The organism is Pseudomonas sp. LB3P31 (genome assembly GCF_054897945.1).
This window is the reverse complement of the sequence record NZ_CM142710.1, coordinates 4,217,672-4,315,000: the sequence shown is the minus strand read 5'-3', so window position 1 is coordinate 4,315,000 and position 97,329 is coordinate 4,217,672. Positions and strand designations below refer to the sequence as shown.

Below are 97,329 nucleotides of genomic sequence, written 5' to 3'. Positions count from 1 at the left end.
GCGGGAAGTTTCTCGGAGAACCAGGAAGGTGCCTTGCCAGGCTCGACATCGGCATAACGTGTCGCCTCATCGGCACCCGCCCAACGCGGAAGGCTGCCGACAGCCAATCCGGCGACGGCAGCACCCAGAACGTTACGTCGAGAAAAATACAGGGATTCAGGTGTGACGTTCGACTCATGACAGTCAGACGCCCGGGGGATCTTGATCAGCATGACTACTCCGCAGCTTTGGAGGACAGATGCACCAACTTAGTCTGCGGAGTATGAGTGATATCAGGCCTTTTTGTTCCGGCGAAGTCGTAACAGATATTGCACCGGACCAGAGGCTGCATAGGCGAGGAACACCAGCAGGAGGATGCGCGGCGGATCACTGAACACCACAGCGAACACCAGTACCACGGCCAGGATGGCCACGAACGGGACACGCCCCTTCAAGTCCAGCTCCTTGAAGCTGTTGTACTTGATGTTGCTGACCATCAGCATGCCCGCCGCCGCCACCATCAGCGCCACCAGGAACGACATCCGGGAGCCCTGGATGCCGTAGTCGCTGAACGCCCAGACAATGCCGGCGACCACACCCGCAGCTGCCGGACTGGCAAGCCCGATGAAGTAGCGCTTGTCTGCGGTACCGACTTGCGTATTGAAGCGCGCCAGACGCAGCGCCGCTCCCGCCACATAGATGAAGGCAACCATCCAGCCGACCTTACCCATGTCACCCAGGGCCCAGCCGAATGCCAGCAGTGCCGGGGCGACGCCGAAGGCAACCATGTCCGACAGCGAGTCGTACTCGGCGCCAAACGCGCTTTGGGTGTTGGTCATGCGAGCCACACGACCATCGAGACCGTCGAGCACCATGGCAACGAAAATCGCGATGGCGGCGAAGGCGAAGTACTTGCTCGCGCCGACTGAGTCACCGGCACTCGCGGCCGCCTGGGCGCTCATCGAGTTGATGATGGAATAGAACCCCGCGAACAGGTTCGCGGTGGTGAACAGATTCGGCAGAAGATAGATACCACGATGCCGGACTTTACGGCCTTCAGCGTCATGCCCTTCTTCGATGTGCTCATCGATGGGCAGCAGGCTTTCGGCGTCAGAGGCCTGGTTTGGCTCTTCGGGACGTTCGCTCATGGACAATACCTTGCAACAGGGTGGAAAAGTTTCGACAGGCGCCTGGGACGAGGGTTCGGCCACAAACGATGCAGCTTTATACCAGAACCGGCCGCCCAAACGAAAAAACGCGGCCTAGGCCGCGTTTTCGGTACAAGTGCGCGACTTAGTTTTTGGCTTTGTCGACGATCTTGTTGGCACCGATCCACGGCATCATGGAGCGCAGTTGCTCGCCGATGATTTCGATACCGTGAGCGGCGTTGTTACGACGCTTGGCGGTCATCGAAGGATAACCGGTAGCGCCTTCGCTGATGAACATCTTGGCGTATTCGCCGTCCTGAATACGTTTCAGGGCGTTGCGCATGGCCTGACGGGATTCGGCGTTGATGACTTCCGGGCCGGTCACGTACTCACCGTACTCGGCGTTGTTGGAGATCGAGTAGTTCATGTTGGCGATACCGCCTTCGTACATGAGGTCAACGATCAGCTTCAGTTCGTGCAGGCACTCGAAGTAGGCCATTTCTGGCGCGTAGCCAGCTTCAACCAGGGTTTCGAAACCGGCTTTAACCAGCTCAACGGTACCGCCACACAGGACGGCTTGCTCGCCGAAGAGGTCGGTTTCAGTCTCGTCCTTGAAGGTAGTTTCGATAATGCCGGTACGACCACCGCCAACGCCAGCAGCGTAGGACAGCGCAACGTTCTTGGCGTTGCCGGAAGCGTCCTGGTAGATAGCGATCAGGTCAGGGATGCCGCCGCCTTTGACGAACTCGGAGCGCACGGTGTGGCCCGGTGCTTTCGGCGCGATCATGATCACGTCGAGGTCAGCGCGCGGAACTACCTGGTTGTAGTGGATCGCGAAACCGTGGGAGAAGGCCAGGGTGGCGCCTTTTTTGATGTTCGGCTCGATTTCGTTCTTGTACAGCGCGGACTGGAACTCGTCCGGGGTCAGGATCATGACCAGGTCGGCAGCAGCAACAGCGGAAGCAACGTCAGTCACTTTCAAGCCGTGGGCTTCAGCCTTGGCAACAGTGGCCGAGCCTTTACGCAGGCCGACAGTCACGTCTACGCCGGAGTCTTTCAGGTTGCACGCTTGAGCGTGGCCCTGGGAACCGTAACCGATGATGGCAACTTTCTTGCCCTGGATGATCGACAGGTCGCAGTCTTTTTCGTAATAAACTTTCATGAAATTCCCCTATATATCCAGGCCGTTCAGGCCATTCACTAATTTGGTTTAGATGCTGAGTACTTTGTCGCCGCGAGCAATGCCGGTTACGCCGCTACGGACGGTTTCCAGGATCGATGCGGTGCCGATGGACTGAATGAAGCTGTCGAGCTTGTCGCTGGTACCGGTCAACTGAACGGTATACACGCTGGCGCTGACGTCGACGATCTGTCCACGGTAAATATCGGTGGTGCGTTTGATCTCGGCGCGCTGGGCGCCAGTGGCCTTGACCTTGACCAGCATCAGTTCGCGCTCGATGTGCGCACTCTCCGACAGGTCGACCAGTTTTACCACTTCGATCAGTTTGTTCAGGTTCTTGGTGATCTGCTCGATGACTTCGTCATGGCCAACGGTGGTCAGCGTCAGACGCGACAAGGTCGGGTCTTCGGTCGGGGCCACAGTCAGGCTTTCGATGTTGTAGTTGCGCTGCGAGAACAGGCCGACTACACGAGACAGAGCGCCAGGTTCGTTTTCCAGAAGCAAGGAAATAATGTGTCGCATGATTACGTACGCTCCGTCTTGCTCAGCCACATATCGCGCATGGAGCCGTCTTTGATCTGCATCGGGTAGACGTGCTCGCTGGTATCAACCGAAACATCGATGATCACCAGACGATCTTTCATGGCGAAGGCTTCTTCCATCTTCGACTTCAAATCTTTCGATTCGGTGATGCGCACGCCGACGTGACCATAGGCCTCTGCCAGCTTGACGAAGTCAGGCAACGATTCCATGTACGAGTGCGAGTGACGGCTGCCATAACTCATGTCCTGCCACTGGCGAACCATGCCCAGCACACCGTTGTTGAGGATGACGATCTTCACCGGCAAACCGTACTGCAGGCAGGTGGAGAGCTCCTGGATGTTCATCTGGATGCTGCCTTCGCCGGTGACGCAAACAACATCGGCATCCGGGAAGCTCAACTTGATGCCCATGGCCGCCGGAAAACCGAAGCCCATGGTGCCCAGGCCACCGGAGTTGATCCAACGGTTTGGTTTGTTGAACTTGTAGTACTGCGCAGCGAACATCTGGTGCTGGCCCACGTCGGAAGCAACATAGGCATCGCCCTTGGTCACTTCGCACAGGGTCTCAACCACGGTCTGCGGCTTGATGACGCTGCCGTCGCCCTTGTCGTAAGGGAACAGGCCGCGATCACCGCGCCATTCATCCACCTGCTTCCACCAGCTGGCAACGGACTCCTTGTTCGGGGTCTCGCCGATTTCCTTGAGGATCGCGACCATTTCGGTCAGGACGCTTTCCACCGGACCAACGATAGGCACGTCGGCCTTGATGGTCTTGGAGATCGAAGCCGGGTCGATGTCGATGTGGATGATCTTGGCGTTCGGGCAGAACTTCGCCGGGCCGTTGATCACACGGTCATCGAAACGCGCGCCGACTGCCAGGATCACATCGGCATGGTGCATCGCCAGGTTGGCGGTGTAGCTGCCGTGCATGCCGAGCATGCCGATGAACTGACGGTCGGTGCCGGGGTAGGCACCCAGGCCCATCAGGGTATTGGTCACTGGCAGGTTGAGCATTTTTGCCAGTTCGGTCAGCGGCGCGGAGCCACCACCGAGGATCACGCCGCCGCCGGCGTACATCACCGGACGCTTGGCCGCCAGGAGCATTTCTGCAGCCTTGCGGATTTGCCCCGAGTGACCGCGAACGGCCGGGCTGTAGGAACGCAGCTTGGCTTTTTTCGGAAAGATGTATTCAAACTTCTCGGCCGGGTTGGTCATATCTTTCGGGATATCGACAACGACCGGACCAGGACGACCGGATTGCGCCAGGTAGAACGCTTTCTTCATGACTTCCGGGATTTCCGACGCGTGCTTGATCATGAAGCTGTGCTTCACGATCGGCCGGGAGATACCGATCATGTCGGTTTCCTGGAACGCATCGGTACCTACCATGGTGCTAGGCACCTGACCGGAAATGATCACCATCGGAATGGAGTCCATGTAGGCCGTGGCAATACCGGTGATGGCGTTGGTTGCGCCCGGGCCGGAAGTTACCAGTACCACGCCGGCTTTACCGGTGGCACGGGCATAGCCGTCGGCCATATGGGTCGCAGCCTGCTCGTGACGAACCAGGATGTGAGTCACTTCCGGTTCTTTGAACAGGGCATCGTAGACATGAAGAAGAGCACCACCCGGGTACCCGTAGATGTACTTGACGCCTTCGTCACGCAAAAAGCGGACGAGCATCTCACCGCCAGATAAAAGCTCCACGTTGTTCACCTCTAAAACGCCAGAATACCGCCCACATGCAAGAGGACGGGTCTTAATAGGTTTACTTCTCAGCAGAGCATGAGCGACGGTGGTCGCCGACTACGTCAGCACTGACTGAGCAAGTATTGGGATCGTCCCAAGTGTTGCGGGACTTTCCCACCCAGCGCGAGGTAACGCGTTGCGGGTGTAACAGGTCGGCGCGGATGTGCGCCTCATGATCTGCCGAGTGGGCCTGCTTCTGGCAGTCCCTCTACAGCGGACTTTGGATTCTTCTGTTTCGTCCCCTGCAAGTCAAGTCGTCAATGTGCTTTATTGAAGTAAGCGCATGAGAAAGCAAGAAAAAACCGCTAAACAGCAACTGTGTTAGCTTCGATTGCGCAACTCATGGCAAGGAAATGGCATGCGAACTTTACTGATGGTCGGTCTGCTGGTCAGTCCCTGGTGCCTGGCCGGTCAGATCTACAAATGGGTTGACGCCCAGGGCGTGACGCACTTTGATGCTCAGCCCCCTCAGGGCCAGGAGGCGACAACAGTGGTAACGCCATCGGTGCCTGCAGGCAAACCGGCCTCCGCAGCACGCAGCAACGTGATCGGCGATCAGCAGGCGATCGACAAATCGGTGAAACAACAAGTCGCCGAGCAGCAGGCTCAGCTGAAGGTGTTCTGCGAACAGGCGCGGACGAACCTTGCCCAGCTGCAGAACAATCCGAGACTACGAGAGGATGTTGAAGGTGAGATGCGCCGCCTGACCGATCAACAGCGTCAGGAGCGCATAAGCGAAACTCAGAAGCAGATAGGCGATAACTGCCAGTAACGATTCCATTGCCTGTAGGAGCAAAGCTTGCTCGCGATTGCTGTGTGACATTCAACAGAGGTGCTGAATGTTCAACCTCATCGCGAGCAAGCTTTGCTCCCACAGGTGCAGTACAGGTGCAGTAGAGGCGCGCAGTACCAGTCCAGATAATGTGTCGGGTCAACCAGCCGCTGTGATCAGCAGGTCAAACTCCTTGAGCAGCACCTGCAATTGCCGGTCCCTGCCCTGCACATTGCGGGCAGCGAAGACCATCTCGGCCATTTCCTGAATACCCGATGCATTGGGCAAGGGCAGATCCTGCTCGAGGATTATCTTCATCCGCGGCAGGAAGATCCATTGCAGCCACTGCTCGAAATCCAGCGTGTCGACCGAGAACGGCTCGACGCTGGAAAGCGCTTCAGTCGAAGGCGAGACTTCATCCCACCAACCCTGAACGCGCAACTCGCGCTCGATCAACAGCAGTTGTTCGGCGATCTTTGGAAACCGTGCGTCCATCACAGCGAAACCTTGGCCTTCTGCCGGGCCAGCGCCGCGCCTGCAGAATCACCCTGCTTGTCGCGAGCCTGGGCGATCAGGTTCCACAGGCTGGCCTGCAGATCCGGACGACCGTTAGCCATGGTCAGGCCACGACGGGCAAACTGCTCGGCCTGGGCCGCATCACCCTGGGCCATGCGCACCTGGGCCAGACGATAAAGCACCTGCGGCTCACGCGGAGCAACCCGCTGGGCGCGCTCGAGGCTCGACGACGCACCATTGAGGTCACCGCCGGCCTGTTGCTGCTGGGCAGTGGTCAACAGCGCGAGCACCGGACCGTCCAGTTGCTCATCGGCGGACAACCCACCGCCAGTGCTGGCCGAAGGAATTCCGCTCGGCGTCGACGGCATGCTGTAGCTGCCCTGATTGATCGGCGCCGACTGCACGGGCGCTGTATTGATCGGACCTGGCGTAATCGGGCCCGGGGTAATCGGCGAAGTGCTGATCGGTGCCGAAGCCACCGCACCGCCGCCTGGCACCATCACCACCACGCCCGTGTCACCTTGCGGGATCGCCTGGGGCTGGGCCTGCACTGGACGCTTGACCGTCGTCTGGCGGAAACCGCCATTGGCCTGGACTCGTTCGCTGTTGGAAACGGCGCTGCCGGAATCAACTACCGGAATGGACCCGCGCTGCACGGTGGAGCAACCGCTGAGCAAAGCCACGGCGGTAACCGCTGGAATCAACCACTTGTTCACTTGAAACCCTCTTTGCTTAATTCATCCAGCCCTTGACCCAATCCATCACGGTTTCGCCGGAAGCAGGGCTTTCGCCACCGCAAGCGGCACCGGGAGGCGGTTCGCTGCCGCGAATATACGGCATCTGCACGGCACCTGGGCAACCGGCATCAGAACCCTGACCGGTGCGTGAATCGACCCAGGCCTGAACAATGTTGTCGGGTTGCGGCATGTCCAGCGGCAACGGATCGGCCTTGCGCATGAAACTGGACCAGACTTGCAGCGCACCAGTGGCCCCGGTAAACGGCGTCTTGCCGTTGTCATCGCGACCCAGCCACACCACGGCCAGCAAGTCCTGGCTGAAACCGGCGAACCAGCTGTCGCGCGAGTCGTTACTGGTACCGGTCTTGCCGGCCAGGGTCAGGGTTTTCGGCAGCACGTTATAGACCGAGCTACCGGTACCTTCACGCATGACCCGCTGCATGGCGCTCTGGATCAGATAGATGGACGCCGGATCAAACCGCTGCTCGATCTGGAACGGGTAACGCTTGAGCGGCTCGCCTTCGGCGGTCAACACACTGCGAATTCCGCGCATCGGCGTATTGAAGCCGCCGTTGGCCAAGGTTTGATACATGGTAGCCACTTCGATCGGAGTCAAGCCACCCGCGCCCAGCAACATCGACGGGAATGCCGGAAACTCGCGAGTCACGCCGAGCCGCGCCAGCGTCTTCAGTACGTTTGGCACACCAACCGCCAACCCGAGACGCGCGGTGGACAGGTTGTAGGAATGCGCCAGGCCCTGATAGAGGAACACCGTGCCATGGGACCGGCGATCATAGTTCTGCGGCTTCCAGACCTGACCGTCCGCGCCCTTCACCGAGAACGCGTCATCCGACAGCCAACTGGTGAGCGTGTACTGGCTCGGTTTTTCCAGGGCGGTCAGGTAAACCGCCGGCTTGATCAGCGAGCCGATCGGGCGCACGGCATCCAGTGCGCGGTTGAACCCGGCAAAACCTGCCTGGCGACTGCCGATCATGGCCTGGACTTCACCGGTTTCCGGGTTGGTCACGACCATTGCCGCTTCAACCTCGTCGGAACCCTTGCGCCCGGACAGGCGTTTGAATGTGTCATTTACCGAGGCTTCGGCTTTCATCTGCAGGATCGGATCAAAGCTGGTGAAGATCCGCAGGCCTTCTTCGGTCAAGTCTTCGTCGCGATAGTCCTGGCGCAGCTGACGCTTGACCAGATCGAGGAAGCCCGGGAACGAGCTGTCGGCCAGCTTGCCGCGAGTGGTCACACCCAGTGGCAATTTCTTCGCCGCCGCGACCTGCTCGGCACTGGCAACGCCCTGCTCCTGAAGGACATCCAGCACCAGATTGCGTCGCTCGAGCGCACGTTCTGGGTTACGTCGCGGGTTGTAATAGGACGGGCCCTTGACCATGCCCACCAGCAAGGCCACCTGATGCAGTTTCAGCTCGGACAACGGCTGGCCAAAGAAGAACTGGCTGGCCAGTCCGAAACCGTGCACCGCACGCTGGCCATCCTGACCGACGAACACTTCATTGAGGTAAGCCTCAAGAATCTCGCGCTTGTCGTAATGCAACTCCAAGAGCATCGCCATCATGGCTTCGGTGAGCTTGCGGGTCAGGCTGCGCTCGCTGGTCAGGTAGAAGTTCTTGACCAGTTGTTGCGTCAGCGTACTGCCGCCCTGAGTCATCCGGCCGCCGGAAGTGTTGACCCACACGGCCCGGGCAATCGACTTCGGTGACACCCCCCAATGGCTATAGAAGTCCCGGTCTTCAACGGCAACCAGGGTTTCCAGCAAATACGGAGGAACCTGATCGATCTTGATCAGGATGCGGTCTTCAAGATTTTTCGGGTAAATCCCGCCGATCAGCAGCGGCTCAAGACGCACCACGGACAGCTTCGAGCCATTGGTGGCCGACAGCTCGGCCACGTAGTCGCCGGAGAATCGCACACGCACCGGCTGGGCTGTTTCCATGCCTTCATAGAACTGGAAGCCACGGGTATTCAAGTCAACGGTATTGCCATTGACCGCCGCCGCGCCGGGACCATTGCTCACGGCCTCGCGCCGGTAGCCCAGGGCGTCCAGTTCGGTGAGAAAGTCTTCCTTGCTCAGCTTCTGCCCGGTGAACAGTTCGAGCGGGCGTGCATAGACCTTGGCCGGTATGGTCCAGCGCTTGCCGGAGAACTTCTCCTGGACAATGGCATCAAGGTAAACCGCGAATCCGGCGAGCACCACAAGGCCGACCAGACTGAGTTTAAGGGCCCAGCCCAGCCACGGGCGCAGGCCCCTGGAAGGTGGTTTTTTTGGAGTGCGGGGGGATCGAGTACGAGTCATGGCGGCGGATTATACGCACTTTATTCATACTCAACAGGAGGCCTCCGAGGTTTGCGTCGAGCGGACTTGCGGCCATAATGGCGACCGTGAATTTTCCCAGACTCTGAAGGATCGCCTGTGAGCCAGTCCCTGATCGCTGCCCTGCAAAACCCGGCCCTCTACCCGCATCCCGTAGACGGATTCCAGGTCATCGAGACCCACATTTCCTGGGTCCTGCTCACCGGCCCTTTTGCTTATAAAGTGAAGAAACCGGTGAATTTCGGCTTTCTCGACTTCACCGGCCTGGATGCCCGCGAGCATTTCTGTGGCGAAGAACTGCGCCTGAACCAGCGCCTTACCAATGATTTGTATCTTGAGGTGTTGCCGATTACTGGCAGCGCAGATGCTCCGCAACTGGGTGGCGACGGCCCGGCCATCGAATTCGTGCTGAAAATGCGCCAGTTCCCGCAAGCCAACCTGCTCAGCACCTTGCAAGCCAATGGCGAATTGACCACCGCGCACATCGACGAGATGGCCGCGCAGATCGCTCAATTCCACCTCAATGCGCCAAAAGTCCCGGCCGACCACGAAGCCGGTACTCCGGACGCCGTGATGGCACCGGTGAGCCAGAACTTCGAGCAGATCCGCCCATTCCTCAGCGACAAGGCCGACCTGCTGCAACTCGACGCCCTGCAAGCCTGGGCCGAAAGCAGCTTCGAACGCCTCAAGCCACTGCTGGCCCAGCGCAAGGCCGACGGCTTCACCCGCGAATGTCACGGTGATATTCACCTGGGCAACGCCACCCTGATCGATGGCAAAGTGGTGATTTTCGACTGCATCGAATTCAACGAACTGTTCCGCTTCACCGACGTCTATGCCGACACCGGCTTTCTCGCAATGGACCTGGAAGATCGCGGCCTGAAGAGCCTGGCGCGCCGTTTCATCAGCCAATATCTGGAGCTGACCGGCGATTATCAGGGCCTGGAGCTGCTGAATTTCTACAAAGCCTACCGCGCCCTGGTTCGCGCCAAGGTCACCCTGTTCAGCATGCCGGCCGCCGCCGACCCTGTGCAACGCGCCACCGCCCTGCGCCAATACCGCAACTACGCCAACCTGGCGGAAAGCTACAGCACCATCCCCTCGCGCTTCATGGCCATCACCCACGGCGTCTCCGCCGTTGGCAAAAGTCGTGTGGCGATGCGCCTGGTTGAAGCATTGGGCGCCATCCGCCTGCGCTCCGATGTCGAGCGCAAGCGCCTGTTCGGGGAGCAGACGGTTGCCAATGATCCGCAGGCCGGCATCTACAGCGCCGAAGCCAGCACTGCGACCTACGCCCGACTGCATGAAATAGCTGATGTGATCCTGCGTGCCGGCTTCCCGGTGGTGGTCGACGCCACGTACCTCAAGCGCGAGCAACGCGATGGCGCGGCAAAAATTGCCGAGGCTACCGGTGCGCCGTTCCTGATCCTCGATTGCAACGCTCCGCAAGCCGTGATCGAGACCTGGCTGGCTCTGCGCCAGGCGGATAAAACCGACCCGTCCGACGCGACCCTGGCGGTTATCGAAGCCCAGCAAGCCAATCGTGAAGCACTGACGCCGGCAGAGATTCTCTGCAGTAAACGTGTGCAGACCAATGAAAGCGGGACTCTGGATACAGTCGTTGCGCAAATACGCCAACGCTTGCCAGGGCTGTAGGAAGTATTTCTGCCGTGCGGTAGGCTCCGGCCGCACGGCAGCCCGATAGTGGCACTATACTGGCGTCATAAAACCAACAGGTGATGTGACATGAGCCAGCCCAGACTTCTCGACTCCCCGCTCTATGCCTTGCTGCACAAGGACGACATCACAGGCTTCAATAGCGAACGTCCCCAGGACGGTGTCATCGACATGGTCGGTGGCGACTTCCGCGGCCTCGACCTGCGCGAACTGAATGCCCAAGGAGTGGACTTCAGCGACGCCTATTTCCGCTCCGCCGACCTGCGCGGCATCGACTTTCGCCAATCATCCCTGGAAGGCGCGAGCCTGGCTCACGCACAGATTTCCGGCGCCTACTTCCCGCCTGAACTGAGCGCAGACGAAATCCTGATGTCGATGAACTTCGGGACCCGACTGCGTTATCGCACCCGCTGAACATCCAGACCCCGTAGCAGCTGGCGAAGCCTGCGTTCGGCTGCGCAGCAGTCGCCACCCAATCGGCGAGCGCTGCGCACTCGAACGCAGCCTCGCAGGCTCGGCAGCTGCTACAAACCGTGTCAAGCGCCCCTGCCGTCTCCGCCCTTGCGTGACTTCTTAGAAGCATTCGCCCTTAAACCGACCAAACAATCACGCTTTTCCTACTGATGGCTACACTCCTGAGAAGCTTGCTCACGCTCCATTCGGCCGTCGCAAGGAGGCTTGATGAATGATGAACTGCAGCACCTGAAAAACCTTGGCAAGACGTCGGCGCAGTGGCTGCATGCCGTGGGCATCCACAGCGCCTCGGACTTGCGTCGCCTCGGCGCGGTGGACGCCTATCGAGCCGTGCGCACGCGCGGGTTTCGGGCGTCCAAGGTGTTGTTGTATGCAATCGAAGGCGCGTTGATGGATGTGCACTGGAATGACATTCCTGCCGAGCGCAAAGAAGCGCTGAACAAACAGCTGGAAGCCATTTCTTCACGCCACAAGAATTGACCGTTCTCGCCTCACACGCCTAAGAGCCTTTGACAACGGGACTTTCAAGCGGATTTGAAATTAACGAAAAATCAGCTGTTGACATGGTAATGAGAATCGCTATGATTATCACAACTGGTCGCGAGACTGGTCGATATTTGAACAGCCCTTGGTTCGGACTCTCAGATATCTCCTCATCAGGCTAATCACGGTTATTTGACCCGGCTCTTGCCGGGTCTTTTTTTGCCCGTCGAAAAGCACCAGCAGGTTCACTTCGTACGCTTGCGCCCTAACTGCTTACGCATCTGCTTACAATAATCCGGCGCCTTCACCGCAGGCGTATACCAGACGTAATCCGCCATGGCCGCCGTGACCTCGCTGCCCTGCTGGGCCAGAATCAGCACTGTCGGCGCCTCCTCTGCCCCCAGATCAAGCACATGGATCGGCACCCCAACGTCTTTGCGCGCATGGAAGGCGCCAGCGAACAGCACAGCAGGTTCAGGCGCAGCGAGCAGGCGTTCGGCCATGCGCCGGTCGCGTTGTTGCTGGACTGCCAGCATGGCCGGCATTTGCTTCTTTGGCAGCAGACCGCAATGGGACTCGCTGACCTGCTTCAGCAGTTCCTCTTTCACATCTGCTGCATTGGTCCGCGAACCGCTCGGGGCTGCAGGATGGGCATACGCCGCCCGAACCTCCAGTGGGTCAAGGTTGGCGGCGAGCAGCGGATAGGGTTGGGTCAGGGCGAACCGCACGATCGGCTCATACAGGTTCCAGTCCCACCCCTCTTGCCAGACCAAAGAATCGCGCAAGTCTGCTGGGGGTGTCGCGGCCTGGTGGACCTGATCGACATGCGGCTGCTGGTCTGGCGTGAGCATTTCGAGCAGCAGACTGCCCTGGGGCCTTTGGTCGCCCAATGATCGCAGCAACCACAATTGCAAGGCGTGGTGATCGCGGTTGTCATGCTGCTCGCCGACGATCAGCCGCGCAGGCCTGGCCAGTTGCTCGAGCAGTTGCTGCGCAGTCAGCACCTGACCGCTGCGCAGGTCGCGGATCTCCCCGGCTATCGGCGGCGGCTCCGCTACGGGTGGCGGAGCATGCGCACAGCCCCCCAGCAGCAACACAACCAGAATCATTAATGCACGCATGACTACTCTCCCGAATCAGAATCAACGAGCAATGATCAGCGGATGCCCTCGCTCCGGGTGCCTCTGCACCAGCACCTCAAGCCCGAACACGGCCTTCAGCGGCTCCGGACGCAGCACCTGCTCGGGCGTATCCAGCGCTACCGGACGGCCGCCTTCGAGCAGCAGCAGGCGATCACAATAACGCGCTGCCAGGTTCAGATCATGCAGAATCACCAACACCGCCGCGCCCCGATCGGCGAATTCGCGCACGGCTTGCAACGTGGTGTGCTGGTGCAGCGGATCGAGCATCGAGGTCGGCTCGTCGAGCAACAGGGTTTGCCCTGCTTCTCCCGGCCATAACTGCGCCAGCACTCGCGCCAGATGCACCCGCTGACGTTCGCCCCCGGACAAGGCCAGGTAACTGCGCCCGTTCAAATGACCAGCGTCAGCAGCGTGCAAGGCGGCGGCGATGATTTCGTCGTCGCGCACTCGACCGGTTTGATAGGGCAGTCGGCCCATGCCGACCACTTCTTCCACGCGAAAGGCAAAGTCCAGAGTCGACACTTGCGGCAACACTGCCAGCCGCTGGGCCCGCTGGGCGCCGGTGCACTGATTCAACTCAAGATCATCAAGCCAGACGCTGCCGTGATCAGCCTTCAACTCGCCGCACAGAGCCCCCAGCAAAGTGCTCTTGCCGGCGCCATTGGGGCCCAGCACGCCGAGTATTTCTCCGGGTTTGAGTTCGAGCGTGATGTCCGTCAGAACCGTCTTGCTGCCCCGACGGATTTGCAGATTCTGCGTGCGCAGCATCAGACACGCCTCCGGACCAGTAGAAACAGAAAGAACGGGGCGCCGATAAACGCCGTGACAATCCCGATCGGCAGCTCGGCGGGCGCCAGGGCCAGACGCGCGACCAGATCGGCGAACAACAGCAGGCTCGCCCCGGCCAATATCGAAGCCGGTAACAGCACTCGATGATCGGGACCGGCAAGCAGGCGCACCAGGTGCGGCACCACCAACCCGACAAAACCGATCATGCCCGCCGCCGCGACCGCCGCGCCCACGCCCAGGGCCGTGCAGAACACCAGCTCGCGCTTGAGCTTTTCGACGTCGATGCCCAGGTGCCCGGCTTCAGACTCGCCCAGCAGCAGCGCATTCAACGCCCTCGCCCTGCGCGGCAACCACAGCGCCACGCCGATACTGATCAGCAGCAACGGCCATAGGCGCGAATAACTGGCGCCGTTCAGGCTGCCCAGGTTCCAGAAAGTCAGTGTGCGCAGGGTCGCGTCATCTGCCATATAAGTGAAGAGCCCGACAGCCGAGCCCGCCAGCGCGGTGAGCGCAATACCCGCCAGCAGCATGGTGGCGACGTTGGTCTGACCGTTGCGCCTGCCGAGTCGATAGACCAGCGCGGTCACCCCAAGTCCTCCGAGAAATGCGCAAAGCGATAACAGATAGGGGCCGAAAGCTTCCGGCAGCCCGCCAAACGCCGAGCCGCCGACAATCGCGACTGCGGCACCGAGCGCCGCGCCGCTGGAAACCCCCACCAGCCCCGGATCGGCCAGCGGGTTACGGAACAAACCCTGCATCGCCACGCCCGACAGCGCCAACACCCCGCCCACAGCCAGCCCCAGCAAGGTTCGCGGCAGGCGAATCTGGCCCAGGATCAATTCGGCCTGCTCCAGCCCGTCAGGCGCGATGGGCAGGCCGATCAGGCGCAACGCGGCGCGCAAGGTATCGATCAACGGCAAGCTGACCGGTCCGAGCGCCAATGACAACCAGATGGCCAACAGACACAACAGGCTCAGGCCGATAAACAGGGCTCGGGGTTTGACCAGCACGGTCATTGGGGGGAGATGCCGGGGTAGAAACCTTCAGACAGTTTCTTCAGCGCGTCGGGCAAGCGCGGCCCCAGCCCGCCCACCAGCAAGGTCGGATCCAGCTGGATGACCCGACCCTCCTTGGCGGCACGGGTCGAGGACAGAATCGGGTTTTCCCTGAACAGCGCTGCACGGGCTTCTTCACCGGTCAGCACCCGATCAGCGAAGACCAGTACTTGCGGATTCAGGCTGGCGAGCGCTTCGACAGAAAACGGTTTGTAACCCGTGTGCGTCGCCAGATTGTGCCCGCCAGCCTGGTGCAGCAACCAGTCGGCGGCGGTGTCCTTGCCGGCAATCAACGGCTTGCCGCCGGCATGGCCGACCAGCAACAGCACGCCGGGTGCTTTTTCCTTGAGCTGCGCCTGCGTTACCCGGGCCTGTTGCGCATCGAGTTGCTCGCGGTAGGCCTGAAACGCCTGGCTGGCCTGCTGCTCGGCCCCCAGCAACTTGCCCAAGTGCTGCAAATTACCCTGCAATGCCTCCAGGTCGGGCTGGGCCGAAAAGAGCTCAACCTGCACCCCCGCAGTGCGTACTTGAGACAAGACCGGCGGCGGCCCCATTTCCTCGGTACCCACGAGGATCTGCGGGCGCAGGCTTAAAATGCCCTCCGCCGACAGCTGGCGCTGGTAGCCAATGCTCGGCAAGGACGTGAGCGCTTGCGGGTGCTGGCTGGTGGTGTCGACCCCAACTAGCTTGGACTCACCACCCAGCGCGCTGACCCATTCCGACAAGGCGCCACCGGCGCTGACCCACCGCTGAGGCAGCTCGGTTGCTGCAGCGTGATGGCTGACGACAAGTCCAATACAGAGCGCAGCAACGCGGGTACTCAAGCGCATAAACAGCTTTCCTTAGAGGATTTTCCGAGTCCGACTGGCAAGCCAGGCAATCTCGTCACCCATGAAGAGTTCGTGAGCGCGCCGCCATTTGATAATTGTTTGCATTTGCGCGTCAAGGTGAGAAATCTCCTACATCGCAGCAAGATGTTGCTCAAACGCGTGCACAATAACCTGCATACCTGACAGATAAATCGGCGATTTCACTCGCTGCTGTGCACGCCGTCAGCACTTGAGGATAGTCATGAAGTTTTTCTGCGCAGGCGCCGAACTGCCTGACAACAGCAGCCGCGGCCTGGAAATTGAAGGTCGCAAACTGTTTGCCGTACGCCGCGAGGGACGGGTCTACGTCTACATCAATCGCTGCCCACACCGAGGCGTAGGGCTGGAATGGCAACCAGACCAGTTTCTCGATGGCAGCAACAGCCTCATCCAGTGCGCGACCCACGGCGCCCTGTTCCTGATCGAGGACGGTGAATGCGTCGCGGGCCCGTGCGCCGGGCAATCCCTGACGTCGGTGCCCTGCCGGGAAGACGATCAAGGGATCTGGATCAGCATCTAGGCGTCGAGCAACACGTCCAGCCGCCGATCGACCAGCATCTCCTCATGACTCAAGCGCACCCCGTAGGCCAACACTTCTACCCCACAGGCCACGGCTTCGCGCAAAGCATCAGCGTAGGCCGAATCGATTTCACGAGCGGGACGCACTGCCTCGATCCCGCTCAGGTTCACGCAATACAACTGCACCGCACGAATACCGTCCCGGGCCAGGTGGGCCAGTTCGCGCAAATGCTTGGCCCCGCGCTGGGTCACCGCATCGGGAAACGCTGCCACCGCAGAACCATCGAAACCCAGCGTCACACTTTTGACTTCGACATAGGCCGGCCCACCTGGATAGTTCAGGCGGAAATCGATGCGGCTGCTTTCCTGACCGTACGCCACTTCACGCTTGAGCTCGGTGAAGCCGTTCAACTCGGTGATGACACCAGCCCGTAGCGCTTCCTCGATCAGCCCGTTGGCGCGCCCGGTGTTCACACAGAACAGCCGTCCCTGTGGCGTTTCGCCGATTTCCCAGGTGCCGGGCAACTTGCGCTTCGGATCATTCGAGCGACTGAACCAGACCTGACCGCCCTCCACCTGGCAATTGAGCATCGAGCCGGTGTTGGGGCAGTGGATGGTCAACAATTCGCCGTTTACCGTTTCGACATCAGCCAGAAAACGCTTGTAGCGACGAATCAGGCGGCCTTCTTCGAGGGGAGGATGAAAGCGCATCAGCCTTGCCAGCTCCGCAGACCGCGGGCAATTCGCTCGACCGCTTCCTGCAGGCGCGCAAGATTCTGCGTGTAGGCGAAGCGCACATGATGCCCGGCCTGGTAGCGGCCGAAATCCAATCCAGGGGTAATCGCCACATGTTCGGTTTCGAGGAAATGCCGGCAGAACGCGAAAGCATCGCCGCCGAACTTGCTGATATCGGCGTACAAGTAGAAAGCACCCTCCGGCTCCACCGCGATGCCGAAACCCAGTTCTCGCAGAGCTGGCAGCAGGAAATCACGACGGCGACCAAATTCGGCGCGCCGCTCTTCGAGGATGCTGATAGTGGCAGGTTCGAAACACGCCAGGGCGGCGTACTGGGCCATGCTCGGGGCACTGATGTAGAGGTTCTGGGCGAGTTTTTCCAGTTCGCCGACTGCCGCCTCCGGCGCCACCAGCCAACCAAGTCGCCAGCCGGTCATGCCGAAATACTTTGAAAAACTATTTAAGACGAAGGCGCTGTCGTCCACTTCCAGCACGCTGGCGGCATCTGTCCCATAGGTCAGTCCATGGTAGATCTCGTCCACCACCAGATGACCGTGTCGCGCCTTGATCGCGCTGGACAGGTCCGCCAGCTCGTCGCGGGTCAGAATGGTCCCGGTCGGATTGGCGGGCGATGCCACCAGTGCGCCGACGCTGTCGTGATCCCAATGACGCGCCACCAGATCCGGGGTCAATTGGTAGCGCACCTCCGGCCCCACCGGCACCAATTGCGCCGCACCTTCCACCAGCCGCAGAAAATGTCGGTTACACGGATACCCCGGATCCGCCAGCAGCCAGTGCTTGCCGGGGTCCACCAGCAGAGCGCTGGCCAGCAACAGGGCACCTGAGCCGCCCGGGGTGATCAGGATCCGCCGCGGGTCGATATTCAACCCGTAGCGCTGCTGATAGAAACCCGAAATAGCCTCGCGCAGTTCGGGAATGCCCCGGGCGGCGGTGTAGCGGGTCTTGCCCGCAGTGAGTGCGGCCTGGCCGGCCTGGATGATCGGCTCAGCCGTAGTGAAGTCCGGCTCGCCGATTTCCAGATGGATCACGTCGTGGCCTGCGGCCTGCAATTCATTGGCGCGCGCCAACAGGGCCATGACGTGAAACGGTTCGATCGCGCGGCTGCGGGCACTGTAGGACTGAGCCATCGGCCTTCCTTCAACAGGGAAAAGAACTGATTCTACCCAAGCACAGGAACGAGCGAGAACCTAAAGCGGTCAGACCTTCATAACTCTGGTCCCAATCCTCTCAGGCGTGTGTCCCAGGTTTGACTAAAATCAATATTTGATCAGGTCTCCAGCACCACCAGACAAGGCTTTGCAATCATTTGCCAGGCCATTGAGCCACTACCTCGACATCCGGGAGTAGCGCGGCCCGATTTGATCTGGTAAGTTCGCCCGCTTGCAGCCGCAGGGCCGGCAGGTGTCGGTGATGGAGCAATCCTGCGCAATGGATTACAAGAGTAGAGGCGGTCCATTTCATGCCCACCCAAGCAAAGCAGCAAAACCAGTCGATCAGCGGCTTCGAACCCTACCAGGCAGTAAAGGGCGAGGAGTACATGGGCAAGCCCATGCGCGCTCACTTCACCAAGATCCTGAACAAGTGGAAACAGGACTTGATGCAGGAAGTCGACCGTACGGTTGATCACATGAAAGACGAAGCGGCCAACTTCCCGGACCCGGCAGATCGTGCCAGCCAGGAAGAAGAATTCAGCCTCGAATTGCGCGCCCGTGATCGCGAGCGCAAGTTGATCAAGAAGATCGACAAGACTCTGCAATTGATCGAAGACGAAGAATATGGCTGGTGCGAGTCTTGCGGCGTCGAAATTGGCGTCAAGCGACTGGAAGCCCGCCCTACCGCCGACATGTGCGTTGACTGCAAGACCCTGGCGGAAATCAAGGAAAAACAAGTCGGCAAGTAATTGCGATTTGGATAAAGAACGGAGCGTGCGAACGCTCCGTTTTTGTTTCTGATATTTGCCTGCGAGCAACCCGTGTGGGAGCGGGCTTGCTCGCGAAGGGGCCATCCGATCCGACATCAATGTCGCCTGACACGCCGCCTTCGCGAGCAAGCCCGCTCCCACAGGGGGCACTGTTTAAGCCTGGAAATGTGACATCGTTCTTATGACTGCCTCCACCTACACCGGCCGCTTCGCCCCCACTCCCAGTGGTCACCTTCATTTCGGTTCGCTTGTGGCGGCGCTGGCGTCGTACCTCGACGCGCGCTCGGTGGGCGGGCGCTGGCTGATGCGCATGGAAGATCTGGACCCGCCTCGGGAAGAACCCGGCGCCCAGGCAGCGATTCTGAACGCGCTGGAAAGCTATGGCTTTGAATGGGACGGTGCCGTAGTGCGCCAGAGTGCGCGCCACGAGGCGTACGCCGTGGTGCTCAATCGTCTGTTCAACCACGGTCTGGCCTACGCCTGTACCTGCTCGCGCAAACAACTCGAACCCTATCACGGGATTTATCCAGGCCTGTGCCGCAATGCGGGCCATGGCAGCGACGACGCAGCCATTCGCCTGCGGGTTCCCGAGCTGGAATACCACTTCATCGACCGGGTACAAGGTGAATATCGTCAGCACCTGGGCCGTGAGGCCGGCGATTTCGTAATCCGGCGCCGCGACGGGCTCTACGCCTATCAACTGGCTGTGGTGCTGGACGACGCCTGGCAAGGCATCACCGATATCGTCCGTGGCGCTGACCTCCTCGACTCCACGCCGCGCCAGCTTTACCTGCAGGAATTGCTCGGCCTGGCGCAACCGCGGTACCTGCACATCCCGCTTATCACCCAGCCCGATGGCAACAAGCTCGGCAAATCCTACCGCTCCCCGCCGCTGACCGCAGACCAGGCAACGCCTTTGTTGCTGCGGGCGTTGCGGGCACTTGGGCAAAATCCAGGTGCGGAGCTGGCTTACGCCACCCCACGGGAACTGCTGAACTGGGGCATCGCCCATTGGGATGCACTCAAGATCCCGCGCACACTGCACCTGCCCGAGGCGCAACTGCAGTGATGGCGCTTGCAGTCGCGCCGCCATCCGTTACCATCGCCGCACGTTTTCGGGCACGCGCATAAAAAAGAGAGGCCGGGATGTACATCTATCGCTTGGTCCTGCTTCTGGTAGTGGGCATTTACCTGTTCTCCCCGGCCATCATGGATTGGTGGATCGACGCCACTGGCGCCTGGTATCGCCCTTATCTGCTCTGGCTGATTCTGATCGTTGTGACCTTCATCCTGCAGAGCCAAAAAGATGCCGATGAGCTTTAGCCTGACCCAGATGATCCTGATCAGTGCCGCATATCTCGCGGTGTTGTTCGGCGTAGCCTGGATCAGCGAACGGGGCATGATTCCCCGGGCGATCATTCGCCATCCGTTGACCTACACCCTGTCGCTGGGGGTCTACGCCAGTGCCTGGGCGTTTTACGGCACAGTCGGCCTGGCCTATCAGTACGGCTACGGATTCCTTTCCAGCTACCTCGGGGTTTCCGGCGCGTTCCTGCTGGCACCGGTGCTGCTCTACCCGATCCTGAAAATCACCCGCACTTATCAGCTGTCGTCACTGGCCGACTTGTTTGCGTTTCGCTTCCGCAGCACCTGGGCCGGCGCACTGACCACCATCTTCATGCTGATCGGCGTGCTGCCGTTGCTGGCGCTGCAGATCCAGGCGGTGGCCGACTCCATCGGCATCCTGACCCGCGAGCCGGTGCAGCATCGAGTGGCCTTGAGCTTCTGCGCGCTGATCACCCTGTTCACGATTTTCTTCGGTTCACGTCACATTGCCACCCGCGAGAAGCATGAAGGGCTGGTGTTCGCCATCGCCTTCGAGTCGGTGATCAAGCTGATCGCGATTGGCGGCGTTGGCCTGTACGCGCTGTATGGAGTGTTCGACGGTCCGCAGCAGCTTGAACTGTGGCTGCTGCAAAACCAGACCGCCCTCGCCGCCCTGCACACGCCGTTGCAGGAAGGTCCGTGGCGCACCCTGCTGCTGGTGTTCTTCGCCTCGGCCATCGTGATGCCGCACATGTATCACATGACCTTTACCGAAAACCTCAATCCGCGATCTCTGGTCAGCGCCAGCTGGGGCCTGCCGCTGTTCCTGCTATTGATGAGCCTGGCGGTGCCGCTGATTCTCTGGGCCGGGCTGAAGCTTGGCGCTACGACTAACCCGGAATACTTCACGCTGGGCATCGGCATCGCCGCCAACAGCAAGGCGCTGGCATTACTGGCGTATGTCGGCGGACTTTCTGCGGCCAGCGGCCTGATCATCGTCACCACCCTAGCCTTGTCCGGGATGGCGCTGAACCACCTGGTGTTGCCGCTCTACCAGCCGCCAGCCGAAGGCAACATCTATCGCTGGCTGAAGTGGACCCGTCGGGCCCTGATCGTCGCAATCATCATGGCCGGCTACGGTTTCTACCTGCTGCTCGGCGCCGAGCAGGACCTGGCCAACCTCGGCATCGTCGCGTTCGTTGCCACCCTGCAATTCCTGCCTGGGGTACTGTCGGTGCTGTACTGGCCGACCGCCAACCGTCGCGGCTTTATCGCCGGCTTGCTCGCGGGAATCCTGGTGTGGCTGGTGACCATGTTGTTGCCGCTGGTCGGCAATCTGCAGGGCTTCTACATTCCGCTGCTGAACATGATCTACGTGCTGGATGACACCAGCTGGCACATGGCGGCGATCGCCTCGCTGGCAGCCAACGTACTGATGTTCACCCTGATTTCGCTGTTCACCAATGCCAGCCCGGAAGAGGCAAGCGCCGCAGAAGCCTGCGCCGTGGACAACGTGCGCCGCCCGCAGCGCCGCGAATTGCACGCCGCCTCGCCCCAGGAATTCGCCACGCAACTGGCCAAGCCCTTGGGCGCCAAGGCCGCGCAGAAGGAAGTCGAGCAAGCCCTGCGCGACCTCTATCTGCCTTTCGACGAGCGCCGGCCGTACGCCTTGCGCCGCCTGCGGGACCGGATCGAAGCCAACCTCTCCGGCCTGATGGGGCCGAGCGTCGCCCAGGACATGGTCGAAACCTTCCTGCCTTATAAGGCCGGCGGGGAAAACTATGTCACTGAAGACATCCACTTCATTGAAAGCCGCCTCGAGGATTACCACTCACGCCTCACCGGGCTGGCCGCAGAACTGGATGCCCTGCGCCGCTACCACCGCCAGACCCTGCAGGAATTGCCGATGGGCGTCTGCTCCCTGGCCAAGGATCAGGAGATCCTGATGTGGAACAAGGCCATGGAAGAGCTGACCGGAATCGCCGCGCAACGTGTGGTCGGCTCGCGCCTGAGCACCATCGCCGATCCCTGGAAAGAACTGCTGCAAGGCTTTATCAACCTGCCGGACGAGCACCTGCACAAGCAGCACCTGGCGCTGGATGGCCAGACTCGCTGGCTGAACCTGCACAAAGCCGCGATCGACGAGCCATTGGCACCGGGCAACAGCGGCCTGGTACTGCTGGTGGAAGATCTCACCGAAACCCAGATGCTCGAAGACAAGCTGGTGCACTCCGAGCGCCTTGCGAGCATCGGTCGCCTGGCCGCCGGTGTCGCCCACGAAATCGGCAACCCGATCACCGGCATCGCCTGCCTGGCGCAGAACCTGCGCGAGGAACGTGAAGACGATGGCGAGCTGAAGGAGATCAGTGGGCAGATTCTCGAACAGACCAAACGTGTGTCGCGCATCGTTCAGTCATTGATGAGTTTCGCCCACGCGGGCAGTCATCAGCACAGTGACGAGCCCGTCTGTCTGGCCGAAGTGGCCCAGGACGCGATCGGTTTGCTCGCGCTGAACCGGCGCAATTTCGAGGTGCAGTTCTACAACCTGTGCGACCCCGATCATTGGGTCGAAGGTGACCCCCAGCGCCTTGCTCAAGTTTTGATCAATCTGCTCTCAAACGCCCGCGACGCCTCGCCTCCCGGCAGTGCCGTACGGGTCAAGAGCGAAGCCGGCGAACACACGGTCGACCTGATCGTGGAAGACGAAGGCAGCGGTATTCCTTCGAGCATCATGGACCGATTGTTCGAACCCTTCTTCACCACCAAGGACCCTGGCGAAGGCACCGGTCTGGGCCTTGCACTGGTCTATTCCATCGTTGAAGAGCATTATGGACAAATCACCATCGACAGCCCGGCTGATGTTCAAAGCCAACGCGGCACCCGTATCCGGGTGACCTTGCCGCGTCATGTCGAAGCGACGTCCGCTGTGAACTGAGACCGTCGAGAGTATTGAATCAATGCCGCACATTTTGATCGTCGAAGACGAAACAATTATCCGCTCCGCCTTGCGCCGCCTGCTGGAACGCAACCAGTACCAGGTCAGCGAAGCCGGTTCCGTGCAGGAAGCACAAGAACGATTCACTATCCCCACATTCGACCTGATCGTCAGTGATCTGCGTTTACCGGGCGCGCCGGGTACCGAGCTGATCAAGCTCGGCCAGGGCACTCCGGTGCTGATCATGACCAGCTACGCGAGCCTGCGCTCGGCGGTCGACTCAATGAAGATGGGCGCGGTGGACTACATCGCCAAGCCTTTCGATCACGACGAAATGCTGCAAGCCGTCGCCCGCATCCTGCGTGACCGCCAGTCGCTGCAATCCACCGGCGCTGAACCGGTCACCGGCAAGGCCACGCCTGGCGCGGCGAAAAACGGTGTCGACAACAGCAATGGCGAAATCGGCATCATCGGTTCGTGCCCGCCCATGCAGGATCTGTACAGCAAGATCCGCAAAGTGGCGCCGACCGACTCCAATGTGCTGATCCAGGGTGAGTCCGGTACCGGTAAGGAACTGGTGGCCCGCGCCCTGCACAACCTGTCCCGGCGTGCCAAGGCACCGATGATTTCGGTGAATTGCGCGGCCATTCCGGAAAGCCTGATCGAGTCCGAACTGTTCGGTCACGAGAAAGGCGCATTCACCGGCGCCAGTGCCGGGCGTGCCGGTCTGGTCGAAGCGGCCGATGGCGGCACCCTGTTCCTCGATGAGATTGGCGAACTGCCGCTCGAAGCCCAGGCTCGCCTGTTGCGCGTGTTGCAGGAAGGCGAAATCCGCCGGGTCGGCTCCGTGCAGTCGCAGAAGGTCGACGTGCGCCTGATCGCTGCGACCCACCGGGACCTCAAGAGCCTCGCGAAGATCGGTCAGTTCCGCGAGGACTTGTACTATCGCCTGCACGTGATCGCCTTGAAACTACCGGCGCTGCGTGAGCGTGGCGCCGACGTCAACGAGATTGCCACCGCGTTCCTCGCTCGCCAGAGCGCGCGAGTCAACCGCACCGATCTGAAGTTTGCCCCGGATGCCGAACAGGCAATTCGTCACTATTCCTGGCCAGGTAACGTGCGGGAACTGGAAAACGCCGTGGAACGCGCAGTGATCCTCTGCGAGAGCCCGGAGATTTCCGCCGAGCTGCTGGGCATCGACATCGAGCTGAACGATCTCGACGATGACGAGTTCATCGGCCTGGCGCCGCAACAGGGCGGCGCAGGTAACACCAGCCATGAACCGACCGAGGACCTGTCGCTGGAAGACTATTTCCAGCACTTCGTGCTTGAGCACCAGGACCACATGACCGAGACCGAGCTGGCTCGCAAGCTTGGGGTCAGCCGCAAATGCCTGTGGGAACGCCGCCAACGCTTGGGCATCCCACGCCGCAAGACCGGGGTAGCCAGCGAGAGCTGAATGTCACCTGTCGAGTGTGCGGGTAACAGGTAGATATGTGAAAAAACTGTTACCTCAGGTTTTTCACGTAACAGAAGCCGGGGCTTACGGTAACGAAGCCCCGGCTTTTTTTGTCCTCAAAAAAGCCCAACAACCTGCTTAACCCCTTGTTTTACTGGCTTTCACAAAAGTTGGCACGCACCCTGCTATATGTCTGGTACAAGAACAATAACAAGCAATGAACAAGATAATAAAAATAAGACGAATCGACTCACGCACAATAAAAACAAGACGGCGAGAGGCGCAGCTAACTGATTCTTTTGGAGAGGCGTTGTATTTGGGGCTTGCCCCACGACCAGGCCGAGAACAACAAAAACTGTCCTAAGACAGAGCCTGAACTGGTTGGATCGAAAGATCACTGCAGCACAGCGACCAAAGCAATCCGTTTGCTCTTGGCTCCCGATTGGGAGGGTCACGAAGGAAAATCTTCGTGACGAGGGCACTTAACAAAAACAAAAAGCCCGACACCAATAATAAAAATAGAGCATGCAACTACTTCTTGGGGAGCTTCGGCTCCCCTTGTGGTTTCTGCGGTTTGCTCGTTCCTACAGGTGATATCGCCTGCGTCCTACACCATCCCTCGACTAAATGCTAGAATCCCGGCCCATCATGCGGTCATTCTTTGTTATGGCCGAACATTCCTTCAAACAGTGCATCCCATGCTGAAGAAGCTGTTCCAGTCATTCCGTACGCCCAAGCGTCATACGCAACACATTCGCAGTACGCCTGAAGTGCTCAACAGCGGCCAACATTCGCTGCAAAAGGGTCAATTCAGCCGTTACGCGGTGAACATCGTCGAGCGCCTGCAAAACGCCGGCTACCAGGCTTACCTGGTGGGTGGCTGTGTGCGGGACATGATGCTCGGCATCACCCCCAAGGATTTCGACGTTGCCACCAGCGCCACCCCTGAACAGGTGCGTGCCGAATTCCGCAATGCGCGGATCATTGGCCGTCGCTTCAAGCTGGTGCACATCCACTTCGGCCGCGAAATCATCGAAGTCGCGACCTTCCGCGCCAACCACCCGCAAAACGACGAGGAAGAAGACAGCAATCAATCTTCCCGCAACGAGTCCGGGCGGATCCTGCGCGACAACGTCTACGGCACCCTGGAAGAAGACGCGCAGCGCCGCGACTTCACCATCAACGCCCTGTATTACGACCCGGTCAGTGAGCGCATCCTCGATTACGCCAACGGTGTACACGACATTCGCAACCACCTGATCCGCTTGATTGGCGACCCCAAGCAACGCTATCAGGAAGATCCTGTACGGATGCTGAGAGCCGTGCGTTTCGCCGCCAAACTCAATTTTGGCATCGAAAAACACAGCGCCGCGCCGATTCGCGAGCTGGCACCCATGCTGCGGGAAATTCCCTCGGCACGCCTGTTCGAGGAAGTCCTCAAGCTATTCCTCTCCGGGCACGCCGCAGACACCTTCGAAATGCTGGTGGACCTGCAGCTCTTCGACCCGTTGTTCCCGGCCAGTGCCGAGGCGCTGGAATACAACCCGACCTACACCCACACGCTGATCAGTGAAGCGTTGATCAATACCGATCTGCGCATCAAGCAGAACAAGCCGGTAACGCCGGCGTTCCTGTTTGCCGCGCTGCTGTGGCCTGCCCTGCCCGCCCGCGTCCTGCGCCTGCAGGAACGTGGGATGCCGCCGATCCCGGCGATGCAGGAAGCTGCTCACGAACTGATCGCCGAACAGTGCCAGCGCATCGCCATTCCGAAGCGTTTTACCATGCCGATCCGCGAGATCTGGGACATGCAGGAACGTCTGCCCCGTCGCAGTGGCAAACGTGCCGACCTGTTGCTGGACAACCCGCGGTTCCGCGCCGGTTACGACTTCCTGCTGTTGCGCGAAAGCGCCGGCGAGCAGACCGATGGCCTGGGCGAATGGTGGACGGACTACCAGGACGCCAACGACAGTGAGCGTCGGGACATGATCCGCGACCTGAGCGGCAAGGATGAAGGCACTGGCGCGCCACGCAAACGTCGTCGCAGCGGTGGCGCCAAGCGCAAGCGCGCAGCCGACGCCCCGAGTGCTACGGGCGAGTAATTGATGGAGCGCATCTACATCGGCATGGGCAGTAACCTGGCCGACCCCGCCGAACAATTGCGCTGCGCCCTCGACGCGCTGGCGCAGTTGCCGCAGAGCGCGCTGGTCGGGGTCTCGGCGTTTTACCAGAGTGATTCGCTGTTACTCGGCCAACCGCGTTACACCAACGCGGTTGCCGCCCTCGACAGCACGCTTGCGCCGCTGCAGCTGCTTGATGCGCTGCAGGCCATCGAGAACGAGCAAGGCCGCGAGCGCCTGGAACGATGGGGGCCGCGCACGCTGGACCTTGATATTTTGCTGTTTGGTAATCGACTGATCGACGAACCTCGCCTCAAGGTGCCGCACTACCAGATACAGGAACGGGCTTTTGTCCTGTATCCACTGGCTGAACTGACGCCTGCGGATCTGCGTTTGGCGGATGGTCGAGGACTCACCGACCTGCTGGCTGCCTGCCCGTTCGTCGGCCTGGAACGCCTCTCCCAGTCAAAAGGCGATCCCCTGTAGGAGCGAGCCTGCTCGCGATGCAGTCGATGCGGTCTCCCAGCAACACCGCGTCGATGCCATCGCGAGCAGGCTCACTCCTACAGGCGTCTATTACATCGGTAACACCCCCCGCGTAACAACGCGGTAACACACGCAATTGACTTCCCGAGTTCTCCTCACGACTATAGGCGTCCCGCCGCCGCCAACACGGCGTTACAGGGCGCAATCCAGGCCTTAAAAGCACGACACCAGACCGTGCGCCTGTATTCAACGACGAATCACGCGCGTTACTCGCAGTAGTTTCCACAGCGCCTGAATGAGGAACCTTTTAATGCCAGCCATCACCCTGACCACCCTGCAAGGTCTCAAGCAAAAAGGTGAAAAAATCACCATGCTGACCTGCTACGACGCAACATTCGCCCACGCCTGCAACGAGGCCGGGGTTGAAGTGCTGTTGGTGGGCGACTCCCTCGGCATGGTCTTGCAAGGGCACGACAGCACGCTGCCGGTCAGCACCGCAGAAATGGCTTACCACGTGGCGTGCGTCAAACGCGGCAACTCCGACGCGCTGATCCTCGCCGACCTGCCTTTCATGGCCTATGCCACTACCGAACAGGCCATGAGCAACAGCGCTGTGTTGATGCAGGCCGGGGCGCACATGGTCAAGGTTGAAGGGGCATTGTGGCTGGCGGATTCGATTCGCCTGCTGGCCGAACGCGGGATCCCGGTGTGTGCGCACATGGGCCTGACGCCGCAGTCGGTAAACATCCTTGGCGGCTATAAAGTCCAGGGCCGCAACGAAAATCAGGCGCGGCAGATGCGTGCCGACGCGATTTCCCTGGAGCAGGCTGGCGCCGCCATGCTGCTGCTGGAATGTGTGCCAAGCGAACTGGCCGAAGAAATCAGCCACGCCGTGAAGATTCCGGTAATCGGTATCGGCGCCGGTAGCGCCACCGATGGCCAGGTGTTGGTGCTGCACGACATGCTGGGCCTGTCCATTACCGGGCGCGTGCCCAAGTTCGTGAAGAACTTCATGAACGGGCAACCGAACATTCACTCGGCCTTGAGCGCTTACGTAGCCGAAGTCAAAGCGGCGACTTTCCCAGGCATCGAACACGGATTCTCTGCATGAACACCGTAAAAACCGTCCGCGAACTGCGGGCCGCCGTAGCCCGTGCGCGCAGTGAAGGCAAGCGCATCGGCTTTGTGCCAACCATGGGCAACCTGCACAGCGGGCATGTCGCGCTGATTACCAAGGCCTCTCAACGAGTGGACTTCGTGGTCGCGAGCATTTTCGTTAACCCGCTGCAATTCGGGGCTGGCGAAGATCTCGACAAGTACCCGCGCACCCTCGCCGCCGACCAGGAAAAACTGCTCCAGGCCGGCTGCCACCTGCTGTTCGCGCCGAGTGTCGAGGAAATGTACCCGGACGGCATGGACGGCCAGACCCTGGTCAGCGTACCGCACCTTTCCGAAGGCCTGTGTGGCGCCAGCCGTCCCGGGCATTTTGAAGGCGTGGCGACGGTCGTCAGCAAGCTGTTCAACATGGTCCAGCCGGACCTGGCTATTTTTGGCCAGAAAGACTTCCAGCAATTGGCAGTGATCAAGTCGCTGGTGCATGACCTGAACATGCCGGTGCAGATCATCGGCGAACCGACCGTACGTGCCGCCGATGGCTTGGCGCTCTCGTCGCGTAACGGCTTCCTCAGTGAAGAGCAGCGGGCCGTGGCGCCGATTGTGTATCGCACGCTGAGCGAGATTGCCGAGGCGATCAAGCAAGGTGAACGCGACTACCCGGCATTGCTCCAGGCAAAGTCGCAACAGTTGGCAGCCGCCGGCCTGCGTCCTGATTATCTGGAAATCCGCCATGCACTGAACCTGCGCCCGGCCACCGCGCAGGATCGGGATCTGGCGATTCTGGTAGCGGCGTTCCTGGGTACGACCCGGTTGATCGACAACCTGCACCTCAATCTCGACGCTCCCGCCTAAGGCCACGGCAAAACTCCTGTAGGAGTGAGCCTGCTCGCGATGAGGGACGGACATTCGACACACGTGTTGGCTGATAGTCCGTTATCGCGAGCAGGCTCACTCCTACAGGGGATCGGTATTGCCGCCCCCATAGCCCTCGGGCACTATGCCCGCCGTTCGATTTCGACCTGGGATAACAACAAATGCACGCCATCATGCTCAAGGCCAAGCTGCATCGCGCCGAAGTCACCCACGCGGTTCTCGATTACGAAGGTTCCTGCGCCATCGACGGTGACTGGCTGGACCTGTCCGGCATTCGCGAGTACGAACAGATCCAGATCTACAACGTCGACAACGGCGAACGCTTCACCACCTACGCCATCCGTGGCGAAGAAGGCTCGCGGATGATTTCGGTGAATGGCGCTGCGGCGCACAAGGCCAAGGTCGGCGATCGCGTGATCATCTGTGCCTACGCTCACTACAGCGAGGCCGAACTGCTCAATTTCAAGCCGCGCATGTTGTACATGGCGCCGGGTAATGAACTGAGTCACACCAGCAATGCCATTCCGGTTCAGGTCGCCTGATCGAACCAGAAACGCCATTCCCTTCCGTTTGTCGGCTCGTCCTCTCCCTCGATGTATAAATAGTACCGGGGACGGGTCAGACAAATTCAAGACAGATTGCAGCGCGAGGGTTACTGTATTCGCCCTGCGCCATGAAAACGTGAAGACGCAGTTGACCGGACGCCCACCCGCAGCGATCCGGTATTTTTAGTGTTCAAAAGCCGTTCAAGTAAAAAGGATACCCGCAGCGATGGCGTACTACCGCACTCCTCCCGACGTGACCGCTCTGCCCGCCTGGCAAGCGTTGAATGATCACCGCCAAGCCATGCAGGATTTCAGCATGCGCGAAGCGTTTAATGCCGACCCGCAGCGCTTTACGCAATTCACCCTCAGCAGCTGCGGCCTGTTCCTCGATTACTCGAAGAATCTGATCAACGCCGAGACCCGCGACCTGCTGGTGGGCCTGGCCAATGAAGTCGACCTCAAGGGCGCGATCAAGTCGCTGTTCGAAGGCGAAATCCTCAACTCGTCCGAAGGTCGCCCGGCGCTGCACACCGCCCTGCGTCGTCCGGTGGGCGACAAGTTGTCGGTGAACGGCGTCAACGTGATGCCTGAAGTACACAAGGTGTTGAACCAGATCACCGATCTCGTCGGCCGCATCCATGACGGCCTGTGGCGCGGTTATACCGAGAAGCCGATCACTGACGTGGTCAACATCGGCATCGGGGGTTCGTTCCTCGGCCCCGAGCTGGTGTCCGAAGCGCTGCTGTCCTACGCCCAGAAAGGCGTGCGTTGCCACTACCTGGCGAACATCGATGGCAGCGAGTTCCACGAGCTGACGATGAAGCTGCGCGCCGAGACCACGCTGTTTATCGTCTCGTCGAAATCCTTCAACACCCTCGAAACCCTGAAGAACGCCCAGGCCGCCCGTGCCTGGTACCTCGCCCAGGGTGGTTCGGAAGCCGAGCTGTATCGCCACTTCATCGCGGTATCGAGCAACAACGCCGCCGCCGTAGCCTTCGGTATTCGCGAAGAAAACATCTTCCCGATGTGGGACTGGGTCGGCGGGCGTTATTCGCTGTGGTCGGCCATCGGCCTGCCGATCGCCCTGGCGATCGGCATGTCGAACTTCAAGGAATTGCTGTCCGGTGCCTACACCATGGACCAGCATTTCCAGAGTGCACCGTTCGAACAGAACATGCCGGTGCTGCTGGCGTTGCTCGGTGTCTGGTACGGCAACTTCTGGGGCGCGCAGAGTCACGCGATCCTGCCGTACGACCACTACCTGCGTAACATCACCAAGCATCTGCAACAGCTGGACATGGAATCCAACGGCAAGAGCGTCCGTCAGGATGGCACGCCGGTTTCCACCGAGACCGGTCCGGTTATCTGGGGCGGCGTAGGTTGCAACGGGCAGCACGCCTATCACCAGTTGCTGCACCAGGGCACCCAACTGATCCCGGCCGACTTCATCGTGCCGATTGTCAGCTTCAACCCGGTGTCCGACCATCACCAGTGGCTGTACGCCAACTGCTTGTCGCAAAGCCAGGCACTGATGCTCGGCAAGACCCTTGCCGAGGCCGAAACCGAGCTGCGTGACAAAGGCATGAGCGAAGAAGAAGTGCACAAGATCGCTCCGCACAAGGTGATCCCGGGCAACCGTCCGAGCAACACCATCGTGGTCGAGCGTATCAGCCCGCGTCGTCTCGGCGCGCTGGTGGCAATGTACGAACATAAAGTGTTCGTGCAGAGCGTTATCTGGGGCATTAATGCCTTTGACCAGTGGGGTGTGGAGCTGGGCAAGGAACTGGGCAAAGGCGTCTACAACCGCCTGGTGGGCAGCGAAGAAACTCCGGCTGACGATGCTTCTACCCAGGGTTTGATCAACTACTTCCGTGGTCGTCACCGCGGGTGATTTAAAGCAAAACTCCTCTCCCCTGTGGGAGCGGGCTTGCTCGCGAAAGCGGTGGGTCAGTCACCATCATTGTTGACTGCCCCACCGCTTTCGCGAGCAAGCCCGCTCCCACATTGGTTTTGTGTATAACTTGAACCCGCTGTGCACTCGGCGCATCTTTATGGCTTGTTTACCCAAACAAGCATAAGGAACCGTCATGTTCGATATCAGCACGTTCCCCAAAGCCGATGCCGTCCGCCGGGCTGCGAATCTGAGTCAGGACGACTACCAGCGCCTGTACCGCCAGTCCATCGACCACCCCAGCACCTTCTGGGCCGAACAGGCCACTCGCTTCCTCGACTGGAGCGCACCCTGGGAGACCGTGCAGCGCTATAACATGAAAACCGGTGAAGCCAGCTGGTTTGCCGGGGGCCAGTTGAACGTCAGCTACAACTGCATCGATCGCCATCTGCAACAACGCGGCGATCAGGTTGCAATCATCTGGGAAGGCGACGATCCCGTCGATTCCGTGCAAATCACCTACAGCAAGCTTCACCACCACGTCTGTCGCCTGGCCAACGTGCTCAAAAGCCGTGGCGTGAAAAAAGGCGATCGGGTGTGCATCTACATGCCGATGATCCCGGAAGCCGCCTACGCCATGCTCGCCTGCACGCGGATCGGCGCAGTGCATTCGGTGGTGTTCGGCGGATTCTCCCCGGACTCGGTCCGCGACCGCATTCTCGATGCTGACTGCCGCACCGTGATCACCGCCGATGAAGGCGTGCGCGGCGGTAAAGTCGTGCCGCTCAAAGCCAAAGTCGACCAGGCCCTGCAAAGCTGCCCTGACGTCAGCACGGTTATTGTGGTCGAGCGCACCCAGGGCGACGTGGATTGGGTCGAGGGGCGTGATCTCTGGTATCACCAGGCCGTGCGCGACGTCAGCGACGATTGCCCGCCTGAACCGATGGACGCCGAAGACCCGCTGTTCATCCTCTACACCTCCGGCAGCACCGGCAAACCCAAAGGAGTCCTGCACACCACCGGCGGCTATCTGCTGCAAGCAGCGATGACCTTCAAGTACGTACTCGATTACCGCGACAACGAAGTCTTCTGGTGCACCGCCGATGTCGGCTGGGTCACCGGTCACAGTTACATCGTCTATGGGCCGCTGGCCAACGGTGCGACCACGCTGATATTCGAAGGCGTGCCGAGTTACCCCAGCAGTTCGCGCTTCTGGCAGGTAATCGACAAACACCAGGTCAACATCTTTTACACCGCCCCGACTGCCCTGCGCTCGCTGATGCGTGAAGGCCCTGAACCCTTGAAGGAAACCTCCCGCGCGAGCCTCAGATTACTCGGCAGCGTCGGTGAGCCGATCAATCCGGAGGCGTGGGATTGGTATTTCAACGTCGTAGGCGAGCAGCGCTGTCCAATCGTGGATACCTGGTGGCAGACCGAGACCGGCGGCATCATGCTCAGCCCCCTGGTCAGCGCCCAGCGGATCAAGCCTGGCTGTGCCACTCAGCCGATGTTTGGCGTGCAACCGGTACTGCTCGATGAAGTCGGCAAGGAAATCAAAGGCGCCGGCAGCGGCGTGCTGGCGATCAAATCCAGCTGGCCGGCACAGATCCGCAGCGTCTACGGCGATCCCCAGCGGATGGTCGACACGTACTTCAAGCCCTACCCTGGCTACTATTTCACCGGCGACGGCGCGCGCCGCGACGAAGATGGCGATTACTGGATCACCGGGCGTATTGATGATGTGATTAACGTGTCAGGGCATCGCATTGGCACCGCAGAAGTCGAGAGTGCGCTGGTGCTGCATGACAGCATTGCCGAGGCCGCCGTGGTGGGTTATCCACACGACCTCAAGGGCCAGGGCATCTACGCCTTTGTCACGCCGATGAATGGCACCGAGCCCAATGATCAGTTGAAGAAGGAACTGCTGGAGCATGTCAGCAAGGAAATTGGCAGTTTTGCCAAACCCGACCTGATCCAGTGGGCGCCAGCCTTGCCGAAAACCCGTTCAGGCAAGATCATGCGCCGCATCCTGCGCAAGATCGCCTGCAATGAGCTCGACAGCCTGGGCGACACCTCGACCCTGGCCGACCCAGGCGTGGTAGAGGATCTGGTGGATAGACGGCTGAACCAGTAACGAATTTGCTGGAGCCGGCTTGCAGGCTCCTACAGCCCCATTTATTTGCCACAGAGTCTCCATGGAATTCATCCGTACCCGCATCGAAACCCAGATCATGAGCCTGACCGGGCTGTCCCTGGGCAAGCTCGACCTGGAAAACCCCAAAGGCGATCCCGGGCTGTTCGGCCCCGACTCGGTAAGCTGGCAGGTGCATGGCGATTTCAGCAGCATGTTGATTGGCGGCATCAGCGCCCTGATGTTGCAGGCCTTGCATCCCCTGGCGCTGGCGGGAGTGTGGGACCACTCGAATTTTCGCGAGGACATGCTCGGCCGCTTGCGCCGCACCGGCCAGTTCATCTCTGGCACCACCTTCGGCTCGCGCAAGGATGCCGACTGGCTGATCGAGAAGGTTCGCACCATCCATCTGCAGGTCACCGGCACCGCGCCCGATGGCCGACCTTACGCCGCCAGCGATCCGGATCTGCTGACCTGGGTGCATGTGGCGGAAGTCAGCAACTTCCTCGCGGCGCATCTGCGCTACCGCAACCCGCAGTTGTCGCTGGCCGATCAGGATCGCTATTACGCCGAAATCGCCCTGGTCGCCGAACGCCTGGGCGCCCGGGATGTGCCCCGCTCCAGGCAGGAAATAGCCGACTACCTGGACCGCATTCGCCCACAGCTGCTGTGCGATGAGCGCAGTCGCGAAGTGTTGCGACTGCTGTTGAACGCCCCGTCCCCCAGCCGTCTGGCCAAGCCATTCGGTGGGCTGATGATGCAGGCCGGGATCGACCTGCTGCCGGATTGGGCCAGTGACATGCTGGGCGTGAGTCAGAGCCCACTGCAGCGTAAGCTGATCCGCGCCAGCGTCAACCGCAGCGCGCCGATGCTGCGCTGGGCGGTGCGTAACGGTTCGGTGCAGCGGGCGAAGCGCAGGATGGGACTGCTCAGCTGACAAACTGCTAAACTCCCGCGCCAAATTCCTTCTGCAAGGCGCCCAGCATGTCTTCCTTGAATCAGGCGCTGCGCGCCGCCCTAGATCAGCGCCAGGATCTGCTTGCCGAGCTGCATCAACAAGGCACCGATTGCTATCGCCTGTTCCATGGCAGCCAGGAAGGCGCCGGCGGCCTGACCATCGACCGCTACGGCCCGCAACTGCTGGTGCAAAGCTTCCATCAAGCGCTGGAACGCGAAGCGCTGCTCGAATTGCACGCAACCATCAATCAGTACCTGAACCTCGACACTCTGCTGGTCTACAACGACCGCTCCCGGGGCAATTCGCGAATTGATCGCGAAGACACCGTATACCGCGCCGACGAAGCCGCGCTGCAAGACCTGGTCGGCCACGAGTGGGGGTTGAACTACCGGGTGCGCGGCCGTCACGCCGGGCAAGATCCCCTGCTGTTCCTCGACCTGCGCAACACCCGCGGCTGGGTCAAGGCGCATAGCCAAGGCAAGAGCGTGCTCAACCTGTTCGCCTACACCTGTGGCGTCGGGCTCAGCGCCGCAGCCGGCGGCGCGCGGGAGGTGTGCAACCTGGACTTCGCCGAAGGCAACCTGGCGGTCGGGCGTGAAAACGGCCTGCTGAACCTGCAACTGCCGGCCATGGAATTCATCCAGTCCGATTATTTCCCGGCGATCCGCCAATTGGCCGGCCTGCCCATCAGCCAGCGTCGCGGTCAGAAGCTGCCCAGCTATCCGCGCCTGGAGCAGCGTCAGTACGACCTGGTGCTGCTTGATCCACCCGCCTGGGCCAAGAGCGCGTTCGGCACCGTCGACCTGCTGCGCGACTATCAGAGCCTGCTCAAGCCGGCCTTGCTGAGCACGGCAGATAACGGCGTGCTGATCTGCTGTAACAACCTGGCGAAAGTCAGCATGGACGACTGGCGCGAGCAGGTTTTGCGCTGCGCCGAAAAGGCCGGGCGCCCGGTTCGCGAATGGACCGTGATGGCTCCCGGCGCGGACTTTCCGTCAATGGACCAGCAGCCACCGCTGAAAACCCTGATCCTGCAACTCTGAAATTCCCTGACACTTTCAGATAAATCCTATAGGGCGTGAGCACTTCGGAACCAGAATGGCGTGCCATACTCCAAGGCACTCCGATTCAGACAGATGAAGCCGCACATGCCCAAAGGATTGATACGCGCTATTGGCGCCTTGTTGACTGCTCTGGCTCTCTACAGCCTGCTGGGGTTTCTGATTTTGCCGGGCATCGCGTTGCGGGTCGCCAACCAGCAATTGGCCAACTACGCAGCGGTGCCCGCCCACATCCAGCGCATTGAACTCAATCCGTTCAGCCTGGAAGTAACGCTTTGGGGCCTGATCATTGGCGAGCCGGGCAAGGAACAGGTCGGTTTCGAGCGGCTCTATGCCAACCTGCAACTCGACAGCCTGTGGACCAAGGCGCTGCACCTGTCCGACGTCGAGCTGGATAAACCCAAGACCGAAATCCTGTTCGACAAAGACGGCAAACTCAATCTGCTCGGCCTTTTCAAAATCCCGGCCAGCGAACCGACCCCGACCGACCCGAACGCAAAGCCATTTCCGCTGCGGATCGAGCGGATAAAACTGGCCGATGGTCTGGTGCATTTCAAGGATGCCCGGCCGAGCGAACCTATCGAGTTTCTCTACGACAAGCTCGACTTCGAACTGAAAAACCTCAGCACCCTGCCCGAAGACAGCGCCGACATGACGCTCGTGGCCGCGGGCCCCAACGGCGGGCAAATCGACTGGACCGGTAATTTCAGCCTTATACCCATCGCCTCCGAGGGCAAGCTGAAGATCACCGACGGCAAGATGAAGGCCTTCTGGCCTTACGTACGCGACTCCGTGCCCTTGGTACTCGAAAACGGCATCTACAGCCTGAGTACCGATTACAAACTCAATTTGTCCAAGGAAACCGAGCTGCTGCTGAGCAACCTCTCGCTCAATGTCGCGCCCTTCGCGATCAAAGCCCCGGACGGCCGGCAACTGGTCAAACTGGAACGCCTGGACGTTACTGAAACGTCCATCGATCTGGCCAGGCAACAAGTCGTTGTCGGCAAGATCCGCAGCAACAAACTGGAAACATGGGCTGCGCTGGAAGCCGATGGCCAACTCGACTGGCAGAAGCTGTTCGCCAGCCAACCGTCCAAAGCAGCCGCCAAAGCCAAAGCCGAACCGGCCAGCGCACCAGCGGCCGCCGACTCACCGAAACCCGAGCCGGCAGCGCCAAGCAAACCCTGGCAAGTGCTGCTCAAGGATGTGCAACTGCGCAATTACCAGGTGCATCTGGCGGACCGCAAGGCCCAGCCTGCCGTCGAGCTGGACATCAGCCCGCTGAACGTCGACCTGCAGAATTTCGACAGCCTCAACGGCTCGCCTTTCAACCTAAAGCTCGACACCGGGGTCGGCAAGCAAGGCAAGCTCACGGCAGACGGCGTGGTCAACCTGGCTCCGGTCAGCGCCAAACTGAAAGTGCAGACCAAGGACATCGACCTGCGAGTCGCCCAATCGTATATCAACCCGTTCATTCGCCTGGAACTGCGCAGCGGCATGCTCGGCAGTGACCTGGCGGTCGACCTGAAAAGCACCGAACCCCTGGCGCTCAGCGTCACCGGCCGGGCCCAGGTCGACCAACTGCACACCCTCGACACGCTAAAGACCCGTGACTTCCTCAAGTGGCAGCAACTGGTGCTCGAAGGCCTGAACTACCAACACGGCGACAGCCTGTCGATCGACAAGGTCAACCTGTTCCAGCCCTACGTGCGTTTCATGATCAACGACGACCGCACCACCAACGTCGATGACCTGCTGATTCCGCAGCCTGCAGATTCTGGCAGCAAGACCGCCGCAGCCAAACCGGCGAGCAAGGACAAACCGCTGGGGATCCATGTCGGCGGCATTGCCATCAACGATGGCTCGGCGAATTTCGCCGACTTCAGCCTGACGCCGAATTTTGCCACGGCCGTCCAGCAGCTCAACGGCTCCATCGGCACCATCGACAGCCGTCAGGTGAAACCCGCCAGCGTCGACATCAAGGGCAAGGTCGATCGCTACGCACCGGTGACCATCAAGGGCGCGGTGAATCCGTTCGACCCGATGGCCAGCCTCGATATCGCCACCAGCTTCAAGCGAGTGGAGCTGACCACGCTGACGCCCTACTCCGGCAAGTTTGCCGGGTATCGCATCCGCAAGGGCCGGCTCAACCTCGACCTGCACTACATGATCACCAAAGGCCAGCTCAAGGCCGAAAACAAGGTGGTGGTCGAACAGCTGCAACTGGGAGAAAAAGTCGACAGTCCGGACGCCGTGAGCCTGCCGTTGAAACTGGCGATCGCCCTGCTCAAGGACGTTGATGGCAAGATTTCCATCGAGCTGCCCGTCACCGGCGACCTGAACAATCCGCAGTTCAGCGTGATGCCGATCGTCTGGCAAACCCTGCGCAACCTGATCGTCAAAGCCGCCGCCGCGCCATTCAAGATGATTGCCGGCCTGGTCAGTGGTGGTGGCTCGCAGGACCTGGGAACCGTCTCGTTCGCCCCAGGCTCCAGCGACTTGAGCAAGGACGCCGAGGCTGCCTTGGTCAAGCTGTCCCAGGCCCTCAAGGAGCGTCCGGCGCTGCGTCTGGAAATCGAAGGCACTGCCGCAGCCAGCAGCGATGGCCCACTGCTCGCCGAGCAACGCCTGGAGCGCGAATACCAGTACAACTACTACAAGATGCTCCAGCGTCGCGGTGACAAAGTACCGGCCAAGGCCGGGTTACTGGACGTGCCGGACAGCGAAAAAGGGCCGCTGCTGGAAGGGATCTACCGTACTCGCCTGAAAATCCAGCCGCCTGCCGAATGGAAGGACCTGGGCAAGGAAGAACGTACCGCAAAAATGCGCGACGGCGTGATCAAGTTCTGGAGCTCCAATGACGTGCTGTTGCGTCAGCTGGGGCAGGACCGCGCCAGCAGCATCAAGGATTATCTGGTCGACAAGGGCCAACTGGCCGACGAGCGCGTGTACTTCATCGACGCAAGCCTGGGTGAAGCGCAGAGCGATGGCCGGGTGATTACGCCGCTGCATCTGGATGCCGAATGACGATGCGGCGATGGACGCTTGGCCTGGCGCTGCTGGTGCTCGCCGGGCAGGCGTCGGCGGCCGACACCCTGCGCTGTGGCAGTCAGTTGATCAGCGTTGGAGACCGGTCGGGGGAAGTGCTGCAAAAATGCGGGGAGCCTGTTGCACGGGATGCGTTGGGCTACAAGCGCAGCGCCAACCGGCGTGAGGAGTATCAGGTGGAGGAATGGACCTACGGGCCGCACGGCGGCATGTATCAGTTCCTGAAGTTCGAAGGCAATCGGCTGGTGCAGATCACCAGCAAGCGCGGGCTTTGAGGATCAAAAGATCGCAGCCTCGTTTCACTCGACAGCTCCTACATGTGAAACGAGGCTGCGATCTTTTACTGAAGGCACAATAAAACAGGCCCCGACACGAATGCCAGGGCCTGTAATGGTCACATCCTTATGACCTTTCGCATGAACTCCAAAGCGGCAACAGACGTATCTCTCGGCCCGTCTGTCGCGCCTTCTCCCGGTCCAGGCGAGAAGTCTTGCCTTAGTCGGCTTTCAGGCCGTCAGCGGAGACCGCTTTGACGCCTTTGATTTTCTTGGCGATAGCCACGGCGGTGGTTTTCTGAGCGTCAGTCACCGCTACGGTGGACGACAGGGACACTACGCCTTTGTTGGTTTCGACTTTGATGTCGGTACCAGGAATGCCTTTTTCGGTAACCAGGTCAGCTTTGACTTTGGTAGTGATCCAGGTGTCAGAAGTAGCTTCTTTGGCTTGTGTCACTTCACCAGCAGCCAGCACCATTGGTGCCTGGGTAGCCTGGGTGTTTTGTGCAAATGCCGAACCGGCCATGGTCAGGGTCAGCGCGGTAGCAGCAGCGGCAGTGATAGCGAACTTCTTCATACGAGTAACTCCTGTTTTTTCTGGAAAGTCTGCTGCATGTCTTGTCAGCAGGGTTACTGGGTATGTTGCGAACGCTGTGCCAACTTTGAGACAGTCAATTTTTCCTTATTAATCATGTAGTTATGAAAAACGCCAATTTCCGGAATCATGCAATTTGCATGAGTTGGAAATTATCGACATGCAAGTTGCAGGTTTTGGCGTGGGCCTAAGGCCATGAATTGTGGGGTTTTTTTGAAATTACCCAGAGCGCACCCAAAAAAATACCCCGCCTCTGTAACAAGGCGGGGTATTCACAGGTTATGCAGACACCGAATTCAACGCTTATGTGTTGGCGACACCTGTGCAGCCCTTAGGCGCGTACTGCTGTTCAACTTCGGTAGCGCAAGTCCAACCAGTCGTAGCTGAGCGGGTCAGCGTGATCTTTTTACCAACGACAGGAGCCGGAGCATTGGCAATTGTGCACGCAATGCTACCCACGCCTGTACTGCCTGTGCCCGTCGAAGCGGTTACGCAGTTTGAGGTCGTTGCGTTGAACGCAGCAGTCGATGAAGCGATGTCGGTACCTTGATTCATCGCATCCTCAAAAGGCACCTTCAACGCGGAGATCTCCGCCAGACCCGCTGTCACCTTCGCCCGGGCCTGATACTTCGAATACGCGGGTAGTGCAAACGTCGCCAGAATCCCGATGATCGCCACCACGATCAACAGCTCGATCAGGGTAAAACCTTTTTGGCTATTCATAGACAAGCTCCATGCATGAGTCGGAATCTCATGATCTGAATTAACTCCAGCACAGCCCATGCCAATTGCCTGATACCGAGCAGGCTTGGGCGCCAGGTCGTCATAGCACTCTCGACAGCCCTGGAAAACCGCACTATCTGACACTTTTTGTCACTTCAACAGGCGTGGTTTGGCTCCGTCCCTTGACTAGGCTATAAGTCATGAACTGTCTGCGTCCGGTATCCCAATGAATGACATCGCTCTTAGCGGCCTGGCCAAACAATTGGTCCTGGCCGAACTGCTGACTGACAAAAGCGCGCAACAGGCGTATCAGCAAGCCCAACGCAACCGCATCTCACTGGTCAGCCATCTGGTGCAGAACAAGCTGGTGAAGAGCCGGCAGGTGGCGGAAATCGCCTCCGAGCATTTCGGCATGGCCCTGTTCGACCTTAATGCCCTGGATAAAGAAGCGCTGCCCAAGGGCCTGGTCAGCGAGAAGCTGGTTCGCCAGCACCACGTCCTGCCCCTGTGGCGACGGGGCAACAAGCTGTTCATCGGGGTATCCGACCCAACCAATCACCAGGTCATCAACGACATCCAGTTCAGTACCGGGCTGACCACCGAGGCGATCCTGGTCGAGGACGACAAGCTCAGCGATGCCATCGACAAGCTGTTCGATACCCACTCCACCGGGCTGGAAGACATGGCCGACGTGGACCTTGACGGCGTCGACATCGAATCTGCCGACGAGCGCAATATGGACGTCGTCCCGGGACAGGATGCCGATGACGCGCCGGTAGTGCGTTTTGTCCACAAGATGTTGCTCGACGCGATCAAGACCGGCTCTTCCGACCTGCACTTCGAGCCCTACGAAAAGACCTACCGCGTGCGGATGCGTACCGATGGCATGCTGCGCGAAGTCGCCAAGCCACCGATTCAGCTGGCGGGGCGCATTGCGGCACGCCTGAAGGTCATGGCCAGCCTCGACATCTCCGAGCGGCGCAAGCCCCAGGATGGGCGGATCAAAATGCGCTTGTCCAAGAGCAAGTCCATCGACTTCCGGGTCAACACCCTGCCGACCCTGTGGGGCGAGAAAGTGGTGATCCGGATCCTCGATCCGTCCAGCGCCCAGATGGGCATCGACGCCCTCGGTTATGAGCCGGCACAGAAAGACCTGTACATGGCCGCGCTGAAACAGCCCCAGGGCATGATCCTGGTCACCGGCCCCACCGGGTCGGGCAAAACCGTTTCGCTCTACACCGGCCTGAACATCCTCAACACCGTGGACATCAACATATCCACCGCCGAAGACCCGGTGGAGATCAACATGGAAGGCATCAACCAGGTCAACGTCAATCCCCGACAAGGCCTGGATTTCGCCCAAGCCTTGCGTTCGTTTCTGCGTCAAGACCCGGATGTGATCATGGTCGGCGAGATTCGCGACCTCGAAACCGCCGAAATTGCGATCAAGGCTGCTCAGACCGGCCACCTGGTGTTATCGACACTGCACACTAACAGCGCCGCTGAAACCCTCACCCGCCTGCAGAACATGGGCGTCAAGGGCTTCAACATCGCCACTTCAGTCAGCCTGATCATCGCCCAGCGCCTCGCGCGCAAGCTGTGCAGCCACTGCAAGAAACCCATCGACATTCCCCGCGAAGCGTTGATCAAGGAAGGATTTCCCGAGGACCGCATCGGCTCCTTCACCCTATATGAACCGGTGGGCTGTGATCACTGCAACGGCGGGTACAAGGGACGGGTGGGGATTTACGAGGTGGTGAAAAACACCCCGGCGCTGCAGCACCTGATCATGGCCGACGGCAACTCGCTGCAAATCGACAGCCAGATGCGCAAGGACGGCTTCGATGACCTGCGTACTTCCGGTCTGCACAAAGCCATGCAAGGCATTACCAGCCTTGAAGAAATCAACCGAGTCACCAAGGACTGAACATGGCGGTCAAGGCAGCAAAAATCAGCATCTATGCCTGGGAAGGCACGGACCGGAAAGGCACGAAAATCACCGGAGAGCTCAGCGGTCAGAACCCTGCGCTGATCAAGGCGCAGTTGCGCAAGCAAGGCATCAACCCGGGCAAGGTACGCAAAAAGTCCGCCTCGATTTTCAGCCTGGGCCAACGGATCAAGGTCCGGGACATCGCCCTGTTCACCCGGCAGATGGCGACCATGATGAAAGCAGGGGTACCACTGCTGCAGTCATTTGACATCATCGGCGAAGGCTTTGAGAACCCGGCGATGCGCAAGCTGGTGGACGAGGTCAAGCAGGAGGTCGCGGCGGGCAACAGCTTTGCCGCGTCCCTGCGCAAAAAGCCGCAGTATTTCGACGAGCTCTATTGCAACCTGGTGGATGCCGGTGAACAAGCCGGCGCCCTCGACACCCTGTTGGAACGGGTGGCGACCTACAAGGAAAAGAGCGAAAGCCTCAAGGCAAAAATCAAGAAAGCCATGACCTATCCGCTGGCGGTGGTGTTCGTCGCGATCATCGTCACCGGCATTCTGCTGGTCAAGGTGGTGCCACAGTTCGAATCAGTGTTCAAAGGTTTTGGTGCCGAGTTACCGGCCTTTACCCTGATGGTTATCGGCCTCTCCGAATTCCTCCAGCAATGGTGGTGGATGTTGCTGGGTATGCTGATCGCAATGGTCTTCGGCATGCGCCATGTTTTCAGGACTTCCCAGGCCTTTCGCGACCGCACCGACGTCTGGCTGTTGAAGCTGCCCCTGGTCGGCACCCTGCTCTATAAATCCGCCGTGGCCCGCTACGCCCGAACCCTGTCGACCACCTTTGCTGCGGGTGTGCCGCTGGTGGATGCCCTGGAGTCTGTGGCGGGAGCGACTGGCAACGTCGTGTTCAAGCGCGCGGTACTGCGGATCAAACAGGACGTGTCGACCGGGATGCAGCTGAACTTCGCCATGCGCACCTCCGGGGTGTTCCCGAACATGGCGATCCAGATGGCGGCCATTGGCGAGGAGTCGGGCGCCCTCGACGACATGCTCGACAAGGTCGCGAGCTTCTACGAAGACGAGGTCGACAACATGGTCGATAACCTCACCAGCCTGATGGAACCGTTCATCATGGTGGTGCTGGGGGTAATCGTCGGTGGCCTGGTCGTCGCGATGTACATGCCTATCTTCCAACTCGGCTCAGCGATCTGATATGCCTTTGAATGAAATCCTGCAAAGTTATCCCCTGGTTTTTGTCGCCCTGGTCACAGTACTGGGCTTGCTGGTCGGCAGCTTCCTGAATGTGCTGATCTGGCGGCTGCCGAAGATGCTCGAGCGCGAATGGCGCCTGCAGGCGCAGGATATGCTTGGCCAGCCCGCACCTGCCCCACTGCCCACCTTCAACCTGCTGCTGCCCCACTCCCAGTGCCCACACTGTGGTCATTCGATCCGCGCCTGGGAAAACATCCCGGTCATCAGTTATGTATTTCTGCGCGGTCGCTGCTCCGGCTGCGCAGCGCCCATCAGCAAGCGCTACCCGCTGATCGAACTGGCCTGCGGCCTGCTATCAGGGTTCATCGCCTGGCACTTTGGTTTCGGTTGGCCGGCAGGCGGGGTGCTGTTCCTGACCTGGGGCCTGCTGGCCATGAGCCTGATCGACGCCGAACATCAATTGCTGCCGGATGTGCTGGTGCTGCCGCTGCTGTGGCTGGGGTTGATCGCCAACAGTTTCGAGCTGTTCGTGCCGCTCCACGAAGCGCTGTGGGGGGCGATTGCCGGCTACATGGTGCTGTGGTCGGTGTTCTGGCTGTTCAAGCTGATAACCGGCAAGGACGGCATGGGCCACGGTGATTTCAAGCTGCTGGCGATGCTCGGTGCCTGGGGCGGCTGGCAGATCCTGCCGCTGACCCTCCTGCTGTCATCCCTGGTCGGTGCCATTATCGGCGTGGCCATGCTGCGCCTGGGCAACGCAAAAACCTCGACGCCAATACCCTTTGGACCCTATCTGGCAATTGCCGGCTGGATTGCGTTGCTCTGGGGTGGTCAAATAACCGACTTCTATTGGCAGTTCGTCGGTTTGAAATGAATACCCCTGTGGAAAAACCCTGGATTCTTGGCTTGACCGGCGGCATTGGCAGCGGCAAAAGCGCGGCCGCCCAGCACTTCATCGACCTCGGCGTGCACGTGGTCGATGCCGATCATGCCGCGCGCTGGGTGGTGGAACCTGGCCGCCCGGCGCTGGCGCAGATCGCCGAGCACTTCGGTGCCGGCGTGCTGCAAGCCGACGGTCAGCTGGATCGTGCAGCGTTGCGCAAACTGATCTTCGAAGTCCCCGAGGAACGGCGCTGGCTCGAGGCGCTGTTGCATCCGCTGATCGGCAAAGAAATCAGCGAACACCTGGGCAAGGCGCAATCGCCTTATGCAATCCTGGTTTCGCCATTGCTGATCGAGTCCGGTCAGTACGCCATGACTCAACGGGTGCTGGTGATCGATGCGCCCGAACAGCTCCAGATCGAACGCACTTTGCAGCGCGACAAGACCAGCGAACAACAGGTCCAGGCGATCCTCAAGGCCCAGTCCAGCCGCGAGGACCGCTTGAGCCATGCCGACGATGTGGTGGTCAACGACCGCGACCTCGCCTGGCTGCACAGCGAAGTCGAACGCCTGCATCACTTTTACCTTACCTTGCGTGGAGGCCAGTCATGAGCCAAACCCCAACCGTCAATTGCCCGACCTGCGGCGCCCCTGTCGAATGGAGCGCCGATAACACCTATCGGCCATTCTGCTCGGATCGCTGCAAATTGATCGACCTGGGCGCCTGGGCGTCGGAAGAACACAAGATTCCGGTAAGCCCGGATGCCGAAGATGACCTGTTCAGCGAGGACTTCGAACCTCGCCATTAACCGCAAGGCGTCGACGCCCGGGTCGGCATCAGGACTTGGGCTCGTCGTCTTTCCACGGAGCGGAGAGGTAGCGCGTGCGATTGAAGGTCTCAAGCCACTCGGGGCTGAACACCACCAGTGCGCTGACGATCATGCCGTTGATAAACGCTTCGGGGAAAATGATCAGCCACAGGTAACCGACAAAATCCTCCAGCCAGTACGGCATCACGAATAGCTCGTTGAACCACAGCAGCCAGAGCGCCAGCAACAGGCACAACAAGGCCGACAGCGCGGCGGCAAGAAAACCCGATACGAAGATGTAGACAAAAGGATTACGCGGTTGCGCGCGTTCGACCAGAATGGCGCAGCATTCGGTAATCAGCACCGGCAGCGCGATCAGCAATGCGCCGTTGACCCCCATCGCCGCCAAATCCTGGCGACCCAGCATGACCAAGCCCAGTTGCGCGACCATCCCGCCGACCAGTGCCAGTGGCCAGTCCAGTAGCAGGGTCACCGCAGTCATACCCAGAAAGTGGTAGGACACCCCGGTATCAAAATCCCTTCTTACCAGCCACAGCATGAACAGTGCGAACACGGTGCCGAACAACAGGTGCTGGCGCCGGCGATCGCTGAACAGTTCGACCCATGGCGCACGGGCGATGGCCCAGAGCAATGCGGGAATGTAGATCAGCCATCCGACTGTGAGGGTTTCGTCGGTCAGTAGCTCGGCACCGATCATGGCTCCGACGGCTCCTTGTTCTTTGTCAGGGGTAGATGGGTTTCAGTCTACACCGGCAACAACGCCTGCGATTGTTGCAATTTCTGCAACGCTGAATCAGCCCTGCCCCCCTTTATCCATTGGAGGCAAAGACTAAAATTCAAGCATCGGAACCAAAACGGAGAACACTCAATGAAAACCCTCACCGCCCTGCTTTTCACCCTGGTCGCCACTTCGGCCATGGCCGCCACCAGCGAGCCCGCCGCTACCCCCTACGACCCGGCGCACCCACTGGACATCGCCAAGGTAGTGTCCATCAGCGACACCCCTACCGGCTGCGACGTTGTACCGGCGACCATGGTCTACATCGATCATCAGGGCCAGACCCAACGCGTAACGTATCAGGTCATGGGCAACTGCGACTTGTGATCAAAACGTCACAGCAACGTCCACGTGTAGCTGAGAATCAAACGATTCTCGTCAATGTCACTGCGGTAGTTTGAGCGCGCCATCACATTGCGCACTCGCACCCCGAGGCCTTTGAGGCTGCCACTCTGCAGCACATATCCCAGGTCAAGATCACGCTCGCGATCCTTGCCCTCGAACCCTTGCCCGGTGTCGACGTTATTACCAGAAATGTAACGCACAGTACTGGTCAAACCCGGCACGCCCAGCGCAGCGAAGTCGTAGTCGTAACGCGCTTGCCACGAACGCTCGTCGGTGTAGGCGAACTCGTAGGTCGGCACCTCGTTGCCCAGCGGCGAGATATTGGCAAACACCCGCGGAAACGCGCTGTCGCCGAACATCCCCTGGTAACCGACGTAAAACGTGTGACCGCCACGCTTGGCCGATAACAGGGAAAAGAACGCCTGGTTGTCGATGTTGCCCAGCAGCTTTTGGCCATCTTCGCGCGAATCGTAATAGCCAAGGTTGGCCCCCAGAATCCAGTCGCCCATGGGCTGACTGTGTTTGAGGCCGAGAAAACGCTGGTTGTAGATATCTTCCAGTTGCCCGAACCAGGCGCTGACCGAGCTGCGCTTATCGTTGAAGACGTATTCGGCGCCAGCAAAGTTGAAGCCGTCGCTGCTGACCTGACGCTGTGGCACATGGCCAAGCATGGCCTGCATTTTTTCGTCGCCCGCCTCATTGCGCAGGCTGGTGGTGTTCAAGTGGCCGCCCTGCAACGTCAGGCCGTTGATCTCGTTCGAACTGATGCTCGCGCCTTGATAGCTTGGCGGTAACAGGCGGATATCACTGAACGCCAGCACCGGCAGGTTGGGTTGCAACTCTCCCACTTTCAGCTCGGTTTTCGAATAGCGCACCTTCAACGCCGCTTCGATTCGGCTGTAATCATTCGCCGCGCGCCCGTCATCTTTTACCGGCAACAAACCGGTATTGACCCGGTCCGGACTGCTGTCGAGCTTGAGGCCGAGCAAGCCAATCACGTCTACGCCAAATCCCACGGGGCCCTGGGTGTATCCGGATTTGACGTTGAGAATGAAGCCTTGGGCCCACTCTTCAGCCTTCGATTGCCGGTTCGCCCCGACGATGTCGGAGAAGTCCCGGCTGAAATAGTAATTGCGTGCCTGCAAGGTGGCGCTGGTGTCTTCGATGAAGCCGCCCTCGCCTGCCATCGCCACGGTGGAGAAACTCGAGACGAGCGCCATGGACAACGCGGAACCGGTTGCTGGAAAAGTCTGTTTCATTGTCTTTCTCTTGTTTTTATTGATCGACAGTTGGAAGTGCTTCAGCCGCCGCGCTCTCGCGACGGGCGTTTAACAAAACATGGGTGACCATGCCAAAAATCAGCCCCCAAAATGCCGCAGACAAACCGAACAGCGACATGCCCGATGCAGTGGTGAGGAAGGTCACCAACGCCGCCTCGCGATCACTGGGCACCGCCATCGAGCCCGCCAATGCACCGGCAATCGCCGCGAACAGTGCCAGGCCCGCCAGCGCTGCAATCAGCTCCTTGGGAAACGCGGTAAACAACGAAACCAGGGTGGCGCCGAAGATCCCCAGCACCAGATAACAGAGCCCGCCGACAACGCCTGCAACGTAACGCTTGCGCGGATCTTCATGCGCCTCGCGCCCGGTACAAATGGCCGCAGTGATCGCCGCCAGATTCAGCCCGTGGCAACCGAAAGGCGCCAACAGCGCCGTGCCCAGTGCGCTGCTGGCGATGATCGGACCGGCCGGCGTCGGGTAACCACTGGCGCGCAGTACCGCCATGCCCGGGACGAACTGGCCGGTCAGCGCCACCATCACCAGCGGCAAGGCGATGTTGAGGGTCGCGCTGAGGGTGAACTCGGGCGTGATCCACACCGGTGTGGCCAAGCCGATCACCAGGGCTTCAGTGTGTAAATCGCCGGCGACAAAGGCTATCGAGCAGCCCACCAGCAGCACCATCAATACGGCGTAACGCGGCATCAGCCGTTTGCACACCAGGTAGGTGGCAAACATTGCCAGCACCAGCATCGGCTTGCCCTGCAACGAGACGAACAGCCCGGTGCCGAAGCTGAACAGAATCCCCGCCAACATTGCTGCGGCAATGGCCGCTGGCAGCTTGCTGATGATCCGGTCAAATGCCCCTGACACCCCGACCAGAAAAATGATCAGGCTGCTGACCAGGTATGCACCCACTGCCTCCGGCATCGAGATCCCCGGTAGCAGCGCCACCAGCAATGCCGAACCCGGCGCCGACCAGGCAATGATCACCGGCACCCGGTAACGCAGGCTCAAGCCAATGCCCAGCACCGCGCTGCCGATGGAAATCGCCCAGACCCACGACGACAGCACTTCCCGTGAGAGATGTGCGGTCTCGGCGGCCTGAAAAATAATCACCAACGGCCCCGCGTAAGAAATCACCGTGGCGATAAAACCAGCCACGGCTGCCGACAGGGAGAAGTCTCGCAACAAGCTTTTCATGATGCCTCGCCGACGGTTCCGGCAGGTGCAGCGTGGCGCAGGGACTGGGCTTGCCTGGCGCTACGCTTGCTGCTGATGGCAAACACGGTCATGGCAATCGCGGCCACCGCACCCGGCAAGGCAAAGGCCATGAAGTTCAGTTGCAGCGGCAGGTTGATACCGAGCAACGCGCCGCCCAGAAGCGGGCCGACAATCGCGCCGTTGCGCCCGATGCCCGAGGCCCAGCCCAGGCCGGTGGAGCGGATGGTCATCGAATAGAACTGCGCAGCGCAGGCGTACAACAGGATCTGCGAGCCGATGGTAGTAGCACCGGCGACGGCGATCAGCAGGTACAACAACGGCATCGGGCTGTTGAAACCGAGCAAGGTGATGGAAACAGCTGCCAAGGCAAAGAACACCGCCAACACCCGCGGCAGGTTCAATTTGTCACCCAGCACCCCGCCACCGACCGCGCCGAAAATCGCCCCGAAGTTCAGCACCAGCAGGAACGACAGACTCGAGCCCAGGCTGTATCCGGCGTTGGCCATTAGTTTCGGCAGCCACGAACTCAGGGCGTAGACCATCAGCAGGCAGCAGAAAAATGCCAGCCACAGCATCAGCGTGCGCAGTGCGCGACCCTCACGAAACAATTGCAGTACGGGAGTGCCGGTGCCCTTCACTTCGCTCATGTCGAGCTGATCGCTGGTTTGCGCGACGTAGGCCGGGTCGACTCGCTGAAGAATGTTGCGCGCTTCTTCATTGCGCCCCTGGCGCAGCATGAAACCTACCGATTCCGGCAGGAAGTACATGATCAGCGGCAACAGCAGCAACGGCAGTACCGCCACGTAAAACACCGACTGCCAACCGAAGCTCGGGATCAGCACGATGCCCAGCCCTGCCGAGAGCATGCCGCCCACGGAGTAACCGCTGAACATGATCGCCACCAGCGTGCTGCGGATTTTCTTCGGCGCGTACTCGTTCATCAAGGCCACGACGTTGGGCATCACTCCGCCGATGCCCAGGCCGGCGATAAAGCGGCAGACCCCAAATTCGGTGGGGTTACGCGCGAACCCGTTGAGCACGGTGAAACCGCTGAAGAGCATGACGCAGATGGTGATGGCTTTCTTGCGGCCAATGCGGTCCGACAGCGGGCCGAAAAACAGCGCGCCGAACATCATCCCGAACAAGGCGTAACTGCCGAGTGCCCCCGCCTGCAGGGGCGTGAGCCCCCACTCTTTCATCAACATCGGCAGCACCACGCCGTAGATCACCAAATCGTAACCGTCGAAGATGATGATCAAGGCACACCAGAACAGCACCATCCAGTGAAAGCGATTGAAGCGTGCGTTATCGATAACCTCATGTACGTCAATTTTGCGCATGGCTTTTATCTCTTTTTGTTGTTATTTGAGGACGGCGGTAAAGCGGCTAACGTCCCGTAAAGCCGAGGGTAAAGCCGCCAGACGCGGGGAAATATCCGCTGCGCGCAGATCGCTATCCGTTTTGTGCAAGGCCCTGGAACGGGCGCGGGGTGCAGGTGTGTTGCGCAAGACCTTTGCCCTGCTCCGACAAATTGTCTTCTTTGCCAGCGCATTTGAACGCTAAGCTTGGGCCTATGGATGACTCTGATTACTTACGCCTGCTGACCATTGCGGCCGAGCAAGCCAACGCGTTCCTGTCCAATGCCCGCAAATGGGAGCGCGAGCGTTGGGTGTGCCAGCGCCTGTTGCAAGGGCTGAACATTCCCTATCGCGTCGACGAATTTGCGCCAGCCGGGGAACCGCCCGACGTGCTGTTCCGCGACGCCAGTTTTGAGGTGTTTTTTGTATTGGACGAAGGCCGACGCCTTAACGATGAGTGGCGCGACGAGCTGCAACGGCGGCGCAGCGCATTTTCCCTGAGTTCGCTGGTGCGCCGCGAAGCCAAGCCCAAACGCATCCCGGCCAACGAATTCCTGATGCGACTGGCACCGACCTTGCGCAAGAAAGCGCACAACTACAAAGAGCGCGGCATGGACCTTGGCGAGCTCGACATCATTGCCTTCGCCAGCCTCAAGCGCGAAGTGCTCGACCTCAACAGTCATTTCCCGCCGCCCACTGAATACCTGCGCCAGGGCTGGCGCTCGCTGTCGCTGGTGGGACCGACATTCGCCCGCGTGCTGTTCGCCCATCCTGATGCCCCGGACTTCCTGCGCAGCAACCTGGGTCGCAGCATTGTCTTCGACGTCGGCATCAGCCTGTGAGCCCCCCTGCAGGCATCGGCTATGCTCACCTTTATTGAATCAGCCTGTAGCTTTGATCAATTGCGCAACGTCTACCTGACGAGGGCTTTATGACCAGCCGCCTGAACCCCGACGACCAAAAGCATGTCGAAGAGTACCTGCACCTGTCCCAGCACCAAGTCGAGCGCCGGCCATTTCGGCCGTGGATGCTCCTGGTACTGGTGTTGGCAGTGACCATAGGTTTAGGCCTGTTGAGCCGATTTATCAGTTACCTGACGCTATGAGCCGCGTTGCGCTCGCGAGGGTAGTTGCACCGATTTCTTTTAGCCTTGCGAGATATCCCCATGACTCATCGTATTGTCATCGTTGGCGGCGGCGCCGGCGGTCTGGAGTTGGCTACCCGTCTGGGTAAGACTCTGGGCAAGCGCGGCACGGCCAGTGTGATGCTGGTCGACGCGAACCTGACCCACATCTGGAAACCTTTGCTGCACGAAGTGGCTGCCGGATCCCTGAACTCGTCCGAAGACGAACTCAACTACGTCGCCCAGGCAAAATGGAACCACTTCGAGTTCCAGCTGGGGCGCATGAGCGGTCTTGATCGCGCGCAGAAAAAGATCCAGCTGGCCGCCACTTACGACGAAGCCGGCATCGAACTGGTACCGGCCCGCGAGCTGGGTTACGACTCGCTGGTGATTGCAGTCGGCAGTACCACCAACGATTTCGGCACCCAGGGCGCGGCGCAGCATTGCCTGTTCCTCGACACCCGCAAACAGGCTGAGCGCTTCCACCAGCAATTGCTCAACCACTACCTGCGAGCGCATGCCGGGCAGACCGACACCGTCGAGCAAATCAGCGTGGCGATCGTCGGCGCCGGTGCCACCGGGGTCGAGCTGGCCGCCGAGCTGCACAATGCAGCGCACGAGCTGGCCGCCTACGGCCTGGACCGGATCAAGCCGGAAAACATGCACATCACCCTGATCGAAGCCGGGCCACGGGTGTTGCCTGCCCTGCCGGAACGTATTGGCGGGCCTGTGCATAAAACCCTGGAGAAGCTCGGGGTCAACGTCATGACCAACGCGGCCGTGAGTGAAGTGACCGCCGATAGCCTGATCACCGCCGATGGCAAAGTGATCAACGCCAGTCTGAAAGTGTGGGCCGCCGGGATTCGTGCGCCGGGGTTCCTCAAGGACATCGACGGCCTGGAGACCAACCGCATCAATCAGCTGCAGGTGCTGCCGACGCTGCAGACCACCCGTGACGAAAACATCTTCGCCTTCGGTGACTGCGCCGCTTGCCCGCAACCGGGGACCGATCGCAACGTGCCGCCACGCGCCCAGGCGGCGCATCAGCAGGCGTCCTTGCTGGCCAAATCGCTGAAGCTGCGGATCGAGGGCAAGGCGTTGCCTGAGTACAAGTACACCGACTATGGCTCGTTGATCTCGCTGTCGCGGTTTTCGGCTGTGGGTAACTTGATGGGCAACCTGACCGGGAGCGTGATGCTCGAAGGCTGGTTGGCCCGGATGTTCTACGTGTCGCTGTATCGCATGCACCAGATGGCGTTGTATGGCGCATTTCGTACGGCGATGCTGATGCTGGGCAGCAAGATCGGACGCGGCACCGAGCCGCGGTTGAAACTGCACTGATTTCAGATCAACTGTAGGAGCGAGCCTGCTCGCGATGGCGGTATGGCAGTCAGCATCTGCATCGGCTGAAAAACCGCTATCGCGAGCAGGCTCACCCCCACAATGGTTTACCCTTTTTTTCCCACATTGATCTCCGGCGACTTGGAGATCTGTGTTTAGTTTTCAATTTTCAACAGACAAAAAAAATCCCCGTATCTTTCGATACGAGGATTTTTAATATGGTCGGGGTAAGGGGATTCGAACTCCTGACATCCTGCTCCCAAAGCAGGCGCGCTACCGGACTGCGCTATACCCCGGTAAAAAAAGGCGACCTTTACAAGTCGCCTTCTTCGATCAGGGCTTTTGGCCGCTGACCTTAAGATTCGATTCCAGCGTTAACTGGTTTCAAAAATGGTGGGTCGTGTGGGATTCGAACCTACGACCAATTGGTTAAAAGCCAACTGCTCTACCAACTGAGCTAACGACCCAAAAATGGTCGGGGTAAGGGGATTCGAACTCCTGACATCCTGCTCCCAAAGCAGGCGCGCTACCGGACTGCGCTATACCCCGGTTTGAAATTGGCTCCGTGACCAGGACTCGAACCTGGGACCCAATGATTAACAGTCATTTGCTCTACCGACTGAGCTATCACGGAACTACATATTTCAATTACAACATTTGAAGCTTTTACTGCGTCTCTTCGACCCGTCTGCATCGCTGCGTTCGTGTGTCTGAGGCGCGCTATTCTACAATCTTAAGCACCTCTGTCAACCCCCTAAATTGCATTCAAGTTAATGATTTGCAACTTATTTCAGATTTCCGCTTGGGGAGCAGAAACCCTTCCGGGTGACTTACTGCGGGGCGCACTTTACAAGCCTTTTCCTTTGAGTTCAACAGCCTAACGAAAAAAAGGCCTCGCAATGCGAGGCCTCCCAGGTTTTGTTGCCGACTTCGATCAGATGAACACGATCTCGTCGTTTTCCACCGTACCCTTGGCGGTGTCCCCGGCCATGAACCGACCCGACAGGATCAGCTGTGCCAGCGGGTTTTCGATCCAGCGCTGGATCGCACGTTTTAGTGGCCGTGCGCCATACACCGGGTCGTAGCCAACGGCGATCAGCTTGTCCATCGCTTCAGGGCTGAGTTCAAGCTTCAGCTCCCGTTCGGTCAGGCGGCTGCGCAGGCGACTCAACTGGATCTCGGTAATGCCCGCGATCTGATCACGCGCCAGTGGCTCGAAGATCACCACTTCGTCGACCCGGTTGATGAACTCTGGCCTGAAGTGTGTGGAAATCGCATCCATCACCGCCGCGCGCTGAGCCTCGCGATCGCCTACCAGCTCCTGGATCTGCACCGAGCCCAGGTTCGAGGTCATGACAATCACGGTATTCTTGAAATCCACCGTGCGGCCATGACTGTCAGTCAGGCGGCCATCTTCCAACACTTGCAGCAGGATGTTGAAGACATCCGGGTGGGCCTTCTCGACCTCATCCAGGAGGATTACCGAGTAAGGCTTGCGACGCACTGCCTCAGTCAGGTAACCGCCTTCTTCATACCCTACGTATCCTGGTGGCGCACCGATCAAGCGAGCCACGGAATGTTTCTCCATGAACTCTGACATGTCGACCCGGATCATCGCCTCTTCAGTATCGAAGAGGAACTCGGCCAGGGCCTTGCACAGCTCGGTTTTGCCGACACCGGTCGGGCCGAGGAACATGAAGGAGCCGCTCGGACGGTTCGGGTCGGACAACCCGGCCCGCGAACGCCGCACCGCGTTGGAAACGGCGATCACCGCTTCGTCCTGGCCGATCACGCGCTGGTGCAACAGGCTTTCCATCTTCATCAGCTTGTCGCGCTCGCCCTCGAGCATTTTCGACACCGGAATGCCGGTCCACTTGGACACCACTTCGGCAATCTCTTCCTCAGTGACCTTGCTGCGCAGCAACTGGTTTTCGCTCTTGCCGTGCTGGTCGACCATTTGCAGGCTGCGTTCCAGGTCCGGGATCACCCCATACTGCAACTCGGCCATACGGTTCAGGTCGCCTTTGCGCCGGGCCGCTTCCAGCTCCTGCCGGGACTGCTCGATTTTCTGCTGGATCTGCGCAGAGCCCTGGACTTCGGCTTTCTCCGCGTTCCAGATTTCCTCGAGGTCCGAGTACTCACGCTCGAGACGGGCGATTTCTTCCTGGAGTTTTTCCAGGCGCTTGATCGCCGCTTCGTCGCTTTCTTTCTTCAGCGCCTGGGATTCCACCTTCAGTTGAATCAGCCGGCGCTCCAGACGGTCCAGCACCTCCGGTTTGGAGTCGATCTCCATGCGGATGCGGCTGGCGGCCTCGTCGATCAGGTCGATGGCTTTGTCCGGCAACTGGCGATCGGTGATGTAGCGGTGACTGAGCTTGGCCGCCGCGATGATCGCACCGTCGGTAATCGCCACCTTGTGGTGAACCTCATAACGCTCTTTCAGGCCACGCAGGATCGCGATGGTGTCCTCTTCGCTCGGCTCATCCACCAGTACTTTCTGGAAGCGCCGCTCGAGTGCCGCGTCCTTCTCTATATATTGGCGGTACTCGTTGAGCGTCGTGGCGCCAACGCAGTGCAACTCACCCCGGGCCAGTGCCGGCTTGAGCATATTGCCCGCATCCATCGAGCCTTCGCCTTTACCGGCGCCGACCATGGTGTGCAGTTCGTCGATGAACAGAATGATCTGCCCTTCCTGCTTCGACAGCTCGTTCAGCAGGGATTTGAGCCGTTCTTCGAACTCACCCCGATACTTCGCACCGGCAATCAGCGCACCCATGTCCAGGGACAACAGGCGTTTGCCCTTGAGGCCATCCGGCACTTCACCGTTGATGATGCGCTGGGCCAGACCTTCGGCAATCGCGGTTTTACCCACGCCAGGCTCACCGATCAGCACCGGGTTGTTTTTCGTCCGGCGCTGCAGGACCTGGATCGTGCGGCGAATCTCGTCGTCACGGCCGATCACCGGGTCGAGCTTGCCTTCTTCGGCACGCTTGGTCAGGTCGACGGTGTATTTGTCCAACGCCTGGCGCGACTCTTCGTGGTTGGCGTCGTTGACGGCCTCGCCACCGCGCAGGTTGTTGATGGCATTTTCCAGGGCCTTCTTGCTCACGCCCTGGCCGAGCAACAACTTGCCGAGTTTGCTGCTCTCGTCCATCGCCGCGAGGAGCACCAGCTCACTGGAGATGAACTGGTCACCCTTCTGCTGGGCCAGGCGATCGGCCTGGTTGAGCAGGCGCGCCAGATCCTGCGACATGTTGACGTCGCCGGTCGGGTTCTGGATTTTCGGCAGCTGGTCGAGCTCTTTAGTCAGCTCTTTTCGCAAGCTGTTGACGTCGAAGCCCACCTGCATCAGCAGGGGCTTGATCGAACCACCCTGCTGTTCGAGCATGGCCTGCATCAAGTGCGCAGGTTCGATGCCCGGATGATCAAGGCCGACGGCCAGGGATTGGGCGTCGGACAGGGCTAACTGTAATTTGCTGGTTAAACGGTCTATACGCATAAGTCACCTTCCTTTTGAGCAGGCCGGACCTATAAACATCCTGAATGAAGAAACCTGCCAGATACCCCATTAGATGTGGTCGATTCTGGGAGTTTCAAGCGCCGCGAGGTTGACGCAGGTCAGGGAAGTCTAGCGCTCGAGCCAGATAAGGGAGGCAAATCTTCCAGTACGCGGGCTGCGACGGAAGGAAAAGAAACGTGGGTCGGTCACGGTGCAGAATCCGCCACCGTAGACAGCAGTGACACCGCGAGCAGCCAGGCGCAAACGCGCAAGCTGGTAGATGTCGGCCACGAATTTGCCAGCGTTGACGCTCGGCGTGAAGGCATTGGCTGCCTCGGGCAACTGCTCGACGAAGGTTTCACGCACCTCCGGCCCCACTTCAAAGGCTTGCGGGCCAATGGCCGGGCCGAGCCAGACCAGCACTTCTTCCGCCGGCACTGCCAGCGTATCCAGGGTGGCTTCCAGCACACCCGCCGCCAACCCGCGCCAACCGGCGTGAGCCGCTGCGACGCGAGTGCCGGCACGATCACAGAACAGCGCCGGCAGACAATCTGCCGTCATCGCCGTGCAGGCGATTCCGGGAGTTGCCGTCCAGCTGGCATCAGCTGTAGCGACCAGCCCCGGATCGGCGTGGGACACGGCAATCCCGTGTACCTGCTGTAACCAGGCCGGCTGTATGGCGAAATATTCGGTGAGGCGTCGGCGATTCTCGGCAACAGCTTCGGGGCTGTCGTCGACGTGATCGCCAAGGTTGAGGCTGTCGAACGGCGCCAGACTGACGCCGCCCGCACGGGTGGTCACACAGGCTTTCACCCCGGCAGGCGCAGGCCAGTCGGGAATCAGCCAGGCACTCATCCGATGAACGCCTCACGGTCTTGCTTGAGCAGGGTCAACAACCAGACGAAATCATCTGGCAATGGCGATTCCCAGCTCATGCGCTTACCGGTCGTCGGGTGATCCAGCTCCAGGAACCGCGCGTGCAGTGCCTGGCGCGGGAACGCCTTCAACGATTCGACCATGGTCACACTGGCTGCCGGCGGAATGCGGAAACGACCGCCGTAGGCAGGATCTCCGACCAACGGGTAGTTGATGTGCGCCATGTGCACACGAATCTGGTGCGTACGCCCGGTTTCCAGCTTGACCCGCACATGCGTGTGGGAGCGGAAACGTTCGAGCACGCGATAATGGCTGACGGCCTGCTTGCCACCTTCCATCACGGCCATGCGCTGGCGTTGCTGGCCATGACGACCGATCGGCGCGTTGATCTTGCCGCCGGCGGTCACCACACCAATCACGATGCACTCGTAGATGCGGCTGACGCTGCGGCTCTGCAACTGAGTAACCAGCTGTGTCTGCGCTTGAATGGTCTTGGCCACCACCATCAGACCGGTGGTGTCCTTGTCCAGGCGATGCACGATACCGGCGCGGGGCACATTGATGATGTCCGGCACATGGTGCAGCAAGGCGTTGAGCAAGGTGCCGTCAGCGTGACCGGCAGCCGGATGCACCACCAGGCCCGCAGGCTTGTTGATCACCAGGATGTCGTCATCTTCATAGACGATGTCCAGCTCGATGTCCTGAGCGATCCATTCGCCCTGAGCTTCCTGCTCGGCAGTCAGTTCAAGAATGGCGCCACCGTGAACGATGTCTCGCGGGCGGATAACCGCCCCATCCACAGTCAGGCGGCCGTCTTTGATCCAGGCGGAAAGGCGCGAGCGCGAGTGCTCAGCGAATAATTGTGCGGCGACTTGATCGAGGCGTTGGCCGCCCAATTCGGACGGCACCTCTGCGCTAAGTTCAATTTTATCGGACATGCTCAGACTAGGCGTCGGCACAGCTTTTGGTTTCGGCTGCGCGCTTGTGGTTAAATACGGCGTCTTTTGCCCCGAGGCTATGCAACGGGGCGCTCATCATAACAGGACGGCCCCGCCCAAGACAGCGGCCGTCATAGGGACGCAAGCCGCCATGCAAGTGAAACACCTGCTGCTGATCGCCATCCTCGCATTGACCGCTGCTTGCTCATCGAAGGAAGTCGTAGACGAAAACCTGAGCGAGGCCGAGCTGTACCAGCAGGCTCAGCAGGATTTGGACAACAATAGCTACACCGCCGCCACAGCCAAGCTGAAGGCGCTGGAGTCGCGTTATCCATTCGGTCGCTACGCCGATCAGGCTCAACTCGAGCTCATCTACGCCAACTACAAGAACACCGAGCCAGAGGCTGCGAAGTCTGCCGCCGAGCGCTTCATTCGCCTGCACCCGCAGCACCCGAATGTCGATTACGCCTATTACCTGAAAGGTCTGACCTCTTTCGACCAGGACGTCGGCCTGCTGTCGCGTTTCCTGCCGCTGGACATGACCAAGCGTGACCCGGGCGCTGCCCGCGACTCCTACAACGAGTTCGCCCAGCTGACCAGCCGCTTCCCGAACAGCCGTTACTCGCCTGATGCCAAGCAGCGCATGATCTACCTGCGCAACCTGCTGGCGGCCTACGAAATCCACGTTGCCGACTACTACCTGACCCGTCAGGCTTATGTAGCCGCTGCCAACCGTGGTCGTTACGTGGTGGAAAACTTCCAGGAAACCCCTTCGGTCGGTGACGGCCTGGCGGTGATGGTCGAAGCCTACCAGCGCCTGCACCTGGACGAACTGGCCAACACCAGCCTGGAAACCCTGAAGCTGAACTACCCGAACCACCCAAGCCTGGAAGACGGTCAGTTCAAGCCTTCGGTCGCCGAAGCGGACAACCGTTCGTGGCTGAGCAAGGCAACCCTGGGCATGATCGAGTCCCGTCCAGCACTGCCGCCGGGCGAAACCCGCGCCAACCAGGACGTGCAGAAGCAATTCCAGGATGCCAAGGACGCGATCCCGAACGATCTGAAGCCTAAAGATGAAAACGGCGACGTGATCGAAGAAGAGGAACAGGAGTCGGAAGGCAACAACGACGACCGGTCGTGGTTCAGCTACATGACCTTCGGCGTGTTTGACTGATCGTCATCTAATGCAAAAGGGAGACCCTCAGGTCTCCCTTTTTATTGTCTGTTTTTTGCTGCCGAGCTATTACGCTGTGCGCCTGCCCCGTCCTTGGCTAAACTGCTCTATCACTCGTCATAAAGCAGCTCACCATGCTTCGTTTATTGTTCTGGATCGCCCTGATTGCCGCCGCCATCTGGTTGTGGCGCAAGTTCAAGGGTCAGGCGTCAGCGCCCCGCTCGTCTGCCGAACGGGACGCGGCGCCGATGGTTCGCTGCGCTCATTGCGGCGTGCACCTGCCCCGTGATCGAGCGTTGAGCCTTCAGCAGCAATGGTATTGCAGCCAGGCTCACCTCGAGCAAGGCCCGGGCTCCAGTGACCGCTGAGACTACCCGTCCCGGCCACAAACAAGCCCAGCGACTGCTGCGCCTCTACCATCTCTACCGCCTGAGCGTCGGCATCACCCTGGTGCTGCTGATTTCCAGCAACATGGACAGCCAGCTGCTGTCACGGGTCAATGGCGACCTGCTGCGCAATGGCAGCTGGTTGTACCTGGTGTTGAACATTTTGCTGGTGGTGTTCCAGGAGAATACTCGCCGCCCTACCCAGCTGTTTGCCCTGGCACTGGTCGATGTATTGCTGTTGTGCGTGCTGTTCTACGCCGGCGGCGGCGTCGCCAGCGCGATCGGCAACCTGCTGATCGTCTCGGTGGCCATCAGCAACACCCTGCTACGCCGACGCATCGGCCTGCTGATCGCCGCCATCGGGGCACTGGGCATTGTCGGTTCGGGCTTTCTGCTGAGCTTCAGCCACCTGACCAGTCCCAACGACTACCTGCAGGTCGGCACGCTGGGCGCCTTGTGTTTCGCGGCGGCCCTGCTGGTGCAAGGCCTGAGCCGTCGCCTGGAAGTCAGCGAAACCCTGGCCGAGCAGCGGGCCAGTGAAGTGATGGGTCTTGAAGCTCTCAATGCGCTGATCCTGCAGCGCATGCGCACCGGCATCCTGGTGATCGACGAAGCGCGGCGCATTCAATTGGCCAACCACAGCGCCTTGAGTCTTTCAGGCGAGGCCAGCCTTGAGGGTCGCTCGCTCGATGAGACGTTTCCTGTATTGGTCGAACGCCTGCAGTTGTGGCTCAGCAACCCGACGCTGCGGCCCCAGAGCCTAAGAGTCGAGCGCAACGGCCTGGAGTTGCAGCCCAGTTTCATTGCCCTGGAGCGCAGTCCGCAGCAGCAGACACTGATCTTCCTCGAAGACCTCGCGCAAATCGCCCAACAGGCCCAGCAGCTCAAACTCGTCGCCCTGGGGCGCCTCACCGCCAGCATCTCCCATGAAATTCGCAATCCGCTGGGCGCCATCAGTCATGCCGCGCAGCTATTGCAGGAATCCGAGGAACTCAAAGGCGCCGACCGGCGTCTGACACAGATCATCCAAGACCATTCCCAGCGGATGAATCGGGTAATCGAAAACGTTCTGCAACTGTCCCGCCGCGAGCAAACCGTTGCGCAACGGCTCGACCTGAAGTCGTGGCTGGAGCAGTTCGTTGACGAAAACCGCGAGGGCGCGGCAGAGGGTCAAACGCTTCATTTGAACATCGGCGCGGGAGACTTCAAGACCTTGATGGACCCCAATCAGCTGACGCAGATTCTCGACAATCTGTTGCAAAACGCCTGGCGCCACAGTGCCCAGCTCCATAGCCAGGCACAAGTCTGGCTGGAGTTGTTCATTGACCCGCATAGCCAGCTGCCGGTCCTCGAAGTGCTCGATAACGGCCCGGGAGTCCCGGCGCAGTCCCAGGTTCATCTGTTCGAACCCTTTTTCACCACCAGCACCCAAGGCACTGGCCTGGGGCTTTATCTGTCCCGTGAGCTGTGCGAAAGCAACCAGGCCCGCCTAGACTTCAAACCACGCCAAGGCGGCGGCTGCTTTCGCATCACCTTTGCACACGGACGGAAACAAAGTTGAACATGAGCCCACTGCAAAAAGTTCTGATCGTTGACGATGAACCGGATATCCGCGAACTGCTGGAAATCACCCTGGGCAGGATGAAGCTCGACACCTTCAGTGCCCGCGACCTTGGCGAGGCCCAGGCCCTGCTGGCCCGCGAGTCGTTCGACCTGTGCCTGACCGACATGCGCCTGCCAGATGGCACTGGCCTTGAGCTGGTGCAGTACATCCAGCAACGCCATCCGCAGTTGCCGGTGGCGATGATCACGGCGTACGGCAATCTTGAGACGGCGATCAACGCGCTCAAGGCCGGTGCATTCGACTTCCTGACCAAACCGGTCGACCTCACCCGCCTGCGCGAACTGGTCAGCAGCGCCCTGCGCCTGAAGCCTGCGTGTGGCACCGGGGTTTCAATCGAACGCCGCTTGCTGGGCGATTCGTTGCCCATGCGCAACTTGCGCAAACACATCGACAAGCTGGCGCGCAGCCAGGCTCCGGTTTACATCAGTGGTGAATCTGGCAGCGGTAAAGAGCTGGTCGCACGATTGATCCACGAGCAAGGGCCGCGCGCCAACCAGCCCTTCATCCCGGTGAACTGCGGGGCCATCCCGTCCGAGTTGATGGAGAGCGAGTTTTTTGGTCATCGAAAAGGCAGCTTCAGTGGCGCCATCGACGACAAGCCCGGGCTGTTCCAGGCCGCCAACGGTGGCACGCTGTTTCTCGATGAGGTGGCTGACTTGCCCCTGGCCATGCAGGTCAAACTGCTGCGGGCGATTCAGGAAAAAGCCGTGCGCAGCGTCGGTGGCCAGCAGGAAACTGTGGTTGATGTGCGCATTCTTTGCGCCACCCACAAGGACCTCGATGCCGAGGTCGCCGGCGAGCGCTTTCGCCAGGATCTGTACTACCGCCTGAACGTGATCGAAGTGAGGGTGCCACCGCTGCGCGAACGTCGCGACGATATCGAGTCCCTGGCGGGACACATGCTCAAGCGGCTCGCCACGAACAGCGGCCAGCCTGCCGCTAAACTCCAGCCACAGGCGCTGGAAGCACTGAAAAATTATCGTTTTCCGGGCAATGTCAGGGAGCTGGAGAACGTGCTCGAACGCGCTTATACGTTATGCGAGAACAAGCAGATCGAGGCAAGCGACCTGCGCCTGATCGAGGGTAACTGCACGGCAGAGGGTGATGTGCCGGACCTGACGCAGATCGACAACCTGGAAGATTATCTGGAAAACGTCGAACGAAAACTTATCCTCCAGGCCCTGGAGGAAACCCGCTGGAACCGTACGGCGGCGGCTCAGCGGTTGAATCTTTCGTTTCGGTCGATGCGCTACAGGCTCAAGAAATTGGGGCTGGATTAAATCAAAAGATCGCAGCCTGCGGCAGCTCCTACAGGGGAATGAGATCTCCTGTAGGAGCTGCCGCAGGCTGCGATCTTTTGATCTTCAAAACCGTCCAACCGGTGCATAAGGCGCAGGATCAATAATCGGCTGCCGCCCCAACATTACATCCGCAAACAACTGGCACGACGCCGGCGCCAACACCAGACCATTGCGGTAATGCCCGCAATTGAGCCACAACCCATCGAAACCCGGCACCCTGCCAATGTAGGGAATACCTTCCGGCGAACCCGGTCGCAGCCCAGCCCAATGCCCGACGACTTCAGCCTCGGCCAACGCTGGTATCAACTCCACCGCCGAAGCTTTCAGGCTCTCCAGCGCCGATTCGGTCGGGCTCTTGTCGAACCCTTCATGCTCCAGGGTACTGCCAATCAGGATATGACCATCGCGCCGCGGGATCGCATAACGCCCCTTGGCCAGCACCATGCTCGGCAGAAAATCCGCCGCGCACTTGTACAGAATCATCTGCCCTTTCACCGGTTCAACCGGCAGGTCCAGGCCCAGGGTCTTGAGCAGATCCCCACTCCACGCACCCGCCGTCAGCACCACCTGATCACCGAGGATGGCGCCCGCCGAAGTCTGCACTCCCACTACCTGATCGCCCTGGAGAATGAATTCGCTGACCTCGCATTGCTCATGAATCGTCACATTCGGCAGCGCCAGCAACGCGGCCTTGAGCGACTTCACCAGCCGCGGATTGCGCACGTTCGCCACATCAGCCATGTAGATCGCCCGGGAAAAGCCGGGCCCCAGCACGGGCACTGCATCGTGCGCGGCCGAGAGGTCCACGGCCCGCAGCGGACGGTTTTCGCGCAAGGCCCAGGCCAGGGCTTCGTCTTCATCGTCCAGGTCAAGCCAGTACAGCCCGGTGGTATGGACTTCAGGATCGACCCCGGTCGCGGCAAACAAACGCGCGCCCAGCTGTGGATAAAAATCCTGCGACCAATGCGCCAGTGCGGTGACTGCCGGGCTGTAGCGCCACGGGTACAGCGGCGAAACGATGCCACCACCCGCCCAGGACGACTCCTGGCCGACATTCGAGCGATCCAGCAGTACAACGCTTTGCACTTCGGAGGCGAGATTGAAGGCCGTCAGCAAGCCAATCACTCCGCCGCCGACAATCACCACTTGCTGTTGCCTGGTCATGTTCTGATCCAATCGTTAAATAGACAGGGGCGCAAATGACGCCCAAAAAACTCAGCGACCCCAGCAATCCTTGGTGGTCAGGCCGGCGGTGGCATTTTCCATGCCTCTGGCGCCGGTGTCGGTGATGGTGAAGTTCCCGCACTTGTCAGTGGCCATGGCCGAGCCAGCTTTGCGCGTGGCCGTGAGCTTGAATGTCTGATCGGTCAAAGCCGAGGTAATGGTGTAATAGTCATTGCCCGGGCTCACGGTAGCACCGGTGTAGACGCTGGTTTTCGAGCTGGAATAATACCGTTCAAGCACCTGCGCCTGCTCGGAGAGCAAACCTGCCACTTCAGCGCGCCGACCTTTCTTCACATACTCGGTCAGGCTCGGATAGCCAATGGTGATGACGATCCCGATGATCGCAATCACGATCATGATTTCGATCAGGGTGAAACCTCGGTTGGATCTACGCATGCCTGCACTCTCGCTTACTGTATTTGTCGCCACATGATGCGCCGGCTACCACCACCGGCCTTCTCTACCAACGAGGTTGGCGTTCCGCTGGAATCGTTGACGATCTTGCGGGCGCCGCCGTTGACGATGGCGTTTAGCACCGGCATCCCGCCAGTGAATACCACGCCGCTGGAAATCGCGTCAGTGGTGTCTACCTTGCCGTCCCCGTTGGTATCGAGAACAGCATAATTGAGCATCTTACCGCTGAACGCATCCAGTTCGACCAGCTTGCCTGTGCCAAAACTGGCGCAAGGGTCCGTGGTTTCAACACTGGCGGTGGTGAAGACGATCCGCCCCAGCACCAGGGATGCCTGGTTGATCACCCGTTCACCGGTCAGCGCGCTGTTGTAGACCAGTGGCAAGTACCAGCCCTTCTCCGCCGGATAGGTCACGTCGTTCTGGCTGGTGGTGATGAATTGCCCGGCACTGCCCGAGAACACGCTTTGCACCGACTGCAGTTGCAGGTTGGCCGGGGTGAGCTGTCCAGCACCTCCGTCTGCGTCCCACACTGCGTAAAAAGCCTGCAGGTCCTTGTTGGTCTTGTCTGCGGTCTCATTGAACTTGCCCGTGCCGAAAAACACCACTTTGCCGCCTAGGGCGTTGTCGGCCAACAATGGTTGGGCAGTGATCGGCTGCAAGGCACCGCCCGCCGCGGTAAACAATGGTTTACCGGAAAATGCCACACCCCATGCAGCGGGGCTGGTACTGCTCAAGTCAAACTTCCACAGCCGTCCCTTGAGATCGCCGCCATAAGCTGCCTGCACCACATTTTGCGAGTTGACCTTAAGCTCCACCGAGGACAATCCGTTGTCGGTTTCGGTGCTGTCGACCACGATTTTCCTGATCAGCGAGCCGTTGCTGAGGTCGATCACGTACAGCGCGGCGACCCCCGAATTGCTGCCGTAGCCATTGGAGATAAACGCCGCCCAGCGGCCATCGTCCAGACGTGCCACTTCAGGGCGGGCATAGGCATATCCCAAGTCATTCAAGGGATTCGCCGGGATCGACGTCGCTGGCGCACTGATTTCCCACGAGGCCTTGGTCTCATTGCCCGTCGTAGCGTCAAACAGTTGTAGTCCGTAGAACGTCTTGCCGCCCGCCCCGGTGCCGCCGACTGCCATGGTTTTCCAGCCTGTGCCGATCTTGGCGTCAAATACGCCGACCTGTCCGTCGACCAGGAACTTGTGGCTGATGCCGTTGATGTAGGTGGGATCAGCGATGTAACGCAGCGATGGCAGGACACTGGAAGGCATATAGGCATAACGCCGGGTGCCATTGCTGGCGTTGATGACGCTGACAAATCCTTCGTTGCCGTTCACCACCAGGCTGGCAGTCATATTCGCAGCCTTGGTCGCCAGATAGGTGCTGTAACTGCTGTCACCGGCCAGATCGGAGGCGGTTTTCTCCGTGGGTGAGGCGAGCACCAACGGCGAGTTGATGATGTCGCCGAGCAATACGCTGCGCACCTTCAAGCCAGCCTTGTTAGTGCCCTTGCTCCACTCCACCAGGTCGGTGCCTTTGATGCTGGTGGGCAGGCCCTGGTTGAGGACAGTCTGCTGCGCCGTCGAAAAGCTGTTGAATGCCAGCGGCACCGCCACATTGTCCTGGGTGTTCCATGACTGATAAGTGGGCGCGGTCGCGCCGGGAGCGATGCTCTTGTCGGTGTTCCAGAGCACCGAAGCGGTATTCACCGCCCCCGTAGCGGTGAACCCGAAGGATTTGATGGTGCCGCGCCAGTCCTTGGGGTCGTAGCTGGTCTGGTAGTACGAAGAACCCACTCCCACGACTGCGCTGCTGGTGGTGCCGCTGCCGCCTGAGCCGGCCTTGGAAGTGATTTCGCTCAAGGCAGACGACAGCGCCGCGGTCAGGCCGGTGCTATCGGTGGCGAGGTAGTACTTGCCCTGGCCGTACTTCGCGGCGTCTTCCAGCATCTGATTGGCAGTGGTGAAACCCACGGTGTAGGTATTCATGTTCTGCTTGGGAAAGTCCGCCGAGTCCCAGGCTTTCTTCGCCACATCGACCCCCGTCGAACGCATGTCGATGTCGAAGGCAAACTTGGCGATGTCATCGAGGAACAGCGAGTCACCCTCGTCGTCACCGCCGAGGGGGTTGTCGCCATCGTTGTTGATCCCGTCCCAGTTGGGTAGCCTCGGGCCGCCCGGCGCAGTGGCTTGGGGATCATCGGTGGGGAAGGTTCGGTCATAAGTCGGCAACCCATCGGTGATCACCACGCCGTAGTTCTTCTGGCAGCGGTACTGGATCGGGCTGGTATAGGTCCTGGAGCCGTTGTAGTACGAGCCCAGGCCGCGCATGTAGCGGGTGACTTCGTAGTAGGTTTCGGCCAAGGGCGTGTTGGCGACTGCCCTCAAGGCGTCGATTGAATCGGTCAGCGCGTCGAATTTGGCTTGCGTGGTCAGATCGTCAACGGGGATGGCGATGTAACCACCGTTGCCACGGTTGTTGCTGGTGACCGCGTTGAAAGTCGCCAGGCCAATGCGCAGCGTACGGTTGGCGGTGACCAGCGAGGTCGATACGCTGCGCGCCACGCTGATCCGCGATTCGATGGGGATCGGCGAGTTGGATGTAGAGAAATCAGTCCGCTGGCCGTTGGCGAGACCTACGACATAGGCGATGTAATTCGCCGAATAACGAGTGTCACCGTTGCCCGCCGGGTCGGGTAGCTTGATGCACAGGGGCGCAACACTGTTGTTGTAAAACGCGTTGTAGCCGTTCGTACATCCTGATGTCGCCAGGCTCGAGAGGAATATCGAATCCCCGGTGATGGCTGTCGAGCTCAGGCACAGGCCCAGGAACGCATTGCACTCCCGGGCTGGCGTGCGGTTGATGGTGGAATCGAAGCCGGCCGCGTAGATGATGTTGTTCATGCTGCCGGAGTTATCGATCAGCAACATCACGTTGGGAGCCACCGCTGCCGCACTCAGCAGGGGCGAATCGGATGGGGTGAAGGCGTACGCCGGCGCCGTGAGATACAAGCCCAGCAACAGCCCACTGAGCATCTGCCACCAGCCGGTGCGCCGCTCAGTATTTCGCATAGATGCTCTCCACCACGCTGCGCACGTTGTTACCAAGCACGGCGACGGCCGTGACCCGGTACAGCGTTGCCGAAGTGTTGCTCGGCACGTTCACCGCGTTCAGGGTGGTCCCGATGTTCTGTACTCCGTAGAAACCATTGCCGGCAGCGATCCAGGTCACGCCCGACGTCGAGTTGAACCCGGCTCCAACAATCGAGGAAGACTCTGCGGGTGGCGCACACTGGGTGGTCCCACTGCACACAGGCAGCGTGAAGGTATCCAGTTGCACCGCGCTCTCGCCCATGCGCAGTGCCGCTTCGGCATTCTGGAACGATTGATTGCGCAGCGACACGCTGGTGGCCATTTTCTCCTGCAGGGTAGCGCTTTGCATTGAGGACAGGCCGATCAGCGTCAGCAACAGCAGAAACACCAGGCTGACCAACAGCGCCATGCCGCGCTGGGAATGAGGAACGGCAACAGGGATATTCATCGGCCCTCCCCTCATTGCAGGCGGTTGCGCAAAGCGGCAACCACATTGAAGGTTTGATCGCGGACCCGCTTGTTGGGGTCGGTGAGGGTCAATGTCAGGCGCACGCTGCGAATTCGCGCCGGGTCGGTCGGGTTGCTGCTGTAGCTGGACGCCGTGACCTCCGACGCAGAGCTGGCGAGACCGAAACTGACATCAAAGGCGCTAACGTTATCCACCAGCGTGTATTGGGTGGGCGTTCCGCCATGGGTGCCCAGCGTCAGCTGGCCGTTTTTCAGGCTGTAGATCAGGCGTCGGATCGGAAATGCCAGCTGCCCCGCCACGGGTGTTTTCGCCTGGGTATAGGCGATTGCGCTGTTTCGACAATCGGAAATCACCGTCCAGGTGGGTGTGCCGCCGTTGGCGCCGACATCCGCAGTCACCAGCGTGAGCTTGAGATTGGCGTTGTCCCAGCTGATGGGGGTGATCTGGCTGGCACTGAAGTCGCCGGCAGAGGATGCGTCGGTAATGCTCCCCAGGCAACCGAACATGCCGACCATGCGAATTTCCTGAATCATCTTGCCCAGCACAAAACGTGCGTCCTCCTGCATGTTGGTCGCGCTGTTCTGGCTGACGTAGGTGTTCTTGGCCGCAATGAAAATCTGCGCCACGCCCAACACCACTACCAGGCTCAAGGCGAGGGCGATCAGCAACTCGATCAGGCCGAAGCCTTTCTGCAGACGATTCATGGCGTCGATACCGGGTCGACGGTGGCACGGCTGGTCAGGACAAAACTGCGGCGCAAGGCAGTCGCCGCGGCACGGGAGTCATCCCAGGTGATGGTGATGGTATACACCCGCTGATTCAAGGCAATGCTGCCGGTGGCGGTGGCGCCGAGGGCGCTGACGATGTTGCTGCTGAAGTCGAAGAGGTCCTGGTCCCGGGCCACACTGAGGTTGCCCGAAGTTGGCGGCGTGATCGTGTAGTCCGCACCGGAGTTGGCGCGAATGCGGTCCATCATGTCGTAGGCGATAAAGCTCGCCTGGCTGGTCATCCGCGAGCTGTCGGTGTACTTCAACGCATTCAGCTGAATCGCCGCCGCCCCCAGCAGGCCCACGGTCAGAATCAATAATGCGACCAGCACTTCGATCAGCGTCATGCCCTCCTGGGCACGCTTGCTCCTTTGCCTCATCCGCAGTTTCCACCCAATTGAATTCGTCCGTTCAAACATACGTTCAGCGTCCTGCTTTGTGCCCCCAACACATAGCTGATCGCCACTGCAGTGGCCGGTACGGCAAGCCCGCCGAGATTGTTGAAACTAATGACGGTCACTCCTGAGGTTAGCGTCAGATTCGCCCCGCTGCTCATTGCCGGAACAACCCGCAATACATTGGCCGGGGAGCTGGTGATGTCAGAGACGGTCAATCCGCCGGTCCATGCGCCGCCGTCGGCAGGCCGAACCTGGGTGGTAATACCCCGGTCGATCGCTTCGAGCCGGGCAAAACTCAGGGCGCGGCGCAGGTCGCCGATTTCGGTGTCAGCCCGGGTGCTTTGCACCGAACTGGTGAACGCAGGTACGGCCAGGGTGAGCAGGACCAGGAAAATCGCTAACGCAATCAGCAACTCGATCAGCGTGAAACCTTTTGTACAACGATCCATCAGTGCCCTCCGTTGCCGTCGGCTATACCTGCTGTTACACGCTAGAACATTCGGCCGGCCGATGTTTGGTTGTTTTGCCATTACTCGCGCAGGAAATGCGCAGATGGTCACATTCCACGGAGGGAATGACATGCACCAGCGAGGCTTCAGCCTGATCGAACTGCTTATGGGACTGACGATTGCCGGGATTGTTCTGTCAATGGTCAGTCCGGTGTACGCGGCACTCAAGGAGTCCACTTTTCGCGAGGAGGCGGCGAAGTCACTGGCCACCGGCCTGCGCAGCGCGAGAAGCGAGGCCATCACACGCGGCCAGACGGTGATAATTCATGCCATCAATGACGATTGGAGCCAGGGTTGGCGGGTCATTGTCGACGCCAGCGGCCAGGGTTATGAAGACGACAGCAATCCGCTGCTGATCGAACGCCAGGGCAGCGGTCGAACAACGATTGTCGGCAATAAAAACGTCAAAAGCTCGATACGGTTCAGCCATCTTGGCGAACCGCTGCACGGCGGTTTTCAAGCGGGGACGTTGCACGTGTGCGCTACACGCGAGGCGGTCAGCCAGCACCAAGTAGTGCTGGCCTCGACCGGTCGCGTCAGCCTGCGCAGCGCCACGCTGCAGCAGGCGTTGTGCGTAGGGGGAGAAGACTCAGAGCAGGGAGCGGACGCGTAATTCCTTGGGCATGGAGAACGTGACATTCTCCTCACGACCGGCCAGCTCGTCGGCGCCAGTAGCGCCCCAGGCCTGCAATTGCTGGATAACCCCACGCACCAGCACTTCCGGTGCGGAAGCGCCTGCGGTAATGCCGATCCGCTGCACGCCATCGAACCAGCTCTTTTGCAGGTCTTCGGCGCCGTCGATCAGATAGGCCGGGGTGGCCATGCGTTCGGCCAGTTCGCGCAGGCGATTGGAGTTGGAGCTGTTCGGGCTGCCCACCACCAACACCACGTCGCACTCATCCGCCAGTTGTTTGACCGCGTCCTGGCGGTTTTGCGTGGCGTAGCAGATGTCGTCCTTGCGCGGCCCACCGATCGCCGGGAAGCGCGCGCGAAGGGCATCGATCACACGACTGGTATCGTCCATGGACAAGGTGGTCTGGGTAACAAAGGCCAGCTTGTCGGGATTGCGCACTTGCAGTTTGGCGACGTCTTCTTCGTCTTCGACCAGATAGATCGCCCCACCATTACTGCCGTCATACTGGCCCATGGTGCCTTCGACTTCCGGGTGCCCGGCGTGTCCGATGAGAATGCACTCACGGCCATCGCGACTGTAGCGCGCGACTTCGATGTGCACCTTGGTCACCAACGGACAGGTGGCATCGAACACTTTCAGGCCACGGCCAGCCGCTTCGGTACGCACGGCCTGGGATACACCGTGGGCACTGAAGATCACGATGACGTCGTCGGGCACCTGATCCAGTTCCTCGACGAAGATCGCTCCGCGGGCACGCAGGTCTTCGACCACGAACTTGTTGTGGACTACTTCATGGCGCACGTAGATCGGCGGCCCGAAGACTTCCAGGGCGCGATTGACGATTTCGATCGCGCGGTCCACGCCGGCGCAGAAGCCACGGGGGTTGGCGAGTTTGATTTGCATGCTGTGCCTCGTGTCTTGCGCGCGAAAACAATGAATAACAAAAACTGTGGGAATATCCAAACCTGTGGAATCAGAGCTCCAAACCTGTGGGAGCAAAGCTTGCTCGCGACTGGGATGTCTCATTCAACATTGATGTTGGATGCCATGACGCTATCGCGAGCAAGCTTTGCTCCCACGTCAGGGTCAGTCCCGTCAGGTTACAGCGATACCACGCTGATGATCTCGACATCAAAGGTCAAGGTCTTGCCGGACAACGGATGGTTGAAGTCGATGGTGACCTGCTCGTCATCGAACTCTTTTACCACGCCCGGCAATTCGGTATTGGCCGCATCGTTGAAGATCACCAACAAACCCGGCGACAGCTCCATGTCCTGGAACTGCGAACGCGGGATAACCTGCACGTTCTGCGGGTTAGGCTGGCCAAAGGCGTTTTCCGGGGCAATCTTCAGCGTGCGCTTGTCGCCGGCCTTGAAGCCGAACAGAGCCGCTTCAAAACCTGGCAACAGATTGCCATCGCCGACCTTGAAGGTCGCCGGGGATTTGTCGAAGGTACTGTCGACGGTGTCGCCGTTTTCCAGGCGCAGAGCGAAGTGCAAGGTGACTTCCGTGTTCTGGCGGATGTGTTGCTCAGCCAATACGTGTTCAGTCATGAACGGCTTCTCCGGTCTTCTTACTTTTGAACATATCCAGTGCCAGCATTACCGCACCGACAGTGATTGCACTGTCGGCGAAGTTGAACGCCGGGAAGTACCAGCGGTTCTGCCAGTGCACCAGGATGAAGTCGATCACATGGCCATAGGCAATGCGGTCATACAGATTGCCCAGCGCGCCACCCAGGACCAATGCCAGAGCGACGGCCAGCCAGGTTTCGTTGCGTCCCAGACGCTTGAGCCAGACCACCAGCACTGCACTGACCACTATCGCGATCAGGGCAAACAACCAGCGCTGCCAGCCGGAGCTGTCGGCCAGGAAGCTGAACGCAGCACCCGTGTTGTAGGCCAGGGTCCAGCTGAAGTAATCGGGGATCACCACGATCTGCTGGTACATGGTCAGGGAGCCTTCGAAGTAGAACTTGCTGACCTGGTCAATGACCAGGACCAGCAAGCTCAACCACAGCCAGCTCAGCCGTCCGAAACGGCCAACGGCATTAGGCATAGTGACGAACCTCGCCAGCGCCGCTGATGTTGTCGACACAACGACCGCAGATTTCCGGATGCTCCGGGTTTACGCCGACGTCTTCACGGCAGTGCCAGCAACGGGCGCACTTGGCGAAGGCCGACTTGACGATCTTCAGCTTCAGGCCGCTGACTTCGGTGACCACCGCATCGGCCGGCGCCTGCACAAACGGCGCAACACTGGCGGTCGAGGTGATCAATACGAAGCGCAATTCGTTGCTCAGCTTGGCCAGGTCGGCGCTCAGCGCCTCTTCGGCGAACAGCGTCACTTCGGCTTGCAGGTTGCCACCGACGGCCTTGGCCGCGCGCTGGATTTCCATTTCCTTGTTGACCGCGACCTTCACCGCCATGATCCGCTCCCAGTAGGCGCGGCCCAGTTCGACGTTGTCCGGCAGCTCGGTCAGGCCTTCGTACCAGGTGTTGAGCATCACCGATTCGTTGCGCTCGCCCGGCAGGTATTCCCACAGTTCGTCGGCGGTGAACGCGAGGATCGGCGCGATCCAGCGCACCAGCGCTTCACTGATGTGGTACAGCGCGGTTTGCGCCGAACGGCGAGCCTTGCTGTTGGCGCCAGTGGTGTACTGGCGGTCCTTGATGATGTCCAGATAGAAACCGCCCAGCTCCTGCACGCAGAAGTTGTGGATCTTGGAGTAGACGTTCCAGAAACGGTATTCACTGTAGTGCTCTTGCAACTCGCGTTGCAGCAGCAGGGTGCGGTCCACGGCCCAACGGTCCAGCGCCAGCATTTCTTCGGCCGGCAGGATGTCGGTGGCCGGGTTGAAACCGGTCAGGTTGGAAAGCAGGAACCGCGCGGTGTTACGGATGCGCCGGTAGGCGTCCGCACTGCGTTGCAGGATCTGCTCGGAAACCGCCATTTCACCCGAGTAGTCGGTGGAGGCAACCCACAGGCGCATGATGTCGGCGCCCAGGGTGTCGTTGACCTTTTGCGGTGCGATCACGTTGCCCAGGGACTTGGACATCTTGCGGCCAGACTCGTCGACGGTGAAGCCGTGAGTCAGCAGTTCGCGATACGGCGCGTGGTTGTCGATGGCGCAACCGGTCAGCAACGACGAGTGGAACCAGCCACGGTGTTGGTCCGAGCCTTCCAGGTACAGGTCGGCGCGCGGGCCGCTATCGTGGCCCATCGGGTGCGAACCGCGCAGGACGTGCCAGTGCGTGGTGCCCGAATCGAACCAGACGTCCAGGGTGTCGCTGATCTTGTCGTACAGCGGCGCTTCGTCGCCGAGCAGCTCGGCAGCGTCCATCTTGAACCAAGCTTCGATGCCTTCGACTTCGACGCGCTTGGCAACTTCTTCCATCAGCTCGGCAGTACGCGGGTGCAGCTCACCGCTTTCCTTGTTCAGGAAGAACGGGATCGGCACACCCCAGTTGCGCTGACGGGAGATGCACCAGTCCGGACGGTTGGCGATCATCGAGTGCAGACGCGCCTGGCCCCAGGCTGGAACGAACTTGGTTTCTTCAATGGCTTTGATCGCCCGCTTGCGCAGGGTGTCGCCGCTCACTGGTTGCTTGTCCATGCCGATGAACCACTGCGCAGTGGCGCGGTAGATCAGCGGGGTCTTGTGACGCCAGCAATGCATGTAGCTGTGTTCGATGATGGTGGTGTGCAGCAACGCACCGACTTCGGTCAGCTTGTCGACGATGGCCGGGTTGGCCTTCCAGATGAACTGGCCGCCGAAGAACTCCAGCGCCGGTACGTAAACGCCATTGCTCTGGACCGGGTTGAGGATGTCGTCGTTGACCATGCCGTATTTCTTGCAGGTCACGAAGTCGTCCACGCCGTAGGCCGGAGCGGAGTGAACCACGCCAGTGCCCGCGCCCAGTTCCACGTAGTCGGCCAGGTAAACCGGCGACAGACGATCGTAGAACGGATGACGGAAGTTGATCAGTTCCAGCTCTTTACCGGTGGTGGTCGCGATGACCGAACCTTCCAGGTTGTAGCGGACCAGGCACGACTCGACCAGTTCTTCAGCCAGCACCAGCAACTTGTCGCCAACGTCGACCAGGGCGTAGTTGAACTCCGGGTGAACGTTGAGCGCTTGGTTGGCCGGGATGGTCCACGGGGTGGTGGTCCAAATCACGATCGAAGCCGGTTTGCCCAGCGACGATAGTCCGAAAGCCGCAGCCAGCTTGGCTTCATCGGCAATCGGGAAAGCCACGTCGATGGTCGAGGACTTCTTGTTCTCGTACTCGACTTCCGCTTCAGCCAGGGCCGAACCGCAGTCAAAGCACCAGTTCACGGGCTTCAAGCCCTTGAACACGAAACCGCCCTTGACGATTTCAGCCAGGGCGCGGATTTCACCGGCCTCGTTCTTGAAGTCCATGGTCTTGTACGGGTTGGCAAAGTCACCCAACACGCCCAGACGGATGAATTCGGTTTTCTGTCCTTCGATCTGCTCGGTGGCGTAAGCGCGGCACAGTTCGCGGGTCTTGTCCGCGCCCAGGTTCTTGCCGTGGGTCACTTCGACCTTGTGCTCGATCGGCAGGCCATGGCAGTCCCAGCCCGGAACATACGGCGCGTCGAAGCCCGACAGGGTCTTCGAACGGATGATCATGTCCTTGAGAATCTTGTTCAGTGCATGACCGATGTGAATCGTGCCGTTGGCGTACGGAGGACCGTCGTGAAGCACGAACTTCGGACGATCCTTGCCAATCTCGCGCAACTTACCGTACAGGCCAATACTGTCCCAGCGCTGCAGGATCTGCGGTTCGCGCTGTGGCAGGCCGGCCTTCATTGGGAAGGCGGTGTCCGGAAGGTTTAGCGTGGCTTTATAGTCGGTCATTTATGGCTCTTCATTAGCGATTGGCGCTAGGTGCGACAGGGCACGGGCGGCGGCAACATCCGCATTGATTGCCGTCTTAAGCGCCTCCAGAGAGGCGAAACGCTGCTCTTCACGCAGCTTGTGGTGGAAGACCACCGTCAAACGCCGGTCATACAGATCGCCGGCAAAATCTAAAAGATGTACTTCGAGGTGGGCTTTGCCATCCCCCTGGACCGTGGGCCGCACGCCAATATTGGCAACGCCGGGCCAGGTCTTGCCGTCGATATCGACATCGACCAGGTACACCCCGGTCAACGGCACACGCCGACGCTTGAGTTGAATGTTGGCCGTGGGCGTGCCCAGCTGGCGCGCCAGCTTCTGCCCATGCAGCACCCTTCCTGCGATGCGGAACGGTCGGCCGAGCAGGCGTTCGGCCAAGGCGAAATCTGCAGCGGCCAAGGCGTTGCGAACCTGCGTGCTGCTGACTCGAATGCCTTCGAGCTCCACGGTTTGCGCCGCTTCGACGGTAAAGCCGTGAACCAGCCCGGCCTGCTGCAGAAAATCAAAATCGCCGATCCGGTCACAGCCAAAGCGGAAGTCATCACCGACTTCCAGGTGCTGCACACCGAGACCATCCACCAGGATGGTATCGACGAACTCGCTGGCGCTGAGTTTGCTCAGCCGCTGGTTGAAGGCCAGGCACAGGACCCGGTCAACGCCTTCGTCGGCCAGCAGCTGCAGTTTGTCCCGCAGCCGGGCCAGACGGGCCGGCGCCGTGTCCGGGGCGAAAAACTCCCGCGGCTGCGGCTCGAAAATCACCACGCAGCTGGGCACGCCCAACTCGAGCGCACGCTCACGCAGCCTCGCCAGGATTGCCTGGTGGCCACGGTGAACACCGTCAAAGTTGCCAATAGTGGCGACACAGCCCCGATGCTGGGGGCGCAGGTTGTGGAGGCCTCGAACCAGCTGCATAACGCGCTTCTTGCTCATAAAGTGGTCGATTATAACCACACCCGGCGGCCGACGACAGGCAACACCGTAACCAAAGTCATCGAGCCGACCAAAACACCGGCTCGCCCATGTTTATCGCGTACGCCCCTCAGCTGAGCGCCTTGCGGTTGAAGTCGCGCAAACGGAAGCCCATCAGCACCAACATACCGAAATAAGCGACCACACCAGCGGCGACCAAAGCACCCAGGCGCAGGAAGCGTTCCAGCATGTGTCCCTCCCCCCAGGCTGGCATGAAATGCATGCCCGCCAGCAACACCGCCGACATGACAGTCACGGCAATAACCAGCTTCAGGCCGAATTTGCCCCAGCCTGGTTGCGGCTGATACATCTGCTGCTTGCGCAGTTGGTAGTACAGCAGGCCCGCATTGATGCAGGCACCGGCGCTGATGGCCAGGGCCAGGCCGGCATGCGCCAGCGGCCCAATCAACACCAGGTTGAACAACTGTGTAATGATCAGCGTGAAAATTGCGATTTTTACCGGAGTGCGGATGTTTTGTTGCGCATAGAAGCCCGGCGCCAGCACTTTTATCACAATGATGCCCATCAAACCGACGGAATAAGCGATCAAGGCACGCTGGGTCATGGACGCATCAAACGCCGTGAACTGGCCGTACTGGAACAGCGACACGGTCAGCGGCTCGGCGAGGATACCCAGCGCCAGGGAGCACGGCAGCACCAGCACGAAGCACAGGCGCAGGCCCCAATCGAGAATTCGCGAATACTCCTGGCGGTCCTTGCTGGCGTAAGTCTTGGCCAGGGTCGGCAGCAGAATCGTGCCCAACGCCACGCCCAGCACGCCGGAAGGCAATTCCATCAGGCGGTCGGCGTAGTACATCCAGGACACCGAACCGGCCACCAGGAACGAGGCGAAGATGGTGTTGATGATCAGCGAGATCTGGCTTACCGAAACTCCCAGAATTGCTGGCAGCATTTGCTTGAGCACCCGCCACACGCCGGTATCGCGCAGATTGAGGCGCGGCAGCACGAGCATGCCGATCTTTTTCAGGTGCGGCAGCTGATAGAGCAACTGCGCCAGTCCGCCGACCAGCACGGCCCAGCCCAGCGCCATGACAGGCGGATCAAAGTACGGCGTCAGAAACACTGCAAAAATGATCATGCTGACATTGAGCAGCGTCGGCACGAACGCCGGCACCGAAAACCGGTTGTACGTATTGAGGATCGCGCCGGCCAGCGACGACAGGGAGATCAGCAGAATATAGGGGAACGTCACCCGCAACAGACTGGAAGTGAGCTCGAATTTTTCCGGGGTATCGGTGAAACCGGGGGCCGTCGCCCAGATCACCCACGGCGCCGCGAGCATGCCCAGGGCAGTCACCAGCGCCAGCACCAGGGTCAGCAGCCCCGAGACGTAGGCAATGAACGTGCGGGTCGCCTCCTCGCCCTGCTGGCTCTTGTATTCGGCCAGAATCGGCACAAACGCCTGGGAAAAGGCGCCCTCGGCGAAGATCCGGCGCAACAGATTGGGCAGTTTGAACGCGATAAAAAAGGCGTCCGTGGCCATCCCGGCGCCAAATGTACGTGCGATAAGCGTGTCACGAACGAATCCCAGAATCCGGGAAAGCATTGTGATAGAGCTGACGGCGGCCAACGATTTGAGCAGATTCATTGAAAGAGTTTGTGCCTGTCGATAAACAGCAGGCGAACTAAGCGCCTACTTATGCGATACTCCGCGCCGCAGCAGCACAGAGCCAAAGCTCGCGAGTTTACAGGTCAAGCGCCGGAAATAAATATCCCGCCTCTTTATACCTACCACTTAGCGGAACGTCTCAACCGCCCTTGACAAGACATCAACTCATCGGCATGATTCGCGGCCTATTTTGTTTGCTATTTCCTAAAAAGTCTTTCGAGGAGCTCGACGGTGGCCAACACACCTTCCGCCAAAAAACGTGCAAAACAGGCTGAGAAGCGTCGCAGCCACAACGCCAGCCTGCGTTCCATGGTTCGTACCTACATCAAGAATGTAGTTAAGGCCATTGACGCAAAAGACGCTGAAAAAGCTCAAGCTGCTTACGTTCTGGCCGTGCCAGTTATCGACCGTATGGCCGATAAAGGCATCATCCACAAGAACAAGGCTGCTCGTCATAAGAGCCGCCTGAACGGTCACGTCAAGGCTCTGAACCTTGCTGTTGCCGCATAAGCGATAGGCTTGTTGAAAAACCGACCTCAGGGTCGGTTTTTTATTGCCTGCGATTTGGCTGCACCCCTTACAACTGTGGGAGCGGGCTTGCTCGCGAAGGCGGTGTGACAGTCAGCATTAATGTCGACCGACACACCGCCTTCGCGAGCAAGCCCGCTCCCACAGTTTTTGATCTTCGTTAACTTATTGAGCGTGCGGCCACGGCAAAATCGGGATTGCAGTCACCGCATTCTGCGGGCTACCTTCAATCAAGCGATCGCTGTAGACCAGATACACCAGCGTATTGCGCTTCTTGTCGAGGAATCGCACCACCTGCATGGTCTTGAACACCAGCGACGTGCGCTCTTTGAACACCTCATCGCCATCCTTCAACTCACCCTTGAAGTTGATCGGGCCGACCTGACGACAGGCAATCGACGCCTCAGCACGATCTTCAGCCAACCCCAAACCACCCTTCACGCCACCAGTCTTGGCACGCGACAGGTAGCAGGTCACACCCTCGACCTTAGGATCATCAAACGCCTCGACCACAATCCGGTCGTTCGGGCCGACGATCTTGAACACCGTCGACACCTGACCGATCTCTTCAGCTGACGCCAGCAGCGGCATCGCCAACAGCAACCCCAATATTCCTTTAGCCATGCGCATTCAGGTATTCCTTCAGACCAGAATCAGGTTATCGCGGTGCACCAATTCAGGCTCCGCCATGTAACCCAACAAACCGACAATCGCCTCAGACGACTGACCAATGATTTTTTGTGCTTCCAGCGCGCTGTAGTTGGCCAGGCCACGGGCGATTTCACGGCCGTCCGGCGCCACGCAAACCACCATTTCGCCGCGGCGGAAGCTGCCCTGGACCAGCTTGACCCCAACTGGCAGCAAACTCTTGTTGCCCTGGGCCAACGCTGTCACGGCGCCCGCATCCAGCACCAGCGTGCCACGGGTTTGCAGATGCCCGGCCAGCCACTGCTTGCGCGCTGCGAGCATGCCGCGCTCAGGCGACAGCAAGGTGCCGATGCGCTCGCCCGCCTTGAGGCGATCCAGCACACGCTCCAGGCGCCCACCAATGATGATCGTGTGCGCGCCGGAACGCGCCGCCAGACGTGCTGCACGCAATTTGGTCTGCATGCCTCCACGTCCCAGCGCGCCGCCGGTACCACCAGCGACCGCATCCAGCGCCGGATCATCGGCACGCGCTTCATAGATCATATTGGCGTCAGGGTTGTTGCGCGGATCAGCGTCGAACATGCCATCGCGGTCGGTCAGGATCACCAGCAGGTCAGCCTCGACCAGATTGGCCACCAGCGCCGCCAGAGTGTCGTTGTCGCCGAAACGAATTTCGTCGGTGACCACGGTGTCGTTCTCGTTGATCACCGGGATGACTTTCAGCTCGACCAGCGCGCGCAGGGTACTGCGAGCGTTCAGGTAGCGCTTGCGGTCGGAGAGGTCGTCGTGAGTCAGGAGGATCTGCGCAGTATGCCGGCCATGCTCGGCAAAGCTCGACTCCCACGCCTGCACCAACCCCATCTGGCCGATGGCAGCGGCCGCCTGGAGCTCATGCATCGCACTGGGTCGTACGGTCCAGCCCAACCGGCTCATGCCCGCCGCCACCGCCCCGGAGGACACCAGCACCAGCTCGACGCCCGCCTCATGCAAGGCCACCATCTGCTCGACCCAGACACTCATCGCCGCGCGATCCAGGCCCTTGCCGTCCGCCGTCAGCAAAGCGCTGCCGATCTTCACGACCCAACGCTGCGCACCTGTCACCTTGCTCCGCATCATCTTCAACCTTAGCTTGAGGGCAGCGCGACCTGGCACTGCCCATGACGTTAATCGTGGCTATTTGTTACCAACAATCGATTTCCAGATACTAAAACGCCGCTCGATTGAGCGGCGTTCAAGTTTATAGCAACGGATCAGTCACGCACGTAAATGATTTCCGGACCGTCTTCGTCATCCACATCTTCTTCATCCCAATCATCGTCGCCGATGTCATGGACCGACTTCACGCCGCTGCGACGCAGGGCACGCTGGTCATCCAGGGCTTGCAGCTGGGCGCGGGCTTCGTCTTCGATACGCTGATCGAGTTCGGCCAGCTCTTCCTTGTAGGCCGGATCATTGGCCAGGCGATCGGCACGGTCTTCCATGTAACGCATGATGTCGTGGCACAGGCGCTCGGTACCGAGCTTGGAGATAGCCGAGATCACGTAGACCGGACCGGTCCATTCCAGGCGATCAACGATCTCCTTGACGCGCTCTTCGTGCTCTTCTTCCAGAATCTGGTCGCACTTGTTCAGCACCAGCCAGCGATCACGCTCAGCCAGGGACGGGCTGAACTTGGTCAGCTCGCTGACGATCACTTCAGCAGCATCCGGAGCGCTGGCGTCATCGAGCGGCGCCATGTCCACGAGATGCAACAGCAGACGCGTACGCGACAAGTGCTTGAGGAAACGAATCCCCAGGCCTGCGCCATCGGAAGCGCCTTCGATTAGGCCCGGAATATCCGCGACCACGAAGCTTTTCCAGCGATCGACACTGACCACACCCAGGTTCGGCACCAGAGTGGTGAACGGGTAGTCGGCGACTTTCGGCTTGGCAGCCGAAACCGAACGAATGAAGGTACTTTTACCCGCATTCGGCAGACCCAGCAGGCCCACGTCAGCCAACACCTTCATTTCCAGCTTGAGGTCACGCGCCTCACCCGGTTTACCCGGAGAGGTCTGGCGCGGAGCGCGGTTGGTACTGGATTTGAATCGGGTGTTGCCCAGGCCGTGCCAGCCGCCGTGAGCCACCAGCAGTTTCTGACCAGCCTTGGTCAGGTCACCGATGATTTCCTGGGTCGCCGAGTCGATAACCGTCGTGCCCACCGGGACGCGCAGTACCAGCTCTTCACCTTTCTTGCCGGTGCAGTCGGTGCTGCCGCCATTGGAGCCACGCTCAGCATCGAAGTGCCGGGTGTAACGGTAGTCGACCAGGGTGTTGAGGTTTTCGTCGGCCAACATATAGACCGAACCGCCATCACCGCCATCGCCGCCGTTCGGGCCGCCATTTTCAATGAATTTCTCGCGACGGAAGCTCATGCAACCGTTGCCGCCGTCACCGGCCTTTACTCGAATCGATACTTCATCAACAAACTTCATAACAAAACGCCTCTCGCCATACGGACGAGCCGAAAAAATCCAGACATAAGACTCTTGCAAAAATGAGCGCAGCGACCTCAATCAACGACCGAAAATCCAGCGCTGGAGCTCATTACAAACAGCTTTGCAAGAGACTCACCCCACAAACGAAAAAGCCCCGTCGCGAGACAGGGCTTTTCCAGCAACTACGCAATTATGCCGCGACGACTGCAGTCTTCGGGACAATGCTCACGTAACGGCGGTTGAAAGCGCCTTTTACTTCGAACTTGATCACGCCGTCGATTTTAGCGAACAGAGTGTGATCTTTGCCCATGCCAACGCCGTAGCCAGCGTGGAATTGGGTGCCGCGCTGACGCACGATGATGTTGCCCGGAATGATAACCTGGCCGCCATACATCTTCACGCCAAGGCGTTTGGCTTCTGAGTCGCGACCGTTACGGGTACTACCACCAGCTTTTTTGTGTGCCATGAGTCAATTCTCCTAGTGAGGAATTAGGCTGAAATTAAGCCTGAATACCGGTGATTTTGATCTCGGTGTACCACTGGCGGTGGCCCATACGCTTCATGTGGTGCTTACGACGACGGAACTTGATGATGCGGACTTTATCGTGACGACCTTGGGAGATCACTTCAGCCACAACGGTAGCGCCTGCAACAACTGGAGCGCCGATGTTCACGTCATCGCCATTGGCGACCAACAGAACGCGATCAAAAGTAACGGATTCGCCAGTAGCGATTTCCAGTTTTTCGATCTTCAGGTATTCACCTGGGGCGACCTTGTATTGCTTGCCACCAGTAACAATTACTGCGTACGACATGGTATTTCTCCGATAATCCTGCTCACCCAGCTCTTTATAAGAAGAGGTATTGGCTGGCATGGCTGCATTGGGCTGGAAGGCCCGATTGCAATTGCGTAAGGCAGGTGCTGCCCAGGAAGTTCAGGGTGCGCGATTGTACGCAAGCTGCCGGGCCGATGCAAGAGGCCGTCCATCGCGCCTTGACACCCGCCGACGTGGGTCCTAGCATGCCGCGCAACCCTTCTGGAGCAACTGTCGCTGATGCAACCCCAAGCTTTCTACCGCGCGGTGGCGGACGATTTTAGCGCCGTCGACGGCATCATCAAGAAGCAGCTGACTTCCCGAGTGCCGCTGGTATCGAAAATCGGCGATTACATTACCTCGGCTGGTGGCAAACGCCTGCGTCCTTTATTAGTGCTGCTGTGTGGCAAGGCACTTGGCCGCGAAGGCGATGACATGCGCCTGCTGGCCGCGACCATCGAGTTCCTGCACACCGCCACCCTGCTGCATGACGACGTGGTCGACATGTCTGGCATGCGCCGTGGCCGCTCGACTGCCAACGCCATGTGGGGCAACGCCCCGAGCGTACTGGTCGGCGACTTCCTGTATTCGCGCTCCTTCGAAATGATGGTCGAGCTGGGCTCCATGCCGGTGATGAAGATCCTTTCGCAAGCGACTCGCATCATTGCCGAAGGCGAAGTACTGCAACTGTCGAAGGTGCGCGACGCCAGCACCACCGAAGAAACCTACATGGAAGTCATCCGCGGCAAGACTGCGATGCTTTTCGAGGCTTCGACCCACAGCGCCGCAGCCCTGGCCGGGGCAACCCCGGAACAGAGCGAGGCCCTGCGCACCTTTGGTGATCACCTGGGAGTGGCCTTCCAGCTGGTCGACGACCTGCTCGATTACAAAGGCGACGCCGAGACTTTGGGCAAGAACGTTGGCGACGACTTGGCCGAAGGCAAGCCTACGCTGCCGCTGATCTACACCATGCGCGAAGGTACGCCGGAACAGGCGGCCCTGGTGCGCAAAGCGATTCAGAAAGGCGGCATCGAAGACCTGGAGAGCATCCGCGAAGCGGTGGAAGCGTCCGGCTCGCTGGAATATACCGCCAAGCTGGCACGGGATTACGTAGCCCGCGCCATCAAATGCCTCGACGCGCTGCCAGCCAGCGAATACCGCGATGCATTGGTCGAGTTAAGTGAGTTTGCGGTCGCCCGCACGCACTAACGACGAGTACCCAATGTGGGAGCGGGCTTGCTCGCGAATGCTTTCGTTCAGTCGCCATTGATTTCGACTGACCCACCGCCTTCGCGAGCAAGCCCGCTCCCACAGGGATCGCGCCCCTCGCCGAAAAACCCTATATAATGTGCGACTTTTAGCGATCCTCAATCCAAGGAGCTTTAGTGAGCACGTTGCCACCCTGCCCAAAATGCAATTCCGAATACACCTACGAAGACGGCGCACAGCTGATCTGCCCGGAGTGCGCTCACGAGTGGTCCGCCAGCGGCGAGGCCGAAGTGGCGTCCGATGACACCGTGAAGAAAGATTCGGTCGGCAACGTCCTGCAGGACGGCGATACCATCACCGTGATCAAGGACCTGAAGGTCAAGGGCACGTCGCTGGTGGTAAAGGTTGGCACCAAGGTCAAGAACATCCGCCTGTGCGACGGCGATCACGACATCGACTGCAAGATCGACGGCATTGGCCCGATGAAACTCAAATCCGAGTTCGTCAGAAAAGTCTGAACCCGCTGTATCCCATCCTGCGCCCTTGCGCCGGATGGCGCCCCTCCCCTGCACAATGGCCAAGCGCCAGCCGTTTTGACCTTACGCAATCTTTACCCGGAAAAAAACCCAAACCGCCAATAGGCCCTTGCTATTTGATGAATAAGAATTATTCTCATTGAACCCTAATCAATGGAGATGCGACTGATGACTTATTTGATCGATGCCTGGCTGGACCGTCCACACCCTTACCTCCGGATCCTGCATCGGGAAACCGGAGAGGTTTGCGCGGTGCTTGAAGAAGAGGCCCTGAGCGAGCTGCACGACCAAGGGGATCTGGACCTCAACGGCCTGAGTTCCAGCGAGCCGGTGGTGCTCAAGGAGTTGGTGCGTAATCTGTTCCTGTTCTGCTATGCCCGGGCATTGCGCCCGACGAGCGAACTGCATCACAAGATAGAACTATGAAACGCGGTAAAAACTGTAGGAGTGAGCCTGCTCGCGATAACGGTGGGTCAGACAACAAATCAGTCGACTGAAAAAACGCCATCGCGAGCAGGCTCACTCCTACATTAGCCCGCCATCAAGGCAGGCCCGGTCTTACAAAACGTCGAGCAGCTCGACGTCGAACACCAGTACGCTGTGCGGTGGGATGCTGCCTACGCCTTGAGCGCCGTAAGCCAGTTCGCTCGGCACATACAGGCGCCATTTGCTGCCAGCGTTCATCAGTTGCAGGGCTTCGGTCCAGCCGGCGATCACGCCGCCAACCGGGAATTCTGCAGGCTCGCCGCGCTCGTAGGAGCTATCGAACACAGTGCCGTCGATCAGGGTGCCGTGGTAGTGAGTGCGCACTTGATCTTCACGGCTCGGCTTGGCGCCTTCGCCCTGGGTCAGCACTTCAAATTGCAGGCCGGAAGCCAGGGTGGTGATGCCGTCACGCTTGGCGTTGTCAGCCAGGAATGCCAGGCCTTCGCCTGCTGCCGCTTCTGCCTTGGCAGCTGCTTCGGCTTGCATGATTTCGCGAATGACCTTGAAGCTGGCGGACATTTCTTCCTGACCTACACGGCTTTCCTTGCCCGAGAAGGCGTCAGTCAGGCCAGCCAGGATCGCGTCCAGGCTAATGCCCGGTGGCGGATTGTCGCGCAGCTGGTCGCCCAGCTGGCGGCCGATACCGTAGCTGACGCGGGTTTCGTCGGTGGACAGATTTACTTCGGACATGACACTGCTCCGCTGTGCGGACGGCCCTGGAACATGCCGTGCGTGCACAGCGCATCCCGGAGCGCCCGGAACCAAAAGGGCCAGCAGACTAGCACAGATGTTGGTGCGCTGATGAGGGTCGTCAGCCCTGCAAATTTGTATGGAAGGCTATCGGCACTTTCAAGCTCTCCCCGGCACTGGCACCCATCCCGCACATTTCGTCGTGCACCGAGGTATGAACCAGGTTGAAAGGCATCGCGGGAAAGGCATGCAGCACTTCACGGGCATGCTCGACCGAGCGCAAATGCAGCACTTTGCCGTGAGCATCGCTCAAGGGGTAGGCAGCACCATGTATACGCGCCTCCAGCAGGTAGATCCCGCCTTCCAGCGAAATCAGGTTCAGCTCATCGACCTTGCGGGCGATGGCAAAGGCATTGAGCTCTTGCAGATTCATGTACGCACCTCAGACAGTGGCGAGTCAGGACCCTTACAGGCATAGGCTTCGCTGCTTCGAAGCACAAGCCATGAACGGCACCATCCGTCTGTTTTGCCAGGCCTGCGCCTCTGGCCAAGACCTTCGCTGTGGGAGCAAAGCTTGCTCGCGATTGCGCCAGCAGGGTTTTATCTGAGACAACAGAATGGCCATCGCGAGCAAGCTTTGCTCCCACAGGATTGCGGTCAGTGCTTGGTGAGTTTGTCCAGGTAGCCCATGGCGAAGGCCGACACCACGAAGGTCATGTGAATGATCACGTACCACTTCAGGTGCTCGGGATCGACGTTCTTGGCGTCCATGAAGACCCGCAGCAGGTGGATCGAGGAAATGGCCACGATGGACGCTGCCACTTTCATCTTCAGCGAAGACGAGTCCATGGTGCCCAGCCAGTTGAGCTTCTCTTTATGATCGTCGATGTCCAATTGGGAAACGAAGTTCTCGTACCCGGAAATCATCACCATCACCAGCAGGCCGCCCACCAGCGCCATGTCGATCAGCGACAGCAGCACCAGGATTACATCCGATTCAGCCATCGAGAATACGCTGGGAATGACGTGAAACACTTCTTGAAAGAATTTCAGTCCCAAGGCCAACAATCCTAACGACAGGCCGAAGTAGATCGGCGCCAGCAGCCAGCGCGAGGCGTACATTGCATTTTCGATAAAGCGTTCCATCAAAATCTCACACCTGGTCTGGAAATGGCCGCGAGTATACCAGCCGCCCGTGACTGTCTATATCCAGATGCAGGCAGATGCAGCCAGAACCAGCGAGAAACCGACGGCAAATCCGCAACCTGCGCGTGTGTGACAAGTTTTTTCTGCTAGTGTCGAAACAATTGACAGCTCAGCGACATCGGACAGGAAAACGGGAAAATGGATGTGCGATTGCCTTTAATGAGCGCTGGAATTTGCCTGGCGTTACTGATGAGCGCCTGCTCGCCCAGCGATGAAAAACGCCAGGTCAGCCTTGAAGAGAAAACGGCCCAGTTCGAAAAGTCGCTGGATGCCATCAATGATCCCAAGCTCAAGGAGGCAGTGGCGGAACTGGGCGGCTCACTGTTGTTGCTCGAACGCGCGCAGATCAAGCTCGACAGCAAGCCGCTGGAAATCGAATACAGCCAGGATGCGCTCGCCGTACTTAAGCATTACCCCACGCCCCAGGCGCTGGTCGACACGTACATCAACGGTCTGTTCGTGTTGCACAAGGACTCCAGCTCCGACTACCTGACCGATCTGCAACCGGTGTTTCCCTTCAACTTCAACGTCCCGGATGCCTTTCTGTTTCCCCATGGCGTTGAGTGGCTGTCGGTAACACTGAGCAACAAACGCGTCATCCCGTTCCAGCCGGAATGGTCGGAAACCGATCCTGGCATCCAGTTGAGCCCCTCCAGCTCCAACCTGACCAATCCCGACGACCTGACCGTCACCTATCCTTTTATTGATGGCCTGGATGTCGACAACAAGCACCAGCCGCAACCCGTCAGTCTGCAAGGCAAGGTGGAAGTCATCGCACCGCGCCGGCTCTACAGCTTCGACCTGACCGGGAAGGACGTGGGCCAGACTCGTACCAACGACAACCTCAGCGTCAAGCTGCTGAGCCTTGAAAGCAACTATGCCGAAATCGAATTCAGCAACAGCGCACCTGTGGCGCCAGAGGTGGCTGACACTCCGCTAAATCCGTTGATCGTCCAGGCAAAAGACAGCACCGGGCAATTTCTCTCGCGCTCCGGCTCAATCAACGAGACCTCCGCCCAGATTGCGTTTTATCAAAAGCAACTGGCCCTGCTGCAACAGCAAAAGGCCTGGAGCGAAAGCCTCGAGAAACAGCTCGAGTCTGAGCAACGGACCTTCGAAAAGCAGCAGACCCGGCATTACTCCAAGGTTTATTTCAATGGACCGATCGACGCCCTCGAAGTCAGTGTGCTGGACTTCTCCAGCGCCACGGTGATCCGCAAGGACCTGGACTTGCCAGTGCGGCGCTTCGACGCCCACACCACCGAGAAGTCGATCAAGACATTGGATCTGCCCGTGGTGGTGTATGACGACCAGGCCGCGAGCTGGCTTAAGGGCGCGACCCTGACCGAAGAGCAGCTGAAAAAAGGCGTGAACATCCGTCAGTCAGTTGATGATCCCAGCGCCGCGCGTATCGAATTCGATCACCTGAGAAGCTTCAACGACGAGCTGCTGGGCAGCTCATTCAACCCTGGCGAAAGCCCGGTGAGTTTTTTTACCGAAGACGGCAGAGGCAAACGTGACGAGCCGATCGAGCTGCCGCCCGAGGCGTTCCAGATCGATCCTTTGCGCGGCACCATCACCTATGACCTGAACCTGTTCCCGGAGACCCCGGCTTATGCGGTGGGCTCAATTCCGCTGTTCCTGGCGAGCATCCAGAAAAACACCCTGGACGCCCATCAGCTGCCCAAGGGGCTGGAACTCAGGGGTAATGCCCTGTTGGTCGACCTAAAGGAATTTCCGGAGCAGGACTGGCGTTTTTACGCCCGGGACGACAGTGGTAATTATCTGAAGGAGATTCTTGCAGTCAGTCACGATGCCAGCGCGGAGGGCCCGGCGCTGACGGGCGTGCATTACTTTTATGGCCAGCCTACCCGCCTGGAAACCTACCAGCGCGTCGATCTGGCTACCGTGCAGTACGGCTTCGAGGTCAAGCTCGACAAGGCTGACACTTCCAGCCTTGATCAATAGCTTCAACGATCCGGCCGAAACTCGAAACCAGCAAGGTTGCGCGAACGTCCACCATTGATTTCGCGCAGCTGGGCTTGCAGATGCAGGCACCAGATTTGCGGGTCATCGGCCAGTTCGTAGCCGTGCAGGGTCAGACTTTCAACGATAGTGTCGAGGATGGATTCAGCCACGAAAGGGCCGTGAAAAGGTCCTTGTGCCTTGATCGCAGAAGGTTGTTCGCCAGCCATTCCGGCGGCAAACAGCAAGGTCCACATGCCCGTATCACCCGCCAGCGGGCGGATGGCGCATTCGATACGGGTCACGAGGCCCAGGCATTGTCGGGTGAGGCAGAGGTTGCGCGACATGGCGGCGACCCTCGATAGATCCGGTGTTCAGCCCTCATCAGAAGACTGTTTCGATCCAGTGATACTGTCGATATCCTTGAGCTCAGAATAGAAGAAAAGTCTGGATACCATGCCAGGTAGAACCAGAAGGCGCCGAATGGTCATTGTGTGAATATTGGCGCCAGAGTGATGGCACTTTCATCCCAGCTCCCGGATTAAACTGTGGGAGCGGGCTTGCTCGCGAATGCGGTCTGTCATCCAACTGATGCGTTGGCTCAAGGACCGCCTTCGCGAGCAAGCCCGCTCCCACAATGGGTCAGTGTAGGGCCTGAAACATTTATCAGGCCGGTTTGGCTTCTGCCAAAGCCTCCAGCGCCGCTTCCTTCTCGGCTTCCTTCAGGTCCTCTTCACTGATCATTTCCGCAATCACCCGCAGGCGCTCAACGACCCGGGCGTTGACGCTGCCTTCGGGGAACTCGCCATTCTCATCCGGCGCCCCCGCCGGCTCGCCCACCAGCAGGCTCAAGGCTTCATCGGCCTGGCGCACCGCGTAGACGTGGAACTGCCCGGCACGCACCGCCGCCAGCACCTTCTCATCGAGCATCAGCGTGGCAACGTTGGCCTGCGGAATGATCGCGCCTTGCTCACCCGTCAGGCCACGGGCCTCACAGAGGCGGAAGAAGCCCTCGATCTTCTCGTTGACCCCGCCCACCGCCTGCACTTCACCGAACTGATTGATCGAGCCGGTAATCGCAAAGCACTGCTTGAGCGGCGTTTTCGACAAGGCCGAAATCAGCGTGCAAGCCTCACCCAGCGATGCACTGTCACCGTCCACGTAGCCGTAGGACTGCTCCAGCGCGATGCTCGCGGAAATCGCCAGGGGGAATTCCTGCGCATAACGGCTGCCCAGGTAACCAGTGAGGATCATCACCCCCTTGGAGTGAATCGGCTGGCCCAGGTTGACCTCGCGCTCGATGTCGACGATTCCGCTGCCCCCCGGATAGACCGTGGCGGAAATCCGCGCCGGCACACCAAAGGCCGAGTCGCCAACTTCCAGAACGGTCAGCCCGTTGCACTTGCCCACGGCGGCGCCATCGGTGTCGATCAGGATGATCCCGGCCAGCATGTCATCGAGAATCCGCGCCGAGACTCGCCCGGTGCGAGTCGCCTTGGCCTTGAGTGCTCGTTCGATGTGGCCCGCATCGGTCATTTCGTCCGCCGCCAGGTGACGAATGAAGTCTGCCTCGCTGACCAGCTGGAACAGGTCGCCAATCCGCGCCGACAAGCGCCCCTGGTGTTCGGCCAGGCGTGCGCTGTAGGTCGCCAGGCGCGCCACCGCATCGGCGGTCAATGGCGCCATGCCCTCTTCCGAGGTGCGGGTTTTCAGCAACTGGGCGAACTGCTCCAGACTTTCGTCGACCATCGGAATGTCTTCGTCGAAATCCACCAGGACGCGGAACAGCTCCTGGAAGTCCGGATCGAGGTCCTGCAGCGTGTAATACAGCTGCCGTGCGCCGATGATGACAACCTTGACCTGCAGCGGGATGTGCTGCGGCGTCAGCGTCACGGTGGCCAGGCGGCCCAGTTCGCCCAGTGGCGACTCCATTTTCAGCTTGCGCGATTGCAGGGCGCGCTTGAGCGCATCCCATACGAATGGCTCACTGAGCATTTTTTCTGCTTCGAGGATCAGGAAACCGCCGTTGGCCCGGTGCAGTGCACCCGGTCGCAGTTGACGATAAGTGGTGTAGAGCGCGCCCTGGTCGGTGCTGTATTCGATCCGCCCGAACAGGTTTTCGTAGGTCGGATGCGGCTCGAACACCACTGGCGCGCCGCCGCTGGACGAATGACCAACCACCAGGCTAGGGGCGTATTGCTCTTCGAGCATCTTGCGGGCGACAGCATCGATTTTGCTGTCGTCGACCATCTGCTCGACCACGGTTTTCAGCAGGTAAACCTGCATCGCCTGCAAGTAGCCGCAGACCGCTGCGTTTTCGGCATATTTTTCCGACAACGGCGACAGCAATGGCTGCAAGGCCAGGGTGATGGTTTCTTCGTTGAGGTGGCGCAGCTGATTGCTCGACTCGCGTTTCCATTGCGGCAGACTGGCGAGCTCTTCGTTAAGCCGTTCTTCCAGACCGGAAATGTCGTCGTGAAAACGGTCGCGATCGGCTTCCGGCAACTGCGCGAACTCCGCTTCGTCCAGCGCTTTGCCATCACCCATCGGGGTAAACGCGATGTTGCTGGCGTCACGGTAGAGCGCGACGTCCTTCTCCAGTGCCAGGCGCTCGATGATGTCCAGCGCCTTGTCGTAGCGCTGGTTGAAGGCACGGTCGATGGCACTTTTCTTCTGCTGGTAGGACGGGTGTTCAAACACCGCAGGAAACGTCGCCACCAGGTTGTCGATCAAGCCGTTGATATCGCCGATGAACGCACCGGCAGTGCCCGACGGCAATTCCAGTGCCCGAGGCTCGCGCGGCTCGTCGAAATTGTTGACATAGACCCAGTCCGCCGGGGTCTGCAGGCGCTTGCCTTCGGCTCTCAGGTAGCGTTTGACGAACGAGAACCGGCCAGTGCCGGGCTCACCCATGACGAATACGTTGTAACCGGGGCGTGGCATGGCCACGCCGAACTGCAAGGCTTCGACCGCGCGTTCCTGGCCGAGTACACCGCGGAAGGGCTCCAGATCATTGGTGGTAGAGAAGCTGAACTGTTCAGCGGAAAACGGACGGGTTAGCGCTTCAGGCGCTAGACGCAAGCTGGCAGCAACAGGATCAGGCATCGGGCTTCCTTACATCAGGCGGGGCAGATAGCGGCATTCTGGCGCTGCCCACACCCCACTTGCAAGGCGCGCCTCATGCCAAAGCATAGCCAAACGGCCATCCCCAGCCTGGCCGGGTCTAAATCAATGATTTCAACGAATCTTTTGCAAAAAATAACGGAACCCTTGGAACGTGCCTAAACTCCAAATTGCGCGGCTGGAACAATAACCGGCCCACTGGCGCCAGATCGGGCCAGACCCTGTCCATTGGTATGCACATAAAGAGAACAAAGCTATGAAACGGATTCTTCTCGGTACTCTCTTCACCGCTGTATCCCTCAACGCCATGGCACAAGCGCCCGGCGGTCCGGATTGCGGTTGGGGCAACATGCTGTTCGAAGGTCAGCGTGGCACCCCGGCTCACTTCCTGGCATCCACCACTAACGGCACTTCCGGTAACGCAACTTTCGGTATGACTTCCGGTACCAACGGTTGCTCGACTAACGCGTCGCTGACTTATGGCGGCAAATCCTGGCTGGCCATGAATGGCATGATGAATGAGCTGTCCGAAGACATGGCCAAAGGTAACGGCGAAGCGCTGACTACCTATGCTGTGGTACTGGGCGTGGCACCGGAAGATCGTGAGCACTTTGCTGCCGTGACTCACGAGCACTTCCAGCAGATTTTCAGCAAGGCTGACGTAACCGCTGAAGACGTGCATACCAACACCCTGTCCGTTATCAAGAACGATGCTCGTCTGGCCAAGTACGCCACTCAAGCATAAGCTCCACCCCACCCGCTCCTCTTGAGGGGCGGGTTTTATTTTTTGGACCTGTGCCCCCTTGGGTCTTTGTTTCTTTTCATTAAGTTGCCCACTATGCTCAAACGCCTTGCCTGGTTGGCGCTCTGTGCCTGCGCCCCGCTGTCCGCCGCGCCAAACATCGACCCACAACGTTTGCAGCAACTGGCTAACGACCCTTTCTGGATCTCCCTGGGCCACTACGAAACCGCCAAGCTCGGTGGCTGGCGTAGCTACGTCAGCGACAAGAAGTTCTTCCTGGCGCCCGACGGCAATGAACATCCGGACCGCGAGCTGGCGGCCACCGTCCAGGCGCTGTACGCCCCGGCGAGCGCCGGCGAGAAACACGCGCAATGTGTCTACCCTGCACGTACGCGCTGGCTCAAGGCAGAGCTGCAGCTGAAGGATTTGCCAGCGCCCGAATGTGCTGAATTCAAGCAGTGGTTCAAGGACGTCTCGCCGCACAGCGCGGTGATGATCTTCCCTGCGGCCTATCTCAACAGCCCGTCGTCGATGTTTGGTCACACCCTGCTGCGCATCGACCAGGCCGATGTGCAGAGCGACAAGACCGCGCTGCTCAGTTACGCGATCAACTTCGGCGCCTACATCGAAGGCTCGGACAACAGCATCCTGTACGCCTGGAAAGGCTTGATGGGTGGTTATCCGGGGCTGTTTGCACTGGTGCCCTATCAGGAAAAACTCTCGGAATACCGCAGCCTGGAAAACCGCGACTTGTGGGAATACCGCCTGAATCTGACCCAGGCAGAAACGGCGCGGATGGTCGAGCATGTCTGGGAGCTGAAACAGACCCAGTTCGACTATTTCTTCTTCGACGAAAACTGCTCTTATCGCTTGCTCGAACTGCTGCAGGTGGCCCGCCCGAGCCTGCGCCTGACCGAACAATTCCCCCTGACGGCGATCCCGACCGATACGGTCAAGGCGGTAAAAGAGGCGGGTTTGGTGGAGTCCATCCAGTATCGCCCATCCCGAGAGCGCGAACTGCTGAGCCGTGCCGAGCCTCTGAGCGATGAAGAACAACAATGGGTGCTGAAAGTCAGCGCCGACCAGAAGCAGCTGCAAACCTCGGCCTTTAAGGTTTTGCCTCGGGATCGCCAGGCGCTGATCATCGACGCCGCCTATCGCCTCGAACGCTACCGCGCCAACGGCCAGGAGCGCGATCCTGAACGCTCCCAGCGCAGTTTTGAACTACTGCGCGCGATCAACCAGAACCCGGCGCCGGAACTTGAAATCCCGCGACCTGGGCTGCCAGAAGACGGTCATGAATCGCGCACCTGGCAGGCCGGTATCGGTACTCGAGGCGATGAGGCCTTTGCCGAATACGGCCTGCGCATGGCCTATCACGACCTGAACGATAACGCCGAAAGCTTCCCCCTCGGCGCACAGATCGAAATCCTGCAGATGAAGCTGCGTCAGTATGAAGGCAATCGCTGGCAGTTCCAGCAGCTGGATCTGGCGACGATTCGCTCCCTGACGCCGCGCAACGAGCTGTTGCAGCCGATGTCGTGGCAAGTCACCGGTGGCCTGGAGCGCGTTCCCGGCAAACATGACGATGAGAACCTGGTCAGTCACGTCAATGGTGGCGGCGGTGGCACCTGGCAATTGACCGAGGACATGCTCGGGTTTGCCCTGGGCACCGTGCGCGTGGAGCACAACAATGATTTTGCAGAATTTATTTCTACGGCAGCAGGCTTCAACACGGGGTTGCTGTGGAAAAACCCGCTGGGAAATTTCAGCCTGGAAACCAAGGGTGATTTTTTCACCAATGGTGAAGTGCGGCGCAGTGTGAGTCTGAATCAGCAATGGGAATTGTCGCGCAACCTGGGGCTGCGTCTGAGCGCGCAGCGCGAGTTCAGCCACATAGCTTCGCCAGTGAATGAAGTGATGCTTGAGATGAAGTGGTATCACTATTGACCGCTCGCCTGCGGGGGCAAACCAAACCTGTTGGAGCAAACCTGTGGGAGCAAAGCTTGCTCGCCACAGGATCGGCGCGGTACATCCCAAAGACCGCATTGCTGCCATCGCGAGCAAGCTTTGCTCCCACAGGGCCTTGCACTTGCGGGCTTAGCTGTTAACAGGCACTGCTCCCACCGGGCCGCGATGTTTTGATGTTTCTTTCACATCCGCCTCACGAATCCCCTCCTAGACTTCCATCATTGGCCGTAAGACGGCCTGGGAGTTCGAGATGTGGCGTTGCGTGAGTGCGTTGAGTGTTGTGCTGCTGATCACGGGTTGCCAGTCAACCCACGAAGACCTGATCGCCAAGGGTTATCCGCCCGCCTTCGCCGATGGCTTCGACGACGGCTGCAGCAGTGGCCGGCAGGCTGGCGGAGCGATGACCGGGGAGTTCCGCAAGAATGTCCCGCGCTACCTCAAGGATCCGCGGTACGCCGAAGGCTGGAGCGATGGCTTTCGCCAATGCCAGGCGATGCTGGAAAATCAGGATCGCGAAGACTATCGCAGCCACCATTGGGATGATCGCGACAAAGCCTGGGAGCAGCAGAAAGACCAGGATGCGGCGCGCGCCTATCGCTCGCAATGAGTCGCCCTCGGACATCCGCCGAAACTTAATGCCTGCGAGCATGGCCCAAACCCTACAACGGGAGAAAACCATGAGTCGCGCCTTCGTCAATGAAGATAACGCCGCTGCGCAAGCCGATCAGCCGGTTGAACGGCACATCAGCACGCAGCCCAATTACGTCACACCTGCGGGGCTGATTCAGCTGCAGGCCAAGGTGGCCGAACTGCAACAGCAGCTCGGCGAGCAATCAGCCAAGGGTGAACAGGCCGACAAGCAGCGCCAGGCAGACCTTGATCGGGATTTGCGGTATTTCAATCAGCGCCTGCTCAGCGCGCAGGTGGTGACGCCTGCCAGTTCCACCGACAAAGTGCAGATTGGCAGCCGAGTGACCTTCGCCGATGAGCACAGCGCCGAGCAAAGTGTGCAACTGGTGGGGGAAGATCAGGCAGACGCACCGGCGGGCCTGATCAACTGGGGCTCGCCGCTGGGCCGGGCGCTGCTTGGAGCGCAACTCGGGGATGAGGTGCTATGGCAGCGCCCGGCCGGCGATCAACTGATCGAGATCATCCGTATCGAACCGGCTTAAACCACGCCCTGGGCGAGCATCGCGTCGGCAACTTTGACGAAGCCGGCGATGTTCGCACCTTTGACGTAGTTGATCCGACCATTCTCTTCACCGTAATGCACGCAGGCGTGGTGGATCGACTGCATGATCGCGTGAAGCTTGCTGTCCACTTCGCCGCCGGTCCACAGCAGGCGCATGGCGTTCTGCGACATCTCAAGGCCACTCACCGCAACACCGCCGGCATTGGATGCCTTGCCTGGCGCGAATAAAATGCCGGCCTCGATGAACAGGTCCACGGCTTCCAGCGTGGTCGGCATATTGGCGCCTTCAGCCACGCAGATGCAGCCATTGCGCAGCAACGTGCGCGCGGCCTCGGCATCGAGCTCGTTCTGCGTTGCGCAAGGCAACGCGATGTCGCACGCCAGGTCCCAGGGGCTGTGGCCGGCACGGAACTCCAGGCCAAAACGCGCGGCCAACTCGCTGATGCGTCCACGCTGGACGTTTTTCAGCTCCAGTACGGCCAGCCATTGCTCTTCGCTCAAACCCGCTTCGCAGTACAGCGTGCCTTCGGAGTCCGACAGCGAAATCACTTTGCCGCCCAGGTCCATGACCTTGCGTGCCGCGTACTGCGCCACGTTGCCCGAACCAGAGATCGCCACGCGCTTGCCATCGACGGTTTCACCGCTGCGCTTGAGCATCTCCTCAGCAAAGTAGACACAGCCGAAACCGGTGGCTTCCGGGCGAATCAGGCTGCCGCCGTAGCTCGGGCCCTTGCCCGTCAGAACGCTGGTGAACTGGTTGCTCAGGCGCTTGTATTGACCGAAGAGGAAGCCGATCTCCCGGGCACCGACACCGATATCCCCGGCCGGCACGTCCACGTCTGCACCGATGTGCCGGTACAGCTCGCTCATGAAGGCCTGGCAGAAGCGCATGACTTCAGCATCGCTTTTACCTTTGGGGTCGAAGTCCGAACCACCCTTGCCGCCGCCCATGGGCAACGAGGTCAGGGAGTTCTTGAAGGTCTGTTCGAACGCGAGGAATTTCAGCACGCCGAGGTTTACCGAAGGATGGAGCGCAGACCGCCCTTGTACGGGCCGATCGCACTGTTCATCTGGATGCGGAAGCCGCGATTGACCCGCACCTTGCCGTGATCATCGACCCAGGAAACCCGAAACACGATGACCCGCTCCGGCTCGCAGATACGCTCCAGAATGCCGGAGGTCAGGTAGAGCGGATTGGCTTCAAGAAATGGCCACAGGCTGCGCAGGACTTCTTCAACCGCCTGATGAAATTCAGGCTGGTCGGGGTCACGTTTTTTCAGGCGGGCAAGGAAGGATTCAACGGATTCGATCATGGAAAAGTCTCGGCAAATTTATTGTCGTTGGAGAGATTGGGCCGGACTTTAACAAACGAATCGCGCACAGGAACAGCGCAAGATGTCGCCTTTATGAAATTAAATGGTGCACAGGATATAAATTAATGCGTTTCTTGGGTGGAAAGCGCACCTGAAGAGGGAGCCAGCCTTTGAGACACGCACCATCGTTAGACCGCTATCGCGAGCAGGCTCACTCCTACAGGGGCTCAGTGCCAGCAGGTAAAAATCCGGTCCACTGTAGGAGTGAGCCTGCTCGCGATTGCCGCACTGAGGTGCAACTGAGACCCATAAAAAAACGGAGCCCCAAAGGCTCCGTTTCTCACTCAACCAACCCGAACTCAGGCCAGCTTCTTGTGCCGTACCCGATGCGGCTGGGCAGCCGCTTCGCCGAGACGCTTCTTGCGATCGGCTTCGTACTCGGTGTAGTTACCTTCGAAGAACACCGCTTGCGAGTCGTCTTCGTACGCCAGGATGTGAGTCGCGACGCGGTCAAGGAACCACCGATCGTGAGAGATCACAATAGCGGCGCCCGGGAAGTCCAGCAGGGCTTCTTCCAGGGAACGCAGGGTTTCAACGTCGAGGTCGTTGGACGGTTCATCGAGCAGCAGGACGTTGCCGCCCTCTTTCAGGGTCAGGGCCAGGTGCAAGCGACCGCGCTCACCACCGGACAGGTCCTTGACGAACTTCTGCTGATCGCCGCCCTTGAAGTTGAAGCGACCGACGTAGGTGCGTGACGGGATCTCGTAGTTGCCGATGCGAATCTGGTCGGAACCATCGGAGATCTGCTGGAACACCGTCTTGCTGCCGTCCAGGTCTTCACGGCTCTGGTCGACGCACGCCAGCTGCACGGTTTCGCCGACTTCGATGCTGCCCGAATCCGGAGTTTCCTTGCCCATCAGCATGCGGAACAGGGTAGATTTACCCGCGCCGTTACCGCCAATTACGCCAACGATGGCGCCTTTAGGCATGGAGAACGACAGGTTGTCGATCAGCACGCGATCGCCGTAACCCTTGGATACGTTCTTGAATTCGATGACCTTGTCACCCAGACGCGGACCGGCCGGGATGTAGATCTCGTTGGTTTCACT

General features: G+C 59.7%; 91 protein-coding genes, 4 tRNA genes and 1 pseudogene (2 of these 96 only partly in view). 44 read left to right on the top strand and 52 right to left on the bottom strand.

The window, feature by feature from the left end; all coding sequences use genetic code 11:
- The 5 genes from msrP to ACYZTK_RS19610 all read right to left on the bottom strand — a co-directional run.
- A protein-coding gene (gene msrP, locus ACYZTK_RS19630; protein ID WP_462011352.1) for a protein-methionine-sulfoxide reductase catalytic subunit MsrP crosses the window boundary here: on the bottom strand, positions 1–212 show its 5' portion. 802 nt of this gene lie to the left of the window's left edge; the window shows 212 of its 1,014 coding nt (coding positions 1–212); its start codon is at positions 210–212; the stop codon falls past the left edge of the window.
- 60 nt (positions 213–272) lie between these two features.
- Positions 273–1,127, bottom strand: a complete 855-nt coding sequence (gene pssA, locus ACYZTK_RS19625) for a CDP-diacylglycerol--serine O-phosphatidyltransferase (protein ID WP_462011351.1) — start codon at positions 1,125–1,127, stop codon at positions 273–275.
- Between the two features lie 145 nt (positions 1,128–1,272).
- Positions 1,273–2,289, bottom strand: coding sequence for a ketol-acid reductoisomerase (ilvC, locus tag ACYZTK_RS19620; protein WP_007948647.1), 1,017 nt, complete (start codon positions 2,287–2,289; stop codon positions 1,273–1,275).
- Between the two features lie 48 nt (positions 2,290–2,337).
- Positions 2,338–2,829 carry an acetolactate synthase small subunit gene (gene ilvN / locus ACYZTK_RS19615; protein ID WP_003176102.1) on the bottom strand — a complete coding sequence of 164 codons (492 nt, stop codon included), beginning with the start codon at positions 2,827–2,829 and terminating at the stop codon, positions 2,338–2,340.
- A gap of 2 nt (positions 2,830–2,831) precedes the next feature.
- A complete protein-coding gene (locus ACYZTK_RS19610) occupies positions 2,832–4,556 on the bottom strand; it encodes an acetolactate synthase 3 large subunit (protein ID WP_462011350.1) in 1,725 nt (574 codons plus the stop codon).
- Positions 4,557–4,956: 400 nt separating this feature from the next.
- On the opposite strand from ACYZTK_RS19610, the gene ACYZTK_RS19605 reads away from it, so the two are divergent.
- On the top strand, positions 4,957–5,370 hold the full coding sequence (locus ACYZTK_RS19605) for a DUF4124 domain-containing protein (protein ID WP_462011349.1): 414 nt from the start codon (positions 4,957–4,959) through the stop codon (positions 5,368–5,370).
- Positions 5,371–5,529: 159 nt separating this feature from the next.
- On the opposite strand, the gene ACYZTK_RS19600 is transcribed toward ACYZTK_RS19605, so the two are convergent.
- The 3 genes from ACYZTK_RS19600 to mrcB are packed head-to-tail and all read right to left on the bottom strand — an operon-like array spanning position 5,530 to position 8,943.
- Positions 5,530–5,865 carry a YqcC family protein gene (locus tag ACYZTK_RS19600; RefSeq protein ID WP_462011348.1) on the bottom strand — a complete coding sequence of 112 codons (336 nt, stop codon included), beginning with the start codon at positions 5,863–5,865 and terminating at the stop codon, positions 5,530–5,532.
- A complete protein-coding gene (locus ACYZTK_RS19595) occupies positions 5,865–6,602 on the bottom strand; it encodes a tetratricopeptide repeat protein (RefSeq protein WP_462011347.1) in 738 nt (245 codons plus the stop codon). The genes ACYZTK_RS19600 and ACYZTK_RS19595 overlap by 1 nt, the downstream gene beginning before the upstream one ends.
- A 16-nt stretch (positions 6,603–6,618) precedes the next feature.
- Positions 6,619–8,943, bottom strand: coding sequence for a penicillin-binding protein 1B (gene mrcB, locus ACYZTK_RS19590; protein ID WP_462011346.1), 2,325 nt, complete (start codon positions 8,941–8,943; stop codon positions 6,619–6,621).
- Positions 8,944–9,060: 117 nt separating this feature from the next.
- Between mrcB and ACYZTK_RS19585 the strand changes: the two genes are divergently transcribed.
- The 3 genes from ACYZTK_RS19585 to ACYZTK_RS19575 all read left to right on the top strand — a co-directional run bounded on the left by ACYZTK_RS19585 (position 9,061) and on the right by ACYZTK_RS19575 (position 11,592).
- A complete protein-coding gene (locus ACYZTK_RS19585; RefSeq protein ID WP_462011345.1) occupies positions 9,061–10,617 on the top strand; it encodes a bifunctional aminoglycoside phosphotransferase/ATP-binding protein in 1,557 nt (518 codons plus the stop codon).
- A gap of 90 nt (positions 10,618–10,707) precedes the next feature.
- Positions 10,708–11,052 (top strand): pentapeptide repeat-containing protein, encoded by a 345-nt coding sequence (locus ACYZTK_RS19580; RefSeq protein WP_462011344.1) that lies wholly within the window; start codon positions 10,708–10,710, stop codon positions 11,050–11,052.
- A gap of 267 nt (positions 11,053–11,319) precedes the next feature.
- Positions 11,320–11,592 (top strand): TfoX/Sxy family protein, encoded by a 273-nt coding sequence (locus ACYZTK_RS19575; RefSeq protein ID WP_007971093.1) that lies wholly within the window; start codon positions 11,320–11,322, stop codon positions 11,590–11,592.
- Between the two features lie 248 nt (positions 11,593–11,840).
- Here ACYZTK_RS19575 and ACYZTK_RS19570 read toward each other — a convergent pair whose 3' ends face one another.
- Genes ACYZTK_RS19570 through ACYZTK_RS19555 form a run of 4 tightly spaced genes read right to left on the bottom strand, consistent with a single transcriptional unit; the run spans position 11,841 to position 15,411 of the window.
- Positions 11,841–12,716, bottom strand: coding sequence for a ChaN family lipoprotein (locus tag ACYZTK_RS19570; protein ID WP_462011343.1), 876 nt, complete (start codon positions 12,714–12,716; stop codon positions 11,841–11,843).
- A gap of 21 nt (positions 12,717–12,737) precedes the next feature.
- Complete coding sequence (locus ACYZTK_RS19565; RefSeq protein WP_462011342.1) at positions 12,738–13,505, bottom strand: heme ABC transporter ATP-binding protein; 768 nt, start codon at positions 13,503–13,505, stop codon at positions 12,738–12,740.
- Positions 13,505–14,488, bottom strand: coding sequence for a FecCD family ABC transporter permease (locus ACYZTK_RS19560; RefSeq protein WP_462014936.1), 984 nt, complete (start codon positions 14,486–14,488; stop codon positions 13,505–13,507). The genes ACYZTK_RS19565 and ACYZTK_RS19560 overlap by 1 nt, the downstream gene beginning before the upstream one ends.
- Before the next feature lie 50 nt (positions 14,489–14,538).
- Positions 14,539–15,411: a heme/hemin ABC transporter substrate-binding protein gene (locus ACYZTK_RS19555; RefSeq protein ID WP_462011341.1), complete on the bottom strand. Its 873-nt coding sequence runs from the start codon at positions 15,409–15,411 to the stop codon at positions 14,539–14,541.
- Between the two features lie 241 nt (positions 15,412–15,652).
- On the opposite strand from ACYZTK_RS19555, the gene ACYZTK_RS19550 reads away from it, so the two are divergent.
- Positions 15,653–15,970, top strand: a complete 318-nt coding sequence (locus ACYZTK_RS19550; RefSeq protein ID WP_462011340.1) for a Rieske (2Fe-2S) protein — start codon at positions 15,653–15,655, stop codon at positions 15,968–15,970.
- On the opposite strand, the gene sfsA is transcribed toward ACYZTK_RS19550, so the two are convergent.
- Together sfsA and ACYZTK_RS19540 are read right to left on the bottom strand one after the other, a co-directional pair.
- Complete coding sequence (gene sfsA / locus ACYZTK_RS19545; RefSeq protein ID WP_462011339.1) at positions 15,967–16,680, bottom strand: DNA/RNA nuclease SfsA; 714 nt, start codon at positions 16,678–16,680, stop codon at positions 15,967–15,969. The two genes, ACYZTK_RS19550 and sfsA, sit on opposite strands and share 4 nt — an antisense overlap.
- A complete protein-coding gene (locus ACYZTK_RS19540) occupies positions 16,680–17,852 on the bottom strand; it encodes a pyridoxal phosphate-dependent aminotransferase (protein WP_462011338.1) in 1,173 nt (390 codons plus the stop codon). Before ACYZTK_RS19540 ends, sfsA begins: the two co-directional genes overlap by 1 nt.
- Positions 17,853–18,184: 332 nt before the next feature.
- Between ACYZTK_RS19540 and dksA the strand changes: the two genes are divergently transcribed.
- The 16 genes from dksA to ACYZTK_RS19460 all read left to right on the top strand — a co-directional run bounded on the left by dksA (position 18,185) and on the right by ACYZTK_RS19460 (position 38,867).
- On the top strand, positions 18,185–18,625 hold the full coding sequence (dksA, locus tag ACYZTK_RS19535; protein WP_045059401.1) for an RNA polymerase-binding protein DksA: 441 nt from the start codon (positions 18,185–18,187) through the stop codon (positions 18,623–18,625).
- A 202-nt stretch (positions 18,626–18,827) separates the two neighbouring features.
- Positions 18,828–19,715: a tRNA glutamyl-Q(34) synthetase GluQRS gene (gluQRS, locus tag ACYZTK_RS19530; RefSeq protein WP_462011337.1), complete on the top strand. Its 888-nt coding sequence runs from the start codon at positions 18,828–18,830 to the stop codon at positions 19,713–19,715.
- A 77-nt stretch (positions 19,716–19,792) separates the two neighbouring features.
- Positions 19,793–19,969 (top strand): hypothetical protein, encoded by a 177-nt coding sequence (locus ACYZTK_RS19525; protein WP_003176118.1) that lies wholly within the window; start codon positions 19,793–19,795, stop codon positions 19,967–19,969.
- Complete coding sequence (locus tag ACYZTK_RS19520; RefSeq protein ID WP_462011336.1) at positions 19,953–22,907, top strand: sensor histidine kinase; 2,955 nt, start codon at positions 19,953–19,955, stop codon at positions 22,905–22,907. Before ACYZTK_RS19525 ends, ACYZTK_RS19520 begins: the two co-directional genes overlap by 17 nt.
- A 22-nt stretch (positions 22,908–22,929) precedes the next feature.
- Positions 22,930–24,366: a sigma-54-dependent transcriptional regulator gene (locus tag ACYZTK_RS19515; protein ID WP_462011335.1), complete on the top strand. Its 1,437-nt coding sequence runs from the start codon at positions 22,930–22,932 to the stop codon at positions 24,364–24,366.
- Positions 24,367–25,064: 698 nt separating this feature from the next.
- The gene (locus tag ACYZTK_RS19510; protein ID WP_462011334.1) at positions 25,065–26,465 is read left to right on the top strand and encodes a polynucleotide adenylyltransferase PcnB; all 1,401 of its coding nucleotides are present in this window, start codon (positions 25,065–25,067) and stop codon (positions 26,463–26,465) included.
- 3 nt (positions 26,466–26,468) lie between these two features.
- The gene (gene folK / locus ACYZTK_RS19505) at positions 26,469–26,969 is read left to right on the top strand and encodes a 2-amino-4-hydroxy-6-hydroxymethyldihydropteridine diphosphokinase (protein WP_462011333.1); all 501 of its coding nucleotides are present in this window, start codon (positions 26,469–26,471) and stop codon (positions 26,967–26,969) included.
- A gap of 310 nt (positions 26,970–27,279) precedes the next feature.
- Positions 27,280–28,080, top strand: coding sequence for a 3-methyl-2-oxobutanoate hydroxymethyltransferase (gene panB, locus ACYZTK_RS19500; RefSeq protein WP_462011332.1), 801 nt, complete (start codon positions 27,280–27,282; stop codon positions 28,078–28,080).
- Positions 28,077–28,937, top strand: a complete 861-nt coding sequence (gene panC / locus ACYZTK_RS19495; RefSeq protein ID WP_462011331.1) for a pantoate--beta-alanine ligase — start codon at positions 28,077–28,079, stop codon at positions 28,935–28,937. The genes panB and panC overlap by 4 nt, the downstream gene beginning before the upstream one ends.
- A 182-nt stretch (positions 28,938–29,119) precedes the next feature.
- Entirely contained in the window at positions 29,120–29,500 is a 381-nt protein-coding gene (gene panD / locus ACYZTK_RS19490; protein ID WP_434655625.1) for an aspartate 1-decarboxylase, read from the top strand.
- Positions 29,501–29,729: 229 nt separating this feature from the next.
- Positions 29,730–31,394, top strand: a complete 1,665-nt coding sequence (gene pgi / locus ACYZTK_RS19485; protein WP_462011330.1) for a glucose-6-phosphate isomerase — start codon at positions 29,730–29,732, stop codon at positions 31,392–31,394.
- A 196-nt stretch (positions 31,395–31,590) separates the two neighbouring features.
- Positions 31,591–33,528, top strand: a complete 1,938-nt coding sequence (gene acs / locus ACYZTK_RS19480) for an acetate--CoA ligase (protein WP_462011329.1) — start codon at positions 31,591–31,593, stop codon at positions 33,526–33,528.
- Positions 33,529–33,589: 61 nt separating this feature from the next.
- Positions 33,590–34,462 carry an oxygenase MpaB family protein gene (locus ACYZTK_RS19475; protein WP_462011328.1) on the top strand — a complete coding sequence of 291 codons (873 nt, stop codon included), beginning with the start codon at positions 33,590–33,592 and terminating at the stop codon, positions 34,460–34,462.
- 47 nt (positions 34,463–34,509) lie between these two features.
- On the top strand, positions 34,510–35,526 hold the full coding sequence (locus ACYZTK_RS19470; protein WP_462011327.1) for a class I SAM-dependent rRNA methyltransferase: 1,017 nt from the start codon (positions 34,510–34,512) through the stop codon (positions 35,524–35,526).
- A gap of 93 nt (positions 35,527–35,619) precedes the next feature.
- A complete protein-coding gene (locus ACYZTK_RS19465) occupies positions 35,620–38,571 on the top strand; it encodes a DUF748 domain-containing protein (protein WP_462011326.1) in 2,952 nt (983 codons plus the stop codon).
- Between the two features lie 2 nt (positions 38,572–38,573).
- Positions 38,574–38,867: a DUF2845 domain-containing protein gene (locus tag ACYZTK_RS19460; protein ID WP_462014935.1), complete on the top strand. Its 294-nt coding sequence runs from the start codon at positions 38,574–38,576 to the stop codon at positions 38,865–38,867.
- Positions 38,868–39,087: 220 nt separating this feature from the next.
- Here ACYZTK_RS19460 and ACYZTK_RS19455 read toward each other — a convergent pair whose 3' ends face one another.
- Together ACYZTK_RS19455 and ACYZTK_RS19450 are read right to left on the bottom strand one after the other, a co-directional pair.
- Positions 39,088–39,444, bottom strand: a complete 357-nt coding sequence (locus ACYZTK_RS19455; protein WP_462011325.1) for a BON domain-containing protein — start codon at positions 39,442–39,444, stop codon at positions 39,088–39,090.
- 321 nt (positions 39,445–39,765) lie between these two features.
- Positions 39,766–40,185 (bottom strand): pilin, encoded by a 420-nt coding sequence (locus ACYZTK_RS19450; protein WP_462011323.1) that lies wholly within the window; start codon positions 40,183–40,185, stop codon positions 39,766–39,768.
- Positions 40,186–40,411: 226 nt separating this feature from the next.
- On the opposite strand from ACYZTK_RS19450, the gene pilB reads away from it, so the two are divergent.
- Genes pilB through yacG form a run of 5 tightly spaced genes read left to right on the top strand, consistent with a single transcriptional unit; the run spans position 40,412 to position 45,023 of the window.
- Positions 40,412–42,112, top strand: a complete 1,701-nt coding sequence (pilB, locus tag ACYZTK_RS19445) for a type IV-A pilus assembly ATPase PilB (RefSeq protein WP_462011322.1) — start codon at positions 40,412–40,414, stop codon at positions 42,110–42,112.
- Positions 42,113–42,114: 2 nt separating this feature from the next.
- Positions 42,115–43,332, top strand: coding sequence for a type II secretion system F family protein (locus ACYZTK_RS19440; protein ID WP_462011321.1), 1,218 nt, complete (start codon positions 42,115–42,117; stop codon positions 43,330–43,332).
- Between the two features lies 1 nt (position 43,333).
- Positions 43,334–44,206 carry a prepilin peptidase gene (locus ACYZTK_RS19435; protein ID WP_462011320.1) on the top strand — a complete coding sequence of 291 codons (873 nt, stop codon included), beginning with the start codon at positions 43,334–43,336 and terminating at the stop codon, positions 44,204–44,206.
- Entirely contained in the window at positions 44,203–44,826 is a 624-nt protein-coding gene (gene coaE / locus ACYZTK_RS19430) for a dephospho-CoA kinase (protein ID WP_462011319.1), read from the top strand. The genes ACYZTK_RS19435 and coaE overlap by 4 nt, the downstream gene beginning before the upstream one ends.
- Entirely contained in the window at positions 44,823–45,023 is a 201-nt protein-coding gene (gene yacG, locus ACYZTK_RS19425; RefSeq protein ID WP_462011318.1) for a DNA gyrase inhibitor YacG, read from the top strand. The genes coaE and yacG overlap by 4 nt, the downstream gene beginning before the upstream one ends.
- Positions 45,024–45,051: 28 nt before the next feature.
- Here the strand turns inward: yacG and ACYZTK_RS19420 are convergent, their stop codons facing one another.
- Positions 45,052–45,741 carry an energy-coupling factor ABC transporter permease gene (locus ACYZTK_RS19420; RefSeq protein ID WP_462011317.1) on the bottom strand — a complete coding sequence of 230 codons (690 nt, stop codon included), beginning with the start codon at positions 45,739–45,741 and terminating at the stop codon, positions 45,052–45,054.
- Positions 45,742–45,912: 171 nt separating this feature from the next.
- On the opposite strand from ACYZTK_RS19420, the gene ACYZTK_RS19415 reads away from it, so the two are divergent.
- Positions 45,913–46,149 (top strand): DUF2790 domain-containing protein, encoded by a 237-nt coding sequence (locus tag ACYZTK_RS19415; protein WP_462011316.1) that lies wholly within the window; start codon positions 45,913–45,915, stop codon positions 46,147–46,149.
- A gap of 8 nt (positions 46,150–46,157) precedes the next feature.
- On the opposite strand, the gene ACYZTK_RS19410 is transcribed toward ACYZTK_RS19415, so the two are convergent.
- The 3 genes from ACYZTK_RS19410 to ACYZTK_RS19400 are packed head-to-tail and all read right to left on the bottom strand — an operon-like array spanning position 46,158 to position 50,009.
- On the bottom strand, positions 46,158–47,426 hold the full coding sequence (locus ACYZTK_RS19410) for an OprD family porin (protein ID WP_462011315.1): 1,269 nt from the start codon (positions 47,424–47,426) through the stop codon (positions 46,158–46,160).
- A 16-nt stretch (positions 47,427–47,442) separates the two neighbouring features.
- Entirely contained in the window at positions 47,443–48,648 is a 1,206-nt protein-coding gene (locus ACYZTK_RS19405) for a benzoate/H(+) symporter BenE family transporter (RefSeq protein WP_462011314.1), read from the bottom strand.
- Entirely contained in the window at positions 48,645–50,009 is a 1,365-nt protein-coding gene (locus ACYZTK_RS19400) for an aromatic acid/H+ symport family MFS transporter (RefSeq protein ID WP_462011313.1), read from the bottom strand. Before ACYZTK_RS19400 ends, ACYZTK_RS19405 begins: the two co-directional genes overlap by 4 nt.
- Before the next feature lie 233 nt (positions 50,010–50,242).
- Between ACYZTK_RS19400 and ACYZTK_RS19395 the strand changes: the two genes are divergently transcribed.
- The 3 genes from ACYZTK_RS19395 to ACYZTK_RS19385 all read left to right on the top strand — a co-directional run bounded on the left by ACYZTK_RS19395 (position 50,243) and on the right by ACYZTK_RS19385 (position 52,491).
- A complete protein-coding gene (locus tag ACYZTK_RS19395) occupies positions 50,243–50,869 on the top strand; it encodes a DUF1780 domain-containing protein (protein ID WP_462011312.1) in 627 nt (208 codons plus the stop codon).
- A gap of 89 nt (positions 50,870–50,958) precedes the next feature.
- On the top strand, positions 50,959–51,132 hold the full coding sequence (locus ACYZTK_RS19390) for a DUF3094 domain-containing protein (protein WP_162437803.1): 174 nt from the start codon (positions 50,959–50,961) through the stop codon (positions 51,130–51,132).
- A 60-nt stretch (positions 51,133–51,192) separates the two neighbouring features.
- Positions 51,193–52,491, top strand: coding sequence for an NAD(P)/FAD-dependent oxidoreductase (locus ACYZTK_RS19385; protein ID WP_462011311.1), 1,299 nt, complete (start codon positions 51,193–51,195; stop codon positions 52,489–52,491).
- Between the two features lie 219 nt (positions 52,492–52,710).
- Here the strand turns inward: ACYZTK_RS19385 and ACYZTK_RS19380 are convergent.
- From ACYZTK_RS19380 to rluD, 7 genes are all read right to left on the bottom strand, one after another.
- Positions 52,711–52,787 (bottom strand) — tRNA-Pro (locus ACYZTK_RS19380).
- Between the two features lie 95 nt (positions 52,788–52,882).
- Positions 52,883–52,958, bottom strand: a tRNA-Lys gene (locus ACYZTK_RS19375).
- A 5-nt stretch (positions 52,959–52,963) separates the two neighbouring features.
- Positions 52,964–53,040: transfer RNA gene (locus ACYZTK_RS19370), tRNA-Pro, on the bottom strand.
- A 9-nt stretch (positions 53,041–53,049) separates the two neighbouring features.
- Positions 53,050–53,125, bottom strand: a tRNA-Asn gene (locus tag ACYZTK_RS19365).
- Between the two features lie 300 nt (positions 53,126–53,425).
- Entirely contained in the window at positions 53,426–55,990 is a 2,565-nt protein-coding gene (gene clpB / locus ACYZTK_RS19360; RefSeq protein WP_462011310.1) for an ATP-dependent chaperone ClpB, read from the bottom strand.
- A gap of 129 nt (positions 55,991–56,119) precedes the next feature.
- Positions 56,120–56,845 carry a peptidoglycan editing factor PgeF gene (pgeF, locus tag ACYZTK_RS19355; RefSeq protein ID WP_462011309.1) on the bottom strand — a complete coding sequence of 242 codons (726 nt, stop codon included), beginning with the start codon at positions 56,843–56,845 and terminating at the stop codon, positions 56,120–56,122.
- Complete coding sequence (rluD, locus tag ACYZTK_RS19350) at positions 56,842–57,804, bottom strand: 23S rRNA pseudouridine(1911/1915/1917) synthase RluD (protein WP_462011308.1); 963 nt, start codon at positions 57,802–57,804, stop codon at positions 56,842–56,844. The genes pgeF and rluD overlap by 4 nt, the downstream gene beginning before the upstream one ends.
- A gap of 151 nt (positions 57,805–57,955) precedes the next feature.
- Here rluD and ACYZTK_RS19345 point away from each other — a divergent pair, with 151 nt between their 5' ends.
- From ACYZTK_RS19345 to ACYZTK_RS19330, 4 genes are all read left to right on the top strand, one after another.
- Positions 57,956–58,978 carry an outer membrane protein assembly factor BamD gene (locus tag ACYZTK_RS19345; RefSeq protein WP_462011307.1) on the top strand — a complete coding sequence of 341 codons (1,023 nt, stop codon included), beginning with the start codon at positions 57,956–57,958 and terminating at the stop codon, positions 58,976–58,978.
- Between the two features lie 134 nt (positions 58,979–59,112).
- Positions 59,113–59,346, top strand: coding sequence for a PP0621 family protein (locus ACYZTK_RS19340; RefSeq protein ID WP_462011306.1), 234 nt, complete (start codon positions 59,113–59,115; stop codon positions 59,344–59,346).
- Positions 59,336–60,925: a sensor histidine kinase gene (locus ACYZTK_RS19335; RefSeq protein WP_462011305.1), complete on the top strand. Its 1,590-nt coding sequence runs from the start codon at positions 59,336–59,338 to the stop codon at positions 60,923–60,925. Before ACYZTK_RS19340 ends, ACYZTK_RS19335 begins: the two co-directional genes overlap by 11 nt.
- Before the next feature lie 2 nt (positions 60,926–60,927).
- Positions 60,928–62,268 carry a sigma-54-dependent transcriptional regulator gene (locus ACYZTK_RS19330; RefSeq protein WP_462011304.1) on the top strand — a complete coding sequence of 447 codons (1,341 nt, stop codon included), beginning with the start codon at positions 60,928–60,930 and terminating at the stop codon, positions 62,266–62,268.
- Positions 62,269–62,352: 84 nt separating this feature from the next.
- On the opposite strand, the gene thiO is transcribed toward ACYZTK_RS19330, so the two are convergent.
- The 7 genes from thiO to ACYZTK_RS19295 are packed head-to-tail and all read right to left on the bottom strand — an operon-like array spanning position 62,353 to position 69,105.
- Positions 62,353–63,453 (bottom strand): glycine oxidase ThiO, encoded by a 1,101-nt coding sequence (gene thiO / locus ACYZTK_RS19325; RefSeq protein WP_462011303.1) that lies wholly within the window; start codon positions 63,451–63,453, stop codon positions 62,353–62,355.
- Positions 63,454–63,504: 51 nt separating this feature from the next.
- Positions 63,505–63,909 carry a type IV pilin protein gene (locus ACYZTK_RS19320; RefSeq protein ID WP_462011302.1) on the bottom strand — a complete coding sequence of 135 codons (405 nt, stop codon included), beginning with the start codon at positions 63,907–63,909 and terminating at the stop codon, positions 63,505–63,507.
- 14 nt (positions 63,910–63,923) lie between these two features.
- Positions 63,924–67,001, bottom strand: a complete 3,078-nt coding sequence (locus ACYZTK_RS19315; RefSeq protein ID WP_462011301.1) for a pilus assembly protein — start codon at positions 66,999–67,001, stop codon at positions 63,924–63,926.
- On the bottom strand, positions 66,988–67,470 hold the full coding sequence (locus ACYZTK_RS19310; RefSeq protein WP_462011300.1) for a pilus assembly PilX family protein: 483 nt from the start codon (positions 67,468–67,470) through the stop codon (positions 66,988–66,990). The genes ACYZTK_RS19315 and ACYZTK_RS19310 overlap by 14 nt, the downstream gene beginning before the upstream one ends.
- An 11-nt stretch (positions 67,471–67,481) precedes the next feature.
- Positions 67,482–68,195 carry a PilW family protein gene (locus ACYZTK_RS19305; RefSeq protein WP_462011299.1) on the bottom strand — a complete coding sequence of 238 codons (714 nt, stop codon included), beginning with the start codon at positions 68,193–68,195 and terminating at the stop codon, positions 67,482–67,484.
- Positions 68,192–68,638: a type IV pilus modification protein PilV gene (gene pilV, locus ACYZTK_RS19300; RefSeq protein WP_462011298.1), complete on the bottom strand. Its 447-nt coding sequence runs from the start codon at positions 68,636–68,638 to the stop codon at positions 68,192–68,194. Before pilV ends, ACYZTK_RS19305 begins: the two co-directional genes overlap by 4 nt.
- Complete coding sequence (locus tag ACYZTK_RS19295; RefSeq protein ID WP_462011297.1) at positions 68,635–69,105, bottom strand: GspH/FimT family pseudopilin; 471 nt, start codon at positions 69,103–69,105, stop codon at positions 68,635–68,637. Before ACYZTK_RS19295 ends, pilV begins: the two co-directional genes overlap by 4 nt.
- A gap of 130 nt (positions 69,106–69,235) precedes the next feature.
- Here ACYZTK_RS19295 and ACYZTK_RS19290 point away from each other — a divergent pair, with 130 nt between their 5' ends.
- Positions 69,236–69,778, top strand: coding sequence for a GspH/FimT family pseudopilin (locus ACYZTK_RS19290; RefSeq protein ID WP_462014934.1), 543 nt, complete (start codon positions 69,236–69,238; stop codon positions 69,776–69,778).
- Here the strand turns inward: ACYZTK_RS19290 and ispH are convergent.
- The 6 genes from ispH to murJ all read right to left on the bottom strand — a co-directional run bounded on the left by ispH (position 69,755) and on the right by murJ (position 77,298).
- Positions 69,755–70,702, bottom strand: coding sequence for a 4-hydroxy-3-methylbut-2-enyl diphosphate reductase (gene ispH, locus ACYZTK_RS19285; protein ID WP_266012058.1), 948 nt, complete (start codon positions 70,700–70,702; stop codon positions 69,755–69,757). The two genes, ACYZTK_RS19290 and ispH, sit on opposite strands and share 24 nt — an antisense overlap.
- A 197-nt stretch (positions 70,703–70,899) precedes the next feature.
- A complete protein-coding gene (fkpB, locus tag ACYZTK_RS19280; protein WP_462011296.1) occupies positions 70,900–71,352 on the bottom strand; it encodes an FKBP-type peptidyl-prolyl cis-trans isomerase in 453 nt (150 codons plus the stop codon).
- Complete coding sequence (lspA, locus tag ACYZTK_RS19275; protein WP_462011295.1) at positions 71,345–71,857, bottom strand: signal peptidase II; 513 nt, start codon at positions 71,855–71,857, stop codon at positions 71,345–71,347. The genes fkpB and lspA overlap by 8 nt, the downstream gene beginning before the upstream one ends.
- Positions 71,850–74,681, bottom strand: coding sequence for an isoleucine--tRNA ligase (gene ileS, locus ACYZTK_RS19270; protein ID WP_462011294.1), 2,832 nt, complete (start codon positions 74,679–74,681; stop codon positions 71,850–71,852). The genes lspA and ileS overlap by 8 nt, the downstream gene beginning before the upstream one ends.
- Positions 74,682–75,632, bottom strand: coding sequence for a bifunctional riboflavin kinase/FAD synthetase (gene ribF / locus ACYZTK_RS19265; RefSeq protein WP_462011293.1), 951 nt, complete (start codon positions 75,630–75,632; stop codon positions 74,682–74,684). It abuts the gene before it with no gap.
- Positions 75,633–75,759: 127 nt separating this feature from the next.
- On the bottom strand, positions 75,760–77,298 hold the full coding sequence (gene murJ / locus ACYZTK_RS19260; RefSeq protein WP_462011292.1) for a murein biosynthesis integral membrane protein MurJ: 1,539 nt from the start codon (positions 77,296–77,298) through the stop codon (positions 75,760–75,762).
- A 252-nt stretch (positions 77,299–77,550) separates the two neighbouring features.
- Here murJ and rpsT point away from each other — a divergent pair, with 252 nt between their 5' ends.
- Entirely contained in the window at positions 77,551–77,829 is a 279-nt protein-coding gene (gene rpsT / locus ACYZTK_RS19255; protein ID WP_008154937.1) for a 30S ribosomal protein S20, read from the top strand.
- A gap of 183 nt (positions 77,830–78,012) precedes the next feature.
- On the opposite strand, the gene ACYZTK_RS19250 is transcribed toward rpsT, so the two are convergent.
- The 5 genes from ACYZTK_RS19250 to rplU all read right to left on the bottom strand — a co-directional run bounded on the left by ACYZTK_RS19250 (position 78,013) and on the right by rplU (position 81,787).
- Entirely contained in the window at positions 78,013–78,477 is a 465-nt protein-coding gene (locus ACYZTK_RS19250) for a CreA family protein (protein ID WP_462011291.1), read from the bottom strand.
- 12 nt (positions 78,478–78,489) lie between these two features.
- Positions 78,490–79,608 carry a glutamate 5-kinase gene (gene proB, locus ACYZTK_RS19245; RefSeq protein WP_462014933.1) on the bottom strand — a complete coding sequence of 373 codons (1,119 nt, stop codon included), beginning with the start codon at positions 79,606–79,608 and terminating at the stop codon, positions 78,490–78,492.
- A gap of 137 nt (positions 79,609–79,745) precedes the next feature.
- Positions 79,746–80,969, bottom strand: coding sequence for an Obg family GTPase CgtA (cgtA, locus tag ACYZTK_RS19240; protein WP_462011290.1), 1,224 nt, complete (start codon positions 80,967–80,969; stop codon positions 79,746–79,748).
- A gap of 193 nt (positions 80,970–81,162) precedes the next feature.
- Positions 81,163–81,438 carry a 50S ribosomal protein L27 gene (gene rpmA, locus ACYZTK_RS19235; protein ID WP_046048788.1) on the bottom strand — a complete coding sequence of 92 codons (276 nt, stop codon included), beginning with the start codon at positions 81,436–81,438 and terminating at the stop codon, positions 81,163–81,165.
- Between the two features lie 34 nt (positions 81,439–81,472).
- On the bottom strand, positions 81,473–81,787 hold the full coding sequence (rplU, locus tag ACYZTK_RS19230) for a 50S ribosomal protein L21 (protein ID WP_003176051.1): 315 nt from the start codon (positions 81,785–81,787) through the stop codon (positions 81,473–81,475).
- Positions 81,788–82,027: 240 nt separating this feature from the next.
- Here rplU and ACYZTK_RS19225 point away from each other — a divergent pair, with 240 nt between their 5' ends.
- The 3 genes from ACYZTK_RS19225 to ACYZTK_RS19215 all read left to right on the top strand — a co-directional run bounded on the left by ACYZTK_RS19225 (position 82,028) and on the right by ACYZTK_RS19215 (position 83,958).
- A complete protein-coding gene (locus tag ACYZTK_RS19225) occupies positions 82,028–82,996 on the top strand; it encodes a polyprenyl synthetase family protein (RefSeq protein WP_462011289.1) in 969 nt (322 codons plus the stop codon).
- Between the two features lie 176 nt (positions 82,997–83,172).
- Positions 83,173–83,514: a zinc ribbon domain-containing protein YjdM gene (locus ACYZTK_RS19220; protein WP_007901863.1), complete on the top strand. Its 342-nt coding sequence runs from the start codon at positions 83,173–83,175 to the stop codon at positions 83,512–83,514.
- 186 nt (positions 83,515–83,700) lie between these two features.
- On the top strand, positions 83,701–83,958 hold the full coding sequence (locus ACYZTK_RS19215) for a PA4570 family protein (protein WP_462011288.1): 258 nt from the start codon (positions 83,701–83,703) through the stop codon (positions 83,956–83,958).
- A 132-nt stretch (positions 83,959–84,090) separates the two neighbouring features.
- Here ACYZTK_RS19215 and ACYZTK_RS19210 read toward each other — a convergent pair whose 3' ends face one another.
- The 3 genes from ACYZTK_RS19210 to ACYZTK_RS19200 all read right to left on the bottom strand — a co-directional run bounded on the left by ACYZTK_RS19210 (position 84,091) and on the right by ACYZTK_RS19200 (position 85,854).
- Positions 84,091–84,708, bottom strand: a complete 618-nt coding sequence (locus tag ACYZTK_RS19210; protein ID WP_462011287.1) for an FKBP-type peptidyl-prolyl cis-trans isomerase — start codon at positions 84,706–84,708, stop codon at positions 84,091–84,093.
- 121 nt (positions 84,709–84,829) lie between these two features.
- Positions 84,830–85,141, bottom strand: a complete 312-nt coding sequence (locus ACYZTK_RS19205) for a DUF6482 family protein (protein ID WP_462011286.1) — start codon at positions 85,139–85,141, stop codon at positions 84,830–84,832.
- 224 nt (positions 85,142–85,365) lie between these two features.
- Positions 85,366–85,854, bottom strand: a complete 489-nt coding sequence (locus ACYZTK_RS19200; protein WP_462011285.1) for a TIGR00645 family protein — start codon at positions 85,852–85,854, stop codon at positions 85,366–85,368.
- A 198-nt stretch (positions 85,855–86,052) separates the two neighbouring features.
- Between ACYZTK_RS19200 and ACYZTK_RS19195 the strand changes: the two genes are divergently transcribed.
- Complete coding sequence (locus tag ACYZTK_RS19195; protein WP_462011284.1) at positions 86,053–87,882, top strand: hypothetical protein; 1,830 nt, start codon at positions 86,053–86,055, stop codon at positions 87,880–87,882.
- A gap of 2 nt (positions 87,883–87,884) precedes the next feature.
- Here the strand turns inward: ACYZTK_RS19195 and ACYZTK_RS19190 are convergent, their stop codons facing one another.
- Complete coding sequence (locus tag ACYZTK_RS19190) at positions 87,885–88,226, bottom strand: PA4575 family protein (protein WP_462011283.1); 342 nt, start codon at positions 88,224–88,226, stop codon at positions 87,885–87,887.
- Positions 88,227–88,545: 319 nt separating this feature from the next.
- Positions 88,546–90,984 (bottom strand): Lon protease family protein, encoded by a 2,439-nt coding sequence (locus ACYZTK_RS19185; RefSeq protein ID WP_462011282.1) that lies wholly within the window; start codon positions 90,982–90,984, stop codon positions 88,546–88,548.
- 274 nt (positions 90,985–91,258) lie between these two features.
- On the opposite strand from ACYZTK_RS19185, the gene ACYZTK_RS19180 reads away from it, so the two are divergent.
- The 4 genes from ACYZTK_RS19180 (at position 91,259) to ACYZTK_RS19165 (ending at position 94,887) form a co-directional block, all read left to right on the top strand.
- Complete coding sequence (locus ACYZTK_RS19180; RefSeq protein WP_266011947.1) at positions 91,259–91,747, top strand: DUF3015 domain-containing protein; 489 nt, start codon at positions 91,259–91,261, stop codon at positions 91,745–91,747.
- Positions 91,748–91,840: 93 nt separating this feature from the next.
- Entirely contained in the window at positions 91,841–93,694 is a 1,854-nt protein-coding gene (locus tag ACYZTK_RS19175; protein WP_462011281.1) for an Lnb N-terminal periplasmic domain-containing protein, read from the top strand.
- 271 nt (positions 93,695–93,965) lie between these two features.
- Positions 93,966–94,322, top strand: coding sequence for a hypothetical protein (locus tag ACYZTK_RS19170; RefSeq protein WP_462011280.1), 357 nt, complete (start codon positions 93,966–93,968; stop codon positions 94,320–94,322).
- 70 nt (positions 94,323–94,392) lie between these two features.
- A complete protein-coding gene (locus tag ACYZTK_RS19165; protein ID WP_462011279.1) occupies positions 94,393–94,887 on the top strand; it encodes a GreA/GreB family elongation factor in 495 nt (164 codons plus the stop codon).
- Here the strand turns inward: ACYZTK_RS19165 and gdhA are convergent.
- Positions 94,884–96,220: pseudogene (gene gdhA / locus ACYZTK_RS19160) on the bottom strand (NADP-specific glutamate dehydrogenase). The gene ACYZTK_RS19165 and the pseudogene gdhA sit on opposite strands and share 4 nt — an antisense overlap.
- Positions 96,221–96,579: 359 nt before the next feature.
- Positions 96,580–97,329: the 3' portion of an energy-dependent translational throttle protein EttA gene (ettA, locus tag ACYZTK_RS19155; protein WP_150710932.1), read on the bottom strand. Its footprint extends 915 nt past the window's final position; 750 of the gene's 1,665 nt are visible here — the last part of the coding sequence; its start codon lies beyond the right edge, outside the window; it ends in the stop codon at positions 96,580–96,582.

Excerpts from the sequence above, each read along its gene's own strand:
- pgeF (WP_462011309.1), bottom strand. The coding sequence starts at position 56,845 with ATGAGTGCCTGGCTGATTCCCGACTGGCCTGCGCCTGCCGGGGTGAAA.
- ACYZTK_RS19565 (WP_462011342.1), bottom strand. The coding sequence starts at position 13,505 with ATGCTGCGCACGCAGAATCTGCAAATCCGTCGGGGCAGCAAGACGGTT.
- ACYZTK_RS19340 (WP_462011306.1), top strand. The coding sequence starts at position 59,113 with ATGCTTCGTTTATTGTTCTGGATCGCCCTGATTGCCGCCGCCATCTGG.
- ACYZTK_RS19575 (WP_007971093.1), top strand. The coding sequence starts at position 11,320 with ATGAATGATGAACTGCAGCACCTGAAAAACCTTGGCAAGACGTCGGCG.
- ACYZTK_RS19180 (WP_266011947.1), top strand. The coding sequence starts at position 91,259 with ATGAAACGGATTCTTCTCGGTACTCTCTTCACCGCTGTATCCCTCAAC.
- ACYZTK_RS19200 (WP_462011285.1), bottom strand. The coding sequence starts at position 85,854 with ATGGAACGCTTTATCGAAAATGCAATGTACGCCTCGCGCTGGCTGCTG.
- ACYZTK_RS19395 (WP_462011312.1), top strand. The coding sequence starts at position 50,243 with ATGGATGACTCTGATTACTTACGCCTGCTGACCATTGCGGCCGAGCAA.
- ACYZTK_RS19465 (WP_462011326.1), top strand. The coding sequence starts at position 35,620 with ATGAAGCCGCACATGCCCAAAGGATTGATACGCGCTATTGGCGCCTTG.
- ACYZTK_RS19440 (WP_462011321.1), top strand. The coding sequence starts at position 42,115 with ATGGCGGTCAAGGCAGCAAAAATCAGCATCTATGCCTGGGAAGGCACG.
- lspA (WP_462011295.1), bottom strand. The coding sequence starts at position 71,857 with ATGCCTAATGCCGTTGGCCGTTTCGGACGGCTGAGCTGGCTGTGGTTG.
- ACYZTK_RS19540 (WP_462011338.1), bottom strand. The coding sequence starts at position 17,852 with ATGGCTCAGTCCTACAGTGCCCGCAGCCGCGCGATCGAACCGTTTCAC.
- ACYZTK_RS19550 (WP_462011340.1), top strand. The coding sequence starts at position 15,653 with ATGAAGTTTTTCTGCGCAGGCGCCGAACTGCCTGACAACAGCAGCCGC.
- ACYZTK_RS19225 (WP_462011289.1), top strand. The coding sequence starts at position 82,028 with ATGCAACCCCAAGCTTTCTACCGCGCGGTGGCGGACGATTTTAGCGCC.
- ACYZTK_RS19295 (WP_462011297.1), bottom strand. The coding sequence starts at position 69,105 with ATGGATCGTTGTACAAAAGGTTTCACGCTGATCGAGTTGCTGATTGCG.
- ileS (WP_462011294.1), bottom strand. The coding sequence starts at position 74,681 with ATGACCGACTATAAAGCCACGCTAAACCTTCCGGACACCGCCTTCCCA.
- ACYZTK_RS19310 (WP_462011300.1), bottom strand. The coding sequence starts at position 67,470 with ATGAATATCCCTGTTGCCGTTCCTCATTCCCAGCGCGGCATGGCGCTG.
- ACYZTK_RS19420 (WP_462011317.1), bottom strand. The coding sequence starts at position 45,741 with ATGATCGGTGCCGAGCTACTGACCGACGAAACCCTCACAGTCGGATGG.
- ACYZTK_RS19470 (WP_462011327.1), top strand. The coding sequence starts at position 34,510 with ATGTCTTCCTTGAATCAGGCGCTGCGCGCCGCCCTAGATCAGCGCCAG.
- ACYZTK_RS19320 (WP_462011302.1), bottom strand. The coding sequence starts at position 63,909 with ATGCGTAGATCCAACCGAGGTTTCACCCTGATCGAAATCATGATCGTG.
- ACYZTK_RS19605 (WP_462011349.1), top strand. The coding sequence starts at position 4,957 with ATGCGAACTTTACTGATGGTCGGTCTGCTGGTCAGTCCCTGGTGCCTG.
- coaE (WP_462011319.1), top strand. The coding sequence starts at position 44,203 with ATGAATACCCCTGTGGAAAAACCCTGGATTCTTGGCTTGACCGGCGGC.
- ACYZTK_RS19205 (WP_462011286.1), bottom strand. The coding sequence starts at position 85,141 with ATGAATCTGCAAGAGCTCAATGCCTTTGCCATCGCCCGCAAGGTCGAT.
- rluD (WP_462011308.1), bottom strand. The coding sequence starts at position 57,804 with ATGTCCGATAAAATTGAACTTAGCGCAGAGGTGCCGTCCGAATTGGGC.
- ribF (WP_462011293.1), bottom strand. The coding sequence starts at position 75,632 with ATGCAGCTGGTTCGAGGCCTCCACAACCTGCGCCCCCAGCATCGGGGC.
- ACYZTK_RS19555 (WP_462011341.1), bottom strand. The coding sequence starts at position 15,411 with ATGCGCTTGAGTACCCGCGTTGCTGCGCTCTGTATTGGACTTGTCGTC.
- panD (WP_434655625.1), top strand. The coding sequence starts at position 29,120 with ATGCACGCCATCATGCTCAAGGCCAAGCTGCATCGCGCCGAAGTCACC.
- rplU (WP_003176051.1), bottom strand. The coding sequence starts at position 81,787 with ATGTCGTACGCAGTAATTGTTACTGGTGGCAAGCAATACAAGGTCGCC.
- folK (WP_462011333.1), top strand. The coding sequence starts at position 26,469 with ATGGAGCGCATCTACATCGGCATGGGCAGTAACCTGGCCGACCCCGCC.
- ACYZTK_RS19215 (WP_462011288.1), top strand. The coding sequence starts at position 83,701 with ATGACTTATTTGATCGATGCCTGGCTGGACCGTCCACACCCTTACCTC.
- clpB (WP_462011310.1), bottom strand. The coding sequence starts at position 55,990 with ATGCGTATAGACCGTTTAACCAGCAAATTACAGTTAGCCCTGTCCGAC.
- fkpB (WP_462011296.1), bottom strand. The coding sequence starts at position 71,352 with ATGACTGAACACGTATTGGCTGAGCAACACATCCGCCAGAACACGGAA.
- proB (WP_462014933.1), bottom strand. The coding sequence starts at position 79,608 with ATGCGGAGCAAGGTGACAGGTGCGCAGCGTTGGGTCGTGAAGATCGGC.
- ACYZTK_RS19385 (WP_462011311.1), top strand. The coding sequence starts at position 51,193 with ATGACTCATCGTATTGTCATCGTTGGCGGCGGCGCCGGCGGTCTGGAG.
- ACYZTK_RS19570 (WP_462011343.1), bottom strand. The coding sequence starts at position 12,716 with ATGCGTGCATTAATGATTCTGGTTGTGTTGCTGCTGGGGGGCTGTGCG.
- ACYZTK_RS19410 (WP_462011315.1), bottom strand. The coding sequence starts at position 47,426 with ATGAAACAGACTTTTCCAGCAACCGGTTCCGCGTTGTCCATGGCGCTC.
- acs (WP_462011329.1), top strand. The coding sequence starts at position 31,591 with ATGTTCGATATCAGCACGTTCCCCAAAGCCGATGCCGTCCGCCGGGCT.
- panB (WP_462011332.1), top strand. The coding sequence starts at position 27,280 with ATGCCAGCCATCACCCTGACCACCCTGCAAGGTCTCAAGCAAAAAGGT.
- ACYZTK_RS19190 (WP_462011283.1), bottom strand. The coding sequence starts at position 88,226 with ATGTCGCGCAACCTCTGCCTCACCCGACAATGCCTGGGCCTCGTGACC.
- ACYZTK_RS19170 (WP_462011280.1), top strand. The coding sequence starts at position 93,966 with ATGTGGCGTTGCGTGAGTGCGTTGAGTGTTGTGCTGCTGATCACGGGT.
- ACYZTK_RS19580 (WP_462011344.1), top strand. The coding sequence starts at position 10,708 with ATGAGCCAGCCCAGACTTCTCGACTCCCCGCTCTATGCCTTGCTGCAC.
- ACYZTK_RS19195 (WP_462011284.1), top strand. The coding sequence starts at position 86,053 with ATGGATGTGCGATTGCCTTTAATGAGCGCTGGAATTTGCCTGGCGTTA.
- ACYZTK_RS19415 (WP_462011316.1), top strand. The coding sequence starts at position 45,913 with ATGAAAACCCTCACCGCCCTGCTTTTCACCCTGGTCGCCACTTCGGCC.
- panC (WP_462011331.1), top strand. The coding sequence starts at position 28,077 with ATGAACACCGTAAAAACCGTCCGCGAACTGCGGGCCGCCGTAGCCCGT.
- pgi (WP_462011330.1), top strand. The coding sequence starts at position 29,730 with ATGGCGTACTACCGCACTCCTCCCGACGTGACCGCTCTGCCCGCCTGG.
- ACYZTK_RS19515 (WP_462011335.1), top strand. The coding sequence starts at position 22,930 with ATGCCGCACATTTTGATCGTCGAAGACGAAACAATTATCCGCTCCGCC.
- ACYZTK_RS19185 (WP_462011282.1), bottom strand. The coding sequence starts at position 90,984 with ATGCCTGATCCTGTTGCTGCCAGCTTGCGTCTAGCGCCTGAAGCGCTA.
- ACYZTK_RS19315 (WP_462011301.1), bottom strand. The coding sequence starts at position 67,001 with ATGCGAAATACTGAGCGGCGCACCGGCTGGTGGCAGATGCTCAGTGGG.
- ACYZTK_RS19460 (WP_462014935.1), top strand. The coding sequence starts at position 38,574 with ATGCGGCGATGGACGCTTGGCCTGGCGCTGCTGGTGCTCGCCGGGCAG.
- cgtA (WP_462011290.1), bottom strand. The coding sequence starts at position 80,969 with ATGAAGTTTGTTGATGAAGTATCGATTCGAGTAAAGGCCGGTGACGGC.
- dksA (WP_045059401.1), top strand. The coding sequence starts at position 18,185 with ATGCCCACCCAAGCAAAGCAGCAAAACCAGTCGATCAGCGGCTTCGAA.
- ACYZTK_RS19330 (WP_462011304.1), top strand. The coding sequence starts at position 60,928 with ATGAGCCCACTGCAAAAAGTTCTGATCGTTGACGATGAACCGGATATC.
- ACYZTK_RS19305 (WP_462011299.1), bottom strand. The coding sequence starts at position 68,195 with ATGAATCGTCTGCAGAAAGGCTTCGGCCTGATCGAGTTGCTGATCGCC.
- ACYZTK_RS19450 (WP_462011323.1), bottom strand. The coding sequence starts at position 40,185 with ATGAATAGCCAAAAAGGTTTTACCCTGATCGAGCTGTTGATCGTGGTG.
- ACYZTK_RS19165 (WP_462011279.1), top strand. The coding sequence starts at position 94,393 with ATGAGTCGCGCCTTCGTCAATGAAGATAACGCCGCTGCGCAAGCCGAT.
- ACYZTK_RS19455 (WP_462011325.1), bottom strand. The coding sequence starts at position 39,444 with ATGAAGAAGTTCGCTATCACTGCCGCTGCTGCTACCGCGCTGACCCTG.
- ilvN (WP_003176102.1), bottom strand. The coding sequence starts at position 2,829 with ATGCGACACATTATTTCCTTGCTTCTGGAAAACGAACCTGGCGCTCTG.
- ACYZTK_RS19510 (WP_462011334.1), top strand. The coding sequence starts at position 25,065 with ATGCTGAAGAAGCTGTTCCAGTCATTCCGTACGCCCAAGCGTCATACG.
- ACYZTK_RS19345 (WP_462011307.1), top strand. The coding sequence starts at position 57,956 with ATGCAAGTGAAACACCTGCTGCTGATCGCCATCCTCGCATTGACCGCT.
- gluQRS (WP_462011337.1), top strand. The coding sequence starts at position 18,828 with ATGACTGCCTCCACCTACACCGGCCGCTTCGCCCCCACTCCCAGTGGT.
- ACYZTK_RS19405 (WP_462011314.1), bottom strand. The coding sequence starts at position 48,648 with ATGAAAAGCTTGTTGCGAGACTTCTCCCTGTCGGCAGCCGTGGCTGGT.
- ACYZTK_RS19390 (WP_162437803.1), top strand. The coding sequence starts at position 50,959 with ATGACCAGCCGCCTGAACCCCGACGACCAAAAGCATGTCGAAGAGTAC.
- mrcB (WP_462011346.1), bottom strand. The coding sequence starts at position 8,943 with ATGACTCGTACTCGATCCCCCCGCACTCCAAAAAAACCACCTTCCAGG.
- pilV (WP_462011298.1), bottom strand. The coding sequence starts at position 68,638 with ATGAGGCAAAGGAGCAAGCGTGCCCAGGAGGGCATGACGCTGATCGAA.
- pssA (WP_462011351.1), bottom strand. The coding sequence starts at position 1,127 with ATGAGCGAACGTCCCGAAGAGCCAAACCAGGCCTCTGACGCCGAAAGC.
- ACYZTK_RS19525 (WP_003176118.1), top strand. The coding sequence starts at position 19,793 with ATGTACATCTATCGCTTGGTCCTGCTTCTGGTAGTGGGCATTTACCTG.
- ilvC (WP_007948647.1), bottom strand. The coding sequence starts at position 2,289 with ATGAAAGTTTATTACGAAAAAGACTGCGACCTGTCGATCATCCAGGGC.
- ACYZTK_RS19400 (WP_462011313.1), bottom strand. The coding sequence starts at position 50,009 with ATGCGCAAAATTGACGTACATGAGGTTATCGATAACGCACGCTTCAAT.
- pilB (WP_462011322.1), top strand. The coding sequence starts at position 40,412 with ATGAATGACATCGCTCTTAGCGGCCTGGCCAAACAATTGGTCCTGGCC.
- ACYZTK_RS19520 (WP_462011336.1), top strand. The coding sequence starts at position 19,953 with ATGCCGATGAGCTTTAGCCTGACCCAGATGATCCTGATCAGTGCCGCA.
- ispH (WP_266012058.1), bottom strand. The coding sequence starts at position 70,702 with ATGCAAATCAAACTCGCCAACCCCCGTGGCTTCTGCGCCGGCGTGGAC.
- sfsA (WP_462011339.1), bottom strand. The coding sequence starts at position 16,680 with ATGCGCTTTCATCCTCCCCTCGAAGAAGGCCGCCTGATTCGTCGCTAC.
- yacG (WP_462011318.1), top strand. The coding sequence starts at position 44,823 with ATGAGCCAAACCCCAACCGTCAATTGCCCGACCTGCGGCGCCCCTGTC.
- ACYZTK_RS19250 (WP_462011291.1), bottom strand. The coding sequence starts at position 78,477 with ATGCGCATGGCTAAAGGAATATTGGGGTTGCTGTTGGCGATGCCGCTG.
- murJ (WP_462011292.1), bottom strand. The coding sequence starts at position 77,298 with ATGAATCTGCTCAAATCGTTGGCCGCCGTCAGCTCTATCACAATGCTT.
- rpmA (WP_046048788.1), bottom strand. The coding sequence starts at position 81,438 with ATGGCACACAAAAAAGCTGGTGGTAGTACCCGTAACGGTCGCGACTCA.
- ACYZTK_RS19210 (WP_462011287.1), bottom strand. The coding sequence starts at position 84,708 with ATGTCCGAAGTAAATCTGTCCACCGACGAAACCCGCGTCAGCTACGGT.
- ACYZTK_RS19600 (WP_462011348.1), bottom strand. The coding sequence starts at position 5,865 with ATGGACGCACGGTTTCCAAAGATCGCCGAACAACTGCTGTTGATCGAG.
- ACYZTK_RS19175 (WP_462011281.1), top strand. The coding sequence starts at position 91,841 with ATGCTCAAACGCCTTGCCTGGTTGGCGCTCTGTGCCTGCGCCCCGCTG.
- thiO (WP_462011303.1), bottom strand. The coding sequence starts at position 63,453 with ATGACCAGGCAACAGCAAGTGGTGATTGTCGGCGGCGGAGTGATTGGC.
- ACYZTK_RS19475 (WP_462011328.1), top strand. The coding sequence starts at position 33,590 with ATGGAATTCATCCGTACCCGCATCGAAACCCAGATCATGAGCCTGACC.
- ACYZTK_RS19290 (WP_462014934.1), top strand. The coding sequence starts at position 69,236 with ATGCACCAGCGAGGCTTCAGCCTGATCGAACTGCTTATGGGACTGACG.
- ACYZTK_RS19435 (WP_462011320.1), top strand. The coding sequence starts at position 43,334 with ATGCCTTTGAATGAAATCCTGCAAAGTTATCCCCTGGTTTTTGTCGCC.